This window comes from Burkholderia sp. IMCC1007 (assembly GCF_027257875.1).
Classification (GTDB): Bacteria; Pseudomonadota; Gammaproteobacteria; order Burkholderiales; family Burkholderiaceae; genus Burkholderia.
This window is the reverse complement of sequence record NZ_JAPVQY010000028.1, coordinates 1-93,897: the sequence shown is the minus strand read 5'-3', so window position 1 is coordinate 93,897 and position 93,897 is coordinate 1. Positions and strand designations below refer to the sequence as shown.

Below are 93,897 nucleotides of genomic sequence, written 5' to 3'. Positions count from 1 at the left end.
GGGCGATCGCGGCGCATGGGCGCGCCCGGCTCGCCCGGCAGCTTCCGGCACGCGGCCGCGCGTCGCGCCGCTACCCGGGCTCGGCTGGGGCGTGGCGCTGCTGGTCGCGCTCGCGGCGGCAGGCGGGATGGCGCTGTCCGCGCGTCACGCGCAAACCGACCGCACGGTCGACGAACTGGTGTCGAGCCATGTGCGGGCCGGATTGTCGGCGCGCGACATCGACGTAATCTCGACCGACCGGCATACCGTCAAGCCGTGGTTCAACGGCCGGCTCGACTATGCGCCGCCGGTCGAGGATCTGTCGGCGAGCGGCTTTCCGCTCGCGGGCGGGCGGCTCGACTACGTCGGGCGGCGCCGCGTCGCGGTGCTCGTCTACCGTTACCGGCAGCACGTGATCGACGTGTACGTGCGGCCGGCGGGCGAAGGGCAGGGTTCGCCGTACGCAACCGTGTCGCAGGGCTATGCGCTCGATCGCTGGGACGCGGCGGGCATGACGTGGTGGGCGGTGACGGACGCCGAACCGGCGGCGCTGACGGCGTTCAGGACTGCGCTCGACGCACGGCTGGGCGGGGCGCGCAGCGAGTAGGCGCCAGACTCGCTGCCGGCCTCGAATTGCGCGCGTGATGTTCCGCCCCCGCTTTTCTTGCGGATGCGAGGGGCGGCCGTCAATGCCCGTTGCCCGTTCAAGTCGTTGAAAACACGGCCGAATCCGGTCGGAAATTGCCGATCGGTGTTGCGCGTGCCCCGTATCCGGGTTAGAATCTTCGGCTTCTCACTTGCCACACCGGTTCAGACGCCCGGGTGGCTTTAATCCACAAGGAGTGTGTAATGCGTCATTACGAAATCGTATTCATCGTGCACCCCGATCAGAGCGAGCAAGTGCCCGCGATGATCGAGCGTTACAAGACCACGATCACGTCGCACGGCGGTCAGATCCACCGTGTCGAAGACTGGGGCCGTCGCCAACTGGCCTACATGATCGAGAAACTCGCGAAGGCTCACTACGTCTGCATGAACATCGAGTGCGACCAGACGACGCTCGACGAACTCGAACACGCGTTCAAGTTCAACGACGCCGTGCTGCGTCACCTCATCGTCAAGATGAAGAAGGCCGAGACCGGCCCGTCGCCGATGATGAAGGAAGTTCAGCGCGAAGAAGCCAAGAAGGCGGCTGCAGCTCAGCCGACCGAAGCGCAGGCTTAAGTTCGTCATTCATTAAGCCATCAAGGAGCGCGTCACTCACGTGAACAGGTTGCAATTGACGGCGAGCGTCGTCGAACGCGCACCGGTGCGATATACGCCGGCAGGTGTTCCGATCGCAAGCGCCACGTTGCATCACCGCACGGAAGTCGTCGAAGCAGGCATTCCCCGTCAGGTCGAAATGACGATCGACGCGGTGGCGGCCGGTGAGGCGAGCGGCAAGCTGGAAAGTCGTGAAATGGGCGTCGAAACGCTGTTCACGGGCTTCCTGGCCAAGAAAAGCCGCAACGCGAGAACCTTGGTGTTTCACATCACAGCATTGCAGGACATTGGAAAGGACTGAAATCATGCCCCGCCCGACTGGTAAGAAATTCGACAAGCGTCGTCAGCAACAAAACCCGCTCTTCAAGCGCAAGAAGTTCTGCCGTTTCACGGCTGCCGGCGTCGAGCAGATCGACTACAAGGACACGGAAACGCTGAAGGACTTCATCGGCGAAAACGGCAAGATCACGCCGGCTCGTCTGACGGGTACGAAGGCGCACTATCAGCGTCAGCTGGACACGGCAATCAAGCGTGCGCGTTTCCTCGCGCTGCTGCCGTACACCGATCAGCACAAGGCGTAATCAGGCGACGCAATAAGGAGAATTCGAATGCAAATCATTCTGTTGGAAAAAGTCGCCAATCTGGGCAACCTCGGCGATATCGTCAAGGTCAAGGACGGTTACGCTCGCAACTTCCTGATCCCGAACCGCAAGGCTCGCCGTGCAACGAAGGAAGCGATCGCCGAATTCGAAGTGCGCCGCGCTGAACTCGAAAAGATCGCCGCTGAAAAGCTGGCGGCATCGCAGGCAGTCGGCGAGAAGCTGAACGGCCAGTCGTTCGAAATCACGCAGAAGTCGGGCGTTGACGGCCGTCTGTTCGGCTCGGTCACGAACGGCGACATCGCTGAACTGCTGAAGAAGGCAGGTTACGAAGTCGAGAAGCTGCAAGTGCGCATGCCGGAAGGCCCACTGAAGATGATCGGCGAGCACGTCGTTCAAGTCGCGCTGCATACGGACGTCGTCGTCGACGTCACGATCAACGTGATCGGCGACCACGCGTAAGCGTACGCAAAGCTTTCCGGGCGGCTTCCGCCGTCCGGACAAGGGCAGGCGCCCGGGCAACCGGGGCCTGCCTTTTTTATTGCCTGATCGCCGGCAAGCGGTGGTAGCGCTGCCGCGATCTATTCGCGATAATCCCAACCCATGAACGCGCCGCAAGATCCTCAAATCGAATCGCTGAAAGTCCCGCCGCATTCGGTCGAAGCCGAGCAGTCGGTGCTCGGCGGCCTGTTGCTCGACAACGCGGCCTGGGACCGGATCGCCGACTTTCTGTCGCAGGGCGACTTCTATCGCTACGACCACCGGATCATCTACGAGCACATCGGCCGGCTGATCGCGTCGACGCGTCCGGCCGACGTCGTGACCGTGTACGAAGCGCTGGTCACGTCCGGCAAGGCCGACGACGTCGGCGGGCTCGCCTATCTGAACGCACTCGCACAGAACACGCCGAGCGCGGCGAACATCCGCCGCTACGCGGAGATCGTGCGCGACCGCGCGGTGCTGCGCCGGCTCGTGTCGGTCGCCGATGAAATCTCGGCCGATGCGTTCAATCCGCAGGGCAAGGAAGTGCGCCAGCTGCTCGACGAAGCCGAGTCGAAGGTGTTCTCGATCGCCGAAGAAGGCGCGCGCGGCAATCAGGGCTTTCTCGAAATCGGGCCGCTGCTCACGCAGGTGGTCGAGCGCATCGACACGCTGTATCACACGGCCAACCCGAGCGACGTCACGGGCACGCCGACGGGCTTCGTCGATCTCGACCGGATGACGTCCGGGATGCATGGCGGGGAACTGATCATCGTGGCCGGACGGCCGTCGATGGGTAAGGCGCAGCCGCTCGATGCCAGGGTGAAGACGCTGAGCGGCTGGAAGCGCATGGGCGAACTCACGGTCGGTGACGCGCTTGCATCCGTCGACGGCGCGCCGTCGATGGTCACCGGGATCTATCCGCAGGGCGAGCGGCAGGTATACCGCGTGCGCTTCTCGGACGGTCGTTCGGCAGAGTGCTGCGATGAACATCTGTGGTGCGTCCATTATCGCGAATGGGAGAAACCGCGCATTCTGAGCACGGCGGAGATCAGGACGCTGCTGACGCGTCAGCGTTATCAGGGTCGTTTGTGGATCGACATGCCGACCGGTGACTTCGGGCATGGCGACGCACTGCCTGTCGATCCGTGGGTGCTTGGCGCGCTGCTCGGCGACGGCGCGCTGGGCGGCACGGCCGTGCGCTTCAGCGTCAAAGCCGAAGAGACGCTGAACCGGATGCGCACACGGGTCGATGCAACGCTCGAACTCGAGCATGCGGGCCAGTACGATTGGCGCATCAAGCGCCGTTCCGCGGAGCAGGGTGCACGCCCGAGCGTCAATCCGCTGAAGGCAGCACTCGAAGGCCTCGGCTTATGGGGCCGAACCAGCTACGACAACTTCGTGCCGCGGCGCTACCTCGATGCATGCCGGGAAGTGCGCATCGACTTGCTGCGCGGGCTGCTCGATACGGACGGCTGGGTCGAATCGTGGGGCACGGTGCGTTATTCGACGGCCAGCCCGCAACTCGCGCGGGACGTGCAGGAACTCGCGCGCTCGCTGGGCGCGTGGTGCGCGATTTCCGAGAAGGCGACGTCCTTTACGTCGCGCGGTGAACGCCAGTCGGGTGTGACCGCATACGTGTGCACGATCAGCCACCCGGATCCGCAGAGCCTGTTCCTGTTCGAGGGCAAGCGCGAGCGGCTCACGGCCGGCCGAGCGCGCCGCAAGCTGCCGGTGATTACAGGCATCGAGCCGTCGCGCCGGACTGCCACGCAGTGCATCTCGGTTTCACATCCGTCGCGCCTGTACGTGACCGACGATTTCGTCGTCACGCACAATACCGCGTTCTCGATGAACATCGGCGAATACGTCGCGGTCGAGTACGGGCTGCCGGTGGCGGTGTTCTCGATGGAAATGCCGGGCACCCAGCTCGTGATGCGTATGCTCGGCTCGATCGGCCGGCTCGATCAGCACCGGATGCGTACGGGCCGCCTGACGGACGAGGATTGGCCGAAGCTGACCCATGCCGTGCAGAAGATGAGCGAGGCGCAGATCTTCATCGACGAGACGGGCGGCCTGAACCCGATGGAATTGCGCTCGCGTGCGCGGCGTCTCGCGCGTCAATGCGGCAAGCTCGGCCTGATCATCGTCGACTACCTGCAGCTGATGTCGGGTTCGTCGCAGGGCGAGAACCGGGCGACCGAAATCTCGGAAATCTCGCGATCGCTGAAGAGCCTGGCGAAGGAACTGGACGTGCCGGTGATCGCGCTGTCGCAGCTGAACCGCGGGCTGGAGCAGCGTCCGAACAAGCGGCCGGTGATGTCCGACTTGCGTGAATCCGGCGCAATCGAACAGGATGCGGACGTGATCCTGTTCATTTATCGCGACGAGGTTTACAATCCCGACAGCCCGGACAAGGGGACGGCCGAGATCATCATCGGCAAGCAGCGTAACGGTCCGATCGGGCCCGTTCGACTCACGTTCCTGGGTCAATACACGAAGTTCGATAATTTCGCGGGGGCGCAGAACTTCTACGGCGAGTAACGCCGGATGTAAACCCTTATTTAGCCAACGTTGTATCCCATCCCGGCGCGCGCATATGCGCGCGTCGCGTCGCGACCGGAAACGGTACAATGTCGCCCGTTTTCGTGACAGTCGTTTGACAATTTCTCAGGAATCCCATGTTCGGTCGATTCATGCCCACCGAGGGCAAGTTCTTTGAACTCTTCAACGCGCACGCGAAGCACATCGTTTCCGGTGGCCGCGAACTCGAATTGCTGATCGACAATCTCGCCGACGCCGAGATTCACAAGCAAAACGTGCAGACCGCCGAGAAGGCCGCAGACAAGCTCACGCATGAAGCGATCGATCTGCTGCACAAGACCTTCATCACGCCGCTCGATCGCGACGAGATCCACAAGCTGATCACGACGATGGACGACATCCTCGACCTGATGGAAGACGTCGCGACCGCCGTGTCGCTGTACGACGTGCAATCGGTCACGTCCGAGGCGAGCCAGCTCGCACACATCGTCACGCAGTCGGCGCAACACGTGCAGCAGGCCGTCGGGTTGCTGTCCGACATGAAGCAGTCGGCACAGATCCTCAAGCAATGCGAGGACATCGACCGCTGGGAATCGGAGGCCGATCGCGTGCTGCGCGCGGCGATGTCGAAGCTGTTCCGCGAGGAAGACGACGTGAAGACGCTCATCAAGCTGAAGGCGATCTACGAGCTGCTCGAAGAGATCACCGACAAGTGCGAGGACGTCGCGAACATCATCGAAGGCATCGTGCTGGAAAACGCCTGAGCGGACCACGATGCATTCGATACAACTCGCCCTATGGATGGTCGCGACGCTGGTGCTCGTCGCGCTCGTATTCGACTTCATGAACGGCTTCCACGACGCGGCGAACTCGATCGCCACCGTCGTGTCCACCGGGGTGCTGAAGCCGCAGCAGGCCGTCGTGTTCGCGGCCGCATTCAACGTCATCGCGTATTTCATCTTCCACCTGAAGGTCGCGCAGACCGTCGGTAAAGGCACGATCGATCCGGAGATCGTCGACCACTACGTCGTGTTCGGCGCGCTGGTCGGTGCGATCGGCTGGAACGTGATCACGTGGTACTACGGGATCCCGTCGAGCTCGTCGCACGCGCTGATCGGCGGCCTCGTCGGCGCGGCGCTCGCGAAGTCGGGCTGGAGCTCGCTGAATATCGACGGGCTGCTGAAGACGATCGCGTTCATCTTCATTTCGCCGCTGCTCGGTTTCATCCTCGGTTCGCTGTTCATGCTTGGTGTGTCGTGGCTGTACTTCCGTACCGCGCCCAGCAAGGTCGACCGGCGGTTCCGCCGGCTGCAGCTGCTGTCGGCGGGGCTGTACAGCCTGGGCCACGGCGGCAACGACGCGCAGAAGACGATCGGTATCATCTGGATGCTGCTGATCGCGTCGGGCTATGCGTCAGCGACGGCCGATGCGCCGCCTGCGTGGGTGATCGGCGCATGCTACCTGTCGATGGGTCTCGGCACGCTGTTCGGCGGCTGGCGCATCGTGCGCACGATGGGACAGAAGATCACGAAGCTCAAGCCGGTCGGCGGTTTCTGTGCCGAAAGCGGCGGGGCGATCACGCTGTTCATCGCGTCGTTCCTCGGCATTCCAGTGTCGACCACGCACACGATTACCGGCGCAATCGTCGGTGTCGGCGCGACGCAGAAGCTGTCGGCCGTGCGCTGGGGCGTGGCCGGCAACATCGTGTGGGCGTGGGTGCTGACGCTGCCGGCGGCCGCACTGTTCGCTGCCGGCGGATGGTGGCTCGGACACCAGATCTTCTGATCTTCCGATTCCGGCACGCCCCGGATCGACATGAAATGCGCCGCAAGCCGAAAGGCTGCGGCGCATTTTCTTTTGGGGTGAGCCAATGCGACGGCGCGGCGAACGGCGAACGGCGAACGGCGAACGGCGAACGGCCGATGCGGGCTCGAAGTCGCCGCACGGAACGCGAGGCGGGTTAGTAACTGCCGGTCGCGAAGCGGGCGATCGGATCGTCGGCCGTGCTGGTGCGCGCGCCGGCGGGCGCGGATTGCGTCGACGCACGCAGGGGCTCGCCATTGCGCGGCGACGGCGCGGAGGCCGCGGAGGGCGGTTCGGCATCGAACGCGGCAGCCTGCGCGGCGGTGAGCGCCGTCGTCGGAATCTGCGAGCCGGTCTCGGCCGGGCTGGCAGGCGCGGCATTCGCCGTCATGGCGTCCATACCGCCATTCGTCGCGGTGGCCTGTTGTTGAGCGGCCTGCATGCGCGGCGGCGGCGGTTCATCCGGATCGGCTGCCGCAGTGGCCGGCGCAGTCGCGGCGGTCGCCACGGCCGGCGCGGTCGGCACGATCGGGGACGGCGGCGGTGTCGCACCGGCCTGTGGCGCGGCATATACCTGCTGTCGCGGCGCGGCGGCCGTTACGACGGGGGCGCGAGCAGAGGCCGCCGCCGGCGCAGTGCGCGGTGCATCGCGCCGTGCCTCGTAGGTCGGCGCATCGAACGGCGCCGGCGTCGCACGCGGCGGCGCGACGCGGCGAATGCCGTCGAAGCGCTTCGCCCAGTACGGATTCGTCAGATAGTCGAGCCGTACGGTGCCGCCGGTCGACGGCGCATTCACGAAGCGCAGCTTGCCGACATAGATCCCGACGTGCGAATGCGGCCGCCCGGTCGTATTGAAGAAGATCAGGTCGCCCGGCGCGATCTGGTCGGGTTCGACCGACATGCCGCGGTCGCTCATGTCGGCGGTCGTGCGCGGCAGGTCCACGTCGGCCGCGCGGCCGAGCACGTAGCGCACGAGCCCGCTGCAGTCGAAGCCGCTCGTCGGCGTATTGCCGCCCCAGCGATACGGCACGCCGACGAGGCTCATCGCCTGAATCGAGATTTCTTCCTGGCCGACACTGTGGTCGACGAATTTCGGGAAATTGGCGGGGGCGGGGAACGCGCGCGGCGTCGTGATCTTCATGCCCGACGTGCGCGACGCCGACTGCGGCGGCACGCTGGAGCAGGCCGCGAGCAGCGCAACGACGGCGACGGGAACGCAGATTCGAAGCATGGCAAGGCGGACGAGCGCGGCGCGCTCATGAATCGTATGACAACAGACAGACCCGATGGTAGACGCACCGGCGGGCGTTAGGCAACCATTCCTGAGAATTTACTTGAAGTTTCGCGTGTAAGTGGCGCTGTTCGGTAACGAAGCGTGACCAAGGTTTCCGACCCCAAAAATAAAAACGGCGCTCCGGGAACGGAGCGCCGTGTGGCGTCGAAAGCCGGCCGCGCGGCCGGCGCCGGTCGCGTTACAGGATGTCGGACGCGTAGTCGGCCAGGCGCGAGCGTTCGCCGCGCGCGAGGGTCACGTGGCCGCTGTGGCCCCAGCCCTTGAAGCGGTCGACGACGTACGTCAGGCCCGAGCTGCCTTCGGTCAGGTAAGGCGTGTCGATCTGCGCGATGTTGCCGAGGCACACGATCTTCGTGCCGGGGCCCGCGCGCGTGACGAGCGTCTTCATCTGCTTCGGCGTCAGGTTCTGCGCCTCGTCGATGATCAGGTACTTGTCGACGAACGTGCGCCCGCGCATGAAGTTCATGCTCTTGACCTTCAGGCGCGAACGGATCAGCTCCTGCGTCGCCGCACGGCCCCATTCGCCGGCTGCGTCGTCGGTCTTCTGCAGCACTTCGAGGTTGTCGTCGAATGCGCCCATCCACGGCTGCATCTTCTCTTCCTCGGTGCCGGGCAGGAAGCCGATGTCCTCGCCGACGGGCACGGTCGCGCGCGTCACGATGATCTCGTTGTAGCGCTTGTCGTCGAGCACCTGCGCGAGGCCGGCCGCGAGCGCGACGAGCGTCTTGCCGGTGCCGGCCTGGCCGAGCAGCGTGACGAAGTCGATCTCGGGGTTCATCAGCAGGTTCAGCGCGAAATTCTGCTCGCGGTTGCGCGCGGTGATGCCCCACACGTTGTTCTTGTGGTGGCTGTAGTCGCGCAGCGTCTGCAGCAGCGCCGTCTTGCCGTTCAGCTCGCGCACGATCGCATGGAACGTCGGCTCGCCGTTCTGCGGCTCGAGATAGACGAACTCGTTGACGAGCATCGACGCGACGAGCGGGCCCGTCACGCGGTAGTAGGTGGTGCCCGTCTTCGTGTCCTGCCAGCTCTCCATCCCCTTCGCGTGCTTGGTCCAGAAGTCCTGCGGCAATTCGCGCACGCCGTTATAGAGGAGATCCTTGTCCTCGAGTACCTGGTCGTTGAAGTAGTCTTCCGCCGGCAGGCCGAGCGCGTGCGCCTTGATCCGCATGTTGATGTCTTTCGACACCAGCACGACCTGGCGATCCGGCCGGTCGCGCTGCAGCGCGCGCACGACGCCGAGGATCTGGTTGTCGGCCTTGCCTTCGGGCAGGCCTTCGACGGGCGCGATGTCGGCCAGCTTCGTCTGGAAGTACAGGCGACCGAGCGCCTCGCGGCTGCCGAGACGCGACAGCGGAATGCCGGCCGAGATCGGGCCGCCGTCGGCAACCAGTGCGTCGAGCGTACGGCTGACCTGGCGTGCGTTGCGCGCGACTTCGGACATCCCCTTCTTGTGATTGTCGAGTTCCTCGAGCGTCATCATCGGCAGATAGACGTCGTGTTCCTCGAAGCGGAAGAGGCTGCTCGGGTCGTGCATCAGCACGTTGGTGTCGAGCACGAACAGCTTCTGCTGTTCGACCTCGGCGGGCTTGCGGCTGCGCGACTTCGTCGCGGCGCCGGCATCGCGCGCGGGTGCGGCGGCCGGCTTGCCGGCAGCCGGCTTGTCGTTGCGTGCGACGACGGGCGTTGCGGGTGTTGCTGGCGTTGCCGGGGCGGCAGGTGCGACGGGTTCGACCGGCTGCGGCATCGGTTGCAGCAGCGCGGCGGTTTGTCGGGTCTTGCGGCCGCGTGCGGGCGCGCTCGCGCTTTCCTGCGCCGACGGCGCGACGGCGCGCAACGGCGCGGTCGTGTTCGCGGCTTCGGTCATCGGTTGGGCCACGCTGGCCGGGCCATAGTCACCGGCTGTGGATGCGTCCCCTTCGGCGGATTTCTTCGCGGCTTTCGCGGGCCGCGCTTTCGCCTTGTATTCGTCGGGCGGCAGAAGGCTGCCGAGCTTGCTGGGGGGAGTAGGCAAAGGCATGGTGTCCCTCGGGAGGAATCGTGTCGCATGAAGTGCGCCGCTGATCGCATCCTGCGTGACGTAGACGCATGCAGTTTGCGCGCGGTGGCGCACAGGAATTTCGTCTAGCCGGTTCGCCTAAGTGTCGGTCAACTCCTTGACGGGGTGAACACCGGACCGAGAGCCGGCGCCCAATCCATAAAAAAAGCCGCTGCCCCGTGGACCGGGACATGCGGCTCGGCTGATACCGTCGTGATGCGCGTCAGGTGCCGGAAAGCATCGCAACGGGCACCGGCGCAGCTACGAGAAATATGGGGCGAACTGGCATTCATTGCGGCCCAATATAACGCGCCTCAAAGCGCTTGTACAGCCTTTAGCACGTCGTCCACGTGACCCGGTACCTTGATGCCGCGCCATGCCTGGCGAAGCACGCCGTCGGCATCGATGAGGAACGTCGAACGCTCGATTCCGCGTACTTCCTTGCCATACATTTTCTTCATCTTGATGACATCGAACAGCGCGCACAGCGCTTCGTCGGCATCCGAAATCAGCGGGAACGGCAGTTCGAGCTTGGCCTTGAAATTGTCGTGCGAGCGCAGGCTGTCGCGTGACACGCCAATCACTTCGGCGCCGGCCTTCTTGAACTTCGGATAGAGATCGCGGAACTGCAGGCCTTCGGTCGTGCAGCCCGGCGTGTTGTCCTTCGGATAGAAATACAGAACGAGCTTCTTGCCCTTCAGGTCGGACAGCGAAATGTCGCCGCCCGTGGCCGGTGCGGTGAAATCGGGAACTTGACGGTCAACTTCGACGGACACGTGTTTCTCCTGTTGTTATGGAAAGGCGCCGCCGCGGCGGCGCGTTCGGCAGCGCGTCGTGGCGGCACGCCGCAAATGCGGAGGGCGGCGCGGCGCGCGCGAACTCAGTCGGGCTGGACGATCAGCTCGCCGGAGCGGCCGGGGATCTCGCCCCACGTGACAGGGTACGATGGCAGCGAGTCGCGGTCCAGCGTCGCGTGGTAGTCGCCCATCGTCGCGAACGTATGGCCTTGCGCGCGCCAGCCGGCGAGCAGCTGCTCGAACACCGGCGCGAGCTTCTGGCCTTCCAGTTCCGCATGCAGCGTGAACACCTGGTCGTGCGGATTGGTTTCGGTGAACTTGAGGATGTGCGCGGCGACGTTGTGCGTGTCGACGCCGTCGACGCCGAGCACCTCGTCGAGCGTCGGCAGCGTGGTCGGCATCTGCACGTGCGACAGCGTGCGGCCGCCGACCACCGGCAGGTACGGCGAATGGCCGCGCCCGTCGGATGCGTAGCGCATCCCCCACGCGTCGATCTGCTCGAACGCCGAGTCGTTCATCTGCCAGCCGGCCGCGCCGTGCGTGACGGGCGGCGCGCCGAAGATCTCGACGAAGCGCGCATGGCTCTTCTGCATTTCACGCGCGGTCCAGTCGCGATCGCGCACGCGCACGTTGTCCTGCCAGTACACGTGATCCCACGTATGGATTCCGCATTCGAAGCCGGCTTCGTGGATCGCGCGCATGTCGGCGATCGCGCGGCGGCCGATGTCGGGGCCGGGCAGCAGCACGCCGTACATCAGCTGCTTCACGCCGTAATGCTCGACCACCGACGTGCGCGACACCTTCTTCAGAAAGCCGGGGCGAAACACGCGCCGCAGCGCCCAGCCCGTGTGATCGGGCCCGAGGCTGAAGAGGAAGGTCGCGCGCGCGTTGAAACGGTCGAAGATGCGCGCGAGATTCGGCACGCCTTCGCGCGTGCCGCGCAGCGTGTCGACGTCGATCTTGAGGACGATACGAGCCAAGCGAGCGTCCCGTCAGCTCTGCTGCTCGACGAGCGCACGCGCGTCGCCGACATGGCCGCGATACGCTTCGAAGATCTTGCGCAGTGCTTCGTCGAACGTCGACTGCGGCGCCCACGCGAGTTCCTGCATCGTGTTGTCGATCTTCGGCACGCGGTTCTGCACGTCCTGGTAGCCGTTGCCGTAGTAGGCGCCCGACGTCGTTTCGACGAGCTGAACCTGCTTCGCGGAGTCGGCGTATTCCGGGAATTCGGCGGCCAGTTCGAGCATCTTGTGCGCGAGCTCGCGCACCGAGAAGTTGTTCTTCGGATTCCCGATGTTGTAGATCTTGCCCGTCGCGACGCCGTTCTTGTTCTCGATGATCTTCATCAGCGCGCTGATGCCGTCGTCGATGTCGGTGAACGCGCGCTTCTGCGAGCCGCCGTCGACGAGGCTGATGTTCTCGCCGCGCACGATGTGGCCGAGGAACTGCGTGACGACGCGCGAGCTGCCTTCCTTCGGCGTGTAGATCGAGTCGAGGCCCGGGCCGATCCAGTTGAACGGGCGGAACAGCGTGAAGTTCAGGCCTTCCATCCCGTAGCCCCAGATCACGCGGTCCATCAACTGCTTCGAGCACGCGTAGATCCAGCGTGGCTTGTTGATCGGGCCGTAGGTGAGGGCCGATGCATCCGGGTCGAACTGCTCGTCCGAGCACATGCCGTAGACCTCGGAGGTCGACGGGAACACGAGGTGCTTACCGTACTTGACGGCCGAACGCACGATCGGCAGGTTCGCCTCGAAGTCGAGTTCGAACACGCGCAGCGGCTGCTGGACGTAGGTCGCGGGCGTCGCGATCGCGACGAGCGGCAGGATCACGTCGCACTTCTTCACGTGATACTCGACCCACTCCTTGTTGATCGTGATGTCGCCTTCGAAGAAATGCATCCGCTCGTGGTTGACGAGGTCGCCCAGCCGATCGGTCTGCATGTCCATGCCGAACACTTCCCAATCGGTGGTTTCAAGAATGCGCTTCGACAGGTGATGGCCGATGAAGCCGTTCACACCCAGGATCAGGACTTTTTTTGCTTTCATGAATGACGGGAAGAATGAATGAACTGCGCGAATTCCGCGGGCGTCACGACGCTTTCGCTGCCGTCGCGCTGCTGCCACAGCTCGAGAATGGATAGGGCGCGGCTGTCGCCGCAGACGCCGAATAGCGCATTATCGCTTACGTGCAGGCCGGGCGGCAAATCTGCCGCGGCCGCCGCAGCCGCGCTGCCGGGCGCGGCCACGCGCGCGCGGGCAATCACGAAGCGCGTGCCGCCGACGTCGGTAAACGCGCCCGGATACGGGGGCGCGACCGCGCGCACCAGGTTGTAGACCTGCGCGGCCGGCTTCGACCAGTCGATGCGACCGTCCTCCGGCTTGCGCCCGCCGTAGTAGCTGCCCGCCGCGAGATCGTTCGGCAGGTGCGGCGCCTCGCCCGCGAGCAGCGCGGGCAGCACGCGCCAGAGCGTCTGCTCGGCGGCGACCGTGACCTTGTCGAATACTTGCGCGGCCGTATCGTCCGGCAGGATCGGCACCGCGGTCTGGCCGAGGATCGCGCCGGCGTCCGGCTTCGCGGCCATCTCGTGCAGCGTCGCGCCGGTTTCCGTTTCGCCGTTCAGCACGGCCCAGTTGGTCGGTACCCGACCCCGGTATTTCGGCAGCAGCGAACCGTGCATGTTGTACGCGCCGCGCGGCGCGATCGCGAGCAGGTCCTCCGGCAGCATGTGACGGTAGTAGAACGAGAAGATGAAGTCCGGCTGCGCGTCGGATACCGCGCGGCGCAGCGCCGGATCGGCGGGGTCGGCCGGCGTGAGCACCGGGATCCCGTGCTCGGCGGCAACCGACGCGACGCTGCCGAACCAGATGTTCTCGTTCGGGTTGTCCGCGTGCGTGACGACGAGCGCGACGTCGACGCCGCGCGCAAGCAGCACCTGCAGGCAGCGCACGCCGACGTTGTGATACGCGAAGACGACGGCGCGCGGCTTCATTGCGCGGCTCCCGGGCGGTTCGCGGCGGCCGGCGCCGGCGGCGCTGCCGGCACGCCGTCGTGCTGCTCGAGCACGGCCTGGATCAGGTAGCGCGGCCGTGCGCGCACCTGCTGGTAGATCCGGCCCACGTATTCGCCGAGCAGGCCGAGCGCGAAGATGATCACGCCGAGCAGGAAGAACGTGATCGCGAACAGCGTGAACACGCCTTGCACTTCCGCGCCGACGATGAAGCGGCGCACGAGCAGCAGCACGAACAGCGCGGCGGAACCGAGCGACAGGATCACGCCGATGAACGACAGCCACTGCAGCGGCACGACCGAGAAGCCCGTCACGAGGTCGAAGTTCAGCCGGATCAGGCTGTACAGCGAGTACTTCGACTCGCCCGCGAAGCGTTCCTCGTGCGCGACCTCGATTTCGGTCGGCTTCTGCGCGAACGTGTATGCGAGCGCCGGGATGAACGTGTTGACTTCGCCGCACACGTTGATCGTGTCGATGATGCGGCGGCTGTACGCGCGCAGCATGCAGCCCTGGTCGGTCATCTTGATGCGCGTGATGCGCTCGCGCAGCCGGTTCATCATCTGCGACGCCTTGCGCCGCCACAGGCTGTCCTGGCGCTGCTTGCGGATCGAGCCGACGTAGTCATAGCCCTCGTGCATCTTCGCGATCAGCTTGCCGATTTCCTCGGGCGGATTCTGCAGGTCGGCATCGAGCGTGATGACGATCTCGCCGCGCGACTGCGCGAAGCCGGCGAGGATCGCCATGTGCTGGCCGTAGTTGCCGTTGAGCAGCACGACGCGCGTCGTGTCGGGGCGCACGTGGAACTGGTCGGCGAGCATGGCGGCCGAGCGGTCGCGGCTGCCGTCGTTGATCAGGATCACTTCGTACGACGTGCCGAGTGCGTCGAGTGCCGGGTACAGCCGCGCGAACAGCGCGGCCAGGCCATCTTCCTCGTTGTACACGGGAATGATGATCGATACTTCCGGATTCGCGGCGCCCGGATGCCCGGCGCGTGCTTCAAGGTGACTCATGTACGCTTATTTTCCGTATTGTTCGCAAATCTGGTTGATGGCGTCGGCTACGCGACGCACGTCGTCCTCGGTCATCTGCGTGAAGAGCGGCAGCGTGACGGTCGACGCGCCGTAGCGTTCGGCGTGAGGGAACATGCCCTCGGTAAAGCCGCGTGCACGATACAGCGTGAACAGGTGGATGGCAGGGTAGTGCACGCCCGTGCCGATCCCGCGTTCCTTCATCTGCGCCATGAAATCGGCGCGCGGGATCGACAGCCGGTCGAGCGGCAGCGTGACCTGGAACATGTGCCAGTTGCTGTTCTCGAAATCGGCGACGGGCAGGCCGAGCCCGAGCTTCACGGCCGGGCCGTCGGCGAGCGCGGCGAAATACGCGCGCGCGAGCGCGCGGCGCTGCGCGGTGAAGCGCTCGAGGTGCGGCAGCTGGCCCAGGCCGACGCGCGCGGCGACGTCGGTCAGGTTGTACTTGCCGCCGAGCACGTCGCAGTCCATCCCGTCGAAGCCGGTGCGCGTGATGCCCTGCAGCCGGTACTTCTGCGCGAGCGTCGCCTCGTCGTCGTTGTTCAGCACGAGTGCGCCGCCCTCGATCGTCGTCAGGTTCTTGTTCGCGTGGAAGCTGAACGACACGATGTCGCCGATCGCGCCGATGCGCTTGCCGTTCCACGTCGAGCCGAGCGCCTGCGCGGCGTCCTCGATCACGCGCAGGTTGCGCGCGCGGGCGATCGCGTACAGCCGGTCCAGGTCGACCGGCAGGCCGGCCAGATACACGGGGATGATCGCCTTCGTGCGCGGCGTGATCGCCTGCTCGAGCTTGTCGAGATCGATGTTGCGCGTGATCGGGTCGATGTCGGCGAACACGGGCGTCGCGCCCGTCTCGAGGATCACGTTGCTGGTCGAGACCCACGATGCCGGCGTCGTGATCACCTCGTCGCCGGCGCCGACGCCCGCGATGCGCAGCCCGATCTCGAGCGTGCAGGTGCCCGAATTGAACGCGCGGACGGGCCGGCCGCCGCAGTACTCGGACAGCGCGGCTTCGAATTTCTGGCACTGCGGGCCGGTGGTGATCCAGCCCGAGCGCAGCACGTCGACGACGCCCTGGATGGTTTCCTCATCGATTTCGGGGCGGGTGAACGGCAGAAACGGAGCGGTAGTCTGGCTCATGAACGCTTTGGCTCGTAATGGCGTGTAATAAAGGGGTCGGGCGATCCGGCCCGAAACCGGCATTAAACACCGGTTGGCCGATTCGTACCGTGATTTTTTGTAGGCGAACGCTTAACGCGCGCGGCGGCCGCTCAACTGCGTGCGAGCACGACCACGCCGACCAGGATGATGCCGATGCCGACGAGTTTCTGCATCGACAACACCTCGCCGAACAGGTACCACGCCGCGAACGCGTTGACCACGTAGCCGAGCGACAGCATCGGGTACGCGATCGACACGTCGACGCGCGACAGCCCGACAATCCAGACGACGACGCTCAGCACGTAGCAGCTCAGGCCGCCGATGATCGGCAACTGGGTCGCGATCTTCAGCCCGACCGGGACGATGTTCGACGGCGTGAATTCGAAGTGCCCGACAGCGTTGACGCCGGCTTTCAGCAGAAGTTGCGCACAGGCGTTCAGCATCACGCCGGTGACGATACAGACGAGCGAAACGGGATTCATGCAGTACGGATCCTTACGATTGCGGTTTTTCGACGATCACGCGGCGGTTGTCGCGCGCGATCACGCGCATCGGCAGGCCTTGCTTGACCAGCGTGTCGTATTCGCTGGGCGACATGATCGCGAGCGCATGGGTTTCCTGGTTCCAGCGCGTGATCCATTCGTCGACGGTCGGGATCCACTTGTTCGGCTCGACCGAGATCCCGAAGGCGAGCTCGTCCTGGCGGTGGACCATGATCGTGGTGTGGCCGGCATAGAACGGGAACGTGTGATCGAGCATGTCGATCGAGTAGAACGGCGTGTCGGCCGGAAGTTTCGCGAGCTCCGCGCGCACGGCCGGCGCGAGCAGCGCGCCCGAGCTGTAGCGGCCGAACTCGTCGTGGCCGGTGCCGCCGATCGTGCCGAACGCGAGCCATGCGGCGCCGAACGCGGCGATCGCGGCGGCGACGCCGGTGCGGCGGTTCAGCCACGCGGCGGCGAGCGTCAGGACGGCCGCGACCGCGAGGCCCGCGTACAGCCACAGCTGGAACGCGCGATACAGCGCGTTCGGCGTGCGGGCGTCGCCCTGGTACGCAAGGAAGATGATCCCGAACGCCGCCACGACGAGGAACACGAGGTAGCCGAGCAGGTGACGGCGGAACCGGTCGGCGCTCATCAGCGGCAGGTACGCACCGATGATCAGCGCGAGCGCCGGCGCGACCGGCAGCACGTACGAGATCAGCTTCGAATGCGACGCGCTGAAGAACAGGAAGATGAAGGCGCTCCAGATCAGCAGCACGAGCATCGGCGCGAAGCCGTTGGGCTGGCGCGGCATGCGCAGCGCATGGCGCAGGCTCTGCCACGCGACCGACAGCCACGGCAGGAAGCCGACCAGCAGCACCGGCACGAAGTAGTAGAACGGGCCCGGCCGGTTCTGTTCCGGGGTCAGGTAGCGGCGGAACTGCTGGACGATGAAGAAGAAGTTGAAGAATTCGGGGTTGCGCTGCTGGACGAGCACGAACCACGGCGTGACGATCGCGAAGAAGATCACGACGCCGCTCACCAGGTACAGGCGCTTCCACAGCGCCCAGTCGCGTGCGATCAGCGTGTAGAGCACCAGCACGGCGCCGGGCAGGATCAGGCCGACGAGGCCCTTCGACAGCACCGCGAACGCCATCGCGGCCCAGCACGCCCACATCCAGCCGCGCACGGCGCCCGCGCGCAGGCCGGGCCGCTGCGCGAGCAGCAGCGAGCAGAGCGACAGCGCCATCCAGAACGCGAGCCCCATGTCGAGCGCGTTGAAGTGGCCCATCAGGTTCCAGTACGGCGAGCACGCGAGCACGACGGCCGCGAGGAAGCCGGACAGCGGGTTGAACAGGCGCGCGCCCGTGAAGCCGACCAGCAGCACGCCGGCGAAGCTGGCGAGCCCGGTGTAGAGCCGCGCCTGCCATTCGCCGATGCCGAACCACGCGAACGTCAGCGCATTCAGCCAGGTCTGCAGCGGCGGCTTCTCGAAGTACTTGTAGCCGTTGTAGCGCGGCGTGATCCAGTCGCCGGTGACGAACATCTCGCGCGCCATCTCGGCGTAGCGGCCTTCGTCGCTGGGGATCAAGTGGCGCAGCCCGAGCGGCGCGAACCAGACGATCGCGAGCGCGACGAGCAGGAGGACGAGCGTGATGCGATTGAGCGGTAGCCTCGACGGCGTATCGTTCATGGGTTTTGAGCCTGTTGGTTGTTATGACGGGCCGCCGGCGCGTCGCGCCGGGGGCGGGCGGGCTGCCGCGTGTCGATCGGGGGATCGACCGCTGCGCCGGCCCGAGTTTTACCGCATCGCGGATTAACGTTCAATTAAGAGCGCGGCGGCGACTTTGCGGCCCTCGGCCATCAGGATGTTGTAGGTGCGGCACGCGGCCTGGAAATCCATCGTCTCGACGCCGATCCGCTTGGCCGCGAGCGCGGCCACGAGGCGCGGGTGCGGGAAGCGCAATCGCGCGCCGCTGCCGAAGATGACGAGCTCGGGCGCCGGCTCGAGCAGCATCGCGAAATGCTCGGGCGTGAGCGCGTCGAACGACGACACGGGCCACGCTCGGACCGGCGCGCCGGGCAGCACGATGACGCTGCCCTCGTGGCGCTGGAGGTTGACGTCGACATAATCGGGGCCGTAGCCGGTGACGGTATTGAGCGCGCCGCTCGTGTCCTGGTGCAGTTTCAAATCGGTATTCCGCGTTCCGTAGGGGGAATGTCTGGCAAGGGCCGCACGGCCCCGGGCGGCCGGTTTCGCGCGCCGCCGCGCGCGGGACGCCCGACGGCGCGGGCCCGGCGCGGCTATGGTGCATTGCGAAAGTCGGCCAAAATCCGCTAAATTATAACTTTTTGGTTGCCCCCGGGCGCCACTTGCGTCGAGCGTCGCCACAAGCCGCGTCCGACCGCCCGCTTTTTCCCCAGTCTAGACAGCGCGCACAGACCGGCCGCTCTCCAGTTTTGATCCCGTCCCCCGGCCGCGAGGCCAACCCAGGAACCGTGTCGTCGTGAAACCGATTCAGAAGTCGAACAAGCTGCTCAACGTGTGCTACGACATCCGTGGCCCGGTGCTCGAGCACGCGAAGCGCCTCGAGGAAGAAGGCCACCGCATCATCAAGCTGAACATCGGCAACCTCGCGCCGTTCGGATTCGACGCGCCGGACGAAATCATCCAGGACATGATCCGCAACCTGCCCGCGTCGTCCGGCTATTCGGATTCGAAGGGCGTGTTCTCGGCGCGCAAGGCCGTGATGCACTACACGCAGGAAAAGGGCGTCGTCGGCGTCGGCCTCGACGACATCTACATCGGCAACGGCGCGTCCGAGCTGATCGTGATGGCCACCCAGGCGCTCTTGAACGACGGCGACGAAGTGCTGCTGCCGGCGCCCGACTACCCGCTGTGGACGGCCGCCGTGAGCCTGTCCGGCGGCACGCCCGTGCACTACGTGTGCGACGAGCAGAACGCGTGGATGCCCGACCTCGACGACATCCGCAGCAAGATCACGCCGAACACGAAGGCGATCGTCGTGATCAACCCGAACAACCCGACCGGCGCGCTTTATTCCGACGAATTGCTGCTCGAACTGCTCGAGATCGCGCGCCAGCACGGGCTGATCGTGTTCGCCGACGAGGTCTACGACAAGATCGTCTACGACGGGCTCGAGCACACGGCGCTGGGTTCGCTGTCGGAGGACGTGATCACGGTCACCTTCAACAGCCTGTCGAAGAGCTATCGCTCGTGCGGCTATCGCGCGGGCTGGATGGCCGTGTCGGGCCTCGGCGGCGACAACCGCCGGCGCGCGAAGGATTACCTGGAAGGGCTCGGGATCCTGTCGTCGATGCGGCTGTGCGCAAACGTGCCGGGGCAGTTCGCGATCCAGACGGCACTTGGCGGCTACCAGAGCATCAACGAGCTGATCGTGCCGAGCGGGCGCCTCTTCAAGCAGCGCGAACTCGCGTACGACATGCTCACGTCGATTCCCGGCGTGACCTGCGTGAAGCCGCAGGCCGCGCTGTACATGTTCCCGCGCCTCGATCCGAAGATCTACCCGATCCAGAACGACCAGCAGTTCATCCTCGACCTGTTGCTCGAGGAGCGCGTGCTGCTCGTGCAGGGCACGGGTTTCAACTGGGCGGCGCCGGATCACTTCCGCGTGGTGTTCCTGCCGAACCTCGACGACCTGACCGATTCGATCAACCGGATCGCGCGCTTCCTCGACGGCTACCGCAAGCGCCACTCGGTCTGAGCGGACAGGATCACACGGCATTCCCCCATTCTCTAATCTCACTCATCGATCACACGCAGCATGGAACCGATCAAAGTTGGCCTGTTGGGCTTCGGCACCGTAGGCAGCGGCACCTTCACGGTGCTGCGCCGCAACCAGGAAGAAATCAAGCGACGCGCGGGGCGCGGCATCGAGGTCGCGCGCATTGCGGTGCGCAACCCGGCCAAGGCGCAGGCTGCGCTCGGCGGTGACGCTGCCGGCGCGCAGATCACCGACGATTTCAACGCGGTCGTCGACGATCCGTCGATCGCGATCATCGCCGAGATGATCGGCGGCACGGGCATCGCGCGCGAGCTCGTGCTGCGCGCGATCGCGAACGGCAAGCACGTCGTGACGGCGAACAAGGCGCTGCTCGCGGTGCACGGCACCGAGATCTTCGAAGCCGCGCGCGAGCAGGGCGTGATGGTCGCGTTCGAGGCGGCCGTCGCCGGCGGCATCCCGATCATCAAGGCGCTGCGCGAAGGCCTGACCGCGAACCGCATCCAGTACATCGCGGGCATCATCAACGGCACGACGAACTACATCCTGTCGGAAATGCGCGACCGCGGCCTCGACTTCGCGACCGCGCTGAAGGCCGCGCAGGAACTCGGCTACGCGGAAGCCGATCCGACCTTCGACATCGAAGGCGTCGATGCCGCGCACAAGGCGACGATCATGAGCGCGATCGCGTTCGGCGTGCCGGTCCAGTTCGACCGCGCGTACGTCGAAGGCATCAGCAAGCTCGACGCCACCGACATCCGCTACGCGGAGGAGCTCGGCTACCGGATCAAGCTGCTCGGCATCGCGCGCCGCGCCGAACACGGCATCGAGCTGCGCGTGCACCCGACGCTGATCCCCGAGAAGCGCCTGCTCGCGAACGTCGAAGGCGCGATGAACGCGGTCGTCGTGCACGGCGACGCGGTCGGCACGACGCTGTACTACGGCAAGGGCGCGGGCGCGGAACCGACCGCGTCGGCGGTCGTCGCGGATCTCGTCGACGTCACGCGCCTGCACACGGCCGACCCCGAGCATCGCGTGCCGCACCTCGCGTTCCAGCCGGACAGCCTGTCGAACACGCCGATCCTGCCGATCGACGAAGTGACGAGCGGCTACTACCTGCGCCTGCGCGTGGCCGACCAGACGGGCGTGCTCGCCGCGATCACGCGCATCCTCGCCGAATCGGGCATCTCGATCGACGCGCTGCTGCAGAAGGAATCGGAGCAGGTCGACGGCGCGAACGGCGAGACCGACATCATCCTGATCACGCACGAGACGGTCGAGAAGAACGTCAATGCGGCGATCGCGCAGATCGAAAGCCTCGCGACGGTGGTCTCGAAGGTGACGAAGCTGCGCATGGAAGCGCTGAACTGAGGACCAGGAACGACATGAACTACATCTCCACGCGCGGCGCCGGCATCGGCGAGCGCCATACGTTCTCCGACATCCTGCTCGGCGGTCTCGCGAAGGACGGCGGGCTCTACCTGCCGGCCGAGTATCCGAAGGTGTCGGCCGACGAGCTCGCGCGCTGGCGCACGCTGTCGTACGCGGATCTCGCATTCGAGATCCTGTCGAAGTTCTGCGACGACGTGCCGGCCGACGACCTGCGCGCGATCACGCGCCGCACGTACACGGCCGCCGTGTACAGCAACACGCGCCACGGCGAGAACGCGTCCGACATCACGCCGCTGAAAACGCTCGGCACCGAGCACGGCACGGCGCTGTCGCTGCTCGAACTGTCGAACGGCCCGACGCTCGCGTTCAAGGACATGGCGATGCAGCTGCTCGGCAACCTGTTCGAGTACACGCTTGCGAAGCACGGCGAAGCGCTGAACATCCTCGGCGCGACGTCGGGCGATACCGGCAGCGCGGCCGAATACGCGATGCGCGGCAAGGCCGGCGTGCGCGTGTTCATGCTGTCGCCGCACAAGAAGATGAGCGCGTTCCAGACCGCGCAGATGTTCAGCCTGCAGGATCCGAACATCTTCAACCTCGCGGTCGAAGGCGTGTTCGACGACTGCCAGGACATCGTGAAGGCCGTATCGAACGATCACGCGTTCAAGGCGCAGCAGAAGATCGGCACGGTCAACTCGATCAACTGGGCGCGCGTCGTCGCGCAGGTCGTGTACTACTTCAAGGGCTACTTCGCGGCGACGCAGTCGAATGACGAGCGCGTGTCGTTCACGGTGCCGTCGGGCAACTTCGGCAACGTCTGCGCGGGCCACATCGCGCGGATGATGGGGCTGCCGATCGCCAAGCTGGTGGTCGCGACCAACGAGAACGACGTGCTCGACGAGTTCTTCCGCACCGGCGCATACCGCGTGCGCAGCGCCGAGAACACCTATCACACGAGCAGCCCGAGCATGGACATCTCGAAGGCATCGAACTTCGAGCGCTTCGTGTTCGACCTGCTCGGCCGCGATCCGGCCCGCGTGATGCAACTGTTCCGCGACGTCGAGGAGAAGGGCGGCTTCGATCTCGCGGCGAGCGGCGATTTCGCGCGCGTCGCCGAATTCGGTTTCGTGTCGGGCCGCAGCAGCCACACCGACCGCATCGCGACGATCCGCGACGTGTTCGCGCGCTACGACACGATGATCGACACGCACACGGCCGACGGCGTGAAGGTCGCGCGCGAGCATCTGGAGGCCGGCGTGCCGATGGTCGTGCTCGAGACGGCGCAGCCGATCAAGTTCGGCGAGACGATCCGCGAAGCGCTCGATCGCGAAGCCGAGCGGCCGGCCGCGTTCGACGGGCTCGAGGCGCTGCCGCAGCGTTTCGAGGTCGTGAAGGCCGACGCGCAACAGGTGAAGGACTTCATCGCCGCCCATACGGGCGCATGAGTGCCGCCGGGCGTGAGCCCGGCGTGCCCGCAGGACGGCCGGAATGCCGATTCGTCGCACGGATCGGGGTTCCGGCCGTTTTGCTTGGTGCCGCGGCGGCCGAAGCATCGGCTGGGCCCGTGCGCGTGGCGGCCGCCCGGGGCATCACGAAACACGTATCAGCCCCGCACGTTCGCGCCGATCACAGTTTTCGCATGTCGGCCATATCGCGCGTGCGTGCGACGGCGTCGCTACAATGACGTATTGATTCCACCGATCCCCGATTCCATCGATGTCGAACCCGAATTCCGTGGCGCCGCGCGCGCCGATGCTGTCGACCGCCGAAGCGCTCGCCGCACTGCTCGATGCCGCGAAACCGCTGGCCGGCGCCGAAACCGTCGCGACGCTCGATGCGCTCGGCCGCGTGCTCGCGGCCGACGTGACCTCGCCGCTCGACGTGCCGCCGATGCATACGAGCGCGATGGACGGCTATGCGGTGCGCGTTGCCGATCTGCTGCACGGCGACCGCCGCCTGCCCGTGTCGCAGCGGATTCCGGCCGGCCATCCGGCCGCGCCGCTCGCCGCGGGCACGGCCGCGCGGATCTTCACCGGCGCAACCGTGCCACCCGGCGCCGACGCCGTCGTGATGCAGGAGCAGGCATCGGCCGACGGCGACGCGGTCGAGATCCTGCACACGCCGAAGGCCGGTGAATGGATCACCGCGCAGGGCGCGGACATCCGCCAGGGTTCGGTGATCCTGCCGGCCGGCACGCGTCTCACGCCGCAGGCGCTCGGCCTCGCGGCGTCGGTCGGCTGCGCGCAGTTGCCGGTCGCGCGGCGGATTCGTGTCGCGGTGTTCTTCACCGGCGACGAACTGACGATGCCCGGCGAGCCGCTGAAGCCCGGTGCGATCTACAACTCGAACCGCTTCACGCTGCGCGGGCTGCTGGAGCGGCTCGGCTGCCACGTGACCGACTACGGGATCGTGCCCGACTCGCTCGCGGCGACCCGCGACACGCTGCGCGAGGCCGCGCGCGATCACGACGTGATCCTGACGAGCGGCGGCGTATCGGTCGGCGACGAGGATCACGTGAAGCCGGCCGTCGAGGCCGAAGGGCGGCTCGCGCTGTGGCAGATCGCGATGAAGCCCGGCAAGCCGCTCGCGTTCGGCGCGGTGCGCCGCGGCGACGCGCGTGCCGATGCGCATTTCATCGGGCTGCCGGGCAATCCCGTGTCGAGCTTCGTCACGTTCCTGCTGTTCGTGCGGCCGTTCCTGCTGCGCCTGTCCGGCGTGCGCGACGTCGCGCCGCGCGCGCTGTCGTTGCGCGCGGACTTCTCGCAGAGCAAGGGCGATCGCCGCAACGAATTCCTGCGCGCGCGCGTCAATGCGGCCGGCGGCCTCGATCTGTTCCCGAACCAGAGCTCGGCGGTGCTGACGTCGACCGTCTGGGGCGACGGCCTGATCGACAATCCGCCGCAGCACGCGATCAGCGCCGGCGAGACCGTGCGTTTCATTCCGTTTTCCGAACTGCTGTCGTAACGCGACGGCTTCCCGATCCATGAAGATTCAACTGAAATTCTTTGCAAGCGTGCGCGAGGCGCTGGGCGTGTCCGACGAACAGGCCGACGTGCCGGACGGCGTGACGACCGTCGGCGACGTGCGCGCATGGCTGCGCCTGCGCGGCGGCGCGTGGGCCGAGACGCTCGCCGAAGGGCGCGCGTTGCGCATGGCGTGCAACCACGAGATGACCGGCCCCGACACGCGCGTCACCGACGGCTGCGAGGTCGCATTCTTTCCGCCGGTGACGGGCGGCTGACGGGGGCATCATGGCTACGGTACGAGTCCAGACCGGCGATTTCGACCTGAACGCCGAAGTGGCGGCGCTGCGTGCGCGCAACCCGAAGATCGGCGCGATCGCATGCTTCGTCGGCACGGTGCGCGACCTGAACGAAGGCGAGTCGGTCGCCGCGATGGAGCTCGAGCACTATCCGGGGATGACCGAGAAGGCGCTCGAGAAGATCGCCGCCGAGGCCGGCCGGCGCTGGCCCGGCATCGATGTCGCGATCGTGCACCGCGTCGGCCGGCTGCTGCCGCTCGACCAGATCGTGATGGTCGCCACGGTCGCGTCGCATCGCGGCGATGCGTTCGCGTCGTGCGAGTTCGTGATGGACTATCTGAAGACCGAGGCGCCGTTCTGGAAGAAGGAAACGACACCGGACGGCGAGCGCTGGGTCGATGCCCGCAGTGCCGACGACGCCGCGCTGGCGCGCTGGGGCGTCGAATCGAGCAACACGCCGCGTTGAGCGCGGCGCCGTCGTTGCGGCGATCTGCCGCAGGCGCCGGATTGCCGCGTTACGCGTCCGGATCGCTGCCGCGCCCGATGATCTTGGTCGGAAACGGCTCGCCGCGGGCGCGTGACGGCAGCGCATGCGCGTCGTCGCCGCCATCGCGGCGGCGCGGCGCGATCGCATCGAGCAGCGCCTGCTGCTCGGGCGGAATCTCGTAGTCCCAGCCGAAACGGCTCAGCTGCAGGCTTTGCGCGATCCGCAGCGCGGGTTCCATGAAGCGGATCGCCGCGGGCGGCGTGTAGCGTGCGTCGACGGTCTTCAGGAACAGCGACAGCCAGCGGCTGAAGTGCGCGGGTTCGATCCCGTCGAGCGGCTGGTGCGCCTGCTGCACGTTGCCGCGATAGCCCTTGGTGCCGAGCACGAGGCTCGACCAGAAGCTGACCATCTTCGGCAGATGATCGTCCCAGCGGCCGTTCAGCTTCGCGTCGAACACGGGCCCGAGCAGCGGATCCGCGCGCACGCGGTCGTAGAACGCGTAGACGAGGTCGCGGATGTTGTCTTCGGTCGGTTCGGCGTCGCGGGGGCGGGCCGGTGCGGTATCGGGCGAGGCGGGCAGGGCGGTCATGACAGGAAAGGCCGGGAAAATCGGGGCATTGGCGGGTGTCGGCGACGCGACGGCATGATGCACGCGCGGCCGATGCGCAGGACGCCGACGGGATTTTGACGCAAAATAGCGTCCACCAACGCCTGAAAAATGTGCGGATCCCGTGCATCTTATTGCGCGCAGGCCATCCAGGCAACCCGGGCTCGTCACGCGGCACTGAAAAGCCCGCCCGGCACGCGTTCCCGGTGACGGGCCGCATATCGGGGCACGATCGACCATTTTCCGTATTCGCTCATGAGACTCACCGACTACACCGACTATTCGCTGCGCGTGATGCTGTACCTGGCCGTGCGCGGCGACGGGCTCGCGACGATCCAGGAAATTTCGGACGCCTACGGCATCTCGAAGAATCATCTGATGAAAGTCGTGCAGCAGCTCGGCGAGCTCGGCTGGGTCGACACCGTTCGCGGCCGCAACGGCGGGCTGCGGCTCTTCCCGGCATCGCTGGCGCTGACCGTCGGCCAGGTCGTGCGCGCGACCGAGAGCGATTTCGCGCTGGTCGGCTGCTTTCCCGCGGACGGTGCTGAGTCGCGCGGCTGCGTGATCGAGCCGCAGTGCCGGCTGAAGGGCGTGCTCGCGGCCGCACGCGATGCATTCTTCGCCGAACTCGATCGTCATACGGTCGGCGAGCTGGCGACGCCCGCGTCGCCGCTCGTCGCGCTGCTCGGCATTCGGCCGGTCGCGCGCGCGCGTGGCGAGCCGTCCAGCGCCGATGCACCGGCGTCCGCGGAAGCCGCGTCGAAGGCCGGCTGACACGCCGGCGCCGTGACCGCGTGATCCGGCTGCCGGGCGCCTGCAGGCCGCTTGTCGCCGTCCATCGATTTTTGCGCTGAATCAACCCGAATTTCGCTTGAAAGCCGCATAACCATCCTCATCTTGGTGTTAATCGAAAATTGGAGGTCTCAACCAAATGAGAATCGACAAGCTCACCACCAAGTTCCAGGAAGCACTCGCGGACGCGCAAAGCCTCGCGGCCGGCCGCGACAATCAATACATCGAACCCGTTCACGTGCTCGCGGCGCTGGTCGCGCAGCAGGACGGCTCCGCCCGCTCGCTGATGTCGCGCGCGGGCGTTCACGTGCAGGCGCTGCAAGGCGCGCTGAACGAGGCGATCTCGCGCCTGCCGCAAGTGACGGGCACGGGCGGCGACATCCAGATCGGCCGTGAGCTGGCCGGGCTGCTGAACCAGGCCGACAAGGAAGCGCAGAAGCTCAACGACACGTTCATCGCGAGCGAGATGTTCCTGCTCGCCGTGTCCGACGACAAGGGCGACGCCGGCAAGCTCGCGCGCCAGCACGGCCTCACGCGCAAGGCGCTGGAAGCCGCGATCGCCGCGGTGCGCGGCGGCTCGCAGGTGCACAGCCAGGACGCCGAAAGCCAGCGCGAGGCGCTGAAGAAATACACGGTCGACCTGACCGAGCGCGCCCGCGCGGGCAAGCTCGATCCGGTGATCGGCCGCGACGACGAAATCCGCCGCTCGATCCAGATCCTGCAGCGCCGCACCAAGAACAACCCGGTGCTGATCGGCGAGCCGGGCGTCGGCAAGACCGCGATCGTCGAAGGGCTCGCGCAGCGCATCGTCAACGGCGAGGTGCCCGAGACGCTGAAGGGCAAGCGCGTGCTGTCGCTCGACATGGCCGCGCTGCTCGCCGGCGCGAAGTATCGCGGCGAGTTCGAGGAACGCCTGAAGGCGGTGCTCAACGACATCGCGAAGGACGAAGGCCAGACGATCGTGTTCATCGACGAAATCCACACGATGGTCGGCGCGGGCAAGGCCGAAGGCGCGATGGATGCGGGCAACATGCTGAAGCCGGCGCTGTCGCGCGGCGAGCTGCACTGCATCGGCGCGACCACGCTCGACGAATACCGCAAGTACATCGAGAAGGACGCCGCGCTCGAACGCCGCTTCCAGAAGGTGCTCGTCGACGAGCCGAGCGTCGAGGCGACGATCGCGATCCTGCGCGGGCTGCAGGAGAAGTACGAACTGCACCACGGTGTCGACATCACCGACCCGGCGATCGTCGCCGCGGCCGAGCTGTCGCATCGCTACATCACCGACCGCTTCCTGCCCGACAAGGCGATCGACCTGATCGACGAAGCCGCTTCGAAGATCAAGATGGAAATCGATTCGAAGCCCGAAGAGATGGACAAGCTCGACCGTCGTCTGATCCAGCTGAAGATCGAGCGCGAAGCCGTGAAGAAGGAGCAGGACGAAGCGTCGCAGAAGCGCCTGCAGCTGATCGAGGAAGAGATCGACCGCCTCGGCCGCGAATATTCGGACCTCGAAGAGATCTGGACCGCCGAGAAGGCCGCGGTGCAGGGCAGCGCGCAACTCAAGGAAGAGATCGAGAAGGTGCGGGCGGACATCGCGCGCCTGCAGCGTGAAGGCAAGCTGGAGAAGGTCGCCGAGCTGCAGTACGGCAAGCTGCCGCAGCTCGAGGCACAGCTGAAGCAGGTCACGCAGGCCGAAGAGCAGGAGCAGCACAACCCGACGCGTCCGCGCCTGCTGCGCACGCAGGTCGGCGCCGAGGAAATCGCGGAAGTCGTGTCGCGTTCGACGGGCATTCCCGTGTCGCGGATGATGCAGGGCGAACGCGAGAAGCTGCTGCACATCGAGGAAAAACTGCACGAGCGCGTGGTCGGCCAGGACGAGGCGATCAGTGCGGTGGCGGACGCGATCCGTCGTTCGCGCGCGGGTCTCGCCGATCCGAACCGTCCGTACGGCTCGTTCCTGTTCCTCGGCCCGACGGGTGTCGGCAAGACCGAGCTGTGCAAGGCGCTGGCGTCGTTCCTGTTCGATTCGGAAGAGCATCTGATCCGCATCGACATGAGCGAGTTCATGGAGAAGCACAGCGTCGCGCGGCTGATCGGCGCGCCGCCGGGCTACGTCGGCTACGAGGAAGGCGGCTACCTGACGGAAGCCGTGCGCCGCAAGCCGTACAGCGTGATCCTGCTCGACGAGATCGAGAAGGCGCATCCGGACGTGTTCAACGTGCTGCTGCAGGTGCTCGACGATGGCCGCATGACCGACGGGCAGGGGCGCACGGTCGACTTCAAGAACACGGTGATCGTGATGACGTCGAACCTCGGCTCGCAGGTGATCCAGGCGATGACGGGTGCGCCGCAGGACGAGATCAAGGACGCGGTGTGGCTCGAGGTGAAGCAGCATTTCCGCCCCGAGTTCCTGAACCGGATCGACGACGTCGTCGTGTTCCATGCGCTCGACCGCAGCAACATCGAGTCGATCGCGAAGATCCAGCTCGCACGCCTGCACGACCGGCTCGCGAAGCTCGACATGGCACTCGACGTGTCGCCGTCGGCGCTCGAGCAGATCGCGAAGGTCGGCTACGATCCGGTGTTCGGCGCGCGGCCGCTGAAGCGCGCGATCCAGCAGGAGATCGAGAACCCGGTCGCGAAGCTAATCCTCGCCGGCCGCTTCGGTCCGAAGGACGTGATCCCGGTCGACGTCAACGACGGCCAGTTCGTGTTCGACCGCGTCGTGCACTGATCGCCGGCCATCGGCCGCGTGTCCGGTTCGCGCCGGGCGCGCAAAAACAAACACCCCGCTCAGGCGGGGTGTTTGCATATGGAGCGGCCGAAACGGATGAAGCGGCGGCCGCGGATGTCGTGCGCAGTGGAGCGGCTCAGCCCTGCTTGTTGCCGCCGAACATGCCGGCGAGTTGCGACAGCGCGCCGAGCACGTTCGACGTGTCGACCTGGCCGTCGGCCGGCACTTCGCCGTTCGGCGTCGCGTGATTCACGACGTGCGGCAGCACCTGCGCGAGGATCGACGATGCCTGCGACGGATCGATGCCCACCTTGCTCGCGAGCGCGCCGACGGCGTCCGAGCCGAGCACGTTCTGCAGCGTGTCCGGCGAGATCGGCTGGTTTTCGCCGTTGCCGACCCATGAGCCGATCACGTCGCCGGCGCCGCCGGCCTTGAACTTCTCGATGAGCCCGTTCAGGCCGCCCGGCTGGTTGTTGATGAATTCGAGCGCGGTCGTGATGAGCGCGCTTTGCGAGTTGCCGCCGGCCTGGCCGCCGATCAGACCGCCAACGATGTCGAGGAGACCCATGGTTCTTCACCTTCACTGAAAAGGGCGCCGTGCCGACGGCGCCCGTTGAACGAATGCCGCGCGCACGCCGTCGCGCGCGCGGCGCACATCAGGCGCCCGACGCCGCGGCGGCGGAGGCGGCCTTGTCCTTCTTGCTCTTCTTCTTCGAACCCTTCGTCGCCTTCGTGGACGACGCAGCGGCCGGTGCGCTCGCGCCCGCGTCGGCGGATGCCGCGGCAGCCGCTGCCGCCTTTTCCTTCTTCGATGCACGCTTGCTCTTGGCCGGCTTGCTGGCCGCTTCCGGTGCGCTCGCCGCCGGCGTGGGCGCCGCGATCGTGGACGTCGATGCGGTGCCCGCCGACGTCGTGGTCGACGGGGTGGCCGACGTCGTCGCGGCCGGCTTCGACAGCTTCACGCCCTTCGGCGGCGCCGACGAGCCGCCGATCGTCAGGCCGTTTTCCTCGAGATGCCCGACCGACTTCGTGCCGAGGCCCTTGACGCGATTCGCGAGATCGTCCGCATCCTTGAACGGGCCGTTCTTGGTGCGTTCGTCGATGATCGCCTTCGACTTCACGGGCCCGAGACCCTTCACCGATTCGAGCGCGGCCTGATCGGCCGTGTTGACTTCGACGGCCGCGGCAAGACCGGCGGCGAGCGACAGCGACAGCGCAACGAACAGCATCAGCAGCTTTTTCAGCATGGCAAAGGCTCCCAGGTTCCGACGGATGAATGGTTGTTGCAACGGACGGCGGGGCGACGCGTGTCCGAGCGCCGCCGTTAAGCATAGGACAAATGCGTGCCCTTTTTGAGACAAGCTGTCCGAATCTTGCTGAACGCTTGCGTCGCTGTAAAGACGGAACGCGCTGCCGGGCCGCGATTTTGACCATTCTTTACGGTGTTCGCCGATGTCCGACGGTAGCGGACGCGACGGCCGCACATTGACGCGCTGGTCGTTCGACAACGCTTGACTTAGAGTGAACTCTAACTCCTAACCTTGCTCCTGCCATGTCGAAAACCGTATCCGCACCTTCCTCTGCCGGCCCGCTGACGATCGGGCAAGTCGCCGAACTGACGGGCGTGTCGACGCACACGTTGCGGTACTACGAGCAGGCCGGGCTGCTGCGCGCGATCTCGCGCACGGCGGCAGGGCACCGGCTCTATGCGCCGGCCGATCTCGACTGGCTTGCCTTCGTGATGCGTCTGAAAGCGACCGGCATGCCGATCGCGCAGATGCAGCAGTTCGCGGCATTGCGCGCGCAAGGCGAGTCGACGTTCGGCGCGCGGCGGCGCTTGCTGGCCGCGCATCGCGACGCGGTGCGCGCGCATATCGCGGAGCTGCAGGCGAGCCTCGACGCGATCGGCGACAAGATCGCGTACTACGAGACGCAGGAGCGCGAGACGGAGCGACGGGCGAACACTGCTCAATCATCCTCGGAACAGGACGGACATCATGGAACGACTCGTTGACGATCGCTATACGCGCGGCTGGAACAAATTGAAGGAAATCGACGGCGAAGTGGGCGAACGCGTGATCGCGGCGCTCGCGCCGATCGCGCCCGACTTCGGGCGTCTGCTCGTCGAATTCGGTTTCGGCGACATTTATAGCCGGCCGCAGCTCGACCTCAAATCGCGCGAGATCGCGACGATTGCCGCACTGGCCGCGCTCGGCAACGCGCAGCCGCAACTGAAGGTACACATCGAGGCGGCGCTGAACGTCGGCTGCACGCGCGACGAAATCGTCGAGGTGTTCATGCAGATGGCCGTGTATGCAGGGTTTCCGGCCGCGCTCAACGCGTTGTTCGCCGCGCACGAAGTATTGACGCGGCGCGACGAAGCGGTCAATCACGAAGGCCGCTCGACCGAAGCGGCTGCGCACGCCGCGTGATGCGCGGGGTGTCGATGCGCTCGATGTGTCAGATGCGGTGCGGCGCGACGATCCGGTGCTTCGCGATGCGCCGGTACAGCGTCGCGCGCGAAATGCCGAGCGCGTGGGCCGCGGCATCGGGCCGCCAGCGATGCGCGGTGAGCGCCGCGACGATGCGGCCGCGCTCGTCGTCCGGCAGCGCGCCGGCCGGGCCGGCGCCGAGCTGTGCGGCGAGATCGGCCGGCAGGTCGCGCCGCGTCACGCGTGCGGCGTCGCACACCGCGCACGCATAGCGCAGCACGTTGCGCAGCTGCCGCACGTTGCCGGGCCACGGGTAGGCGGCGAGTTGCTCGGCGAGCGCCGGGTCGAGCGTGAGCACGTGGCCGGTCGCCTGCGCCTCTTCCGCGAATACCGTGGCGATCACGTCGCCCACGTCCGCGCGCTCGCGCAGCGGCGGCAGCTCGAATGTCGCGCCGCTCAGCCGGTAATACAGATCCTCGCGGAACGTGCCGTCGGCCACCATCTGCGCGAGATCGCGGTGCGTCGCGCAGATCACGTCCAGATCGACACGCACCGGCGTGTCGCTGCCGAGCGGCACGACTTCGCCGTCGGCGAGCACGCGCAACAGGCGCGTCTGCAGCGCGAGCGGCATGTCGCCGATTTCGTCGAGAAACAGCGTGCCGCCGTCGGCGAGCGCGATCTTGCCGCGCGCGCCATGCTTGCGCGCGCCGGTAAACGCGCCGGCCGCGTAGCCGAACAGTTCGCTTTCGATCAGCGCCTCGGGCAGCGCGCCGCAGTTGACCGCGACGAACGGCCGTGCGCGTCGCGCACCGGCGTCGTGGATTGCGCGGGCGAACACTTCCTTGCCCGCACCGGTTTCGCCGAGCACGAGAATCGGCAGCCGCTTGCTCGCGACACGCAGCGCGAGCTCGGCCTGCTGCGCGATGCGCGCGTCGCTGCTGTGCAGGAACGGCGTGAGCGCACCGACATGGCGCTGCGCGGTGCCGGGGCGGCGCGATACCGGGGCGGCCCGTACCGTGCCGGTATCGCGGCCGGCGCGCCGTAGCGGCGCGCGCAGCCGTGCATAAAGCGGGGCGCCGGTGGCGCGCAGCCGCAGCGCGACGATCGCGTCGAGCCGCGCGGCATCGCGCAGCGGCATCTCGGTCGCGTCGAAGATCTCGTCGATATGGCGCGGTTCGCGCAGTGCCGGCAACGCTTCGCGCGCGTGGCGGTTCGCGGCGACGATGTTGCCGCATTCGTCGAACGCGATGAGCCATTCGGGCTGCGCCTCGACGTAATGACGATTCGGATGCCCGAACAATATCCAGTGCTGCGCGGTGCTGTGCACGAAGTAGCCGTCCTCGATCAGTCCGGCACTTTGCCGCACGAGCTGATACACCAGGCGCTGGCTGTCACGGTTGTCCGGCGACTGCACCGCCGATGCATCGAGCACGCCGATCAGTTCGCCGCCCGGCGAGAAGATCGGCGCCGCGCTGCAGGTGAGCGTGGTGAACGCCGCGCGAAAGTGGTCGGTCTTGTGCACGGTGATCGGCGCGAGATCGGTCAGCACGCTCGCGACGCCGCACGTGCCTTCCTCGCTCTCCGACCAGCACGAGCCGATGTGCAGGCCCGCATGACGGAAGTCGTTGCGGCGTTCGCGGTCGATCCGGTAGTCGATCGTCACGCCGTGCGCGTCGGTCAGCATCACGCAATAGTCGGCAACGCGAATCATGTCGTGCAGGCGTGTCAGACACTGGCCCGACGCGCGCAGGAACGCTTCCTCCTTGTCGCGCACCTCGCGCAGCTCGGCGGCGGTCAGCACGCGCGGGCCGATCGACGAAGCCGGATCGAGCGCATAGCGCTCGAGCGAGCGCTGCCACGACGACACGAGGCGCGACGAGTCGGCCGGCGCGGGCAGGCGCCCGGCGAGCGCGCCGAGCACACGGTCGGCGTGCTGGGCCTGGGGGACGGCATAGGGCATGGTCGGCTCCGGTTCCGTACGGCAGGGAATTCGCTGTTCTTGTAGCACATCCGCTTCGGCGGATCACATTGCATCGCAGCATGCGCGATGCATGAGACGTTCGTCTCACCCGCATCTCAACGGGTCTCGCGCGGCTGAGACGCAGCGGCGGGCCGCACGCGGTTGCAGCCCGGATCGCGGTCGCGCACGCCGTGCCGCGTTCCGCGTGGCCTGCCGGATGGATCGGCGTGCGAGCCACGCTGCCGAAACATGCGCGCCGCGAGATCGACACGGTGAGACGCATGCGCGATTTCGCGACGCGTACGCGCGTCATGGCAGCCCATGCCGAGCCCGCGCACCGCCGCCGAGCCCGTCCGCACGCGGGTTGGGCGGTCGTTGCACACACGCTGGCACGCCGCTTGCAGATATCGCCGGCAAGCCGGGCGCAATCGCGTCGGCGACGACGATCCGCTGCTCTCGATGACGGCGGACGACACATGGAGGACCGGCGCGCGTGCCAACGCGCAAGCGCCGGCCCACTGGATGGAGACAAGCCCGTGACGACGCCCGTGACCGTCGGCGTGATCGCGAACCCCGCATCGGGGCGCGACATTCGCCGTCTGACGACGCATGCATCCGTGTTCCCGACGGCGGAAAAGGCCAACATGGTCGTGCGCCTGCTCGCCGGCCTCGGCGCGATGGGCGTCGAGCGCGTACTGACGTTGCGCGACAAGACGGGCATCGCGACGCTGCTGATGCGAGCGCTCGATACGCATCGCGCGGTCGCGCCGCACGAGCGCTGGCCCGACGTCGAATTCATCGACCTGCCGATCTCCGATACGGTCGCCGATACGCATGCCGGCGCCGTCTGCATGCGCCGGATGGAAGTCGCGCTGATCGTCGTGCTCGGCGGCGACGGCACGCATCGCGCGGTCGCCGCGCATTGCGGCGCGACGCCGCTCGTCGCGCTGTCCACCGGCACCAACAACGCGTTTCCCGAACAGCGCGAGGCGACGGTCGCAGGCGTCGCGGCCGGGCTCGCCGCGACCGGCGCCGTGCCGGCCGACGTCGCATTCACGCGCAACAAGCGGCTCGTCGTGCGCTGCACGGCCGGTTCGAACGCGGGACGCGAGGAGATCGCGCTCGTCGACGTGTGCGCGGCGCGTCAGCGCTTCATCGGCGCGCGGGCGATCTCGGGCCCCGACGACATCGACACGCTGTACCTGACGTTCGCGGAACCGGACGGCATCGGGCTGTCCGCGCTCGGCGGTGCGTGGGCGCCGCTCGAGCGCAGCGCGCCGCACGGGCTTGCGATGCGTTTTGCCGGCGACGGCAAGACGGATGGCACGCCGCTCGTCGCACCGATCGCGCCGGGGCGCGTCGATCGCGTCGTGATGCGCAGTTGCGAGCGGCTCGAACCGGGCACGTGGCAGACGATCCCGTTCGAGCACGGCACGCTCGCGTTCGACGGCGAACGCGAAATCGAGGTCGCACGCGGCGATCGCTACGAGATCGCACTCGACTGGCGGGGGCCGCTGACGGTCGACGTCGGCCGCACGCTGCGTTACGCGTCGTCGCGGCAGTTGCTGCGCAACGTCGGTGCGTGGCGTATCTGAACGCGCGTTTTTTCGACGACGCAGCGCTTTCATTCCAAACAAGCAACAAGGAGACATCGCCATGACAGCCATTCTCGAAGGACAGGTCGCCATCGTCACCGGCGGCGCGCGCGGCATCGGCCGCGGCATTGCGCTGACGCTTGCGGGCGCCGGCGCCGACATCCTGCTCGCGGATCTGCTCGACGACGCGCTCGACGCGACGGCCCGCGAGGTGCGCGCGCTCGGCCGGCGCGCGGCGGTCGCGAAGGTCGACGTCACGCAGGCCGCGCAGGTCGACGCGATGGTCGCGCAGGCGCTCGCCGACCTCGGCCGGCTCGACATCCTCGTGAACTGTGCGGGCGTGATCAGCATTCATCCGGTGTCCGAACTGACCGAGCGCGACTGGGATTTCGTGATGGACGTGAATGCGAAGGGCACGTTCCTCGGTTGCCGCGCAGCGCTCCCGCATCTGAAGGCGCAGCGCAGCGGCCGGATCATCAACGTCGCATCGATCGCCGGCAAGGAAGGGTTTCCGAATCTCGCCCACTACAGCGCATCGAAATTCGCGGTGGTCGGCTTCACGAACGCGCTGGCGAAGGAACTCGCACGCGACGGCGTGACCGTCAACGCGATCTGCCCCGGCATCGTGCGTACCTACATGTGGGACCGGCTGTCCGACGAATGGAAGACCGACGGCGAATCGGTCGAGGAGTCGTGGCAGCGGCACCAGTTGACGCTGATTCCGCAAGGCCGCGCGCAGACGCCGGAAGACATGGGCCGGCTCGCGCTGTTCTTCGCGACGATGGACAACGTGACGGGCCAGGCCGTGAACGTCGACGGCGGCTTCACGTTCCACTGACGGCCGCAGGCCGTGCAATCCGTCGCCGGGGCGTCGCCGCGGCGGCATTCGCAGTCAGACCTACCCAGGAGACACACATGACCGCTTCGACACAGCTCAGCAGGGACACACTGCTGGACGCCTACCGGCTGATGCGCACGATCCGAGAATTCGAGGAGCGTCTGCACGTGGAATTCGCGACCGGCGAGATTCCCGGCTTCGTTCACCTGTACGCGGGCGAGGAGGCGTCCGCGGTCGGCACGATGCTGCACCTCGGCCTCGACGACTACGTCGCCACCACGCACCGCGGCCACGGCCATTGCATCGCGAAAGGCGTCGACGTGCACGGGATGATGGCCGAGATCTACGGCAAGAAGACGGGCGTCTGTCACGGCAAGGGCGGCTCGATGCACATTGCCGACCTCGCGATGGGGATGCTCGGCGCGAACGGGATCGTCGGCGCGGGCGGCCCGCTCGTGTGCGGTGCGGCGCTCGCGGCCAAGCACAAGAAGACGGGCGGCGTCGGCGTGTGCTTCTTCGGCGACGGCGCGTCGAACCAGGGCGTGATCTTCGAATCGATGAACCTCGCGTCGGTGTGGCGGCTGCCCGCGATTTTCGTCGCCGAAAACAACGGCTATGCGGAAGCGACGTCGTCGAGCTGGTCGGTCGCGACCGACAACATCGCCGATCGGGCGAACGGCTTCGGAATGCCCGGTGTGATCGTCGACGGTTTCGACTTCTTCGCGGTACACGAAGCGCTCGGCGAAGCGGTCGCACGCGCGCGCAACGGTGGCGGCCCGACGCTCGTCGAGGTGAAGTTCACGCGCTATTTCGGCCACTTCGAAGGCGATGCGCAAACCTACCGCGCGCCGGGCGAAGTGCAGAAGCTGCGCGACGAGAAGGACTGCCTGAAGCATTTCGAAGCGCGCGTCGTGCGCGCCGAAGCGCTGACGACCGACGACCTGCGCGCGGTCGACGCGCAGGTGAAGGCGCTGATCGACGACGCGGTCGCGCAGGCGAAGGCCGCGCCGCTGCCCGATGCGGCCGACCTGCTGACCGACGTCTACGTGTCGTACCCGTGAGCGCGGGCTGACCCAGCAAGCCGGCACGGCGAACCGAACATTCCAGGAGACAGACATGGCAAGGAAGATCACTTATTCGCAGGCGATCAACGAGGCGCTCGCGCAGGAAATGGCGCGCGACGACAGCGTGATCGTGATGGGCGAGGACAATGCGGGCGGCGCGGGCGCGCCGGGCGAGGACGACGCATGGGGCGGCGTGCTCGGCGTGACGAAGGGGCTGTTCCACAAGTTTCCGGGCCGCGTGCTCGATACGCCGCTGTCGGAGGGCGGCTACATCGGCGCGGCGGTCGGCGCCGCCGCGTGCGGGATGCGGCCCGTCGCGGAACTGATGTTCATCGATTTCATGGGCGTGTGCTTCGACCAGATCTTCAACCAGGCCGCGAAATTCCGCTACATGTTCGGCGGCAAGGCCGTGACGCCGGTCGTGATCCGCGCGATGTACGGCGCCGGCCTGCGCGCGGCCGCGCAGCACTCGCAGATGCTCACGTCGCTGTTTACGCACATCCCGGGGCTGAAGGTCGTGTGCCCGGCGACGCCGTATGACGCGAAGGGGCTCCTGATCCAGGCGATTCGCGACAACGATCCCGTGATTTTCCTCGAGCACAAGCTGCTCTATACCCGCGAAGGCGAAGTGCCTGAGGAATCCTATGCGATTCCGTTCGGCGAGGCGAACATCGTCCGCGACGGCGACGACGCGACCATCGTCACCTACGGCCGGATGGTGCATCTCGCGACCGACGCGGCCGCGAAGCTCGCGAAGGACGGCATCCAGTGCGACGTGATCGACCTGCGCACGACGTCGCCGCTCGACGAGGAAACGATCCTCGAAAGCGCGGCGCGCACCGGGCGCGTGGTGGTCGTCGACGAAGCGAACCCGCGCTGCTCGATCGCGACCGACATCGCCGCGCTCGTCGCACAGCGCGCATTCCGTTCGCTGAAGGCGCCGATCGAGCTCGTGACCGCGCCGCATACGCCCACGCCGTTCGCCGGCGTGCTGGAAGACCTGTACATCCCGTCCGCCGATGCGATCGCGCAGGCGGTACTCAAGACGAGGAGCTGACACGATGTCGATTCACATGATCACGATGCCCAAGTGGGGGCTGTCGATGGAGCAGGGGCAGGTCAACGGCTGGCTGAAGGCGATCGGCGAGCGCGTGACGAAGGGCGACGAGGTGCTCGACGTCGAGACCGACAAGATCTCGTCGGGCGTCGAATGCGCGTTCGACGGCACGCTGCGCCGGCAGGTCGCGCAGGAGGGCGAGACGCTGCCGGTCGGTGCGCTGCTCGGCGTGGTCGCCGCGGCCGACGCGAGCGACGCCGACATCGATGCGGCGATTGCCGAATTCCAGCGCGACTTCGTGCCGAGCGCGGCTTCCGACGACGCGGCCGGCCCGCAGCCCGAGAAGGCGCAGATCGGCGGGCGCACGATCCGCTTCCTGAAGCTGGGCGACGGTTCGGGCACGCCGGCCGTGCTGATCCACGGCTTCGGCGGCGACCTGAACAACTGGCTGTTCAACCACGCAGAGCTCGCCGCGCATCGGCCCGTATGGGCGCTCGACTTGCCCGGCCACGGCGAATCGGGCAAGGCGGTCGAGACCGGCAGCCTCGACGAGCTGGCCGACGCGGTGCTCGCGCTGCTCGATGCGCAGCACATCGAGCGCGTGCACCTGATCGGCCATTCGATGGGCGGTGCGGTCGCGATGACGGTGGCCGAGCGCGCGCCGCAATGCGTCGCATCGCTGACGCTGATCGCGAGCGCCGGGCTCGGCACCGAGATCAACCGCGGCTACATCGACGGCTTCGTCGCCGGCAACAGCCGCAACACGCTGAAGCCGCACCTCGGCGCGCTGTTCGCGGACAACGCGCTCGTCACGCGGCAACTGGTCGAGGATCTCGTCAAGTACAAGCGGCTCGAAGGCGTGCAGGCGGCGCTCGAGAAGATCGCGAACGCTGCGTTCGACGGCGCCGCGCAGCGCCGCGTGTTCCGCGACCGGCTCGCGTCGCTTGCGCCGCGCACGCTCGTGATCTGGGGCGAGCGCGACCAGGTGATTCCCGCGCAGCACGCGCAGGGCTTGCCGGACGGCGTGCGTGCCGAGGTGATCGCTGGCAGCGGTCACATGGTGCAGATGGAGGCGGCTGCCGACGTGAACCGCCTGATCGTCGCCTTCCTCGGAGACTGACGATGGCCGCCGCGCTCGAACGACCCAGCTTCACCGCGCTCGGCCAGCCGGGCGCGCGGAGCCGCGACAAGCTCGCGCGCATTCCGGTGCGCGTCGAGCCCGCGGCCGGCGCGGCGCTGCCGAAGCCGCCGTGGCTGCGGGCGCGGCCGATGATGAGCGGGGCGGTCGCCGACATGGCGGCCGTGCTGCGCGATCACCGGCTGCATTCCGTCTGCGAGGAGGCGATGTGCCCGAACATCGGCGAATGCTTCGCGCAGCGCACGGCGACCTTCATGATCATGGGCGGCCTGTGTACGCGGCGCTGCCCGTTCTGCGACGTCGCGCACGGCCGTCCCGAGCCGCTCGACCCGGACGAGCCCGCGCGGCTCGCCGACGCGGTCGCGGCGCTCGGGCTGCGCTATGTCGTGATCACGTCGGTCGATCGCGACGACCTGCGCGACGGCGGTGCCGCGCATTTCGCCGCGTGCATCGCGGCGGTGCGCGCGAGCGTGCCGGGTATCGGCGTCGAGGTGCTGACGCCCGACTTCCGCGGCCGCGTCGCGCGTGCGCTCGACGCGTTGTCGGCGGCGTGGCCGGACGTGTTCAATCACAACATCGAGACGGTGCCGTCGCTATATCGGGCGGCGCGGCCGGGCGCCGACTATCGCGGCTCGCTCGAACTGCTTGCGCAGGCGAAGGCCGCGCGGCCGACGCTCGTGACGAAATCGGGATTGATGCTCGGGCTCGGCGAGCGCGACGACGAAGTGCGGGACACGCTGCGCGAGCTGCGTGCGCACGAGGTCGACGTGCTCACGCTCGGCCAGTACCTCGCCCCGTCCGCGCACCATTTGCCGGTGCGGCGCTACGTGAGTCCGGACGCGTTCGCAGCGTGGCGCTCCGAGGGGCTTGCGCTCGGTTTCAGGGAAGTGGTGGCGGGCCCGCTCGTGCGCTCGTCGTATCACGCGGCCGACGTGCTGGAGGACGCGTAGGCTCGGCCGCGCGTCACGCGCGCACGGGCAGGTGGGCGCCGCTTACGCGGCGCAGGTACAGCGCGAGCCCCGCGCCCGCCAGCATCAGGCTGATCGTGTTGGCGAACCAGAAGCCCCGCGCGCCCGTCAGCCATGCGGGTGCGATGCCGCCGACGTCGAAGCCGATCACGTAGCCGCCGCCGAGCCCGACGCCCCACAGCGCGACCGCGTAGATCACGGTCGGCACGACCGCGACCTTGTACGCGCGCAGCACGAACGCGGACGTGATCTGCAGCGCGTCGAAGAAGTGGTAGCAGGTGACGATCGCGACGAGCGGCAGCGCGGCGGCTGCGACGGCCGGATTCGGCGTGTAGCCGCTGACGATCAGTGGCCGCAGCGTGAACACGAGCACGCCGTAGGCGGCGGCGATCCCGCACGCGAGCATCACGCTGTGGCGTCCGAGCAGCCGTGCCTCGTCGGGGCGGCCCGCGCCGAGCGCGCGCGCGACGAGCGTCGACGCCGCCACGCCGATCGACAGCGGCGTCATGTACAGCACCGCGCCGATGTTGCCGGCGATCTGGTGGCCGGCAAGCGTGGTCGTGCCGAACTGTGCGATGAAGAGCGCCATGCAGGTGTACGACGTGACTTCGATCAGGTACGACAGGCCCATCGGCACCCCGAGCTTCAGGATCGCCTTCTGGCGCATCCACACGGGCCAGCAGAAGCGCGAGAAGATCGACAGCGGCGCGAATACGTCGAGCTTCGCGAGCAGCGTGAAGCCGATCAGCGCGAGCGCCCAGTTGATCAGCGTGCTCGCGAGCCCGCAGCCGGGGCCGCCGAGCGCCGGCACGCCGTAGCCGCCGAAGATGAACCACACGTTCAGCGGAAACTTGAGCAGCAGCGCGCCGATCTGCAGGATCATCGCGAGGCGCGGCTTGCCGGCCGCGTTGGTCAGCGCGTTGTAGATCCGGAATACGAGGCTCGCCGGCAGGCCGTACGACAGGATGCGCAGGTAATCGACGGTGCGGTCGTGCAGCGCGGGCGGCGCATGCGCGATACGCAGCAACGGTTCGGGAAAATGCAGCAGGAGGAAGCCGGGCATTGCGAGCATCAGCGCGAGCCACAGCGCCTGGCGCACTTCCTCGCCGATCTCCGCATAGCGCCGCGCGCCGTACAGTTGGCCGGTGATCGGCTGCAGCGCGGACAAGATGCCCGTCATGCCGATGTAGACGGACACGTAGATCGACGAACCGAGCCCGAGCGCGGCCAGGTCGGTGGCCGAGTAGCGGCCGACCATGGCCGTGTCGATCACGCCGAATGCGATGATCGCGAGCTGGCCGACGAGTACCGGCCATGCGAGGCCGACGATCCGGCGGATGTCGGCGAACATCGTCAATCGACCACCCGATGGCGCGCGCCGCGCCGCTTGATCGGCGCCTTCGGCCGTTCGATCCGCTCGTACAGGCGGAAGCGCTCGTCGCGGTCGGCGACGCGGCGGCCTTCCCACACGAGACGCCACACGTATTCCGACATCGCGCTCGGTTCGCCGAAGTCCGAGCGGTCCTGGCGCAGGATCACGTCGCAGTCGCCCGAGAATTCGAAGTGCATGTCGCCGAAGTACGCGAAGGTCGCGATCTGCGCATCGCCGAGCCGCACGGGCGCGATGCACTCGTAGTCCTTCGGCAGATGCGATGCGATCTGTTGCGCGACGTCGCTGTAGGTCCGGCCGTAGTTGACGATCGGCAGCCACAGCGTCATCAGCAACACCCACATCAGCGTGGTGCCCGCGCCCGACAGCACGACGCTGCGCCACAGCACCTTCGGCTGGCGCGAGATGCGCCAGCGCGCGAGCAGGACCCAGCACACGGTGACGATCACCGCGCAGACGAACGACAGGATCTTGAAGTGCGGCTCGTAACCCGGCACGAGGCGCGCGAGGTTGCGCGCGAGCGGGTGCGGGAAGCCGGTGAGCGATGCGAGCCACACCAGCCACACGAAGGTGCCGAGGATCGTGAAGCTCAGCACCGCGAACCAGTCGATCGCGTTGATCGCGCCGCGCTTGAGGGTCGGCAGCGCGAAGGTCGCGACCACCGCGAGCGGCGGCAGCAGCAGCATGTACATGCGGTTCGACTGCTGGCTCTGCAGGATCACGAGCGCGACGAGTGGCACCACGACCGACAGCGGAATCGCGATGTGCGCGCGCCGGCGCATGCCGGCCCAGCTCCACCACGCCCAGATCGCAAGCGGCCACGCGGGCCACGTGAAGAGCGGCAGGTTCTTCGCCGCATAGCCGAGTACCGCGGTCGGCGGGCCCGAGAAGCGCATCAGGCTGCCGTGGATCCACTGGTTGAAGAACCATGCGGCGTCGTCGGGAGCCGCGTGGAGCGCGGCGAGCGGCCACAGCGCGAAGATCGCGGCCGCGACCGGCACGCCGATCAGCGGCAGGCGCAGATTGCGCATCTCCGGCGTGACGAGCCACAGCGCGGCCGTGCCGGCGAGCAGCGCGACGACCAGCACGGGGTTGCCGGACAGCGCGACGAGGCCGATCGCGACGCCCCACCACAGCGCGCCCTGCATCGGCTTGTCGATGCCGCGCACGATCCCGTACACGAGCATCGCGATCCACGCGAACTGCGCAAGCTGCGGCGTCGTCTCGTGGCCGCGTTCCGCGAGTCCGAAGCAGGCGACGAGAATCAGCAGCGCGCCGTCGGCGAGCGTGCGGCCGTAGTCGCGCGGCTCGGGCTCGCCGCCGAATGCGTACTTGAACGGCTGGACTTCGGCGCGCCGGCCGAGCAGGTAGGCGGCGTACCAGACGAACGCGCACGCGATGCAGAACAGCACGCCCGTGTCGACGCGCGATGCGTTGCTCGCGTCGACCCACGGCGCGAGCGCGCGGATCGACAGCGCACCGAGCCAGTAGCCGAGCGGGCCGTCCGTCGTAATGAACTTGCCGACGAGATTCGGCAGCAGCCAGTCGTGCCACTGGCCGGTGGCCATCGTCCACATCACGCCGAAGCCCGCCGCGTCCTCGTTTTTCCACGGGTCGCGGCCGAACAGGCCGAACGCCGCGTAGACGAGGCACAGCGTGAGCAGCAGCCAGCGCGGCAGCGCGCGCGTGGCGGAGGCGGTCAGACGAACGACAGGCTTCATGCAGATGAGCGATTTGTTATGAGCGGGCGGCCGGCGCAACCGTGCGCGGGCGCGCCGATTTCGAGCATCCGGCATTGTAGACGCGCCGGACGGTGCGCGTCAGACGATTGCCCCGGTGCCGACAGACGGCTTTCCGGCGAGCGGAGACAAAAAAGGGCAGCCTGGGCTGCCCTTTCGTGCGGAACCGGTGCGTTGCCGCCGCCGGATCGGTGCAAAGCTTACTTCGCTGCAGCCTTGCCGTTGGCGCGTGCGCCGAACTTGTTCTTGAACTTCTCGACACGGCCTGCCGTGTCCATGATCTTTTGCTGACCCGTGTAGAACGAGTGCGATTCCGACGACACTTCGATCTTGGCGAGCGGGTAGGTCTTGCCTTCGTGCTCGATGGTTTCACGCGTCTGGATCGTCGAGCGCGTGATGAACTTGAAGCCGTTCGACATGTCTTGGAAGACGACTTCGCGGTAATTCGGGTGGATGCCTTCTTTCATGGTCTTTCCTTGGTGAGAGCGGTAGCCAACCCGCCGCTTGCCGTGCCGGATCGCGCAATTTGCGCAAATCAGCGGACGTCAAGCCCGGCGCGAGCCACTTGCCTAAGGTCGAAAAACGGCGATTATGCCAGAAAATCAGACGGTTGACGAATAATTTTCAGGGTGCGTCGAGCGCGCCGGTGCCGGCCGGATCCTGCCGGTAGTAGTGCGCGAGCAGCCGGTACAGCTCCGGAAATTCGGACTCGAACGCTTTCGGGCGCACGAACAGCGCTTCGCTGCATACCGCGAAGAATTCCGACGGATGGTCGGCCGCATAGGGATCGATCAGCGAGTCGCGCTCGAAGCGCGCCCACGCGCGGTCCGGCACCGCGTCGACCCGTGCGCAGAACTGATCGTACGCGTGTTCGAACACGTCGGCCCAGGCTTGCGAATCGAGGTGCGGCGCGTGCCAGCGGCGAAAGAGCGGCGGATAGCCGTCGGCTGCGCCGTTCACCATGTCGATCTTGTGCGCGAACTCGTGGATCACGACGTTGTACGCGTCGCGGCCGTCCGTCATCTGCGCGTCTTCCCACGACAGGATCACGGGGCCGCCTTCCCAGGCCTCGCCGCTGGCATCCTGCTCGACTTCATGCACGACGCCGTCCTCGTCCTGCACGGTCTTGCGGATCAAGAATTCGCCCGGATACACGACGACGCCGACCCAGCCGTCGTACAGCGACAAATCGAGGTTCAGCACCGGCAGGCAGGCCTGCGCGGCGATCGCGACGATCATCGCATCGGTGAGCTCGAGCCCGTGCGCGGTCGAAAACGACTTCTTCGCGATGAACAGGCTCGTCAGCTCGCGCAGCCGGCCGATGTCGCCCGGCGGCAGCGCGGCGAGGAACGGCAGCCGCTCGACGGTTTGCTGCCACAGCGCATCAGGAATCGGATGGCTGCGCAGCGCGCGGTCGCGGCGGCGATCATCGAACCAGCGGGTCAGTTTCGAAAGCATGGAGGCGGGGTGCGGAAATCCAAAGCCTGTCTTTTAACTCAATCGATCTCTTTTTGCCATGCCGCAAAAAGGCCGCCGACGAGCGCGACGCCCGCGAGGAAATAGAAGCCGTCGAGCGATGCGAGGAACGACGCCTGCTGCGCGACCATCCGCGCGATCGATCCGATCGCGAGGCCGTGCGCTTCCGCCAGCGCGTGGCCGGCCGCCGCATAGCTGCGCGTGAGGGCGTCGACCGTTTGCTGGAACGCCGGCTCGAACACGTTGGCGCGCTCGACGAGCCGCGTCTGGTGCACGGCCACGCGGTGCTGCTCGACGATGATCACCGACGATGTCGCGAACGAAATCGTCAGCTGTCGCACGATGTTCTTCAGCCGGTAGCCGTGCGTGTATTCGTCGATCGCGAAGATGCGAAACGTCAGGTTCGCGACGGGCAGCACGATGAACAGCAGCAGCAGCCCGCGCAGCAGCAGCGGGCCGATCAGCGCGGCCTCGCCGACCTGCGGCGTCATCCGCGTCATCCACAGTGCGGCGACGATCGCGATCGCGAACCCCGGCACGACGAACCATTTCTTGTGCGTGACGAGCTTCGCGTAGCGCAGATAGGCGAACAGCGCGGTGGCCGAGATCAGCGACATCGTGCCGACCAGCCGTCCTGCATTCTCGACCGGATAGCCAAGGCCGCCTTCGAGCAGCCGCGAGGTCAGGTAACTGAAAGCCGTCGACTCGTAGTAATAGAACATGTACAGCAGCAGCCCGACCTGGAATGTGCGCTCGCGCAGCGCATGCAGCCGCACCAGCGGCGTCGGATGGTTCCACTGGTGATACGCGAACCACGCGAGCGCGCCGAGCCCTGCGATCGTCAGCAGGATCAGCGTCGGCGAGCCGCTGTAGAGCTGGTAGTGCACCTGCTGCAGCACGATCTGCAGCGCGCCTTGCGCGAGCGCGAACACGACGTACGGCCAGAAGTGCCCGGAGCCGCGTTCGTCGTCGGGCGTCCTGCCCGAATCGGGCAGCGTGAGCAGCGCGAGGATCGCGAACGCGATGCCGGCGGGCGCCGTCCACGCGAACAGCGCGCGCCACGTCGAATGCGCGACGAGCAGCCCGCCGACGATCGGTGCAAGCGCGCTGCCGAGCAGGATCATGATCAGGAACGCGCGCGTCGCAGGCGGCCGTTCCTGCGGCTTGAAGCTGATCTGGATCAGGATCCGGCACGCGCCCATCATCGGCCCGATGAAATAGCCCTGAAAGCCGCGCGCGAACGCGAGTTCGAGCGACGTGTCGGCGAGTGCGGCCGCGATCGCGCCCAGCGAGAACATCAGCATGCAGCCGGCGACGTAGCGGCGATGCCCGAGCCGGTCGACCCACCATTGCTGCTGCAGGATGCCGAGCACGGCCATGACCGCATACGCGCTCGACGACCACACGAGCTCGTCGGGCGACGCGTTGATGCCTCCGGCAATGTAGCTCGCGAAGAACGAAAAGGCCGCGTTGTCGAAATAGTCGATGCCGGTGACCAGCGCGAGCGCCCACGGGAACAGGTCCGCACGCAGGTTCGCGCGGCTCCACAGCGGCGAGCGGTCGGGCGCGACGTTCATGTGCGCGCGTTGCGCGTGCGGCGCGTGCCGGCTTCGGCCTGCCGCTGCGCGATCAGCGTATCGGCGTTTTCGCCGGCGAGACGCCGTTCGATGTAGTCGATATCGTGCTGCAGCTCCTTGCGCAGCGCGACGGCATCCTTCAGCTCGCGCTGGACGGCCGCGATCCGTTCGTCGAGCGTGTCGATCTGTTCGGCGAGGCCGGCGCGGATCTCGCGCAGCGACGTGTCCGAATAGCGGCGCCGGCCGTCGCCCGTTTCTTCGAGCGGGCGCTTGAGCATCTCGGTGATGCCGTGCAGCGAGAAGCCGAGCGAGCGCAGCCGCAGGATGCGGGCGAAGCGCTCGAGGTCGGCCTCGTCGTACAGCCGGTAGCGGCCGCCGCTGCGCGACGGCGTGACGAGCCCGCGCTCTTCGTAGTACTTCAGCGTGCGGGGCGTGACGCCGAGCCGCGAGGCGGCGTCGCTTACGGTCAGCAGCGAAGGAGAGGTGTCGTTCGGCATCGGGGCAGGGCGGGAATTAGTCAGCGGGATGACGCGATTATAGATCAACCTGTACGTTCACGTTCAGGTTGAGGCAAAAAAACGGCCGCCGGCGAAACGCGCGGGCGGCCGTTGCTGCGGGCGGGGGCGCTTAGCCGCCGCGGCGCATCAGGTCGAAGAACTCGGAGTTGCTCTTCGTCTGGCGGATCTTGTCGAGCAGGAATTCCATTGCCTCGACTTCGTCCATGTCGTGGATGAACTTGCGCAGCACCCAGATCTTCTGAAGGATCTCGGGCTTGATCAGCATTTCTTCGCGACGCGTGCCCGACTTGTTCAGGTTGATCGACGGATACACGCGCTTTTCCGCGAGACGGCGCTCGAGGTGCACTTCCATGTTGCCGGTGCCCTTGAACTCTTCGTAGATCACGTCGTCCATGCGGCTGCCGGTTTCGATCAGCGCGGTGCCGATGATCGTCAGCGAGCCGCCTTCCTCGATGTTGCGCGCCGCGCCGAAGAAGCGCTTCGGACGCTGCAGCGCGTTCGCGTCGACACCGCCCGTCAGCACCTTGCCCGACGCCGGGATCACGGTGTTGTACGCACGGGCGAGACGCGTGATCGAGTCGAGCAGAATCACGACGTCGTGCTTCATTTCGACGAGGCGCTTGGCCTTCTCGATCACCATTTCGGCGACCTGCACGTGGCGCGTGGCCGGTTCGTCGAACGTCGATGCGATCACTTCGCCGGCGACCGAACGCTGCATTTCCGTCACTTCTTCCGGACGCTCGTCGATCAGCAGCACGAACAGGATCACGTCCGGGTGGTTCTGCTTGATCGCGTGCGCGATGTGCTGGAGCATCACGGTCTTGCCCGACTTCGGCGACGCGACGAGCAGGCCGCGCTGGCCCTTGCCGATCGGCGCGATCATGTCGATGATGCGGCCCGTGACGTTTTCCTCGCCGCGCATTTCGCGCTCGAGCGACAGCGGCTTGTTCGGGTGCAGCGGCGTGAGGTTCTCGAACATGATCTTGTGTTTCGAGGCCTCGGGCGGCTGCCCGTTGACTTTGTCGACCTTCACCAGCGCGAAGTAGCGCTCGCCGTCCTTCGGCGTGCGGACTTCACCTTCGATGGTGTCGCCGGTGTGCAGGTTGAAGCGGCGGATCTGCGACGGGCTGATGTAGATGTCGTCGGTGCTCGCGAGGTACGACATTTCCGGCGAGCGCAGGAAGCCGAAGCCGTCCGGCAGCACTTCGAGCGTACCGTCGCCGAAGATCGTCTCTCCCGTCTTGGCGCGCTTTTTGAGAATGGCGAACATCAGCTCCTGCTTGCGCAGGCGGTTCGCGTTTTCGATCTCCAGGCCGTTGGCCATTTCGATCAGTTCGGAGACGTGCAGAGACTTGAGCTCGGATAAATGCATACGGAGAACCCGCCAGGGAGGAGAAGCGACGAAAAGAAATAAAGGGAGGAGGGCGAGCGGAGGCGCTCTGAGACTTAATGCGTCTTGTAGACGTTTTTTGATTCTAGCATATGCCGATTCGCGCCTGAGCGGCCGATCGGTGGCTCGGCGGGGGGCGGGTTTTTGGGTTTAAAAAACACACCCGGGCAGACCCGGTTTAACGGTGGGGGACCCGGAATGCGCGCCTGCGCGGCGGTGGGGTGGCTCGGGGGGGTCGGTGTTGCGGTTTCACAACACGTCCGCGGGACTGCCGGTATTACAGGTGGCTGTCCAGGAATGCGGTGAGCTGCGACTTCGACAGCGCGCCGACTTTCTGCGCGGCGGCCGCGCCGTTCTTGAACAGGATCAGCGTCGGGATGCCGCGCACGCCGAACTTCGCAGGCGTTGCCTGGTTGTCGTCGACGTTGATCTTCGCGATCTGCAGCTTGTCGCCGTAGTCCTTCGCGACTTCGTCGAGGATCGGGGCGATCATCTTGCACGGGCCGCACCATTCGGCCCAGAAGTCGACGAGCACGGGCTTGTCGGATTTGACGACGTCCTGTTCGAACGATGCGTCGCTGATGTGTTTGATCTGTTCGCTCATTGGGTCAATACCTCTTACGGTTCGGGGACTGCCTGCTTGCGCGTTGCAGCGGTACCGGCCGCCGTAGGCTGCCGGCCGCTGCGGCAGGTCACTCCGCCTTTCCGGAAAGGAGGGGCGTAAGCGCTGCATGCCGCGGCTCGCGGGTCGTTCGGGCGTCATATTAGCCTAAATTGCTATCTGCTGCGGGCGGCGATAGTAGCCGCTTCGCGAGTAGGGGTACGACGCGCCGTTCGACCGGTGCGTTTCGAAGGTGGAGGCCTGTGCGCGAAATACAAGAGCCGCTGTCCATAACCCCGTTGTATATACGTGTGCTCGCGCGGACTGTGCGACCGCATCGCGCGCCGGTTCGTGCAATCCTGCGCATTGTTGCGAACAAACGATCGCATTCGGCTGGAAGCGGTGATAGAATATGCCGTGACGGGCCTCCTCGCATGGTGGGGCGGTGAACCTGGTCAGGTCGGGAACGAAGCAGCCACAATCGTTTTCTGCCAGTGCCGAGGGTTGGGCTCGTCACCTTCCCTCTCGCCCCGTTCGCCGGGCGATTTTTATTTCTGCGTCGTTCTCCGCTGCGTCACTCTCCGTTTTCCCCGCGCTTTGCCCATATTCCGCACCGTTTCGCGTGTCGGCGCGACGCAGCGTTACTGATACAATTTCCCGATGACCTATCAAGTTCTCGCACGCAAGTGGCGTCCGAAGGATTTCGCTTCGCTCGTCGGCCAGGAGCACGTCGTCAGGGCGCTCACGCACGCGCTCGACGGCGGGCGTCTCCATCACGCCTATCTGTTTACCGGAACCCGCGGCGTCGGCAAGACGACGCTGTCGCGGATCTTCGCGAAGGCGCTCAACTGTGAAACCGGCGTCACGTCGCAGCCGTGCGGCGTGTGCCGCGCGTGCCGCGAGATCGACGAAGGCCGCTTCGTCGACTACGTCGAGATGGACGCGGCGAGCAACCGCGGCGTCGACGAGATGGCCGCGCTGCTCGAGCGCGCGGTGTACGCGCCCGTCGATGCGCGCTTCAAGGTCTACATGATCGACGAAGTGCACATGCTGACGAACCATGCGTTCAACGCGATGCTGAAGACGCTCGAGGAGCCGCCGCCGCACGTCAAGTTCATCCTCGCGACGACCGATCCGCAGAAGATTCCCGTCACCGTGCTGTCGCGCTGCCTGCAGTTCAACCTGAAGCAGATGCCGGCCGGGCACATCGTGTCGCACCTCGAGCGCATCCTCGGCGAAGAACATATCTCGTTCGAGCAGCAGGCGCTGCGTCTGCTCGCGCGTGCGGCGCAGGGCAGCATGCGCGATGCGCTGTCGCTGACCGACCAGGCGATCGCCTATTCGGCGAACGAAGTGACCGAGGCGGCCGTGTCGGGCATGCTCGGCGCGCTCGACCAGACCTACATGGTGCGCCTGCTCGATGCGCTCGCCGCCGGCAACGGCCCGGAGATCCTCGCGATCGCCGACGAGATGTCGCTGCGCAGCCTGTCGTTTTCCACCGCGCTGCAGGATCTCGCGAGCCTGCTGCACCGGATCGCATGGGCGCAGTTCGCACCGGGTTCGGTGCTGGACGAATGGCCGGAAGCGGCCGACCTGCGGCGCTTCGCGGAAACGCTGAGCCCCGAGCAGGTTCAGTTGTTCTACCAGATCTCGACGGTCGGACGCGCGGAACTCGGCCTTGCGCCGGACGAGTACGCCGGCTTCACGATGACGCTGCTGCGGATGCTCGCGTTCGAGCCGGCCGTCGCTGCCGGCAGTGCACCCGGCGGCCAGCCGGCCGCGCCGCGTGCCGTGCCCGCGCCGCGCACGGAAGCGGTTGCCGCGCCGGCGGCATTGGCCAAAAAGCCGGCAGCGCCTGCGCAGGGAGTGCGCCCGCAAGCTGCTGTCGCCCCGGCTGCGCCAGCGGCGCGTCCGGCGCCTGCGCCGTCCGCCGATACGTCAAGCGCCGCTGCCGTGAAGCCTGCGGCCGCACCGGTTGCGGTCGATGTGCCGGCCGAACCGGCGCCGCGTGCTGCGCCGGCCGCGCGTTCCGCGCCGCGCGGTGGCGCGGCGGCCGCACTCGACGTGCTGCGCAATGCCGGCATGCGCGTGTCGTCCGAGCGCTCGCGGGCCGGCGCTGCGCCAAAGCCGGCGGCAGCTCAGCCGGCCGCCGAGAAACCGGCTGCGTCGCGTCCCGCCGTGCAGGTGCCGACGCCGCGCGCGGCGGCCCGCGCACCGCAGGCCGCCGACACGCGTCAGGCTCTGCCGCCGTGGGAGGACATCCCGCCGGACGAATACGTGCCGCTCAGTGCGGACGAGATGTTCGGCGGCGCGGCCGACGACGGCTTCGTGCCGGTGTTCGACAGCGGCCCGGACGACGTGCGCATTGCGCCGAAGCCGGCCGAGGCCCGTCCGTCCGCATCGGTCGACACGCGTCCGCTGCCGCCCGCGATCGCGCTCGATCCGGTCGGTTTCGACGGCGATTGGCCGGCACTGGCCGCCCGGCTGCCGCTCAAGGGCGTCGCGTATCAGCTGGCGTTCAACAGCGAGCTGACGGCCGTCGATGCGACGACGCTGAAACTTTCCGTGCCGGTGCCGCAGTACGCGGACGCCGCGCAGGTCGCGAAACTGAAGGCTGCGCTGGCCGACGCGCTCGGCAGGCCGGTCGAGGTCGCGGTCGAGGTCGGGCCCGCACGACGCACCGCAGCGGCGCTCGATGCGGCCGCACGCGCGGCGCGCCAGCGCGAGGCCGAGCAGGAGATCCACGGCGATCCGTTCGTCCAGCAACTCGTGCGCGACTTCGGCGCGCGTATCGTCGAAGGCTCGGTGCGGCCGCTTGCCGATTCGGCGCCGGACGCGACGCCGCCAACGCTGCATTGAACGAATCGCACCGCAACAGGCACAATCACGCCCGCACACATTGACCGGCACGCGCCGCGTGCCGGTTTCACACGATCAGAAGGAGTATTCCCATGTTGAAAGGCAACCTCGCCGGACTGATGAAGCAAGCGCAGCAAATGCAGGAAAACATGAAGAAGATGCAGGAGCAGCTTGCGCAGATCGAAGTCGAAGGGCAGTCGGGTGCCGGCCTCGTCAAGGTGACGATGACCTGCCGCAACGAAGTGCGCCGCGTGGCGATCGACCCGAGCCTGCTCGCGGACGACAAGGACATGCTCGAGGATCTCGTCGCCGCTGCGTTCAACGACGCCGTGCGCAAGGCCGAAGCGACGTCGCAGGAAAAGATGAGCGGCATGACGTCAGGCTTGCCGCTGCCCCCGGGCTTCAAGCTGCCGTTCTGAACGAAGCGTCCGTTCCGCCTTTGCCGCCGTATGAAACAGCCGTCCGCCCTGTCCGCGCTCGTCGAAGCGCTGCGCGTATTGCCCGGTGTCGGGCCGAAATCCGCGCAGCGCATGGCGTACCACCTGATGCAGCACGATCGGGAGGGCGCGGAGCGGCTCGGCCGGTCGCTGCTGTTCGCCACCGAGCACTTGCAGCACTGCGAGAAGTGCAACACGTTCACGGAAGCGCAGATCTGCGAGGTCTGCAGCGACGACGAACGTGATCCGACGCTGCTGTGCGTCGTCGAGACGCCTGCCGACCAGATCATGCTCGAGCAGACGATGACGTACCGCGGGCTGTACTTCGTGCTGATGGGTCGCCTGAGCCCGCTCGACGGCATCGGCCCGAAGGAAATCCATTTCGACCGCCTCGTGCGGCGCGCGTCCGACGGCATCGTCAAGGAGGTCGTGCTTGCGACCAACTTCACGAACGAGGGCGAAGCCACCGCGCACTACCTCGGCCAGACGCTGAAGGCGCGCGGGCTCGCGGTCACGCGCCTCGCGCGCGGCGTGCCGGTGGGCGGCGAACTCGAATACGTCGACGCGGGCACGATCGCCCGCGCGATGCTCGACCGCCGCACGATGTAAGTCTGGCGCTGCCGGCCGGCGGCGCCGTTCCTCATGTCAGGGAGACACATGAGCACCAGCCAGGGCCCGCTCGCGGGCGTCAAAGTGCTCGAATTCGGGACGCTGATCGCGGGGCCGTTCGCGTCGCGCCTCTTTGCCGAATTCGGCGCGGAAGTGATCAAGATCGAAGATCCGAACGGCGGCGACCCGCTGCGCAAGTGGCGCAAGCTGCATCCGGAGCAGGGCGGCACGTCGCTGTGGTGGTCGGTGCAGGCGCGCAACAAGAAGTCCGTCACGCTGAACCTGAAATCCGATGCCGGCAAGGCGATCGCGCGGCAACTCGCGACCGAGGCCGACATCGTGATCGAGAACTTCCGCCCGGGCCTGCTCGAGAAGCTCGGCCTCGGCTACGACGTGCTGTCGGCCGACAACCCGGGTCTCGTGATGGTGCGCCTGTCCGGTTATGGGCAGACGGGCCCGTATCGCGATCGGCCGGGTTTCGGCGCGATCGCCGAATCGATGGGCGGCTTGCGTCACATCACGGGCTATCCGGATCTGCCGCCGCCGCGCATCGGCATTTCGATCGGCGACTCGATCGCCGCGCTGCACGGCGTGATCGGCGCGCTGATGGCGCTCCACCATCGCAAGGTCAACGGCGGCGCGGGACAGGTGGTCGACGTTGCGCTGTACGAAGCCGTGTTCAACATGATGGAAAGCGTCGTGCCCGAATACGGCGTGTACGGGATGGTGCGCGAGCGCACGGGGGCATCGCTGCCGGGCATCGTGCCGTCGAACACTTACGCGTGCCGCGACGGGAGCATCGTGATCGGCGGCAACAGCGACCCGATCTTCAAGCGGCTGATGAAGGCGATCGAGCGCGACGACCTCGCCGACGATCCCGCGCTCGCGCGCAACGACGGGCGCGTGCCGCGCACGCAGGAAATCGACGACGCGATCGCCGCATGGCTCGCACCGCGCACGATCGACGAGGCGCTCGTCGTGCTCAATGCGGCCGACGTGCCGGCCGGACGCATCTACAGCGCCGCCGACATGTTCACCGATCCGCAGTTCATCGCTCGGCAGATGATCCAGCGTTTCAAGCTGGCCGACGGCACCGACATTCCGCTGCCGAACATCACGCCGAAACTGTCCGACACGCCGGGCGAAACGCGCTGGCTCGGGCCCGAGCTCGGCGAGCATACGGACGAGGTGCTGCGCGGCCTCGGCTACGACGCGCAGGCGATTGCCGCGCTGCGAGAGGCCGGCGCAATTTGAACGCCGCGCGCCGCGCGTTTGGCGTCGGGCCTGCCCACTGAACGCCCCTGGACGGGGGCGCCCTTCGGCGTGAAAACCCGGCGCGACACGGCGTTTTCCTGAGCGAGCAGAACGCCGCCGCGCGATGCGGCGGCGCGCCGTGTCTGCCCATGCATGCCGGCTTGTCCGCCGCGGCCGGACTGTCGCTCTCGCGCCATCTTTCCTCGGTTACAATCGCCGGATGCGAATCCTACTCAGCAACGACGACGGCTATCTCGCCCCCGGTCTCGCCGCGCTCAGCGAAGCGCTGCAGCCGCTCGCCGAGCTCACGGTGATCGCGCCCGAGCAGAACTGCAGCGGCGCATCGAATTCCCTCACGCTGTCGCGCCCGCTGTCGGTGCAGTGCGCGGCGAATACGGGTTTCTTCTACGTGAACGGCACGCCGACCGATTCGGTGCACGTCGCGTTGACGGGCTTGGCCGACGCGAAGCCGGACCTCGTCGTTTCGGGCATCAACAACGGCCAGAACATGGGCGAAGACACGCTCTATTCAGGGACAGTTGCAGCCGCCACCGAAGGCATCATGTTCGGCGTGCCGGCCATCGCGTTCTCGCTGGTCGACAAGGGCTGGGCCCATCTGGCGGACGCCGCGCGCGTCGCCGCGGAAATCGTCGAGCACTATCTCGCGCATCCGCTGTCGGGGCAGCCGCTGCTGAACGTCAACATTCCGAACCTGCCGTACGACGAACTGAAAGGCTGGAAGGTCACGCGCCTCGGCAAGCGTCATCCGTCGCAGCCGGTGATTCGCCAGACCGACCCGCGTGGCGAGCCGATCTACTGGATCGGGGCCGCGGGCGCGGCGCTGGACGCGAGCGAGGGCACCGATTTCCACGCCGTGGCAAACGGTTTCGTTTCGATCACGCCGCTGCAGCTCGATCTCACGCATACGCAAATGCTGCCTGCAACGCGCGAATGGGCGCGCGCAGGCGGGCGGGCTTCATGAGCGGCGAGCGCGCGAAGCGGTTCCCGCTCGCGCTCGAAGATCTCAAGCGAGCGCCACGCAAATCGGACGGCCGGGTCGGCGAACGCCATGCGGCGGTCGCGCTGCCGAAGCCCGTCGACAAGCCCGCCGCCGTGCCGAAGCCGGTCGTGGTGAATGGGAATGGGGCCCGCGCGACGCTGCCCGGCGCGGCGACGGCGAAGCCGGCGAGTGCGCCGAAGCCGACCGTGCTGAAGCCCGCGATGCCGAAGCCGGCCGCGCCGAGCATCGCGCCGGCTGGCGCGTTTGCATTGACGTCGGAACGTGTACGCGAGCGCATGGTCGAACGCCTGCGCGCGAACGGCGTGACCGACGCGCGCGTGCTGGATGCGATGGCCGCGGTGCCGCGTCACATGTTCGTGGATCCCGGGCTCGCGACGCAGGCCTACGAGGATTCCGCGTTGCCGATCGGCCACCAGCAGACGATTTCCAAGCCGTCGGTCGTTGCGCGCATGATCGAGCTCGCAATGGCCGGCCGCACGCTCGAGCGCGTCCTCGAGATCGGCACGGGTTGCGGCTATCAGGCCGCCGTGCTGAGCCATGTGGCGCGCGACGTGTATTCGATTGAACGCATCAAGCCGCTGTACGAGCGCGCGAAGCTGAACCTGCGGCCGCTGCGCGTGCCGAACATCCGTCTGCATTACGGCGACGGGCGTGTCGGCCTGCCGTCCGCGGCCCCGTTCGACGCGATCGTGATCGCGGCGGCGGGGCTCGACGTGCCGCAGGCGCTGCTCGAGCAGCTCGCGATCGGCGGGCGGCTCGTCGCGCCGGTGGGCGCGCAAAGCGGGCAGCCCCAGGTGCTCACGCTGATCGAGCGCGTCGCGCACGCGCAATGGCGGGAGTCCCGGCTTGATCGCGTTTTCTTTGTCCCTTTAAAATCCGGAGTGATTTGAAACCGATGAGTATGTTGCGCGCGATGCAAAACAACCGATCCAGGGAACCGCTCACGTTCGCGCAGCGCGCGATCTGTGTTGCTGCGTTCTCCACGCTTCTGGCCGCCTGTGCGACGCGGCTCGACAACGCGCCTGTCGTCGACCGCTCCGGTACGCTCGGCACCACCGCTGCCGCACAGCCGGCGGTGCCGCTCGGCCCGCCGCCGCCGGGTTTCTACCGTGTGAAGCCGGGCGACACGCTGTACCGGATCGCACTCGAGAACGGGCAGAACTATCGCGACATCGCCGCGTGGAACAATCTCGCGAACCCGAACCAGATCGAAGTCGACCAGTTGCTGCGCGTCGCGCCGCCGGGTGGCGCGGCGGTCGCGGGTGCGCCGGTTGCCCCGCCGATCGGCGGCGCAGCCGTGGCGACCGCGCCGCTGAGCAGCGGGCCCGCGACGCCGGCCGCCGGCACGTCGTCTGCGATCACGCCGCCGCCTGCCGCCGCATCGAGCGACACGGCCGCCGCGCCGAGCGGCCCCGTCACGTTCTCGTGGCCCGCGCGCGGCCCGGTGTTGAACGGTTTCGACGACGCGAAGAACAAGGGCATCAATATCGGCGGCACGGCCGGCGAGTCCGTGAAGGCAGCGGCCGACGGCCGCGTCGTCTATTCCGGCAACGGCCTGCGTGGCTACGGCAACCTCATTATCATCAAACACGATGCAACTTACCTCACGGCGTATGCACATAATCGCGCTTTGATGGTAAAAGAGGGGGACGCGGTGACGAAGGGGCAGAAGATCGCCGAGATGGGTAACAGCGATGCCGACCGCGTGATGCTGCATTTCGAGGTTCGCCGGCAGGGTAAGCCTGTCGATCCGCTGAAGTATTTGCCGCCTCAATAACCGAGACGACCATGCCGAAATCGAAGCGCCACGAGCCGCAAGCCGAGTCTGAGAAGATCAGTCGTGCCACGCAAGCATCGGTGGGCCGAGCTGGCGCTTCGACGGACGACGAAGACGACGTCGCGGAAAACGAACGTGACGTCGAGGCGCGCGACGCCGATGCGGACGGTGGCGACGAGCGCGAGGAGCGCGCGGAGGCGGCGCCCGACGTCGACGATTTCCGCGCATTGCTCCAGGCCGAGCTCACGGCCGACACGATCCAGCATTACCTGAACCGCATCAGCGTGAAGCCGCTCCTGACCGTCGAGGAGGAGCAGCGCTATTCGCGTCTCGCGAAGGCCGGCGAATTCGAGGCGCGGCAGGTGATGATCGAGCGCAACCTGCGGCTCGTCGTCAGCATCGCGAAGGGCTATCTGAACCGTGGCGTGCCGCTGCTCGACCTGATCGAGGAAGGCAACCTCGGCTTGATGCATGCGATCGAGAAATTCGACCCGACGCGCGGCTTTCGCTTCTCCACCTATGCGACGTGGTGGATCCGGCAGAGCATCGAGCGGGCGATCATGAACCAGGCGCGGACCGTGAGGCTGCCCGTGCACGTGATCCGCGAACTGAACCAGGTGCTGCGCGCGAAGCGCCACCTCGAAAAGAATTCGATGTCGACGGGCGAGGCGGCCGAACGCCGCGAAGCCAGCATCGACGACATCGCCTACCTCACCGGCAAGACCGCCGAGGAAGTCACCGACATCCTCGCGCTCAACGAGCACACCGCATCGCTCGATGCGCCGCTCGATCTCGATCCCGCGAGCAGCCTGCTCGACCTGCTGCCCGACGATCAGAGCCAGTCGCCCGACGCCGAAGTGCAGCACCGCGAGCTCGAGACGCTCACGCGCGCGTGGCTGTCGCGGCTGTCCGACAAGCATCGGCACGTGATCGAGCGCCGCTTCGGCCTGAATCACATCGAGCCGGCCACGCTCGAGGAGCTGGCCGACGAGATGGGGCTCACGCGCGAGCGCGTGCGGCAGATCCAGCAGGAAGCGCTGGTGCGCCTCAAGCGGTTCTTCGCCTCCAATGGCGTGCGCAAGGACGCCGTTCTGTAACTGATGACTCCGATTCTCGTTTTTGACATCGAGACCATTCCCGATGTCGACGGCATTCGCCGTCTGGAAAGCCTGCCCGCGACGCTCGACGATGCCGCGGTGGCCGAACATGCATTCGCCGCACGCCGCGAGAAGACCGGCAGCGATTTCCTGCCGCACTACCTGCAGCGGATCGCGGCGATCTCCTGCGTGTTCCGCGACAACAACGGCTTTCGCGTGCGCTCGCTCGGCACGCCTCAGGACAACGAGGCGGCGCTGGTCCAGTCGTTCTACCGCGTGATCGAGAAATACACGCCGCAACTCGTGTCGTGGAACGGCGGCGGCTTCGATCTGCCGGTGCTCCATTACCGTGCGCTCGTGCACGGGATTCCCGCGACCCGCTACTGGGATCTCGGCGAGGACGACCGCGAATTCAAGTGGAACAACTACATCTCGCGCTATCACTCGCGCCATACCGATCTGATGGACGTGCTCGCGATGTATCAGGCGCGCGCCAATGCGCCGCTCGATGCGCTCGCGAAACTGTGCGGCTTCCCGGGCAAGCTCGGGATGGACGGCAGCCAGGTGTGGACGGCGTTCCAGGACGGACGGATCGAAGAGATCCGCAACTACTGCGAGACCGACGTCGTCAATACGTATCTGCTGTATTGCCGCTTCCAGCTGATGCGCGGCGGCCTGACCGCGAGCGAGTACGCGGACGAGATCCTGCTCGTGAAGAATTCGCTCGCGCAGGAGCCCGCGTCGCACTGGGCCGAATACCTGGCCGGTTTCGACGCGTGAGCTTGGCCGCCCGCGTTGCGGCCGCACTCAATCGAGTTCGAGTATGACGGGCTGGTGATCCGACGCGCGCACGTCGCCGTCGATCTCGCAGTGCGTGACGCGCGGCAGCAGCGTATCGGTCACGAACACGAAATCGCATGCGAGCGGGCCGTCCGACCATTGCGCGGTGTCGTAGACGCCGGCGGTCGGCGGCGGCGTGCGGCCCGGGTGCCGGGCGACCCATGCATCGACGAACGTCGGCGCATCGGCGATCGGCTCCAGCAGGCGCCGGTACGCATCACTGCCGAACGCACTGTTGAAGTCGCCGCAGATGATCGCATCGCGCGGCTGGGTGGTCGGGGTGAACGGCCCGGTCGCATTCTCGGCCGGAGCGGGATGGTCGGCGTGCGCGCAGGCCTCGCGGTGCCGGGCGCGCAGCGCATCGACTTGCGCGAGTCGCTGGCGCGCTGAATAGAACTCGAGGTGTGTCGCGACGATGCGCACCGGGCCCTTCGACGTGGCCAGCTCCACCTCGACCGCGACGCGCGGCATCGACGGTGCAGCGGCGTCCGCCGGCCACGGCAGCAGCTGGCGCAGCACGCGCGCGACCGGCAGCCGGGTCGCGATCGCGTTGCCGAATTGCCGGCGCGGTGCGCCCGGATCGAGCGCCGGCAGGTCGGCCCCGATCGCATCGACGATCGCATAGCCGGGCAGCAAGGCGGCCAGTTCGGCGAACTGGTCGGGGCCCGGCTGGCCGGGCAGCGCGCCGAAACCGCGCGTGACTTCCTGCATGCACAGCACGTCGAAGTCGCCGAGCAGGCGGGCGGCGGCGATCGTGCGCGCGAGGTCGACGACGCCGTCCGCATCCCGACCCCATTGAATGTTCCAGTCGATCAGTCGCATGGTCTAGTCTCCTGAGATTCTTGCCTGCGAGCAGAACCCGTGCCGCCCGGTCGGCCGTGCGCGGTGCGGTGCGTCCATGCCGGTGGCGCGGTGGCCGAGCGCCTGTCTGCGAACCATTCTCGCGCCGCGTGGCGCGCCATGCGCATCGGCAGCGGCGCTTGCGCGACGAAAGCGGGCGAGGCGGGCTGTCGTCGTCTACAATCTCGCCTTCTTCAACGTTTTGTCAGGAAAAGCTGGTGTCCGAAGCCGTCCCCACTTCTGCGCGCAAATCGAAAAATGCGCCCGTCGCGCCCGGGCCCGCCCCGGTTCTCGAGATCGAATCGCTCGACATGGAAGCGCGCGGTGTCGGCCGCACGGCGACCGAGGACGGCACGCCGGGCAAGGTCATCTTCGTCGAAGGCGCGCTGCCCGGCGAGCGCGTGACTTATTCGAGCTACCGCCGCAAGCCGAGCTACGAGCAGGCGACCGTTGTCGACATTCTGCGCCCGAGCGTGCTGCGCACGCAGCCGAAATGCACGTTCTTCGGCACCTGCGGCGGCTGCTCGATGCAGCATCTCGACATGCGCGCGCAGGTCGCGATCAAGCAGCGCGTGCTCGAGGACAACCTGTGGCACCTGTCGAAGCTGCGCGCCGAGACGATGTTCGCGCCGATCCACGGCCCGTCGTGGGGCTATCGCTACCGTGCGCGCCTGACCGTGCGCAACGTCGCGAAGAAGGGCGGCGTGCTGGTCGGCTTCCATGAGAAGAAGAGCAGCTACGTGGCCGACATGACGAGCTGCGAGGTGTTGCCGCCGCACGTGTCGGCGATGCTCGTGCCGCTGCGCCGGCTCGTCGAAGGGCTGTCGATCCGCGACCGGATGCCGCAGATCGAGCTTGCGGTCGGCTCGGAAGTCACGGCGCTCGTGCTGCGCGTGCTGGAGCCGATCAATGCGGACGACGAAGCGCTGCTGCGCGCGTTCGCGGACGAGCACAAGGTGCAGTTCTGGCTGCAGCCGAAGGGCCCGGATACGGTGACGCCGTTCTATCCGCTCGACGTATCGCTCGACTACACGCTGCCGGAGTTCGGCATTCGCATGCCGTTCAAGCCGACCGACTTCACGCAGGTCAATCATCAGATCAACCGTGTGCTGGTGGGGCGTGCGCTGCGCCTGCTCGCGCCGTCGCGCGACGATCGCGTGCTCGACCTGTTCTGCGGGATCGGCAACTTCACGCTGCCGCTCGCGCGCCTGTCGCGCGAGGTGATGGGCATCGAAGGCAGCGAAACGCTGACCACGCGCGCGCTCGCGAATGCGCGCGAGAACGGCGTGGACGGGCATACGACGTTCGCGTGCCGGAACCTGTTCGAAGTGACGGGCGACGACATCCGCGCGCTCGGCGCATTCGACAAGTTCCTGATCGATCCGCCGCGCGAAGGTGCGCTTGCCGTGTCGAAGGCGCTGGCCGAAATCGCGCAGAGCGGCGCAGGCCCGCTGCCCAAGCGCATCGTCTACGTGTCGTGCAATCCGTCGACGCTTGCGCGCGACGCGGGTTTGCTCGTGCACGAGGCCGGCTACCGGCTGAAGGGTGCCGGGGTCGTGAACATGTTCCCGAATACGTCGCACGTCGAATCGATCGCGCTGTTCGAGCGCGACTGAGCGGCGTGGACGGCGGACGTAAAAAAACCGGCCCGCGGGCCGGTTTTTCCTGGTGCGCAGCGAGCGTCAGTTGCGGTTGCCGCCGAAGATGCCGAGCAGTGCGAGCAGGTTCGTGAACACGTTGTACAGGTCGAGGTAGATCGCGAGCGTGGCCGAGATGTAGTTCGTCTCGCCGCCGTTCACGACGCGCTGCACGTCGAACAGCATGTACGCCGAGAAGATCGCGATCGCGAGCACCGACACCGTGAGCATCAGCGCGGGCAGGTGCAGGAACATGTTCGCGACCGACGCGAGCAGGATCACGATCACGCCCATGAACAGCCACTTGCCGAGGCCGGAGAAATCGCGCTTGCTGACCGTGGCGATCGTCGCCATCGCGGCGAAGATGATGCCGGTGCCGCCGAACGCGAGCATGATCAGCGACGGGCCGTTCGAGAAGCCGAGGATGAAGCTCAGCAGCCGCGACAGCATCAGGCCCATGAAGAACGTGAAGCCGAGCAGCACGAAAACACCGGCTGCACTGTTTTTCGTCCGCTCGATCGCGAACATGAAGCCGAACGCGATCGCGAAGAACGCGAGCAGGCTCATCATCGGGCTCGTGGCCGCGAACAGCGAGAAGCCCGTCGCGACGCCGACCCATGCTCCCAGCACCGTCGGAACCATCGACAGCGCGAGCAGCCAGTACGTGTTCCGCAGCACGCGGTTACGAACCTCCGCGGTGCTGACGGAGCCGCCGCGGCCGAAATTGTACGGATAGTCGTTCATGGTTTCTCCTAACATTGAACGCGTGGGCGTCCGGGGCCGGCTCGGCGCGAGCGGTGTGCGGCGCAGCAAACCGGAGCAGCTATGGCTAAGATACGTTCCGCGCCGCTTGGTTTCAATGGCCGGGCAGCGCAAAAACATATGGATTCGGAACCTTTCACTCGTGTAAGGGTTCAATCGCAATGATACACGGGATCGTGCTACAATAGCGGATTCATTTGAACCTGTAACTTCTTAATTTCTTGGAGTTTTTATGGCAATCGAGCGCACCCTGTCGATCATCAAGCCGGATGCGGTGGCAAAGAACGTGATCGGCCAGATCTACAGCCGTTTCGAAGGCGCCGGCCTGAAGATCGTCGCATCGCGCATGGCGCACCTGTCGCGTGCAGACGCCGAGAAGTTCTACGCAGTGCACGCAGCACGTCCGTTCTTCAAGGACCTCGTCGATTTCATGATCTCGGGCCCGGTGATGATCCAGGTTCTGGAAGGTGAAGGCGCGATCCTGAAGAACCGCGACCTGATGGGCGCGACGGATCCGAAGAAGGCGGAAAAGGGCACGATCCGCGCCGACTTCGCCGACAGCATCGACGCGAACGCCGTGCACGGCTCGGACGCTGCGGAAACGGCAGCGGTCGAAATCGCATTCTTCTTCCCGGAAATGAACGTCTACTCGCGCTAAGCTCCGGCTGGCAACAAGTAGGCTGGATTCAGCGCACGCGGCAAGGCAGCACATCATGACGAGCGAAACTTCCGTCAATCTTCTCGACTTCGATGCCGAGGGTCTTGTCGCGTACTGCGGCAGTCTCGGCGAGAAGCCGTTCCGCGCCAAGCAGTTGCAGCGCTGGATCCACCAGTACAACGCCGGCGATTTCGACGGCATGACCGATCTCGCGAAGTCCCTGAGAGAAAAGCTCAAGGGCCGCGCGTCGATCGTGATGCCCGATATCGTCAGCGACCACGTTTCCACCGACGGCACGCGCAAGTGGCTGATCGACGTCGGAAACGGCAATGCGGTCGAAACCGTGTTCATCCCGGAAGAGACGCGCGGCACGCTGTGCGTGTCGTCGCAGGCCGGGTGTGCGGTCAACTGCCGCTTCTGCTCGACGGGCAAGCAGGGCTTCTCCCGCAACCTGTCGACAGCCGAAATCATCGGCCAGCTCCGGATGGCCGAATTTGCACTGCGTGCGTCGCTCGGTCGCGCGCCCGGTCCGAACGGCAAGGCCGAACGGGTCGTCACCAACGTGGTGATGATGGGCATGGGCGAGCCGCTGCTGAACTACAACGCGGTCGTGCCCGCGATGCGGCTGATGCTCGACGACAACGCGTACGGCCTGTCGCGCCGCCGCGTCACGCTGTCGACGTCCGGCGTGGTGCCGATGATGGACCGCCTCGGCGCCGAATTGCCGGTCGCGCTCGCCGTGTCGCTGCACGCGCCGAACGATGCGCTGCGCGACGAACTGGTGCCGCTCAACAAGAAGCATCCGCTGCGCGAGCTGATGGCCGCGTGTCAGCGCTATCTGAAAGTCGCGCCGCGCGACTTCATTACTTTCGAATACTGCATGCTCGACGGCGTCAACGACACCGAAGCGCATGCGCGCGAACTGCTGGCCGTCACGCGTGACGTGCCCTGCAAGTTCAACCTGATCCCGTTCAACCCGTTCCCGGAATCGGGCCTCATCCGCTCGAAGCCGGAGCAGATCAAGCGCTTTGCGCAGGTTCTCATCGACGCGGGTGTCGTCACGACCGTGCGCAAGACGCGCGGCGACGACATCGACGCCGCGTGCGGCCAGCTGGCCGGCGCCGTGAAGGATCGTACGCGTCTGGCGGAGCGAACGGGCGCGGCAGCAAAAATCATCGAAGTTCGGGCGGTGTGACGGGGCGCCTCGCTGGCGCGCCTGGCCGGGGATGCCCGAATCTTTTGGCGGTACAACACGCGAATAGCGATCGGTCGCGGCGCCTCGGCGCCGCGCATGGCATGACAAGGTGCGGATGCCGGCTGGCAAGAGCCGGCGGCGTCCGCCAGTGAAGAAGAATCGACGCGAGGACAAGGATGAGTGAGCCGCAGCCGTCAAACGGCGCAGAGACGAATGCCGCGCAGCCGGCACCGGCGGGACTGGAAACGCTGGCGGCAGTCGGCGGTCGGCTGGCGCAGCTTCGGGAGGCGAAGGGCTGGACGGTCGACGACGTGTCGGCACGGCTCAAGGTCGCCCCGCAGAAGCTGCGTGCGCTCGAGGCCGGCGACATCAGTCATTTGCCCGGCGTGACGTTCGCGATTGGCGTCGTGCGCAGCTACGCGAAGATGCTCGGCGTCGATCCGGAGCCGTTCGCGCAGGCGCTGCGCCGCGAGCGCGGCGCGCCGGAAGTCGACCTGTCGATGCCTGCGTCGTCGGGCACGGATCTGCCGCGCGGCCGCGTGTCGATTCCGCTTGGCGGCTCGTCGCACCACCACCCGTGGTTGTGGGGCACGGCGATCGTCGTCGTCGCGGTGGTCGCGGTACTGATGTGGCACACTGGCGGCGATTCGTCGAGCTGGCTCGCGCGCTTCAAGGGCGGCGATGCCGGGCATGCGCCGGCCGCCAGCGCCGCTGCGGGCTCGTCTGTCGACGCGGCGGCGAGCGCTGCGTCGGCGGCGGCCGGCAATGAGGCTCCGGCCGTGGCGGCAGCGTCCGGCGCAGCGCCGCAAGCGGTGGCGTCGGCGGCACCGGCGCCGGCAGCACCCGCGCCGACGGCTGCATCCGCGTCGCAATCGGCACAACCGGCACAACCGGCACAACCGGCACAACCGGCACAACCCGTCGTCGCGACGGCCGCCGTGGCAAGCGCTGCCGCGCCGGCTCAGCCCGCGAGCGTCGTGGTGGCGGCAGGTCAGTCGATGGTCGAACTGAAGGTCAAACAGGAAAGCTGGTTCAGCGTGCGCGACAAGAGCGGCAAGGAGCTGTTCTCGGGGCTGGTGCGGGCCGGCGAAGCGAAGCAGGTCGCCGGCGACGGGCCGTTCAAGGTCACGATCGGCAACAAGGCGGGCCTCGATTCGGTCGCGTTCGACGGAAAACCCGTCGATCCGGCAAAATATTCGGCAGCGCGGGGGAACGTGGCGCGGTTCACGTTGCCCTGACGTCAAGCGCCGTGACGAAGGCCTGTCGCCGACAGGCCGCGACGGCACGGCGCTTTTTCAATTCATGCGCCGCATCGCGGCGCATTCCGCGTAAATGGATCTATCGATGCAATCCGAAGCTCAATCCCCACGCAGCAGTCAGATTTGTTCAACCGAGCCGGTGTTCGGCGGGCATCAGCCACGCCGCGTATCGCATGCGGTGGATGTCCGCTGGGGCGGGCAGCTCGTGACGATCGGCGGCGATGCGCCGGTGCGTGTGCAGTCGATGACGAACACCGACACGGCCGACGCGATCGGCACGGCGATCCAGATCAAGGAACTCGCGAATGCGGGCTCCGAACTGGTGCGTATCACCGTCAACACGCCGGAAGCCGCGGCCGCCGTGCCGGCGATCCGTGAGCAGCTCGACCGGATGGGCGTGACCGTCCCGCTCGTCGGCGATTTCCACTACAACGGCCATCTGCTGCTGCGCGACTATCCGGGCTGCGCGGAGTCGCTGTCGAAGTACCGGATCAACCCCGGCAACGTCGGTCAGGGCGCGAAGCGCGACACGCAGTTCGCGCAGATGATCGAGGCGGCGGCCAAGTACGACAAGCCGGTGCGGATCGGCGTGAACTGGGGCAGTCTCGACCAGGACCTGCTCGCACGCATGATGGACGAGAACGGCGCGCGTGCGCAGCCGTGGGGCGCGCAGAGCGTGATGTACGAGGCGCTGATCCAGTCGGCGATCGGCTCGGCCGAGCGCGCGGTCGAGCTCGGCCTGGGCCGCGATCGCATCGTGCTGTCGTGCAAGGTCAGCGGCGTGCAGGACCTGATCGCGGTGTACCGCGAGCTCGGCCGCCGCTGCGGCTTCGCGCTGCACCTCGGGCTGACCGAGGCCGGCATGGGCTCGAAGGGGATCGTCGCGTCGACGGCCGCGCTCGGCGTGCTGCTGCAGGAAGGGATCGGCGACACGATCCGCATCTCGCTGACGCCCGAACCGGGCGCGTCGCGCACGGGCGAGGTGATCGTCGGCCAGGAAATCCTGCAGACGATGGGCCTGCGCTCGTTCGCACCGATGGTGATCGCGTGCCCGGGCTGCGGCCGCACGACGAGCACGCTGTTCCAGGAACTCGCGATGCAGATCCAGACGTATCTGCGCGAGCAGATGCCGGCGTGGCGCAAGGAATATCCGGGCGTCGAGAAGATGAACGTGGCCGTGATGGGCTGCATCGTCAACGGCCCGGGCGAGTCGAAGCACGCGAACATCGGCATCAGCCTGCCGGGTTCGGGCGAGAACCCGGCCGCGCCCGTCTTCATCGACGGCGAGAAGGTCAAGACGCTGCGCGGCGAGCGGATCGCCGAGGAATTCCAGCAGATCGTCAGCGACTACGTCGCACGCAATTACGGCCGCACCGAGGCCCTGAACTAATTCGTCCACATACACGAACGATGACTGAACAGAAACGCAAGATCGAGAAGCTCACCGGCGTCAAGGGCATGAACGACATCCTTCCGCAGGATGCCGGTCTGTGGGAATTCTTCGAAGCTACCGTGAAATCGCTGCTGCGCGCATACGGCTATCAGAACATCCGCACGCCGATCGTCGAACATACGCAGCTCTTCACGCGCGGCATCGGCGAAGTCACCGACATCGTCGAGAAGGAGATGTACAGCTTCACCGACGCGCTGAACGGCGAGAACCTGACGATGCGCCCGGAAAACACCGCGGCCGTCGTGCGTGCGTCGATCGAGCACAACATGCTGTACGACGGCCCGAAGCGCCTGTGGTACATCGGACCGATGTTCCGTCACGAGCGTCCGCAGCGCGGCCGCTACCGCCAGTTCCACCAGGTCGGCGTCGAGGCACTCGGCTTCGCGGGCCCGGACGCGGACGCGGAAATCATCATGATGTGCCAGCGCCTGTGGGACGACCTCGGGCTGACCGGCATCAAGCTCGAGATCAACTCGCTCGGCCTCGCCGAAGAGCGCGCCGCGCACCGTGTCGAGCTGATCAAGTACCTCGAGCAGTTCGCGGACGTGCTCGACGAGGACGCGAAGCGCCGTCTGTATACGAACCCGCTGCGCGTGCTCGACACGAAGAACCCCGCGCTGCAGGAAATCGCGCAGAACGCGCCGAAGCTGATCGACTTCCTCGGCGACGAGTCGCGCGCGCACTTCGAAGGGCTGCAGCGCCTGCTGCTCGCGAACAACATCCCGTTCAAGATCAACCCGCGTCTCGTGCGCGGTCTCGATTACTACAATCTGACCGTGTTCGAGTGGGTGACCGACAAGCTCGGCGCGCAGGGCACGGTCGCGGCCGGCGGCCGCTACGATCCGCTGATCGAGCAGCTGGGCGGCAAGCCGACGGCCGCATGCGGCTGGGCGATGGGCATCGAGCGCATTCTCGAGCTGCTGAAGGAAGAGGATCTCGCGCCCGAGCAGGAAGGCGTCGACGTATACGTCGTGCACCAGGGCGAGGCCGCACGCGAACAGGCGTTCATCGCGGCCGAGCGTCTGCGCGACACGGGCCTCGACGTGATTTTCCACTGCAGCGCCGACGGCGCGCCGGCCAGCTTCAAGTCGCAGATGAAGCGGGCCGATGCGAGCGGCGCCGCGTTCGCGGTGATCTTCGGCGAAGAAGAGATCGCGAACGGCACGGTGGGCGTGAAAGCGCTGCGCGGTGCGGGCCAGGAAGGGGAAAAGAGCGTTCAGCAGACCGTACCGGTCGAAAGCTTGACCGAATTCCTAATCAATGCGATGGTTGCATCCGCCGAAGACGGCGACGACTGATCGCGCTGGCATTCGCTGACAAGAAAAGCCTGAACAGGAAGGAATCGCTCGCCGATGAGTTATCACGACGAACAAGAATCGATTGAAAGTGTGAAAGCGTGGTGGGCCCGCTGGGGCAACCTCACCACGTGGATCGTGCTCGCGGCGCTGGTCGTCGCGGCCGGTTTCAACGGCTGGAACTACTGGCAGCGCCGTCAGGCCGCCGAGGCGTCCGGGCTGTACGAGCAGGTCCAGAAGGCTGCCGCCGCGAACGACAAGGCGACGATGGCCCGCGCGGCTGCCGACATGGAAGACAAGTACGGCAGCACGCCGTACGCGCAGATGACGGCGCTCTCTGCCGCGAAGACGCTCTATGCGGCCGGCGACGCCGCAGGCGCGAAGGCGCAGCTGCAATGGGCCGCCGATCACGCGAAGGACGACGAGTACAAGCAGATCGCGAAGCTGCGTCTTGCGTCGCTGCTGCTCGACGAGAAGGCGTACGACGCAGGCCTCGCGCTGCTCTCCGGCACCCCGGTCGATGCGTTCAAGGGCCTTGTGGCGGATCGCCGCGGCGACCTGCTTGCCGCGCAAGGCAAGACCGACGATGCGCGCAGCGCTTACAAGCTCGCGCTCGACGGCCTGTCGAAGGACGATCAGTCCGCGCGCCAGCTCGTGCAGTTCAAGCTCGACGCGCTCGGCGGCTGATCCCGGCCCCCTCAACCTCTTAACTCTGCTTCGCTAACCGATGAATTTGCTGAAACGTTACGCTGTGCCCGTAGCCTGCGCGGCGGCTGTCCTGGCATTGGCGGCCTGCTCGTCGTCGAAGGACGCGCGCCGCGTGCCGACGCCACTCACCGAGTTCAAGCCCGTCATGGACGTGCAACAGGTCTGGAAGGCGAGCGTCGGCAAGGGCGGCCGCTACCTGTTCTCGCCGGTGGCCGTGGGCGACGCCGTCTACGCGGCGGGCGAAAACGGTTCGGTCGAGAAGATCGACGCGAAGACGGGCCAGACGCTGTGGCGCACCAAGGTCGATTCCGACCTGTCGGCCGGTGTCGGCAGCGACGGCAACCTGACTGCGGTCGGCGCGCTGAAGGGCGGCGTGTTCGTGCTCGGTCCCGACGGCAAGCAGCTGTGGAAGACCGCCGTGCAGGGCGAGATCTTCTCGCCGCCGCTCGTGGGCAACGGCCTCGTGATCGTTCGCACGATCGACGGCCAGGTGATCGCGTTCGATGCGCAGACGGGCGAGCAGAAGTGGAACTACCGCAACCGTGCGGTGCCGCTGAACCTGCGCGTGTCGGCCGGCATGACGTTCGCGGGCGACGCGGCCGTGCTGGCGGGCTTCCCCGGCGGCGGTCTCGTCGCGATCAACCTGCAGACGGGCGACCCGTACTGGCAAACGCCCGTGTCGTTCCCGAAGGGCGTGACCGAAGTCGAGCGGATCAACGACGTCAGCGGTCCGCCGACGCTCGTGGGCGCCGAAGCCTGCGCGGTCACGTTCCAGGGTCAGCTCGGCTGCTTCGATGCGAACTCGGGCCGCCCGCTGTGGGAAAAGCCGTTCTCGAGCCGCAGCGGTCTGGCGCAGGACGATTCGGTGGTCGCCGGCGGCGACGACTGGTCGATCGTGACGGCGTACGATGCCGGCTCCGGCAACCCGCTCTGGCGCAACGACAAACTGAAGAGCCGCGACGTCGGCGTGCCGTACCTGCTCGGTCATGCAGTCGTGATGGGCGACTACCAGGGCTTCGTGCACTTCCTGTCGCGCGAGGACGGCAGCTTCATCGCGCGGATGAAGACTGACGGCAGCGCGATTACGGCGGCGCCGGTCCTCGCGGGCAACACGCTCGTCGTGCAGACGAAGGACGGCGGCCTGTACGGGTTCCGTCCGCGCTGACGCGCGCGAAACATGCGCGGCCGCGGCGCGGCGGGCTTGTCCCGCGCACCGCGGGCCGTGCGACATGAAGGCGGCCGGTGTCCCCGGCCGCTCGGTATTTGAAAGGCAGTTCGAAACGAAAGACGACGGCGTGCAACGCGCGCCCGGCGCGCGCATCCGACGCGGCGCGAATTCGTGATATTTTCATTCAGCGCAGCCGCCCGCAGCAGCGGGCCTCCCGCTGCTGCGCATCACCGTAGAAAACACAGATGAAACCGGTCATTGCCCTCGTTGGGCGCCCCAATGTGGGGAAATCCACGCTGTTCAATCGGCTCACGCGCTCGCGCGATGCGCTGGTCGCCGACTTGCCGGGCCTCACGCGCGATCGCCATTACGGCGAAGGGCGCGTCGGCGCGCGGCCGTACCTGGTCGTCGACACCGGCGGCTTCGAACCCGTCGCGAAGGACGGCATCCTGCACGAAATGGCGCGCCAGACGCGCCAGGCGGTCGAGGAAGCCGACGTCGTCGTGTTCATCGTCGACGGCCGCAACGGCCTCGCGCCGCAGGACAAGTCGATCGCCGACTACCTGCGCGAGACCGGCCGGCCGATCTTCCTCGTCGTCAACAAGGCCGAGGGGATGAAGTACACGGCGGTCGCGACGGACTTCTACGAGCTCGGGCTCGGCGACCCGCGCGCGATCTCGGCCGCGCACGGCGACGGCGTGACCGACATGATCAACGAGGCGCTGGAAGTCGCGTACGCGGGCCAGCCGGAGGAAGCGGACGAGGACGATCCGTCGCGCGGCATCAAGATCGCGATCGTCGGCCGCCCGAACGTCGGCAAGTCGACGCTCGTGAACGCGCTGATCGGCGAGGATCGCGTGATCGCGTTCGACATGCCGGGCACGACGCGCGATTCGATCTACGTCGACTTCGAACGTAACGGCAAGAAGTACACGCTGATCGACACCGCGGGCCTGCGGCGCCGCGGCAAGGTGTTCGAGGCGATCGAGAAGTTCTCGGTCGTGAAGACGCTGCAGTCGATCTCCGACGCGAACGTCGTCATTCTTCTGCTGGATGCGCAGCAGGACATTTCCGACCAGGACGCGCACATCGCCGGCTTCGTCGTCGAGCAGGGTCGTGCGCTCGTGATCGGCGTCAACAAGTGGGACGGTCTCGACGATCACGCGCGCGATCGCGCGAAAGCGGATTTGACCCGCAAGCTGAAATTCCTCGACTTCGCGAAGTCGCACTACATTTCGGCCGCGAAGAAGACGGGCATCGGCGCGCTGATGCGCTCGGTCGACGACGCCTACGCGGCGGCGATGGCGAAGCTGCCGACGCCGAAGCTCACGCGCGCGCTGATCGAGGCCGTCGAATTCCAGCAGCCGCGCCGTCGCGGCCCGGTGCGTCCGAAGCTGCGCTACGCGCACCAGGGCGGCCAGAATCCGCCGCTGATCGTCATCCACGGCAACGCGCTCGATGCCGTGACGGAAACGTACAAGCGTTACCTGGAAAACCGATTCCGCGAAACTTTCTCACTGACCGGGACTCCATTGCGCATAGAGTTCCGTTCGTCGAACAACCCGTACGCGGACAAGGGCTGAAGCACGCCCCGCAAGGCCTCGGCCGTATGGCCTAGCCCCGGGCGGGGCAGGCAAAATCAGCTATAGTGTAGCGATTGGCGCCGGATCTCTTTTTCTTCGTCGCCAATCCAGATCAACCTGCAAAAAAAGATGGAGTACGCCATGAGCAACAAAGGGCAATTGTTACAAGACCCGTTTTTGAACGCACTGCGCAAAGAGCACGTTCCCGTTTCGATCTATCTCGTCAACGGCATCAAGCTCCAAGGGAACATTGAATCGTTCGACCAGTACGTCGTGTTGCTCCGTAATACGGTGACCCAGATGGTCTACAAGCACGCCATCTCGACGGTCGTGCCGGCGCGCCCGGTGAATTTCCACCCGGACGCGGAAGCCTCGTCCTAACCTATCGCAGCGGCCGGCACCCGGTCGCCGCGAGCGACCGATGCCAGCCGCCTTATCTTGACACCCGAAAATTTGATCAACGCAGCACTCGTCGGCATCGATTTCGGCAAGACCGATTTCGAAGCCAGTCTCGAAGAACTCAGTCTTCTCGCCTCCAGTGCGGGGGCCCGTCCCGCCGTCACCCTCACGGGTCGTCGCGCCAGTCCCGATGCCAAGATGTTCATCGGCAGCGGCAAAGCCGAAGAACTGCGGCTTGCGTGCGACGCGCACAACGTCGAAATCGTCATCTTCAACCACGCACTTGCGCCGGCCCAGCAACGCAATCTGGAGCAGGCGCTTAACCGGCGTGTGGTCGATCGCACGAGCCTCATCCTCGATATCTTCGCGCAGCGCGCCCGCAGCCACGAAGGCAAGCTGCAGGTCGAGCTCGCGCAGCTGCAGTACCTGTCGACCCGGCTGATCCGCGCGTGGACCCACCTGGAACGGCAAAAGGGCGGTATCGGCTTGCGCGGCCCCGGTGAAACGCAGCTCGAAACCGACCGCCGGCTGATCGGCGAACGCATCAAGATGCTGAAGTCGCGGCTCGATCGGCTGCGCCGGCAGCACAGCACGCAGCGTCGCCAGCGCGCACGCAGCGGCACGATATCGGTGTCGCTCGTCGGCTATACCAACGCGGGCAAGTCGACGCTGTTCAATGCGCTGACGAAAGCACAGGCCTACGCGGCCGACCAGCTGTTCGCGACGCTCGATACGACGTCGCGGCGCGTGTACCTGGGCGACGAAGTCGGCCAGATCGTCGTGTCCGACACGGTCGGGTTCATCCGCGAGTTGCCTCACCAGCTGGTTGCCGCATTCCGCGCGACCCTCGAGGAAACGATCCATGCGGATCTGCTGCTGCACGTGGTCGATGCATCGAGCGCGGTGCGGCTCGAACAGATCGAGCAGGTCAACGGCGTGCTGCACGAGATTGGCGCGGACACGATCCGGCAGGTGCTGGTGTTCAACAAGATCGACGCCGTGCCCGAGCTGGCGGCCCGCGGCGACGCGGTCGAGCGGGACGAATATGGTAATATTTCGCGCGTCTTTTTGAGCGCGCGCACCGGCCAGGGTCTTGATACGTTGCGTGCCGCCATCGCCGAAATCGCCTCCGGGGAGCAGCTTTCCGGCGCGACGTTATCCGACGACGCGCTCGACGGCGCACCCGCTGAACCACACGAAGACCGCACGATTTCCGAACACGGGCGCTAACCGGCCCCGGCCGGTTAGCCGGCGTCCAATCTGGTGAACAAACTCTGGTGAACGAATACAACGAGCGGAGTACCTTGCGGCGGATGCGCGCCTTGCTGTCGATCAACGATCCCCGGTGGGGACGTAGCGAAGGCAAGGGCAACGACGGATCCCGTCCGCGTACGAACGAATCGAAGCGTCCGCCCGGCGGCGACGGTGACGGTCCGCCCGATCTCGACGAGATGTGGCGCAACTTCAACCGGCGTCTGAGCGGCCTGTTCGGCGGCAAGGGCGGCAACGGTTTCCGGCCCGACAACGGCCGGGCCGCGCGCGTCGGCGTCGGCATCGTGATCGGCGTGCTGGTTGCGGTCTATGCGGGCAGCGGGCTGTTCGTCGTACAGGAAGGCCAGACGGGTGTCGTGCTGCAACTCGGCAAGCTGTCGGGCACGGTGGGTCAGGGCGTGCACTGGCGCGCGCCGTATCCGTTCGCGTCGCACGAGATCGTCGATACGTCGCAGGTCCGTTCGATCGAGATCGGCCGCAACAACGTCGTGCGTCTCGCGAACGTGAAGGAAGCGGCCATGCTCACGCGCGATGCCGACATCGTCGACGTGCGCTTCATCGTCCAGTACCGGATTCGTTCCGCAACCGATTACCTGTTCCGCAACGTCGATCCCGAGCGCAGCGTGTCGCAGGCCGCGCAGGCCGCGGTGCGCGCGATCGTCGGCACGCGCAGTGCGGCCGACATGTTGAACCAGGACCGCGACGCGCTGCGCGAGCAGCTTTCGGCCGCAATCCAGCGCGATCTCGACCGCTACCAGACGGGGCTCGAAGTCACGGCCGTCACGATGCAAAGCGTCGCGGCGCCGGAGCAGACGCAGGGCGCGTACGCGGAAGTCGCGAAGGCGCGCGATGAGCGCGAAGCCGCGAAGCGTGCCGCTCAGGCTTACGCGAGCGACCTGCTGCCGAAGGCGCAGGGCGATGCCGCGAAACTCGTCGACGAAGCGAAGGCTTATGCCGATCGCGTGGTGACGGAGGCCGAGGGCGACGCCGACCGCTTCAAGCAGGTCTATGCACAGTATTCGAAGGCGCCCGCGGTGATTCGCGAGCGGATGTACCTCGAGACGATGCAGGAGATCTATTCGAAAACGACGAAGGTATTCGTCGGCAACAAGGGCGGCAACAGCGTCGTGTATCTGCCGCTCGACAAGATCGTCGAACAGGGGCGACAAAATGCCGCGGCGTCCGCCGGCGCATCCGCGCCCGATGCGGCCTCGGCGTCGGCACCGGCCGACGGCACGGCGAGTGCGCCGGCCAGCGCGGCTTCGGCCGCCGCCGCGCCGGCAGCGAGCAGCGACGTGCTGCGGTCGCGCGAAGCGTTCCGCAGCCGCTCGCGCGAAGACGATACGAAGTAACGGGGAGCGCAGAACATGAACCGAATCATTGCGCTCGTCGTCGCAATCGTGATCGTTGCCTTCGCGGCGTCGTCGACGGTGCTGACCGTCGATCCGCGCCATGCGGCCGTGCTGTCGGGCCGTGACGGCGCGCAGCCCGAACTCGCGGGCCCCGGCATCCACTTCAAGCTGCCGCCGCCGCTGCAGACGGCGACGCTGGTCGACACGCGCCTGCAGTCGCTCGAATCGTCGGATCCGCTGCAGCTCGCGACGCAGGACAAGCACGACCTGCTCGTCGCGTATGCGGTCAAGTATCGGATCAGCGATCCGCTGAAGTATTTCACGGCAACGGGCGGCGATCCGGCGGCCGCCGGCGAACGTCTGGCCGGTGCGCTGAAGAGTGCGCTCGGCGACGCGTTCGGCAAGCGCGCGCTCGACGACGCGCTCGGCGGCCAGCGCGACATCGCCGATGCGGCGCGCGATGCGGTGCGGGAGAAGGCGTCCGGCTTCGGCGTCGACGTGGTCGACGTGCAGCTCACGCGTGTCGACCTGCCGGCCGCGCAAACGGACGCCGTCTATCAGCGGATGATTGCCGCGCTGCGCGACCAGGCCGCCCAGGTGCGTGCCGAAGGCGCAGCCGACGTCGAACAGATCAAGGCCGATGCGGAACGCGAGCAGCAGGCCGTGCTCGCGAATGCGTACAAGTCCGCGCAGACGATCAAGGGCGAGGGCGATGCGAAGGCCGCGACGATCGCCGCCGATGCGTTCGGCCGCGACCCGCAGTTCTACCAGTTCTACGCGAGCCTGCAGGCTTACCGGAATACCTTCAAGCGCAACGACATCATCGTCGTCGATCCCGACAGCGAGTTCTTCCGTTTCATGCGCAGCCCGACGGGCAGTGCCGCACCGGCGGCACCCGCTCCCCGCAAACACTGACTTGGGGCGCCGCGACGAGCGGCGCCGTCGCTCGCATGGATCTGGCTGGTTCGTTGTTGCTCGCGGTAGCACTGATGCTGATCATCGAGGGGGCGTTCCCCTTCGTGTTTCCCGTCGCCTGGCGCGACACGTTTCGTAGAATAGCGGAGCGGCCGCCGCATCATATCCGGATCGGCGGGCTCATCGTGATGGCGCTCGGGCTCGTCCTGCTGCTGCTCGCCACCTGACCGGACGGCGCATCCGCCGTTCGTTCCGCCCGATTGCGATTTCCGATTCATTTTGCGGCGCGCGTGTCGCGCCCTGTTTCCCGTCGTAGGACCGTACCGATGTCGACCTGGTTACTTCCCGAGAATATCGCCGACGTACTGCCGTCGGAAGCGCGCAAGATCGAGGAGCTGCGCCGCAGGCTGCTCGACCGCTTCCGTTCGTACGGCTACGAAATGGTGATGCCGCCGCTGCTCGAATATCTCGAGTCGCTGCTGACGAGCGGCGGCGCCGACCTGCGCCTGCGCACCTTCAAGCTGGTCGACCAGCTGTCGGGCCGCACGCTCGGCCTGCGCGCGGACATCACGCCGCAGGTCGCGCGTATCGACGCGCACTTGCTGAATCGCGAGGGCGTGACGCGTCTCTGTTATGCGGGCCATGTGATGCATACGCGTCCGCGCGGCCTGCACGCGACGCGCGAACAGATCCAGATCGGTGCCGAAATCTACGGGCATGCCGGGCTGGAGGCCGACCTCGAGATCCAGCAGCTGATGGTCGACGCGCTGCATCTCGCGGGCCTGTCGCGGATCCGTCTGGATCTGTGCCACGCCGGCGTGTTCGCGGCACTGCTCGCGCGCGACGCGCAGGCCGCCGAGCGCGGCGAGGCGCTGTACGACGCGCTGTCCGGCAAGGACGTGCCGCTGCTGAACGAACTCACCGACGATCTCGGCGCCGACACGCGCGCGGCGCTGCGTGCGCTGCCGCACCTGTACGGCGACGCGAGCGTGCTCGACGAGGCGCGCGCACGGCTGCCGGTGCTGCCCGAGATCACGCGCGCGCTCGACGATCTCGCCCAGCTCGCCGCACAGGCTAAGGGTGTCGAAGTGGCGATCGATCTGGCCGACCTGCGCGGCTATGCGTACCACAGCGGCGCGATGTTTACGGCGTACATCGACGGCGTGCCGAATGCGATTGCGCGCGGCGGTCGTTACGACCACGTGGGCCAGGCATACGGCCGCGCCCGCCCGGCGACGGGCTTCTCGCTCGATTTGCGCGAACTCGCGCGCATTTCGCCGATCGAGGCACGCGGCACCGCGATTCTCGCGCCGTGGGCGCAGGACGATGCGCTGCGCGCGGCCGTCGCGGCGCTGCGCGACGCGGGCGAGGTCGTGATCCAGGCATTGCCGGGGCACGACCATGTGCTCGACGAATTCGCGTGCGACCGTTCGCTCGTCGAGCGCAACGGCGCGTGGGTGGTCGAGCCCCGATAAAGAGGCGTTCGCGGGCCGTCGTTCGGCGTGCATATCGTTGAAGCGAAACGGAAAAATTCGGAATCGCCCGCGAACATAGGTAGAATACGTTTTTAACCAGCTAACGAATCAACATGTCTGCCAGCGCAGTGAACGTGACTCCCGGGCGCAATGTCGTCGTCGTGGGAACGCAATGGGGTGATGAAGGCAAGGGCAAGATCGTCGACTGGCTGACGGACCACGCTCAGGGCGTCGTGCGTTTCCAGGGCGGCCACAACGCCGGCCACACCCTCATCATCGGCGGCAAGAAAACGATCTTGCGCCTCATTCCGTCGGGCATCATGCGTGAAGGCGTCGCCTGCTACATCGGCAACGGCGTCGTCCTGTCCCCCGAGGCACTGTTCAAGGAAATCGGCGAGCTGGAAGAGGCCGGCGTGAACGTGCGCGACCGCCTGTTCATTTCCGAAGCGACGACGCTGATCCTGCCGTACCACATCGCGATCGACCAGGCGCGCGAAGCGCGCAAGGGCGCCGGCAAGATCGGTACGACCGGCCGCGGCATCGGCCCCGCGTACGAAGACAAGGTCGGCCGCCGCGCGCTGCGCGTGCAGGACCTGTTCGACGCGAAGACCTTCGCCGATCGCCTGCGCGAAAACCTCGATTTCCACAACTTCGTGCTGACCCAGTACCTGGGCGCCGCGGCCGTCGATTTCCAGGCTACGCTCGACACGATGCTCGGCTATGCCGATCGCCTGAAGCCGATGGTGGCCGACGTGTCGCGCCGCCTGTACGACGCGAACAACGCCGGTCAGAACCTGCTGTTCGAAGGCGCGCAAGGCACGCTGCTCGACATCGACCACGGCACCTATCCGTTCGTCACGTCGAGCAACTGCGTCGCGGGTGCGGCGTCGGCCGGCGCCGGCGTCGGTCCGCAGAAGCTGAACTACATCCTCGGCATCACGAAGGCGTACTGCACGCGCGTCGGCTCGGGCCCGTTCCCGAGCGAGCTGTACGATGCGGACAATCCGCAGCGTCAGGACCAGGTCGGCGTCACGCTGGCGAACGTCGGCAAGGAATTCGGCTCGGTCACCGGCCGGCCGCGCCGCACGGGCTGGCTCGACGCAGCCGCGCTGCGCCGCTCGATCCAGATCAACGGCGTGTCGGGCCTGTGCATGACGAAGCTCGACGTGCTCGACGGTCTCGACGAAGTGAAGCTGTGCGTCGGCTACAAGATCGACGGCAAGGACGCCGACATCCTGCCGCGCGGCGCAGCGGACGTCGCGCGTTGCGAGCCGGTGTACGAAACGTTCGCAGGCTGGAAGGAAAGCACCGTCGGCATCAAGACGTGGGACGCACTGCCGGCGAATGCGCAGGCATACCTGACCCGCGTCCAGGAAGTGGCCGGCGTGCCGGTGGACATGGTGTCGACCGGCCCGGACCGCGACGAAACGATCCTGCTCCGCCATCCGTTCAAGGTTTAATTTTTCAGAATGACGCAGCAAATCACGATCACGGCGGCAGACTTGATGACTGATCCGCGCAACGACGACAAGAACCTGTGGGTGGGCTGGGACGAATACCATCGTCTGATCGAACTGCTCGCGCTCCAGGTGCATGCTTCGGGCTGGAAGTTCGACCAGATCCTGTGCCTCGCGCGCGGTGGTCTGCGGGTTGGCGACCAACTGTCGCGGATCTATGACGTGCCGCTGGCGATCCTCGCGACGAGTTCGTACCGTGAAGCGGCCGGCACCGAGCAGGGCGAGCTGGATATCGCGCAGTACATCACGATGACGCGCGGCAACCTCGCGGGCAACGTGCTGCTGGTCGACGATCTGGTCGACTCGGGCGTCACGCTCGCGCGGGTGCAGGAGCATCTGAAGGAGCGCTATCCGTCGGTCACCGCCGTCCGTTCGGCCGTGCTCTGGTACAAGGGCTGCTCGAAGGTCAAGCCCGACTATCACACGCAGTATCTGCCGACGAATCCGTGGATTCATCAGCCGTTCGAGGAGTGGGACACGGTTCGTCCGCACAACCTCGAGGCGTGGATCAAGCGCGGTCGCGCGCAGCGCGACGGTTCGGGCGCGTAAGCGCCCGGCCGATCGAACGAAAGCCTTGCACGGCGCCGCTTGCGGCGCCGTTTTTCATGGGCGAAGCGGATTGGCCGGCACGGCTCTCGGCATACGCGGTAGGCAGACGGCGCGGCGGCGGCTATGATGGCAGCCCTGCCACAGCGCGCGCCGGATTGCATGCGCAGCGTAGGGTCACGTGGTTTCAGGGCAACAGCGCAAGAGGGCGTTTCATGGGGGCGCGAGTAGAATAGCGCTCGTTTTGTCCGAATCGGACCCGATTATTACGCTTCATATGAACGACACGATCCAGGCGACCGACGCGGCCCACGCGAATTCGACACACCAACATTCGATGCGGGCGCTGGCGATTGCAGCCATCGGCGTCGTGTTCGGCGATATCGGCACGAGCCCGCTGTATTCGCTGAAAGAGGCGTTCAGCCCCGCACACGGCATTCCGCTCACCGAAAGCTCGATCCTCGGCGTGATCTCGCTGCTGTTCTGGGCGATCATCCTCGTGGTCGGCGTCAAATACCTGTTGTTCGTGATGCGGGCCGACAACAACGGCGAGGGCGGTGTGCTCGCGCTGATGGCGCTGTCGCTGCGGCCGCTCGATTCGAAAACCCGCGTCGCGGGCGCGCTGATGGCGCTCGGCATCTTCGGCGCGTGCATGTTCTACGGCGACGCGGTGATTACCCCGGCGATCTCCGTGATGTCGGCGGTCGAAGGCCTCGAAATCGCGACGCCGCACCTGTCCCATCTCGTGCTGCCGATCACGATCGTGATCCTGATCGCGCTGTTCTGGATCCAGCGTCACGGTACCGCGACGGTCGGCAAGCTGTTCGGGCCGATCATGGTGCTGTGGTTCATCGCGATCGCGGCGCTCGGCGTGTATCACATCCTGCGCGTGCCGGGCATCGTCAGGGCGATCAACCCGTACTACGCGGCGTCGTTCATGGCGGACCACCTGCTGCAGGCCTACGTCGTGCTCGGCTCGGTCGTGCTGGTGCTGACCGGCGCGGAAGCGCTCTATGCGGACATGGGCCACTTCGGCGCGAAGCCGATCCGGCTGGCCGCGTACGGGCTCGTGATGCCGTCGCTCGTGCTGAACTATTTCGGCCAGGGCGCGCTGCTGATCCAGAATCCGAAGGCGATCGAAAACCCGTTCTTCCTGCTCGCGCCCGACTGGGCGCTGCTGCCGCTCGTCGTGCTGTCGACGGTGGCGACCGTGATCGCGTCGCAGGCAGTGATCTCGGGCGCGTATTCGCTGACGTCGCAGGCGATCCAGCTCGGCTACGTGCCGCGCATGAAGGTGCTGCACACGTCCGAGCTGGCGATCGGCCAGATCTACGTGCCGGTCGTGAACTGGCTGCTGCTGTTCGTGATCCTCTGCATCGTGGTCGGCTTCAAGAGCTCCGACAACCTCGCGGCCGCGTACGGTATCGCGGTGACCGCAACGATGGTGATCACCACCGTGCTCGCATGCGTCGTGATGGTGAAGGTGTGGAACTGGAACCGGCTGCTGGTCGGCGCGATCATCGCAGTGTTCCTCGCGATCGACCTCGGGTTCTTCGGCGCGAACCTGCTGAAGGTCGCGCAGGGCGGGTGGCTGCCGCTCGGCATCGGCGCGCTGCTGTTCTTCCTGCTGATGACCTGGTACAAGGGGCGGCACATCGTCAAGGAACGCACGGCGGCCGACGGTATCCCGCTCGAGCCGTTCCTGCAGGGGCTGCTCGCGCATCCGCCGCACCGCGTGTCGGGCACCGCGATCTACCTGACCGGCAACGACAAGCTCGTGCCGGTGAGCCTGCTGCACAACCTGAAGCACAACAAGGTGCTGCACGAGCGCACCATTTTCCTGACCTTCGTCACGCGCGACATTCCTTACGTGCGAGACGACAAGCGCCTGAGTTCACGCGATGCGACCGGCGGCCTCTACATCGTCAAGGCCCAGTACGGCTTCAACGAGACGCCGGACGTGAAGGCGGTGCTCGAGGAATTCGGCCGCACGCACGACATGACGTTCGAATTGATGGACACGTCGTTCTTCCTCGCGCGCGAGACGGTCGTGCCGACGCATCTGCCGGGCATGTCGATCTGGCGTGAACGCGTGTTCGCGTGGATGCATCAGAACGCGGCGAAGCCGACCGACTTCTTCTCGATTCCGGCGAACCGCGTCGTCGAGCTCGGCACCAAGATCGAGATCTGAACGCCGCGCGCGGGCCGCGCATGCCGCCCATGCCGATCGCAGGCCGCGCGCGCTTGCCGTTCGCAACAAAAAGCCCGCCATTCGGCGGGCTTTTTGTCGTCGGTCGACAGCGTTCGCGTGCTCAGCGCTTGAGCTTCGCGAAGGCCGCGGCCATTGCACCGGCCGGTTCCGGCTCGCGCGAGCGCTGCGGGCGTGCCGCGCCACGGCCGGCGTTGCCGCGATCCTGGCCGCCGCGCGGTGCGAGACCGGGTGCGGCCGCTTCGTCGTCGAGGCGCATCGTCAACGCAATGCGCTGGCGCTTCACGTCGACGTCGATCACCTTGACCTTGACGACCTGGCCCGCCTTCACGACTTCGTGCGGATCCCTGATGAACTTCGTCGACATCGCCGACACGTGGACGAGACCGTCCTGGTGCACGCCGATGTCCACGAATGCGCCGAATGCCGCGACGTTGGTCACGACCCCTTCAAGCAGCATGCCGGGCATCAGATCGGACACCTTTTCGACGCCGTCGCGGAACGTCGCGGTCTTGAATTCCGGACGCGGGTCGCGACCCGGCTTCTCCAGTTCGGACAGAATGTCGCGCACGGTCGGCAGGCCGAAACGTTCGTCAACAAATTCCGCCGGCGACAGGCCGGACAGCGCATCGCGGCTGCCGAGCACGTCGTCGATCCGTTTGCTGATCTTCGCGAGGATCCGCTGGACGACCGGATAGGCCTCCGGGTGCACCGACGAGCGATCGAGCGGGTTTTCGCCGCCGTTGATGCGCAGGAAGCCGGCTGCCTGTTCGAAGGTCTTGTCGCCGAGGCGCGGCACCTTGCGCAGGTGTTCGCGCGACGGGAACGGCCCGTTCGCGTCGCGGTAGTCGACGATGTTGCGCGCGAGCGTCGCGTTCAGGCCCGACACGCGGGCGAGCAGCGCGACCGACGCGGTGTTCGCATCGACGCCGACCGCGTTCACGCAATCCTCGACCACCGCGTCGAGCGAGCGGGCGAGTTCGCGCTGGTTCACGTCGTGCTGGTACTGGCCGACGCCGATCGCCTTCGGCTCGATCTTCACGAGCTCGGCGAGCGGGTCCTGCAGGCGGCGCGCGATCGACACGGCGCCGCGCAGCGACACGTCGAGATCCGGGAATTCCTTCGCGGCCAGCTCGGACGCCGAATAGACCGACGCACCGGCTTCCGACACGACGATCTTCTGCAGCCGCAGTTCGGGGTGCTTCGCGATCAGCTCGCTCGCGAGCTTGTCCGTTTCGCGCGACGCGGTGCCGTTGCCGATGCTGATCAGCTCGGCCTGCGTCTGCGCGGCGATGCGCGCGAGCTTCGCGAGCGAGCCGTCCCAGTCGCGGCGCGGCTCGTGCGGGTAAATCGTGTCGGTCGCGAGCAGCTTGCCGGTGCGGTCGACCACGGCAACCTTCACGCCGGTGCGCAGGCCGGGGTCGAGACCGATCACGGCCTTCGGGCCGGCCGGCGCGGCCAGCAGCAGATCCTTCAGGTTGCGTGCGAACACGCGGATCGCTTCGGCTTCGGCCGTTTCACGCAGCTGCGTGAGCAGTTCGTTCTCGATGTGCGGCTGCACCTTCACGCGCCAGCACCAGCGGCACACGTCGGACAGCCACTTGTCGGCCGGGCGGCCCTGATTCGCGATCCCGAAATGGCGCGCGATCATCGCTTCGCCGGGATGCGGCACCTGCGCGTCGAGCTCTTCGCCGAGGCCGAGCTTGACGGTCAGCACGCCGGCGTTGCGGCCGCGGAACAGCGCGAGCGCGCGGTGCGACGGCACGGTCCGGATCGTTTCCGCGTAATCGTAGTAGTCGCGGAACTTCTCGCCTTCCTCGTTTTCCTTGCCTTCGACCACCGCCGACGACACGACGCCCTGGCTGTGCAGGTAGTCGCGCAGCTTGCCGAGCAGTTCGGCCGTTTCGCCGAATTGCTCGGACAGGATGTCGCGCGCGCCGTCGAGCGCGGCCTTCACGTCGGCGACGCCCTTGTCGGCGTCGACGTAGGCGGCGGCTTCCGTCTGCGGGTCGAGCAGCGGGTTCGCGAGCAGCGCCTGCGCGAGCGGCTCGAGGCCGGCTTCGCGGGCGATCTGCGCGCGCGTGCGGCGCTTCGGCTTGTACGGCAGATAAAGGTCTTCGAGCACCTGCTTGCTGTCGGCCGCGTCGATCGCGGCGCGCAACTCGTCGGTCAGCTTGCCTTGCTCGTCGATGCTCGACAGGATCGATGCGCGGCGATCCTCGAGCTCGCGCAGATACAGGAGGCGTTCCTCGAGCTGGCGCAGCTGCGTGTCGTCCAGGTTGCCGGTCACTTCCTTGCGGTACCGGGCAATGAACGGAACGGTCGAGCCTTCGTCGAGGAGTTGCACGGCCGCCGCGACCTGGCGCGGCTGGACGGACAGTTCGGTGGCGATGCGCTGTACGATCTTGAGTGCTACGGTTTCCGTCATGTCGTGGATGATCTGCGTGCTGAAATCGCGGCGCGGGCCGGCAGGCCGCGCGCTGCGGGCTGCGTGACGGGCCCGCCGGACCAGATGCCGCGGGTGAGTGAAGCGGGGCATTTTGCCATAAATGGCGGAGCGTCCAGCCGGGGATGATAGAATTTCGCACATGTCCCGCAGCTTTCCTACGACGTTGCCAACTTCCCGCATTTCTCTCGTCGCGCTCGGCGCAGCGCTTGCCGCGGCTTTGTCCGCCGGGCCTTTAGCCGCGTACGCGCAGGCATCGGGCGCAGCTGCGTCCCACGCCGTTGCAGCCGCGCCCGTTGCGGCTTCCGCCACGCAGGATTTTGACGCCCGTCAAAAAGTGCTCAATCAACGTTCCGCAGAAAACGATTATCGTTATGCGGTGGCGGAGCACGATTGCTACAGCAAGTTCTTCGTCAATCACTGTCTCGGCAAGGCACGCGACCAGATGCGCGAGGAGCGGGCGAGCATCCGCCAGGAGCAGCTCGCGCTCGACGACGAGCAGCGCGCGGTCCGTGCGCAGCAGCGCGACCAGCAGCAGGCGCTGAAGCAGGCGCAGAATGCGGCGGAAGCGCCGCAGCGCGCGGCGACCGATGCGGCGAACGCGGCTGCGTTCCGCGACAAGCAGGAGCAGAATGCACTGAAGCAGGCACAGCGCGGCGCGGAAGGGCCGCAGCATGCCGCGAACAAGCAGGCATACGACCAGAAGCAGGCGGACTTCCAGCGCAAGCTCGACCAGGCGCACCAGCAGGCCGCGCAGAAGGCGCAGGAGCGGGCGGACAACGCCGCGCGCTACCGGCAGAAGCAGCAGGAAGCCGCACAGCACAAGGCCGATGTCGAACGGCGTCAGCAGGAAGCGGCCGAGAAGGCCAAGCAGCAGCAACAGCAGGGGCAGTAACGTGTTGGATTGACCCGGAATCAGTCTCGAGCGTGTCGGCACGCCAGCCGGCGCGCTGCTTCGATGAGGAGGCAAGTATGCAAAACCGTCACACGGAACAGCAGCAGGAATTGCACAACCGTTTGGCTGCATTGCAGGAGCAGCACCAGCAGCTCGCTCGGGAGATCGAGCTGAAAGAAGGGCACTCCGACATCGACGACGTCACGCTGCACCGGCTGAAGAAGGAAAAGCTGGCTGCCAAGGACAAAATCATTTTGCTGCAATCGCAGCTGGAACCGGATAAGCGCGCCTGAGCGCGGCCTGGCGAGCGCCGGCGCCGCCCGGGCGCTGGACACAGGAACGCTCGCCTTGAATTCACCGCTTGAAGCCACCCCCGATGCCCGGCGTGACGCGTCGTCCGCCGGACGCGCGCGTGCGCCCGAAGGCACCTTTGAGCTGAGCCGCAAGCGTGTCGACGAACTCGACACGATCTTCGGTGAAGGCGGGTTGCTCTCGCGCGCGCTGGACGGATATCACCCACGCCTGTCGCAGATCGAAATGGCGCGCGCCGTCGCGTCCGCGATGGAGGCGTCCGCGCGCCGGATGCCCGAGCCCGAAATCTTCGAAACGCGCAAGCGTCCGGCGCGCCGGCTCGGCGACGGCGACAAGGCGGCCGAAGCGGCCGCGGACGGCGCGGTCGCGGCCGAGTCCGACAGCGACAGCGGCGACAACACGCTGATCGTCGAGGCCGGCACCGGTACCGGCAAGACCTACGCGTATCTGGTGCCCGCGATGCTGTGGGGCGGCAAGGTGATCGTGTCGACCGGCACGAAGCACCTGCAGGACCAGCTCTTTCAGCGCGACATCCCGACGGTGCGCAACGCGCTCGCGGTACCGGTGACGGTCGCGATGCTCAAGGGCCGCTCGAACTACCTGTGCCATTACTACCTGCAGCGCACGGCCGACAACGGTCGCCTGCCGTCGCGGCAGGACACCGCCTATCTGCAGGAAATCGTCCGTTTCGCGAAAGTCACCAAGAGCGGCGACAAGGCCGAACTCGCGAGCGTGCCCGAAACGGCGCCCGTGTGGTCGATGGTCACGTCGACGCGCGACAACTGCCTCGGCCAGGAGTGCCCGCACTACAAGGAGTGCTTCGTGATGCAGGCACGACGCGAGGCGCAGCAGGCCGACATCGTCGTCGTCAACCATCACCTGTTCTTCGCGGACATCATGCTGCGCGACACGGGGATGGCCGAACTGCTGCCGAACGCGAACACGGTGATCTTCGACGAAGCGCACCAGCTGCCCGAGACCGCGACGCTGTTCTTCGGCGAGACGCTGTCGACCACGCAGATCCTCGAACTCGCGCGCGACACGGTGGCCGAAGGCCTGAGCCATGCGCGCGACGCGGTCGAGTGGGTGAAGCTCGGCGGCGATCTCGAGCGCGCGGCGCGCGACCTGCGCCTCGCGTTCGCGAACGACCAGATCGTGCGCATGTCGCTCGCGCAGCTCGGCGACGATCATCCGATGTTCGGCGCGCTGGACGCGCTCGAAACGGCGCTCGATGCGCTTGCATCGGCGCTGGCGAGCCAGGCGGAGCGCGCGGAGTCGCTCGGTGCGTGCCTGCGGCGCGCACGCGAGCTGCAGGACCTGCTGGCCGGCTGGGTGACGCCCGGCGCGGCGGAAGCGGCGAAGGCCGACGCCGCGGCAGCCGGCGACAACGCAGCCGCCGACGGCGATCCGAACGAGAAGGTGCGCTGGGTCGAAGTGTTCGCGCATACCGTGCAACTGCACGAAACGCCGCTGTCGGTCGCGCCGATTTTCGCGAAGCAGCGCGCCGGCGTGCCGCGCGCATGGGTCTTCACGTCGGCGACACTGTCGGTGCGCGGCGACTTCACGCACTATGCGGCGCAGATGGGTCTCAGTTCGCGGCGCTCGATGACGCTCGCGAGCCCGTTCGACTATCAGACGCAGGGCCTGCTGTACGTGCCGCGCAATCTGCCGCAGCCGTCTTCGCCGGCGTTTACCGATGCGGTGTTCGACGCCGCGCTGCCGGCGATCGAGGCGTCGGGCGGCGGGGTTTTCATGCTGTGCACGACGCTGCGCGCGGTCGACCGTATCGCGTCGAAGCTGCGCGACGTGATCGAATCGCGTGGCTGGAACACGCCGCTTCTCGTACAGGGCGATGCGAGCCGTACCGAACTGCTCGATCGTTTCCGTTCGTACGGCAATGCGATCCTCGTCGGCAGCCAGAGCTTCTGGGAAGGCGTCGACGTGCGCGGCGACGCGCTGTCGCTCGTCGTGATCGACAAGCTGCCGTTCGCGCCGCCGGACGATCCGGTGCTCGCCGCGCGGCTCGATGCGCTCACCAAGAAGGGCCTGAGCCCGTTCGCGGTTCACCAGTTGCCGCAGGCCGTGATCACGCTGAAGCAGGGCGCGGGGCGCCTGATTCGCGCGGAGACGGATCGCGGCGTGCTGATGATCTGCGACACGCGGCTCGTCGACAAGCCGTACGGCAGGCGGATCTGGCAGAGCCTGCCGCCGTTCAAGCGCACCCGCGAGATCGCGGTCGTGCAGGACTTCTTCGACGAGCATCGCGCGCAAAAGCGCGCGTGAGCGCATGCCGCGCGGGCTTGTACCGCACGCGGTGCCAATAAAAAACCCGGCTCGATCGCCGGGTTTTTCTATCTGCTGCGGATGCGGCTCAGAACTGCCACCACGACTTCTTCGCGCCGGGGCGCGAATGGCCGGTGACGTACGGGCTGTCCGGGAACGTGCCGGCGAGCACGCGCTTGGTGTCCTCGGCGAGTTCCGGCTGGTTCAGCTTGCCGTACGACAGGATCATGATGTGCAGCGCGTCCTCGATGGCCGGCGCGCCCTTGTAATCCTTGATCGCGAGCTGCGCGCGGTTGATTGCCGCCACATACGCGCCGCGCCGATAGTAGTAGTCGGCCGCGTGCACTTCGTGCGACGCGAGCGCATTGACGATGTAGCGCATCCGGGCCGCGGCGTCGGGTGCGTACTTGCTCTTCGGGTAGCGGTCGACGACGATCTTGAACGCATCGTACGATTCGCGCAGTGCCTGCGGATCACGCTCGCTCATGTCCTGGCCCGAGAAGCGGCCGAACAGGCCCAGATCGTCGTTGAAGTGGATCATCCCCTTCAGGTAGTACGCATACGGGATGTCCGGGTGATCCGGGTGGAGCTGGATGAAGCGGTCGACGGCCTGGTCGGCGGCTGCCGCTTCGTTGTCCTTCCAGTTGCAGTACGCGACGTTGATCTGCGCCTGTTGCGCGAAATGGCCGAACGGATCGCGGCCTTGCAGCGATTCGAAGTACTTCGCGCACTTGCCCCAGTCGCCGCCGGACAGTGCATCCTGGGCCTCTGAGTATAATTTGTTGTTCGACCAGGTAGCCGTCTCGTCCTGCTTCTGCGGCAAGCCGTGGCAGCCGGCGATGAGGGCCGCGGCCGCTACCGCCGCAGCTCGGGCGGCGACGGTCTTGGCCGTACGTGTGGTCGAATTCATCATGCTCGCATGTCCTAGCTTCAAGTCTCGGTGACCCAGTCTAAATGACCCGTTCAAGTTCGCAGAATGCCCCGCGGGGCAAGCCAAATCGCGAAGATTATAGCCCAAGCGATCGGCCCGCCGACGCTGCGTCGGGGGATTCCCCCAATGACGATCTCGCCGCACGCGCGATGCAGCCGCCCGTCGTGCCTTCCGCGGCGGCCGATGAGGCGCCGCGTATCGTCGAAGTGCCGCTGTCGCTTGCCGGCGAACGCCTCGACAAGGCGCTCGCCCAGCTGTTCCCCGAATTCTCCCGCAGCCGCCTGCAGAGCTGGATCGAGGCGCAGCGCGTGCTGATCGACGGCGCGCCGGCGAAGATCCGCCAGCCGGTGCCGCTCGGCGCGAAGATCGAACTCGTGCCCGACCTGCTGCCCGAGCAGCTGGCGTTTACGCCGGAGCCCGTGCCGCTCGACGTGATCTACGAGGACGACGCGCTCGTCGTCATCAACAAGCCGGCCGGGCTCGTCGTGCATCCGGCCGCCGGCAACTGGAGCGGCACGATCCTCAACGGCCTGCTGCATCGCTACGGCGACGCCGCTGCCGGCCTGCCGCGCGCCGGCATCGTCCACCGGCTCGACAAGGAGACGTCCGGCCTGATGGTGGTCGCACGCACGCTCGCCGCGCAGACCGACCTCGTGCGCCAGCTGCAGGCGCGCACGGTGAAGCGCCGTTATTTCGCGCTCGTCTGGGGGACGATGCCCGAAGACGGCACGATCGACGCGCCGATCGGCCGCGATCCGCGCGAGCGCACGCGCATGGCCGTCGTCACGGGCGCGTCGGGCAAGCCGGCTCGCACGCATTTCCGCACGGTTGACACATGCATGTGGCAACGTCAGCCGGTGTCCGCGATCCAGTGCGATCTCGAAACCGGCCGCACGCACCAGATCCGCGTGCACTGCTCGCACGTCGGGCACCCGCTGCTCGGCGATCCGGTGTACGGACGCGCGCGCGGCAAGCGCTCGGTGGCGCCGCTGCCGGACGGGTTCGCGCGGCAGGCGCTGCATGCATGGCGGCTCGGCCTCGTGCATCCGGTCACGGGCAGGACGATGCAGTGGCGCTGCCCGTTGCCGGACGACATGAACGCGCTCGTCGCGGCGCTCGGGTTCGGGCAGGGCGAAGAAGACTTCGGCGATGAAGACGGCATCTACGACGATGACGATTTCGCCGGCGAGTATCACGATCACGACGAAGATTACGACGACGAGTCGGATCCGGACGAAGAGGAGGAGTGAGTGCCGATGACCAACCTGGCGCCGTTGACGTGGCAGGACTGCGTGCAGCCCGACTGGCAGGTGTCGCCCCGCGTGCGCGCGCTGATCACGACGCGTGACGGCGGTGTGAGCGACGGCCCGTACGGGCGCTGGCGGGATGGTGCCGCGTTGCCGGGCGGGATGAATCTCGGCCTGCATACCGGTGACGATCCGGCCCATGTCGCCGAGAACCGCGCACGCGTGCTCGCGCTCGCGGGCCAGTCGCGCGCGGCGTGGCTCGAGCAGGTTCACGGTGCGCGGATCGTGCGCGCGGACGAGGTGATCGGAGGCGCGCCGGATGCCACGGCGCCCGTGCAGGCCGACGCGAGCGTGACGGACCGCGCGAATGCGGTCTGCGTCGTGATGGTCGCGGATTGCCTGCCGGTGCTGCTGTGCGACGCACAGGGCCGCGCGGTCGGCGCCGCGCATGCGGGCTGGCGCGGGCTCGCGGCCGGCATCGTCGAGCAGACCGCGGCGCGCGTCGCGGCGCTCGCCGGCGGCGCGACCGCCGAGCTCCATGCGTACCTCGGGCCCGCGATCGGCCCGCAGGCGTTCGAAGTCGGCGCCGACGTGCGCGCGGCGTTTCTCGACACGGCTCCGCAGTCGGAGCATGATGAGACGCGGCACGCGTTCGTCGCGATCGACGGCGCGCCCGGCAAGTTCCTCGCCGATCTCTATGCGCTCGCGCGCCTGCGCCTCGCGCGCGCGGGCGTCGCGCACGTGAGCGGCGGGACTGCCTGCACGGTCACCGAACCCGCGCGCTTCTATTCGTATCGGCGTGATCGCGTGACAGGCCGCATGGCGGCCGCGATCTGGCTGGCCGATTGACGGCTTCCAATGGGCCGGTCGCGGGTACTTGCGCGCCGCTTTGTTGCGCTGCAAAATCGACTTATCTCGATATTGACGCGGCAATGGGACGTTGCGTGGGCAACCGAATAAATAATTGCGCAGTCAAGTCGATCAAAATGTTTGACGTTTCGCCGGAAGCCTTGTCCCGTCTGTTGCGCGTGGATTATCTTCGAGCGGAAATGTTCAGTGGTTTGACGCGGTGCTTCACATGGGGAAAACGATAATGATAAAACTACCGCACTGCGGCAGAATCTGGAGACGCCTCTCCAGAGCATGACGGCCCGGCTCGCTGCCGGCACGCCGCGCGCGAGCAGGATTTCACGATTGACGCTCACGAATCACCGGTAAGGCAGGTAATGACAGCATCGAAAAATTCGTCGACGTCCGCTCAGGCGGGCACTTCCGCAGGCAGCACCGGATTCGGCCAGGCTGCGCAGCCGATGCAGCAGATGTTCGAGGCATGGCTGAACGCCTGGCGCGGTTTCGCCGATCCGGCGCGTGCCGCAACGGCGGCGACCAGCGCCAATCCGTTCGCGGCGTTCCAGTTTCCGACCTCGGTTCCGTTCCAGATGCCGTCGATGCCCGATCTCGGCAGCCTCGGCGGCCTCGCTGGTCTCGGCAATCTCGCGTCGCCGTTCGCGGGCCTGAAGCTGCCGGTTGCGGCGATTCCGCCCGAACGGCTCCAGAAGCTGCAGGCCGACTATGCGCGCGACTGCATGACGCTGATGCAGCAGGCCGTCGCCGCGAAGCTCGAGGGGCCTGAGCTGAAGGACCGCCGCTTCAGCGCGGATGCATGGAAGGCGTCGCCCGCGCATGCGTTCGCGGCGGCGTGGTATCTGCTCAATGCGCGCTACCTGCAGGAACTGGCCGACGCGCTCGAGACCGATCCGAAGACGCGCGAACGCATCCGTTTCTCCGTGCAGCAATGGACGGCGGCCGCCGCGCCGAGCAACTTCCTCGCGCTCAATCCCGATGCGCAGAAGTCGATTCTCGAGACGCAGGGCGAAAGCCTGCGCCAGGGGATGATGAACCTGCTCGGCGACATGCAGCGCGGCAAGATTTCGCAGACCGACGAATCGCAGTTCGTCGTCGGCAAGAACCTGGGTTGTACCGAAGGCGCGGTCGTCTACGAGAACGATCTGATCCAGCTGATCCAGTACACGCCGAAGACGGAACAGGTGTTCGAGCGGCCGCTGCTGATCGTGCCGCCGTGCATCAACAAGTTCTACATCCTCGACCTGCAGCCGGAGAATTCGCTCGTCGCGCATGCGCTGTCGAGCGGCCACCAGGTGTTCCTCATATCGTGGCGCAATGCCGATGCGTCGGTCGCGCACAAGACGTGGGACGACTACATGAACGAAGGGCTGCTCGCGGCGATCGACGCCGTGCAGCAGATCAGCGGCCGTGAACAGATCAACACGCTCGGCTTCTGCGTCGGCGGCACGATGCTCGCGACCGCACTCGCGGTGCTCGCCGCGCGCGGCGAACATCCGGCCGCATCGATGACGCTGCTGACCGCGATGCTCGACTTCACCGACACCGGCATCCTCGACGTGTTCGTCGACGAGGCGCACGTGCAGATGCGCGAGCAGACCATCGGCGGCAAGAACGGCACGCCGCCGGGGCTGATGCGCGGCGTCGAATTCGCGAACACGTTCTCGTACCTGCGCCCGAACGACCTCGTGTGGAACTACGTCGTCGACAACTACCTGAAGGGTCGCACGCCCGCCGCATTCGACCTGCTGTACTGGAACAGCGACTCGACGAGCCTGCCGGGCCCGATGTACGCGTGGTACCTGCGCAATACCTATCTCGAGAACAAGCTCCGCGTGCCGAACGCGCTGACCGTGTGCGGCGAATCCGTCGACCTGTCGCGCATCGACGTGCCGACCTTCATCTATGGGTCGCGCGAGGATCACATCGTGCCGTGGCAGACGGCCTACGCATCGACGTCGATCCTGACCGGGCCGCTGAAGTTCGTGCTCGGCGCGTCGGGTCACATCGCGGGCGTGATCAATCCGCCGGCGAAGAAGAAGCGCAGCTACTGGGTCAACGACAGCGATTTGCCCGCATCCGCGGACGACTGGTTTGCCGGCGCGACCGAGCAGCCGGGCAGCTGGTGGACGACCTGGGTCGAATGGCTCGACGAGTACGGCAGCCGCAAGGTCGCGGCGCCCGCGCAGCTCGGTTCGGCGCAGTTCCCGGTGATCGAGCCGGCGCCGGGCCGTTACGTGTTGCAGCGCGATTGACGAAAACCGGACAGCGGTGCACGCTGTCCGGCGCACCGCAGTTTTTTTAACAGGGCCGGTAGCGATGCGCCGTGTCGTGCGGGCCTGGAGGAAAGGGAAATGACGGACGTAGTGATCGTATCGGCCGCGCGGACCGCGGTCGGCAAATTCGGCGGCTCGCTTGCGAAGATTGCAGCACCGGAACTGGGCGCCACGGTGATCCGCGCGGTGCTGGAGCGCGCGGGCGTGAAGCCCGATCAGGTGAGCGAAGGGATCATGGGTCAGGTGCTGACGGCCGGCTCGGGGCAGAACCCGGCGCGCCAGTCGCTGATCAAGGCCGGCCTGCCGAATGCAGTGCCGGGGATGACGATCAACAAGGTGTGCGGCTCGGGCCTGAAGGCCGTGATGCTGGCGGCGAACGCGATCGTCGCGGGCGACGCGGAGATCGTGGTCGCAGGCGGTCAGGAAAACATGAGCGCGTCGCCGCACGTGCTGCCGGGCTCGCGCGACGGGTTCCGGATGGGCGACGCGAAGCTGGTCGACACGATGATCGTCGATGGCCTGTGGGACGTGTACAACCAGTACCACATGGGCATCACGGCGGAGAACGTCGCGAAGGAATACGGGATCACGCGCGAAGAGCAGGACGCATTCGCCGCGCTGTCGCAGAACAAGGCGGAAGCCGCGCAGAAGTCCGGCCGTTTCAACGACGAGATCGTGCCGGTGTCGATTCCGCAGCGCAAGGGCGAGCCGCTGCAGTTCGCGACCGATGAATTCGTGCGTCACGGCGTGACGGCGGAATCGCTGTCGGGCCTGAAGCCGGCGTTCTCGAAGGACGGCTCGGTGACGGCCGCGAATGCGTCGGGCCTGAACGACGGCGCGGCGGCGGTGCTGGTGATGTCGGCGCAGAAGGCGGCGGCTCTTGGCCTCACGCCGCTGGCGCGGATCAAGGCATACGCGAACGCGGGCGTCGATCCGAGCGTGATGGGCATGGGCCCGGTGCCGGCGTCGCGCCGTGCGCTGGAGCGCGCGGGCTGGACGCCGGGCGACCTGGACCTGATGGAAATCAACGAGGCATTCGCGGCGCAGGCGCTGGCGGTGCACAAGCAGATGGGCTGGGACACGTCGAAGGTGAACGTGAACGGCGGCGCGATCGCGATCGGCCACCCGATCGGCGCATCGGGCTGCCGGATCCTGGTGACGCTGCTGCACGAGATGGTCAAGCGCGACGCGAAGCGCGGGCTGGCGTCGCTGTGCATCGGCGGCGGGATGGGCGTCGCACTCGCGGTCGA

General features: G+C 66.8%; 85 protein-coding genes, 1 other RNA gene and 1 pseudogene. 60 read left to right on the top strand and 27 right to left on the bottom strand.

The features are described from left to right. The 8 genes from O1Q03_RS22945 to O1Q03_RS22910 all read left to right on the top strand — a co-directional run. On the top strand, nt 1-586 hold a 586-nt coding region (locus O1Q03_RS22945), incomplete at its 5' end, for an anti-sigma factor family protein (RefSeq protein ID WP_442865825.1). A gap of 242 nt (nt 587-828) precedes the next feature. Continuing rightward, nucleotides 829-1,203 (top strand): 30S ribosomal protein S6, encoded by a 375-nt coding sequence (rpsF, locus tag O1Q03_RS22940; protein ID WP_006402295.1) that lies wholly within the window; start codon nt 829-831, stop codon nt 1,201-1,203. Nucleotides 1,204-1,243: 40 nt separating this feature from the next. Further along, entirely contained in the window at nt 1,244-1,543 is a 300-nt protein-coding gene (gene priB, locus O1Q03_RS22935; RefSeq protein ID WP_175684470.1) for a primosomal replication protein N, read from the top strand. Nucleotides 1,544-1,547: 4 nt separating this feature from the next. After that, complete coding sequence (rpsR, locus tag O1Q03_RS22930; RefSeq protein ID WP_006486248.1) at nt 1,548-1,823, top strand: 30S ribosomal protein S18; 276 nt, start codon at nt 1,548-1,550, stop codon at nt 1,821-1,823. Nucleotides 1,824-1,850: 27 nt separating this feature from the next. Beyond that, entirely contained in the window at nt 1,851-2,303 is a 453-nt protein-coding gene (gene rplI / locus O1Q03_RS22925; RefSeq protein ID WP_269506323.1) for a 50S ribosomal protein L9, read from the top strand. Between the two features lie 141 nt (nt 2,304-2,444). After that, complete coding sequence (gene dnaB, locus O1Q03_RS22920) at nt 2,445-4,865, top strand: replicative DNA helicase (protein ID WP_269506322.1); 2,421 nt, start codon at nt 2,445-2,447, stop codon at nt 4,863-4,865. Nucleotides 4,866-5,002: 137 nt separating this feature from the next. Further along, nucleotides 5,003-5,629: a DUF47 domain-containing protein gene (locus O1Q03_RS22915; RefSeq protein WP_269506321.1), complete on the top strand. Its 627-nt coding sequence runs from the start codon at nt 5,003-5,005 to the stop codon at nt 5,627-5,629. A 10-nt stretch (nt 5,630-5,639) separates the two neighbouring features. Beyond that, complete coding sequence (locus O1Q03_RS22910) at nt 5,640-6,650, top strand: inorganic phosphate transporter (RefSeq protein WP_096503049.1); 1,011 nt, start codon at nt 5,640-5,642, stop codon at nt 6,648-6,650. Between the two features lie 175 nt (nt 6,651-6,825). Here O1Q03_RS22910 and O1Q03_RS22905 read toward each other — a convergent pair whose 3' ends face one another. Together O1Q03_RS22905 and O1Q03_RS22900 are read right to left on the bottom strand one after the other, a co-directional pair. Next, nucleotides 6,826-7,899: a C40 family peptidase gene (locus O1Q03_RS22905; RefSeq protein WP_269506320.1), complete on the bottom strand. Its 1,074-nt coding sequence runs from the start codon at nt 7,897-7,899 to the stop codon at nt 6,826-6,828. Between the two features lie 241 nt (nt 7,900-8,140). Next, a complete protein-coding gene (locus O1Q03_RS22900) occupies nt 8,141-9,979 on the bottom strand; it encodes a PhoH family protein (RefSeq protein ID WP_269506319.1) in 1,839 nt (612 codons plus the stop codon). Here O1Q03_RS22900 and O1Q03_RS40000 point away from each other — a divergent pair. After that, a pseudogene (locus O1Q03_RS40000) lies at nt 9,875-10,119 on the top strand (hypothetical protein); the annotation flags it as partial. The gene O1Q03_RS22900 and the pseudogene O1Q03_RS40000 sit on opposite strands and share 105 nt — an antisense overlap. A gap of 192 nt (nt 10,120-10,311) precedes the next feature. On the opposite strand, the gene O1Q03_RS22895 reads toward O1Q03_RS40000, so the two are convergent. The 9 genes from O1Q03_RS22895 to O1Q03_RS22855 form a co-directional block, all read right to left on the bottom strand. Next, nucleotides 10,312-10,773, bottom strand: coding sequence for a peroxiredoxin (locus O1Q03_RS22895; protein WP_034207483.1), 462 nt, complete (start codon nt 10,771-10,773; stop codon nt 10,312-10,314). A 104-nt stretch (nt 10,774-10,877) separates the two neighbouring features. Further along, the gene (locus tag O1Q03_RS22890; RefSeq protein ID WP_269506318.1) at nt 10,878-11,774 is read right to left on the bottom strand and encodes a polysaccharide deacetylase family protein; all 897 of its coding nucleotides are present in this window, start codon (nt 11,772-11,774) and stop codon (nt 10,878-10,880) included. 12 nt (nt 11,775-11,786) lie between these two features. After that, a complete protein-coding gene (locus O1Q03_RS22885) occupies nt 11,787-12,842 on the bottom strand; it encodes a bifunctional UDP-4-keto-pentose/UDP-xylose synthase (protein ID WP_269506317.1) in 1,056 nt (351 codons plus the stop codon). After that, nucleotides 12,839-13,786, bottom strand: a complete 948-nt coding sequence (locus O1Q03_RS22880) for a formyltransferase (RefSeq protein ID WP_269506316.1) — start codon at nt 13,784-13,786, stop codon at nt 12,839-12,841. The genes O1Q03_RS22885 and O1Q03_RS22880 overlap by 4 nt, the downstream gene beginning before the upstream one ends. Beyond that, nucleotides 13,783-14,814, bottom strand: a complete 1,032-nt coding sequence (locus O1Q03_RS22875) for a glycosyltransferase (protein WP_269506315.1) — start codon at nt 14,812-14,814, stop codon at nt 13,783-13,785. The genes O1Q03_RS22880 and O1Q03_RS22875 overlap by 4 nt, the downstream gene beginning before the upstream one ends. 6 nt (nt 14,815-14,820) lie before the next feature. Next, entirely contained in the window at nt 14,821-15,972 is a 1,152-nt protein-coding gene (locus tag O1Q03_RS22870; RefSeq protein WP_269506314.1) for a DegT/DnrJ/EryC1/StrS family aminotransferase, read from the bottom strand. 131 nt (nt 15,973-16,103) lie between these two features. Next, on the bottom strand, nt 16,104-16,475 hold the full coding sequence (locus tag O1Q03_RS22865; protein ID WP_269506313.1) for an EamA family transporter: 372 nt from the start codon (nt 16,473-16,475) through the stop codon (nt 16,104-16,106). A 13-nt stretch (nt 16,476-16,488) separates the two neighbouring features. Further along, nucleotides 16,489-18,165 (bottom strand): glycosyltransferase family 39 protein, encoded by a 1,677-nt coding sequence (locus O1Q03_RS22860; protein WP_269506312.1) that lies wholly within the window; start codon nt 18,163-18,165, stop codon nt 16,489-16,491. 123 nt (nt 18,166-18,288) lie between these two features. After that, nucleotides 18,289-18,663 (bottom strand): Mth938-like domain-containing protein, encoded by a 375-nt coding sequence (locus tag O1Q03_RS22855; protein ID WP_269506311.1) that lies wholly within the window; start codon nt 18,661-18,663, stop codon nt 18,289-18,291. Nucleotides 18,664-18,979: 316 nt separating this feature from the next. On the opposite strand from O1Q03_RS22855, the gene O1Q03_RS22850 reads away from it, so the two are divergent. The 6 genes from O1Q03_RS22850 (at nt 18,980) to O1Q03_RS22825 (ending at nt 25,356) form a co-directional block, all read left to right on the top strand. Next, on the top strand, nt 18,980-20,218 hold the full coding sequence (locus O1Q03_RS22850) for a pyridoxal phosphate-dependent aminotransferase (RefSeq protein ID WP_269506310.1): 1,239 nt from the start codon (nt 18,980-18,982) through the stop codon (nt 20,216-20,218). 60 nt (nt 20,219-20,278) lie between these two features. Next, nucleotides 20,279-21,607, top strand: coding sequence for a homoserine dehydrogenase (locus O1Q03_RS22845; RefSeq protein WP_269506309.1), 1,329 nt, complete (start codon nt 20,279-20,281; stop codon nt 21,605-21,607). Nucleotides 21,608-21,621: 14 nt separating this feature from the next. Beyond that, nucleotides 21,622-23,073 (top strand): threonine synthase, encoded by a 1,452-nt coding sequence (thrC, locus tag O1Q03_RS22840; RefSeq protein ID WP_269506308.1) that lies wholly within the window; start codon nt 21,622-21,624, stop codon nt 23,071-23,073. Between the two features lie 271 nt (nt 23,074-23,344). Beyond that, nucleotides 23,345-24,592 (top strand): molybdopterin molybdotransferase MoeA, encoded by a 1,248-nt coding sequence (locus tag O1Q03_RS22835; RefSeq protein ID WP_269506307.1) that lies wholly within the window; start codon nt 23,345-23,347, stop codon nt 24,590-24,592. Nucleotides 24,593-24,611: 19 nt separating this feature from the next. Then, on the top strand, nt 24,612-24,869 hold the full coding sequence (moaD, locus tag O1Q03_RS22830; protein ID WP_269506306.1) for a molybdopterin converting factor subunit 1: 258 nt from the start codon (nt 24,612-24,614) through the stop codon (nt 24,867-24,869). Nucleotides 24,870-24,879: 10 nt separating this feature from the next. Continuing rightward, nucleotides 24,880-25,356: a molybdenum cofactor biosynthesis protein MoaE gene (locus tag O1Q03_RS22825; RefSeq protein ID WP_269506305.1), complete on the top strand. Its 477-nt coding sequence runs from the start codon at nt 24,880-24,882 to the stop codon at nt 25,354-25,356. Between the two features lie 49 nt (nt 25,357-25,405). Here the strand turns inward: O1Q03_RS22825 and O1Q03_RS22820 are convergent, their stop codons facing one another. Beyond that, nucleotides 25,406-25,966 (bottom strand): group III truncated hemoglobin, encoded by a 561-nt coding sequence (locus O1Q03_RS22820; protein WP_269506304.1) that lies wholly within the window; start codon nt 25,964-25,966, stop codon nt 25,406-25,408. Between the two features lie 273 nt (nt 25,967-26,239). Here O1Q03_RS22820 and O1Q03_RS22815 point away from each other — a divergent pair, with 273 nt between their 5' ends. After that, nucleotides 26,240-26,758, top strand: coding sequence for an Rrf2 family transcriptional regulator (locus O1Q03_RS22815; RefSeq protein ID WP_269506303.1), 519 nt, complete (start codon nt 26,240-26,242; stop codon nt 26,756-26,758). Between the two features lie 157 nt (nt 26,759-26,915). Further along, a complete protein-coding gene (gene clpB, locus O1Q03_RS22810; protein WP_269506302.1) occupies nt 26,916-29,513 on the top strand; it encodes an ATP-dependent chaperone ClpB in 2,598 nt (865 codons plus the stop codon). Between the two features lie 136 nt (nt 29,514-29,649). Here the strand turns inward: clpB and O1Q03_RS22805 are convergent, their stop codons facing one another. Together O1Q03_RS22805 and O1Q03_RS22800 are read right to left on the bottom strand one after the other, a co-directional pair. Beyond that, the gene (locus tag O1Q03_RS22805; RefSeq protein WP_269506301.1) at nt 29,650-30,081 is read right to left on the bottom strand and encodes a YidB family protein; all 432 of its coding nucleotides are present in this window, start codon (nt 30,079-30,081) and stop codon (nt 29,650-29,652) included. Nucleotides 30,082-30,169: 88 nt separating this feature from the next. Continuing rightward, nucleotides 30,170-30,760, bottom strand: coding sequence for a ComEA family DNA-binding protein (locus O1Q03_RS22800; protein ID WP_269506300.1), 591 nt, complete (start codon nt 30,758-30,760; stop codon nt 30,170-30,172). A gap of 305 nt (nt 30,761-31,065) precedes the next feature. Here O1Q03_RS22800 and O1Q03_RS22795 point away from each other — a divergent pair, with 305 nt between their 5' ends. Together O1Q03_RS22795 and O1Q03_RS22790 are read left to right on the top strand one after the other, a co-directional pair. Continuing rightward, nucleotides 31,066-31,527 (top strand): MerR family transcriptional regulator, encoded by a 462-nt coding sequence (locus O1Q03_RS22795; RefSeq protein WP_269506299.1) that lies wholly within the window; start codon nt 31,066-31,068, stop codon nt 31,525-31,527. Then, nucleotides 31,511-31,945 carry a carboxymuconolactone decarboxylase family protein gene (locus O1Q03_RS22790; protein ID WP_269506298.1) on the top strand — a complete coding sequence of 145 codons (435 nt, stop codon included), beginning with the start codon at nt 31,511-31,513 and terminating at the stop codon, nt 31,943-31,945. Before O1Q03_RS22795 ends, O1Q03_RS22790 begins: the two co-directional genes overlap by 17 nt. Nucleotides 31,946-31,973: 28 nt before the next feature. Here the strand turns inward: O1Q03_RS22790 and O1Q03_RS22785 are convergent, their stop codons facing one another. After that, nucleotides 31,974-33,905, bottom strand: coding sequence for a sigma-54-dependent Fis family transcriptional regulator (locus O1Q03_RS22785; RefSeq protein ID WP_269506297.1), 1,932 nt, complete (start codon nt 33,903-33,905; stop codon nt 31,974-31,976). A 536-nt stretch (nt 33,906-34,441) separates the two neighbouring features. Here O1Q03_RS22785 and O1Q03_RS22780 point away from each other — a divergent pair. The 6 genes from O1Q03_RS22780 to lipA all read left to right on the top strand — a co-directional run bounded on the left by O1Q03_RS22780 (nt 34,442) and on the right by lipA (nt 40,547). Beyond that, nucleotides 34,442-35,500 (top strand): ATP-NAD kinase family protein, encoded by a 1,059-nt coding sequence (locus tag O1Q03_RS22780; RefSeq protein WP_269506296.1) that lies wholly within the window; start codon nt 34,442-34,444, stop codon nt 35,498-35,500. Between the two features lie 61 nt (nt 35,501-35,561). Continuing rightward, on the top strand, nt 35,562-36,338 hold the full coding sequence (locus O1Q03_RS22775) for an SDR family NAD(P)-dependent oxidoreductase (protein ID WP_269506295.1): 777 nt from the start codon (nt 35,562-35,564) through the stop codon (nt 36,336-36,338). 77 nt (nt 36,339-36,415) lie between these two features. After that, the gene (locus O1Q03_RS22770; protein WP_269506294.1) at nt 36,416-37,399 is read left to right on the top strand and encodes a thiamine pyrophosphate-dependent dehydrogenase E1 component subunit alpha; all 984 of its coding nucleotides are present in this window, start codon (nt 36,416-36,418) and stop codon (nt 37,397-37,399) included. Between the two features lie 55 nt (nt 37,400-37,454). Then, nucleotides 37,455-38,459, top strand: coding sequence for an alpha-ketoacid dehydrogenase subunit beta (locus tag O1Q03_RS22765; RefSeq protein ID WP_269506293.1), 1,005 nt, complete (start codon nt 37,455-37,457; stop codon nt 38,457-38,459). A gap of 4 nt (nt 38,460-38,463) precedes the next feature. Next, the gene (locus tag O1Q03_RS22760; RefSeq protein WP_269506292.1) at nt 38,464-39,579 is read left to right on the top strand and encodes an acetoin dehydrogenase dihydrolipoyllysine-residue acetyltransferase subunit; all 1,116 of its coding nucleotides are present in this window, start codon (nt 38,464-38,466) and stop codon (nt 39,577-39,579) included. A gap of 2 nt (nt 39,580-39,581) precedes the next feature. Then, complete coding sequence (gene lipA / locus O1Q03_RS22755) at nt 39,582-40,547, top strand: lipoyl synthase (protein WP_269506291.1); 966 nt, start codon at nt 39,582-39,584, stop codon at nt 40,545-40,547. A 13-nt stretch (nt 40,548-40,560) separates the two neighbouring features. On the opposite strand, the gene O1Q03_RS22750 is transcribed toward lipA, so the two are convergent. From O1Q03_RS22750 to trxA, 8 genes are all read right to left on the bottom strand, one after another. Next, nucleotides 40,561-41,916: an MATE family efflux transporter gene (locus O1Q03_RS22750; RefSeq protein ID WP_269506290.1), complete on the bottom strand. Its 1,356-nt coding sequence runs from the start codon at nt 41,914-41,916 to the stop codon at nt 40,561-40,563. 2 nt (nt 41,917-41,918) lie between these two features. Further along, the gene (locus tag O1Q03_RS22745) at nt 41,919-43,751 is read right to left on the bottom strand and encodes an ArnT family glycosyltransferase (RefSeq protein ID WP_269506289.1); all 1,833 of its coding nucleotides are present in this window, start codon (nt 43,749-43,751) and stop codon (nt 41,919-41,921) included. Nucleotides 43,752-43,894: 143 nt separating this feature from the next. After that, nucleotides 43,895-44,161, bottom strand: coding sequence for a type B 50S ribosomal protein L31 (locus tag O1Q03_RS22740; RefSeq protein WP_175684436.1), 267 nt, complete (start codon nt 44,159-44,161; stop codon nt 43,895-43,897). Between the two features lie 157 nt (nt 44,162-44,318). Next, complete coding sequence (locus O1Q03_RS22735; protein WP_269506288.1) at nt 44,319-45,152, bottom strand: zinc-dependent peptidase; 834 nt, start codon at nt 45,150-45,152, stop codon at nt 44,319-44,321. 38 nt (nt 45,153-45,190) lie between these two features. Then, entirely contained in the window at nt 45,191-46,747 is a 1,557-nt protein-coding gene (locus O1Q03_RS22730; protein ID WP_269506286.1) for an MFS transporter, read from the bottom strand. Continuing rightward, nucleotides 46,744-47,244 (bottom strand): MerR family transcriptional regulator, encoded by a 501-nt coding sequence (locus O1Q03_RS22725; protein WP_269506284.1) that lies wholly within the window; start codon nt 47,242-47,244, stop codon nt 46,744-46,746. The genes O1Q03_RS22730 and O1Q03_RS22725 overlap by 4 nt, the downstream gene beginning before the upstream one ends. A 130-nt stretch (nt 47,245-47,374) precedes the next feature. After that, on the bottom strand, nt 47,375-48,637 hold the full coding sequence (gene rho, locus O1Q03_RS22720) for a transcription termination factor Rho (RefSeq protein WP_006478662.1): 1,263 nt from the start codon (nt 48,635-48,637) through the stop codon (nt 47,375-47,377). Nucleotides 48,638-48,932: 295 nt separating this feature from the next. Further along, nucleotides 48,933-49,259 carry a thioredoxin TrxA gene (gene trxA / locus O1Q03_RS22715; protein WP_006402348.1) on the bottom strand — a complete coding sequence of 109 codons (327 nt, stop codon included), beginning with the start codon at nt 49,257-49,259 and terminating at the stop codon, nt 48,933-48,935. Between the two features lie 416 nt (nt 49,260-49,675). Here trxA and ffs point away from each other — a divergent pair. The 10 genes from ffs (at nt 49,676) to O1Q03_RS22665 (ending at nt 59,090) form a co-directional block, all read left to right on the top strand. Next, nucleotides 49,676-49,774: signal recognition particle sRNA small type (ffs, locus tag O1Q03_RS22710), an RNA gene on the top strand. Between the two features lie 142 nt (nt 49,775-49,916). Beyond that, nucleotides 49,917-52,115, top strand: a complete 2,199-nt coding sequence (locus tag O1Q03_RS22705) for a DNA polymerase III subunit gamma/tau (protein WP_269506282.1) — start codon at nt 49,917-49,919, stop codon at nt 52,113-52,115. A 92-nt stretch (nt 52,116-52,207) separates the two neighbouring features. After that, complete coding sequence (locus O1Q03_RS22700) at nt 52,208-52,534, top strand: YbaB/EbfC family nucleoid-associated protein (RefSeq protein ID WP_006755698.1); 327 nt, start codon at nt 52,208-52,210, stop codon at nt 52,532-52,534. Nucleotides 52,535-52,564: 30 nt separating this feature from the next. Continuing rightward, the gene (gene recR / locus O1Q03_RS22695; protein ID WP_151068233.1) at nt 52,565-53,161 is read left to right on the top strand and encodes a recombination mediator RecR; all 597 of its coding nucleotides are present in this window, start codon (nt 52,565-52,567) and stop codon (nt 53,159-53,161) included. A gap of 48 nt (nt 53,162-53,209) precedes the next feature. Continuing rightward, on the top strand, nt 53,210-54,415 hold the full coding sequence (locus O1Q03_RS22690) for a CaiB/BaiF CoA transferase family protein (protein ID WP_269506275.1): 1,206 nt from the start codon (nt 53,210-53,212) through the stop codon (nt 54,413-54,415). A gap of 220 nt (nt 54,416-54,635) precedes the next feature. Next, complete coding sequence (gene surE / locus O1Q03_RS22685) at nt 54,636-55,397, top strand: 5'/3'-nucleotidase SurE (RefSeq protein ID WP_269506273.1); 762 nt, start codon at nt 54,636-54,638, stop codon at nt 55,395-55,397. Next, nucleotides 55,394-56,326 carry a protein-L-isoaspartate(D-aspartate) O-methyltransferase gene (locus tag O1Q03_RS22680; protein ID WP_269506271.1) on the top strand — a complete coding sequence of 311 codons (933 nt, stop codon included), beginning with the start codon at nt 55,394-55,396 and terminating at the stop codon, nt 56,324-56,326. Before surE ends, O1Q03_RS22680 begins: the two co-directional genes overlap by 4 nt. Before the next feature lie 5 nt (nt 56,327-56,331). Further along, entirely contained in the window at nt 56,332-57,213 is an 882-nt protein-coding gene (locus O1Q03_RS22675) for a peptidoglycan DD-metalloendopeptidase family protein (protein ID WP_269506269.1), read from the top strand. Nucleotides 57,214-57,224: 11 nt separating this feature from the next. Beyond that, nucleotides 57,225-58,310, top strand: a complete 1,086-nt coding sequence (gene rpoS, locus O1Q03_RS22670) for an RNA polymerase sigma factor RpoS (RefSeq protein ID WP_269506267.1) — start codon at nt 57,225-57,227, stop codon at nt 58,308-58,310. 3 nt (nt 58,311-58,313) lie between these two features. Continuing rightward, nucleotides 58,314-59,090, top strand: coding sequence for a 3'-5' exonuclease (locus tag O1Q03_RS22665; RefSeq protein ID WP_269506266.1), 777 nt, complete (start codon nt 58,314-58,316; stop codon nt 59,088-59,090). A 27-nt stretch (nt 59,091-59,117) separates the two neighbouring features. Here the strand turns inward: O1Q03_RS22665 and O1Q03_RS22660 are convergent, their stop codons facing one another. After that, on the bottom strand, nt 59,118-59,972 hold the full coding sequence (locus tag O1Q03_RS22660) for an endonuclease/exonuclease/phosphatase family protein (protein WP_269506264.1): 855 nt from the start codon (nt 59,970-59,972) through the stop codon (nt 59,118-59,120). Between the two features lie 236 nt (nt 59,973-60,208). Here O1Q03_RS22660 and rlmD point away from each other — a divergent pair, with 236 nt between their 5' ends. Beyond that, the gene (gene rlmD, locus O1Q03_RS22655; RefSeq protein ID WP_269506262.1) at nt 60,209-61,606 is read left to right on the top strand and encodes a 23S rRNA (uracil(1939)-C(5))-methyltransferase RlmD; all 1,398 of its coding nucleotides are present in this window, start codon (nt 60,209-60,211) and stop codon (nt 61,604-61,606) included. Nucleotides 61,607-61,672: 66 nt separating this feature from the next. Here the strand turns inward: rlmD and O1Q03_RS22650 are convergent, their stop codons facing one another. Continuing rightward, the gene (locus tag O1Q03_RS22650) at nt 61,673-62,371 is read right to left on the bottom strand and encodes a Bax inhibitor-1/YccA family protein (RefSeq protein ID WP_269506260.1); all 699 of its coding nucleotides are present in this window, start codon (nt 62,369-62,371) and stop codon (nt 61,673-61,675) included. A gap of 250 nt (nt 62,372-62,621) precedes the next feature. Between O1Q03_RS22650 and ndk the strand changes: the two genes are divergently transcribed. From ndk to O1Q03_RS22565, 17 genes are all read left to right on the top strand, one after another. Next, on the top strand, nt 62,622-63,047 hold the full coding sequence (gene ndk, locus O1Q03_RS22645) for a nucleoside-diphosphate kinase (RefSeq protein ID WP_006478674.1): 426 nt from the start codon (nt 62,622-62,624) through the stop codon (nt 63,045-63,047). 55 nt (nt 63,048-63,102) lie between these two features. Then, on the top strand, nt 63,103-64,242 hold the full coding sequence (rlmN, locus tag O1Q03_RS22640) for a 23S rRNA (adenine(2503)-C(2))-methyltransferase RlmN (RefSeq protein ID WP_124828558.1): 1,140 nt from the start codon (nt 63,103-63,105) through the stop codon (nt 64,240-64,242). Nucleotides 64,243-64,418: 176 nt separating this feature from the next. Further along, nucleotides 64,419-65,480, top strand: a complete 1,062-nt coding sequence (locus O1Q03_RS22635; protein ID WP_269506257.1) for a helix-turn-helix domain-containing protein — start codon at nt 64,419-64,421, stop codon at nt 65,478-65,480. A 106-nt stretch (nt 65,481-65,586) separates the two neighbouring features. Beyond that, entirely contained in the window at nt 65,587-66,891 is a 1,305-nt protein-coding gene (gene ispG / locus O1Q03_RS22630; protein WP_269506255.1) for a flavodoxin-dependent (E)-4-hydroxy-3-methylbut-2-enyl-diphosphate synthase, read from the top strand. Between the two features lie 20 nt (nt 66,892-66,911). Then, on the top strand, nt 66,912-68,252 hold the full coding sequence (hisS, locus tag O1Q03_RS22625) for a histidine--tRNA ligase (RefSeq protein ID WP_269506253.1): 1,341 nt from the start codon (nt 66,912-66,914) through the stop codon (nt 68,250-68,252). 54 nt (nt 68,253-68,306) lie between these two features. Further along, nucleotides 68,307-68,936 (top strand): tetratricopeptide repeat protein, encoded by a 630-nt coding sequence (locus O1Q03_RS22620; RefSeq protein ID WP_269506250.1) that lies wholly within the window; start codon nt 68,307-68,309, stop codon nt 68,934-68,936. A 40-nt stretch (nt 68,937-68,976) separates the two neighbouring features. After that, nucleotides 68,977-70,122 carry an outer membrane protein assembly factor BamB gene (gene bamB, locus O1Q03_RS22615; protein ID WP_269506249.1) on the top strand — a complete coding sequence of 382 codons (1,146 nt, stop codon included), beginning with the start codon at nt 68,977-68,979 and terminating at the stop codon, nt 70,120-70,122. Between the two features lie 248 nt (nt 70,123-70,370). Continuing rightward, the gene (der, locus tag O1Q03_RS22610) at nt 70,371-71,708 is read left to right on the top strand and encodes a ribosome biogenesis GTPase Der (protein ID WP_269506248.1); all 1,338 of its coding nucleotides are present in this window, start codon (nt 70,371-70,373) and stop codon (nt 71,706-71,708) included. A 141-nt stretch (nt 71,709-71,849) separates the two neighbouring features. Beyond that, nucleotides 71,850-72,089: an RNA chaperone Hfq gene (gene hfq, locus O1Q03_RS22605; RefSeq protein ID WP_006399927.1), complete on the top strand. Its 240-nt coding sequence runs from the start codon at nt 71,850-71,852 to the stop codon at nt 72,087-72,089. Between the two features lie 72 nt (nt 72,090-72,161). Then, nucleotides 72,162-73,337, top strand: coding sequence for a GTPase HflX (gene hflX, locus O1Q03_RS22600; protein WP_269506324.1), 1,176 nt, complete (start codon nt 72,162-72,164; stop codon nt 73,335-73,337). 47 nt (nt 73,338-73,384) lie between these two features. Further along, nucleotides 73,385-74,731: an FtsH protease activity modulator HflK gene (gene hflK / locus O1Q03_RS22595; RefSeq protein WP_269506246.1), complete on the top strand. Its 1,347-nt coding sequence runs from the start codon at nt 73,385-73,387 to the stop codon at nt 74,729-74,731. Nucleotides 74,732-74,746: 15 nt separating this feature from the next. Further along, nucleotides 74,747-75,646 carry a protease modulator HflC gene (hflC, locus tag O1Q03_RS22590; RefSeq protein ID WP_269506244.1) on the top strand — a complete coding sequence of 300 codons (900 nt, stop codon included), beginning with the start codon at nt 74,747-74,749 and terminating at the stop codon, nt 75,644-75,646. A gap of 35 nt (nt 75,647-75,681) precedes the next feature. Continuing rightward, nucleotides 75,682-75,873 (top strand): DUF2065 domain-containing protein, encoded by a 192-nt coding sequence (locus O1Q03_RS22585; protein ID WP_009687995.1) that lies wholly within the window; start codon nt 75,682-75,684, stop codon nt 75,871-75,873. Between the two features lie 99 nt (nt 75,874-75,972). Further along, entirely contained in the window at nt 75,973-77,121 is a 1,149-nt protein-coding gene (locus tag O1Q03_RS22580) for an ATP phosphoribosyltransferase regulatory subunit (RefSeq protein WP_269506242.1), read from the top strand. Between the two features lie 113 nt (nt 77,122-77,234). Then, on the top strand, nt 77,235-78,581 hold the full coding sequence (locus O1Q03_RS22575) for an adenylosuccinate synthase (protein WP_124828568.1): 1,347 nt from the start codon (nt 77,235-77,237) through the stop codon (nt 78,579-78,581). A 9-nt stretch (nt 78,582-78,590) separates the two neighbouring features. Continuing rightward, a complete protein-coding gene (locus O1Q03_RS22570; RefSeq protein ID WP_269506237.1) occupies nt 78,591-79,187 on the top strand; it encodes a phosphoribosyltransferase in 597 nt (198 codons plus the stop codon). Nucleotides 79,188-79,461: 274 nt separating this feature from the next. Continuing rightward, on the top strand, nt 79,462-81,375 hold the full coding sequence (locus tag O1Q03_RS22565) for a potassium transporter Kup (RefSeq protein ID WP_269506235.1): 1,914 nt from the start codon (nt 79,462-79,464) through the stop codon (nt 81,373-81,375). A gap of 121 nt (nt 81,376-81,496) precedes the next feature. Here the strand turns inward: O1Q03_RS22565 and O1Q03_RS22560 are convergent, their stop codons facing one another. Beyond that, nucleotides 81,497-83,821: a Tex family protein gene (locus O1Q03_RS22560; RefSeq protein ID WP_269506231.1), complete on the bottom strand. Its 2,325-nt coding sequence runs from the start codon at nt 83,819-83,821 to the stop codon at nt 81,497-81,499. 160 nt (nt 83,822-83,981) lie between these two features. Between O1Q03_RS22560 and O1Q03_RS22555 the strand changes: the two genes are divergently transcribed. From O1Q03_RS22555 to O1Q03_RS22545, 3 genes are all read left to right on the top strand, one after another. Beyond that, the gene (locus tag O1Q03_RS22555; protein WP_269506229.1) at nt 83,982-84,734 is read left to right on the top strand and encodes a hypothetical protein; all 753 of its coding nucleotides are present in this window, start codon (nt 83,982-83,984) and stop codon (nt 84,732-84,734) included. 77 nt (nt 84,735-84,811) lie between these two features. Continuing rightward, the gene (locus O1Q03_RS22550; protein WP_096508769.1) at nt 84,812-85,027 is read left to right on the top strand and encodes a YdcH family protein; all 216 of its coding nucleotides are present in this window, start codon (nt 84,812-84,814) and stop codon (nt 85,025-85,027) included. A gap of 55 nt (nt 85,028-85,082) precedes the next feature. Next, nucleotides 85,083-87,329 (top strand): ATP-dependent DNA helicase, encoded by a 2,247-nt coding sequence (locus O1Q03_RS22545; protein ID WP_269506226.1) that lies wholly within the window; start codon nt 85,083-85,085, stop codon nt 87,327-87,329. Between the two features lie 88 nt (nt 87,330-87,417). Here O1Q03_RS22545 and O1Q03_RS22540 read toward each other — a convergent pair whose 3' ends face one another. Further along, nucleotides 87,418-88,242, bottom strand: coding sequence for an outer membrane protein assembly factor BamD (locus O1Q03_RS22540; RefSeq protein ID WP_269506225.1), 825 nt, complete (start codon nt 88,240-88,242; stop codon nt 87,418-87,420). A 41-nt stretch (nt 88,243-88,283) separates the two neighbouring features. Here O1Q03_RS22540 and O1Q03_RS22535 point away from each other — a divergent pair, with 41 nt between their 5' ends. The 4 genes from O1Q03_RS22535 to O1Q03_RS22520 all read left to right on the top strand — a co-directional run. Beyond that, nucleotides 88,284-89,510 carry an RluA family pseudouridine synthase gene (locus O1Q03_RS22535; protein ID WP_269506224.1) on the top strand — a complete coding sequence of 409 codons (1,227 nt, stop codon included), beginning with the start codon at nt 88,284-88,286 and terminating at the stop codon, nt 89,508-89,510. 6 nt (nt 89,511-89,516) lie between these two features. Next, nucleotides 89,517-90,356 carry a peptidoglycan editing factor PgeF gene (gene pgeF / locus O1Q03_RS22530; RefSeq protein WP_269506223.1) on the top strand — a complete coding sequence of 280 codons (840 nt, stop codon included), beginning with the start codon at nt 89,517-89,519 and terminating at the stop codon, nt 90,354-90,356. 377 nt (nt 90,357-90,733) lie between these two features. Continuing rightward, a complete protein-coding gene (gene phaC / locus O1Q03_RS22525; protein ID WP_269506222.1) occupies nt 90,734-92,626 on the top strand; it encodes a class I poly(R)-hydroxyalkanoic acid synthase in 1,893 nt (630 codons plus the stop codon). 99 nt (nt 92,627-92,725) lie between these two features. Continuing rightward, a partial coding sequence (locus O1Q03_RS22520) for an acetyl-CoA C-acetyltransferase (RefSeq protein ID WP_269506221.1) occupies nt 92,726-93,897 on the top strand: 1,172 nt, incomplete at its 3' end.

Coding starts and splice junctions, on each gene's coding strand:
- O1Q03_RS22665 (WP_269506266.1), top strand. CDS start 58,314: ATGACTCCGATTCTCGTTTTTGACATCGAGACCATTCCCGATGTCGAC.
- O1Q03_RS22540 (WP_269506225.1), bottom strand. CDS start 88,242: ATGATGAATTCGACCACACGTACGGCCAAGACCGTCGCCGCCCGAGCT.
- O1Q03_RS22680 (WP_269506271.1), top strand. CDS start 55,394: ATGAGCGGCGAGCGCGCGAAGCGGTTCCCGCTCGCGCTCGAAGATCTC.
- O1Q03_RS22690 (WP_269506275.1), top strand. CDS start 53,210: ATGAGCACCAGCCAGGGCCCGCTCGCGGGCGTCAAAGTGCTCGAATTC.
- O1Q03_RS22805 (WP_269506301.1), bottom strand. CDS start 30,081: ATGGGTCTCCTCGACATCGTTGGCGGTCTGATCGGCGGCCAGGCCGGC.
- O1Q03_RS22860 (WP_269506312.1), bottom strand. CDS start 18,165: ATGAACGATACGCCGTCGAGGCTACCGCTCAATCGCATCACGCTCGTC.
- phaC (WP_269506222.1), top strand. CDS start 90,734: ATGACAGCATCGAAAAATTCGTCGACGTCCGCTCAGGCGGGCACTTCC.
- O1Q03_RS22560 (WP_269506231.1), bottom strand. CDS start 83,821: ATGACGGAAACCGTAGCACTCAAGATCGTACAGCGCATCGCCACCGAA.
- rplI (WP_269506323.1), top strand. CDS start 1,851: ATGCAAATCATTCTGTTGGAAAAAGTCGCCAATCTGGGCAACCTCGGC.
- O1Q03_RS22885 (WP_269506317.1), bottom strand. CDS start 12,842: ATGAAAGCAAAAAAAGTCCTGATCCTGGGTGTGAACGGCTTCATCGGC.
- O1Q03_RS22800 (WP_269506300.1), bottom strand. CDS start 30,760: ATGCTGAAAAAGCTGCTGATGCTGTTCGTTGCGCTGTCGCTGTCGCTC.
- O1Q03_RS22880 (WP_269506316.1), bottom strand. CDS start 13,786: ATGAAGCCGCGCGCCGTCGTCTTCGCGTATCACAACGTCGGCGTGCGC.
- bamB (WP_269506249.1), top strand. CDS start 68,977: ATGAATTTGCTGAAACGTTACGCTGTGCCCGTAGCCTGCGCGGCGGCT.
- clpB (WP_269506302.1), top strand. CDS start 26,916: ATGAGAATCGACAAGCTCACCACCAAGTTCCAGGAAGCACTCGCGGAC.
- O1Q03_RS22660 (WP_269506264.1), bottom strand. CDS start 59,972: ATGCGACTGATCGACTGGAACATTCAATGGGGTCGGGATGCGGACGGC.
- O1Q03_RS22585 (WP_009687995.1), top strand. CDS start 75,682: ATGGATCTGGCTGGTTCGTTGTTGCTCGCGGTAGCACTGATGCTGATC.
- hisS (WP_269506253.1), top strand. CDS start 66,912: ATGACTGAACAGAAACGCAAGATCGAGAAGCTCACCGGCGTCAAGGGC.
- thrC (WP_269506308.1), top strand. CDS start 21,622: ATGAACTACATCTCCACGCGCGGCGCCGGCATCGGCGAGCGCCATACG.
- O1Q03_RS22650 (WP_269506260.1), bottom strand. CDS start 62,371: ATGAACGACTATCCGTACAATTTCGGCCGCGGCGGCTCCGTCAGCACC.
- O1Q03_RS22795 (WP_269506299.1), top strand. CDS start 31,066: ATGTCGAAAACCGTATCCGCACCTTCCTCTGCCGGCCCGCTGACGATC.
- O1Q03_RS22740 (WP_175684436.1), bottom strand. CDS start 44,161: ATGAAAGAAGGCATCCACCCGAATTACCGCGAAGTCGTCTTCCAAGAC.
- O1Q03_RS22705 (WP_269506282.1), top strand. CDS start 49,917: ATGACCTATCAAGTTCTCGCACGCAAGTGGCGTCCGAAGGATTTCGCT.
- O1Q03_RS22820 (WP_269506304.1), bottom strand. CDS start 25,966: ATGACCGCCCTGCCCGCCTCGCCCGATACCGCACCGGCCCGCCCCCGC.
- O1Q03_RS22675 (WP_269506269.1), top strand. CDS start 56,332: ATGAGTATGTTGCGCGCGATGCAAAACAACCGATCCAGGGAACCGCTC.
- O1Q03_RS22845 (WP_269506309.1), top strand. CDS start 20,279: ATGGAACCGATCAAAGTTGGCCTGTTGGGCTTCGGCACCGTAGGCAGC.
- rlmN (WP_124828558.1), top strand. CDS start 63,103: ATGACGAGCGAAACTTCCGTCAATCTTCTCGACTTCGATGCCGAGGGT.
- O1Q03_RS22750 (WP_269506290.1), bottom strand. CDS start 41,916: ATGTTCGCCGACATCCGCCGGATCGTCGGCCTCGCATGGCCGGTACTC.
- O1Q03_RS22700 (WP_006755698.1), top strand. CDS start 52,208: ATGTTGAAAGGCAACCTCGCCGGACTGATGAAGCAAGCGCAGCAAATG.
- O1Q03_RS22575 (WP_124828568.1), top strand. CDS start 77,235: ATGTCTGCCAGCGCAGTGAACGTGACTCCCGGGCGCAATGTCGTCGTC.
- recR (WP_151068233.1), top strand. CDS start 52,565: ATGAAACAGCCGTCCGCCCTGTCCGCGCTCGTCGAAGCGCTGCGCGTA.
- dnaB (WP_269506322.1), top strand. CDS start 2,445: ATGAACGCGCCGCAAGATCCTCAAATCGAATCGCTGAAAGTCCCGCCG.
- O1Q03_RS22790 (WP_269506298.1), top strand. CDS start 31,511: ATGGAACGACTCGTTGACGATCGCTATACGCGCGGCTGGAACAAATTG.
- ndk (WP_006478674.1), top strand. CDS start 62,622: ATGGCAATCGAGCGCACCCTGTCGATCATCAAGCCGGATGCGGTGGCA.
- O1Q03_RS22635 (WP_269506257.1), top strand. CDS start 64,419: ATGAGTGAGCCGCAGCCGTCAAACGGCGCAGAGACGAATGCCGCGCAG.
- O1Q03_RS22865 (WP_269506313.1), bottom strand. CDS start 16,475: ATGAATCCCGTTTCGCTCGTCTGTATCGTCACCGGCGTGATGCTGAAC.
- pgeF (WP_269506223.1), top strand. CDS start 89,517: ATGACCAACCTGGCGCCGTTGACGTGGCAGGACTGCGTGCAGCCCGAC.
- O1Q03_RS22535 (WP_269506224.1), top strand. CDS start 88,284: ATGACCCGTTCAAGTTCGCAGAATGCCCCGCGGGGCAAGCCAAATCGC.
- O1Q03_RS22875 (WP_269506315.1), bottom strand. CDS start 14,814: ATGAGTCACCTTGAAGCACGCGCCGGGCATCCGGGCGCCGCGAATCCG.
- O1Q03_RS22915 (WP_269506321.1), top strand. CDS start 5,003: ATGTTCGGTCGATTCATGCCCACCGAGGGCAAGTTCTTTGAACTCTTC.
- O1Q03_RS22900 (WP_269506319.1), bottom strand. CDS start 9,979: ATGCCTTTGCCTACTCCCCCCAGCAAGCTCGGCAGCCTTCTGCCGCCC.
- O1Q03_RS22725 (WP_269506284.1), bottom strand. CDS start 47,244: ATGCCGAACGACACCTCTCCTTCGCTGCTGACCGTAAGCGACGCCGCC.
- O1Q03_RS22745 (WP_269506289.1), bottom strand. CDS start 43,751: ATGCCGGATGCTCGAAATCGGCGCGCCCGCGCACGGTTGCGCCGGCCG.
- O1Q03_RS22910 (WP_096503049.1), top strand. CDS start 5,640: ATGCATTCGATACAACTCGCCCTATGGATGGTCGCGACGCTGGTGCTC.
- rpoS (WP_269506267.1), top strand. CDS start 57,225: ATGCCGAAATCGAAGCGCCACGAGCCGCAAGCCGAGTCTGAGAAGATC.
- O1Q03_RS22730 (WP_269506286.1), bottom strand. CDS start 46,747: ATGAACGTCGCGCCCGACCGCTCGCCGCTGTGGAGCCGCGCGAACCTG.
- rho (WP_006478662.1), bottom strand. CDS start 48,637: ATGCATTTATCCGAGCTCAAGTCTCTGCACGTCTCCGAACTGATCGAA.
- moaD (WP_269506306.1), top strand. CDS start 24,612: ATGAAGATTCAACTGAAATTCTTTGCAAGCGTGCGCGAGGCGCTGGGC.
- der (WP_269506248.1), top strand. CDS start 70,371: ATGAAACCGGTCATTGCCCTCGTTGGGCGCCCCAATGTGGGGAAATCC.
- O1Q03_RS22550 (WP_096508769.1), top strand. CDS start 84,812: ATGCAAAACCGTCACACGGAACAGCAGCAGGAATTGCACAACCGTTTG.
- hflC (WP_269506244.1), top strand. CDS start 74,747: ATGAACCGAATCATTGCGCTCGTCGTCGCAATCGTGATCGTTGCCTTC.
- lipA (WP_269506291.1), top strand. CDS start 39,582: ATGGCCGCCGCGCTCGAACGACCCAGCTTCACCGCGCTCGGCCAGCCG.
- O1Q03_RS22825 (WP_269506305.1), top strand. CDS start 24,880: ATGGCTACGGTACGAGTCCAGACCGGCGATTTCGACCTGAACGCCGAA.
- hfq (WP_006399927.1), top strand. CDS start 71,850: ATGAGCAACAAAGGGCAATTGTTACAAGACCCGTTTTTGAACGCACTG.
- O1Q03_RS22555 (WP_269506229.1), top strand. CDS start 83,982: ATGTCCCGCAGCTTTCCTACGACGTTGCCAACTTCCCGCATTTCTCTC.
- O1Q03_RS22775 (WP_269506295.1), top strand. CDS start 35,562: ATGACAGCCATTCTCGAAGGACAGGTCGCCATCGTCACCGGCGGCGCG.
- O1Q03_RS22905 (WP_269506320.1), bottom strand. CDS start 7,899: ATGCTTCGAATCTGCGTTCCCGTCGCCGTCGTTGCGCTGCTCGCGGCC.
- surE (WP_269506273.1), top strand. CDS start 54,636: ATGCGAATCCTACTCAGCAACGACGACGGCTATCTCGCCCCCGGTCTC.
- O1Q03_RS22735 (WP_269506288.1), bottom strand. CDS start 45,152: ATGCTTTCGAAACTGACCCGCTGGTTCGATGATCGCCGCCGCGACCGC.
- rpsR (WP_006486248.1), top strand. CDS start 1,548: ATGCCCCGCCCGACTGGTAAGAAATTCGACAAGCGTCGTCAGCAACAA.
- trxA (WP_006402348.1), bottom strand. CDS start 49,259: ATGAGCGAACAGATCAAACACATCAGCGACGCATCGTTCGAACAGGAC.
- O1Q03_RS22620 (WP_269506250.1), top strand. CDS start 68,307: ATGAGTTATCACGACGAACAAGAATCGATTGAAAGTGTGAAAGCGTGG.
- O1Q03_RS22770 (WP_269506294.1), top strand. CDS start 36,416: ATGACCGCTTCGACACAGCTCAGCAGGGACACACTGCTGGACGCCTAC.
- O1Q03_RS22785 (WP_269506297.1), bottom strand. CDS start 33,905: ATGCCCTATGCCGTCCCCCAGGCCCAGCACGCCGACCGTGTGCTCGGC.
- O1Q03_RS22815 (WP_269506303.1), top strand. CDS start 26,240: ATGAGACTCACCGACTACACCGACTATTCGCTGCGCGTGATGCTGTAC.
- O1Q03_RS22765 (WP_269506293.1), top strand. CDS start 37,455: ATGGCAAGGAAGATCACTTATTCGCAGGCGATCAACGAGGCGCTCGCG.
- O1Q03_RS22570 (WP_269506237.1), top strand. CDS start 78,591: ATGACGCAGCAAATCACGATCACGGCGGCAGACTTGATGACTGATCCG.
- O1Q03_RS22580 (WP_269506242.1), top strand. CDS start 75,973: ATGTCGACCTGGTTACTTCCCGAGAATATCGCCGACGTACTGCCGTCG.
- O1Q03_RS22565 (WP_269506235.1), top strand. CDS start 79,462: ATGAACGACACGATCCAGGCGACCGACGCGGCCCACGCGAATTCGACA.
- O1Q03_RS22870 (WP_269506314.1), bottom strand. CDS start 15,972: ATGAGCCAGACTACCGCTCCGTTTCTGCCGTTCACCCGCCCCGAAATC.
- rpsF (WP_006402295.1), top strand. CDS start 829: ATGCGTCATTACGAAATCGTATTCATCGTGCACCCCGATCAGAGCGAG.
- O1Q03_RS22760 (WP_269506292.1), top strand. CDS start 38,464: ATGTCGATTCACATGATCACGATGCCCAAGTGGGGGCTGTCGATGGAG.
- O1Q03_RS22835 (WP_269506307.1), top strand. CDS start 23,345: ATGTCGAACCCGAATTCCGTGGCGCCGCGCGCGCCGATGCTGTCGACC.
- ispG (WP_269506255.1), top strand. CDS start 65,587: ATGCAATCCGAAGCTCAATCCCCACGCAGCAGTCAGATTTGTTCAACC.